We start from the raw sequence: 88,741 nt of genomic DNA on the forward strand, positions 1-88,741 counted from the left end.
GCGTTCGGTGAGGGCATCGGCCACCACCGGGTGGACGAACTTGGTGATATCGCCGCCCAGGGCCGCGATTTCACGGACCAGTGTCGAGGAAATGAACGAATAACGCTCGGACGGGGTAAGAAACAGGCTTTCCACATCCGGTGCCAGTTGGCGGTTCATGTTGGCCAGCTGGAATTCATATTCGAAGTCCGACACCGCGCGCAAACCACGCAGGAATACATTGGCGTTCTGCTCTTTGGCGAAATGCGCGAGCAGCGTCGAGAAGCCGACGACTTCAACGTTCGGCAAATGTTTGGTGACCTCGCGGGCCAGCTCCACACGTTGTTCCAAGGGAAACAGCGGGTTTTTCTTCGGGCTGGCGGCGACGGCGATGATCACGTGATCGAACAGGCGCGAGGCGCGTTCGACCAGATCGCCATGGCCCTTGGTAATAGGGTCGAAGGTACCTGGGTACAACACTCGGTTCATCGCGTCGTCCTGGCGGGAGTCCGTTGGGGAGTCGGATGGTATCGCAGCCTTCCCGGTCGGCCAAGTCGCCTGTTGGGTAAGAAAGCACTATAGACGATGGGAATATTCCTCGTTTTCATGGGTTTTTCAAACGCTGGGCCAGTGAATTCGCCAGTTGTGCCGTCAGTCCGTAGACCGACAATTGTGGGTTTGCACCAATGCTGGTGGGGAATAGCGAGCCGTCGTGAATCGATAGATTGTGCAGTTGGTGATGTCGGCCGAGGCTATCGGTCACGGCGTTTTTCGGGTCTTCACCCATGGCACAACCGCCCATTACATGAGCACTGCCCAGGCGCGTGCGATACAGCTCAAGGCTCAATCCATTGATCAAGGCACGCGCTTCGGTGAGGGTTCTGACGTAACGGGCGTCGGCATGCATCGGCATCACGGCGTTGGCGCCACCGGCGAACTGGATCTCGGCCATGCTATGGAACGCCCGACGCAACCCGTCCCAGGCATACGATGAAACCTGATAGTCGAGCACCGGCGTGCCGTCACTGCGTAATTCGACACTGCCGCCGGAGCTGTCCGGGTGAAAGCCGTCTCGCAGCAATGCCAGCATGGCGTGGGTATGCGGAAGGTTTTCCATGTGCCGGGCGTTTTCCGTGCCGAAGCCACCGAGCAGGGTGGTGGCCAGCGCCGGGTGCAGCGGTGGGACCTCCAATTTGTAGGACATCTTGCCGGTGATGCCGTCCTGCCACTGGAAATGGTCGGAATAAATCGACTGCGGCGCGCCGTAGAACGGGTTGATCACCTCGYCGAACAGCCCGGCGGACATGTTGACCAAATGCAGGAACGTCCGTTTTCCCAGTCGCTCATGGGGATCCGGCGCCTCTGAACGCAATAGCAGCGCCGGGCTGTTGATCCCGCCGCCGGCCAGCACGTAATGCCGTGCCTTGACCGTGATTGTGCGTCCGGTAGGGGCAACGCAACGCTCATCCATCGCCACACAGTGCAGACCCGTGACCCTGGCGTCCTTGATCGACAACTTTTCAGCGCGGGCCAGATAGAGCAGCTCGCCACCTTTTTCCAGGGTCGCCGGGATGGTCGTGACCAGCATCGATTGTTTGGCGTTGGTCGGGCAACCCATGCCGCAGTAGCCGATGTTCCAGCAGCCGCGCACGTTGCGCGGGATCACATGCCAGGCGTAGCCGAGTTTTTCGCAGCCTTTGCGGATGACGTCGTTGTTGGCGTTGGGCGGTACTAGCCACGGGGCGACGCCCAGGCGTTGTTCCATTTTCTCGAACCAGGGCGCCATCTCGGCCGGTGTGTGGCCTACGACGTCATGTTCTTTGGCCCAGTGTTCGAGCGTCTGATCCGGGGTGCGAAAGCTCGAAGTCCAGTTGATCAGCGTGGTACCGCCCACCGCCCGGCCCTGGAGGATGGTGATCGCACCGTCCTTGCTCATGCGCCCGATGCCTTCCTGATAGAGGCTGGTGTAGGCCTGATCTTCGAGCATCTTGAAGTCGCTGCTGGTCTTGAGTGGGCCTTCTTCGATGAGCAAGACCTTGTAGCCTGCGGCGCTGAGGATTTCGGCGGTGGTTCCGCCGCCGGCACCGCTGCCGATGATCGCCACATCCGCTTCGAGGGTCAGGTCCTGGGGCAATTGCGAACCGTTATAGGTTTTCCAGCCACGGGCCAGGCCTTCGCGAAACGGATCGGGTACGGGCATGTTCGGGTTCTCTTGTTGTTATGTTTTGGGTGCGATGGTGAGGCGGCTTGCCCGCGAAAGGGACGCCACGGTTTCAGACCGTAGGCGGCCCCGGATACCCACAATGCGCCCAAGACTCCGCCCGGCTGTACCACGCCATCATCACCATTTGCAGCAACGAGCTATGGCCCATGCGCAGCAGGCTCAACGAGCTGTTTTCCCAACGGTCGAGAAAATGTCGGATGGCTTCGCTGCTGGCGTTTTCCCAGCTGCCCCAGATCCCGGTCAGTGGGCCGCGGGTGATGCTCATCCCCAGCGCATCGAACAATTGTCGGGTCAGCTTGAGCATTTCCGGCGACAGGTGATCGAGGCTGTAATCCAGGCTTTTGAGGGTGCCTTCGACGGCGGCCGGCATTTTCTCGACGGCCACGGCTCCGTCGAGCATCACCGGGATCAGTGCCCGCAGAAACAACAGGTCACCGCTGCGCAGAGTCGCGAAACCGCTGGCCGCCGTGCTCGACGAGCAGCCGCTGAGGCTCGCGCCGAATCCGGCTGTGGCCAGAAAGGCGCTGGCGCCCAGGCTGAATTTAAGCAGGCCGCGCCGTGACAGCGCGGGTGTGTCGGACAGGCTTGGGCTCATTATTGTTATTACCCGGCGGTGTTGATCGTTAGCGGATAAACAGCTTCTGGATCAGTTTCTGAATGGATTTGCCGTACGGCGGATAGATCAGCTTCGCCGCGTTGAAGCGCTGTTTGATCAGCACGCCCTTGGCCTTGCTGAAGGTCAGGAAACCCTCATGGCCGTGGTAGTGGCCCATGCCCGAGGCGCCGATGCCGCCGAACGGCATGTCGTCCTGGGCAACGTGCAGCAAGGTGTCATTGAGGCATACGCCGCCGGAATGGGTTTCGTGGAGAACGCGGTTTTGCTCGCGCTTGTCGTAGCCGAAGTAATACAGCGCCAGCGGACGAGGCCGTTGGTTGATGTAGGCAAATGCTTCATCGAGATCCTTGTAGGGGACGATCGGCAACAGCGGGCCGAAAATTTCGTCCTGCATCACCGTCATGTCGTCGCTGACGTTGAGCAGCAGGCTATGACCCATGCGTCGGCCCTGGCCCTGATCGAACAGTGGAATCAGCAGCGCGCCCTTGCTGGTAGCGTCGCTGAGGTAACCGTTGAGCCGCGCCAGTTGTCGGTCATTGATGATGGCGGTGTAGTCCGGATTGTCGGCCAGGGTCGGATAAAACCCGCGAATTGCCTGGCGATAGGCTTCGACGAAGGAGCCGACGCGGTCTTCCGGCACCAGCACGTAGTCCGGGGCGACACAGGTTTGCCCGGCGTTGAGGGTCTTGCCGAAAGCGATGCGTTCGGCGGCATCCTTGAGCGGCACATCGCGGGAAACGATGGCCGGGGACTTGCCGCCCAGTTCGAGGGTCACTGGAGTCAGGTTCTCGGCGGCGGCGCGCATCACGTGTTTGCCGATGCTGGTGGCGCCGGTGAACAGCAGGTGATCGAAGCGCAACCGGGAGAACGCCACGCCGATGTCGGCCTCGCCGAGCACCACGCAAACCAGGTCTTGAGGGAATATCCGCCCCAGCAATTCCTTGAGCAGCAAACCGGTGGCGGGGGTCGATTCGCTGAGTTTGAGCATCACCCGGTTACCCGCCGACAGCGCCCCCACCAGTGGCCCGATGGCCAGATACAACGGGTAGTTCCACGGCACGATCACCCCGACTACGCCCAGCGGTTGATAAACGACTTTGGCCGAGGCGGGTTGAAAGGCGATGCCGACTTTACGCCGCGAGGCCTTCATCCAGCTTTTGAGGTGTTGGCTGGCGTAGTGAATACCGTGCAGGCTGGGCATCAATTCGGCGAGCAGGGTTTCGTCGGCGCTACGGTGGCTGAAATCCTGGCTGATGGCGTCGATCAAGGCCTGGCGCTCATTGCTCAACAGGTCCCGCAATGCCTTTAGCCATTGTTGGCGCTGAGCTGCTGGCGGCATCGGGTTGCCYGTATACGCAGCGCGTTGAGCATCGAACAGGGTTTGGAGCTCGTCCAGAGGCTGCTGCAAGTTCTTCAGGTAGGCGATGTCAGCAGGCATGGTCGGCTCCGGATTTATTGTAATGAGGGGATTTTTAGAGTCAGTACTCTAAAAAGTCAAATGACATCCTGACGCAGCTTTGTTTTATCCACCCACGGATAGGTCGTAAGATGCCCGTCACCGCACTCTGAATTAAAGCTCAAGCCATGGCCCCTCGGATCAAAACCAGCGAGCGCATCGTGCAGAACAGCCTGGAGCTGTTCAATCAGCAGGGCGAGCGCAGCATCAGCACCAACCACATTGCTGCCCACATGGAGATTTCTCCGGGCAACCTGTACTACCACTTCCCCAACAAGCAGGCGATCATCGCTGTGCTGTTCAGTGAGTACGAAAGCCTGGTGGACAGCTTCCTGCGCCCACCCCAGGGCCGCGCCGCGACGGTCGAAGACAAGCGCTTCTACCTCAAGGAATTGCTCGCCGCCATGTGGCGTTACCGTTTTTTGCATCGCGACCTCGAGCACTTGCTCGACAGCGATCCCGAGCTGGCCGCCCGTTACCGGCGCTTTTCCCAGCGCTGCCTGATCCAGGGCACCGCCATTTACGAAGGGTTCGTCGCCGCTGGCATCCTGAACATGGATAAGGTTCAGATCGAGTCCCTGACGCTGAACGCCTGGATCATCCTCACGTCGTGGGTGCGGTTTCTGTGCACCACGCGGGAAAACTCCAACCACTTGAGCGAACAGGCTATTAAGCGCGGCGTGTATCAGGTGTTGGTGCTTGAGGCCGGGTTCGTCACCGATCAATCGCGCGACGCGGTAAATGCGCTGTTCGACGAATTTTACGTGCCACTGGCCCAGGCGCTGGAAGAAGTGCATTAGGATTCAAGACTGACAACATCACAGGAGCCCGTTATGCCCATTGCGCAACTGATCAGCCCGCAAGCGTTGGACCTGAAAAAGGAGACCCCGGGGCTGGTGATTCTGGATTGTCGTTTTGCCCTCGAAGACCCGGATTATGGTCAGCGCAGTTATGCCGAAGGGCATATTGCCGGGTCGAGTTTTGCCGATCTCGAGCGTGATCTGAGCGGGGCGGTGGTCAAGGGGGTTACCGGGCGTCATCCGTTGCCTGAACCCGAAAAGCTGATCGAGCGCCTGCAAGCCTGGGGCATCAATGCCGACAGCGAAGTGGTTTTGTACGATGACGGTCCAGGCGCCTACGCGGCGCGGGCCTGGTGGTTGCTGGCCTGGCTGGGCAAGCGCGACGGTGTGTTCATTCTCGATGGCGGGCTGAAAGCCTGGCATGCCGCCGGATTACCCCTGAGTCTTGATCCGCCGTCGATCAATCGCGGCACCTTCACCGGGACGCCGGATGCTTCGCTGGTGCTCAGCGCCAAACAGCTCCAGAAACGTCTCGGCCAGCCCGCGTTGACCTTGCTCGACGCCCGCGCCCTGCCGCGCTTCAAGGGCGAAGTGGAACCGATCGATCCGATTGCCGGGCACATTCCCGGCGCACAATGCGCCGCGTTCACCGAAAACCTGGGCAGCGACGGACGTTTTCTGCCCGCCGATCAGCTCAAGCAGCGGTTTGCCGCGAAGCTCGGTGATCGTTCGCCGACGGAGCTGGTCGCGTATTGCGGTTCCGGCGTGACGGCCTGCCACAACCTGTTCGCCCTGTGCCTGGCGGGTTATCCATTGGGGGCGTTGTATGCCGGTTCGTGGAGTGAGTGGATCAACGACCCTGCACGAGGCGTCGCCACCGGCGAGTAAGCGCAGAGCAGATGTGGGAGCGGGCCTGCTCCCACATTTGGATCTTCGTTGTCATCTATGGTCGGGCAATTGCCGCGCGCTGCGATACGCTCCCGGTCCAACGCCATAAACCTGCTTGAATTGCCGACTCAGATGACTTTGGTCGGCAAAACCCAGTTGCGTCGCGACTTCCAGCGGCAGACAGCCGTCCTGTAACAACGCCCGTGCCCGAGCGATACGCTGCTGCATCAGCCAGGCGTGCGGCGGCATGCCGGTGGTGCGGCGGAACACCCGGGCGAAGTGGAAAGGGGACAGGTTCACCGTCGCCGCCAGTTCTTCCAGCGAGGGCGGCGCCGCCAATTGCGATTGCAGCCGTTCTTTGGCCAAGGTCACCGCGCGGTGTTCCTTGCCGGGTTTGCCGGCGATCGGGACAGCTGCGTGGCGTTGCAACAGCGACAACATCATTTCCCGCCAGACCGTTTGCTGCTGCAGGGCCGTGGACGGACTTTCCAGCAGTCGATGCAGTTGGCAGAACCCCCTCACCAGGTCCGGGTCGCGGTACAGCGTGGCGCCAAACACCGGCAAGGTGTCGCTCGGCAGTTCAAGCTCTTCCAGCAGCGAGAGAATTTGCCCGCTGTCGGGATAAAACGCCCGGTACAACCAACCGTCTTCCGTACCTTTGTGGCCGGTGTGCAGTTCGTCCGGATTGATCAGCACCAGCGTGCCGCTGCCCGCCAGATGCTCGGCACCGCGATAGCGATAACGCTGGGCGCCGGCCATGATCATGCCGATCACATAGCCGTCATGCACATGCGGGGCGAAACGGTGTTCAATGTAGCGCGCAGACAACAACTCGACCCCGGCCAGCGGTGCCGTTTGCCAGAAGTGGATCGACTCGCCCTGATCGACTTCCACTGTTTACTTGCGCCCAGTGGCGGCCAGCCATTGGGGAATGCGCCGTTCCAGGTAGTAACCCGGTTGTCTGAACGAACCCTCGACGAAACCGACATGCCCGCCCTTGGCCTGCAGCTCGAATTGAGTGCTGGCGGACAATTCGTCGGCTTGCGGCAGGCTATGCGGAAACACAAACGGATCGTCAGCCGCCTGGATAATCAGGGTCGGCGTGCGAATCTCTCCAAGGAAATAACGACTCGAAGCGCGACGATAGTAATCCGCGGCATCGGCGAAACCATTGAGCGGTGCGGTGACCCGGCCGTCGAAATCCCAGAAGGTGCGCAAGTTCTCCAAAGAGCCCAGCGCCTCCAATGCCGCCAGGCCATCCTCATGTCCCTCATGCTGGAATCTGCGTTGCTTGTTCTTGATGTAGGCGACCATCTCTCGCATGAAATGCGCTTGGTAGAACTGGGAAAAACCCTGGCTGATACGATCGGCACAGTGATCGAGGCGAAACGGCACCGACACTGCCACCGCACCGAGTACACCGCTGTTGCTGCCGGTTTCACCCAGATGCTTGAGCAACACGTTACCGCCCATGGAATAACCGACCGCATACAGCGGCGCGAGGGGGCGTTGGGTGCGCAGGTGCCTGATGGTTTCGGCCAAGTCTTCACTGGCCCCGGAATGGTAGCTGCGCGGCAACAGATTGGGCTCGCCGGAGCAGCCTCGCCAGTTCAACGCGACGCTGGCCCAACCCTGGGCACCCAACGCTTTCTGCATGCCGGCCACATAAGGCGAATTCGACGAGCCGGTCAGGCCGTGCAATACCAGCACCAACGGTGCATTCGCGCTGTGTGGGCCGTGCCAGTCCAGGTCAAGGAAATCGCCATCTTCAAGCCACAATCGCTCGCGCTCACGCTCGATATGTGTGGTTTTGCGCCATAGCGGTCCCCACAAGGTTTGTAAGTGCGGATTACCCAGGCCGTAGGCGGGCGTGAAGGCAGGGGTGAAACGTTCTGGCAGATGGGACACGATTGCTCTCGATGCTGCGGCGCGTACCCGCAGCGTTAGCTGACTGAGCTTCGCACCGTTTTCTCAGGCCGGACTAGCCGGCGATCCCTGCCATACGTTGCCACAACGCGTAGTACACACGTCCCGATTTTTGCTCCCGATGCAGGCGCCAATTTTCTGGCAAACCCAATATCGACGGTGCGCTTTCGCTTTCAGTGTAGACCCACGCATCGTCGGCCAGCCAATGACGTTCTTCGAGCAGAGTGCAAACCACAGGCAACAGATTCTGATTGAACGGCGGGTCGAGGAATACCAGGTCGAACGCCGTGGCCGGTTGGGTTTCCAGATAGCGCAAGGCGTCGGCAGTCTGTACCTGGCCGTTGGTGCAGCGCAGGGTGCCCAGATGTTCTTTCAGGCTGGACACCGCGATGTTGCTGGCGTCCAGCGCCTGGCCCATGGCGGCGCCACGGGACAAGGCTTCCAGGAACAGCGCGCCGCTGCCGGCAAACGGATCGAGTACCTTGGCCCCGGCGACGTAAGGCGCGAGCCAGTTGAACAGGGTTTCCCGCACCCGGTCCGGCGTCGGGCGCAGGCCCGGAGCATCCGGGAAGCTCAGCTTTCGGCTGCGCCATTCGCCACCGATGATGCGCAGTTGGTTCACACCGTTATGCACGTTGTGGACAGGTTTTTTTGGGCGAGTGGCCATTAATGCTCCGGAACCCCGAGCGGCTGCTCGGCAGGTTTGTCAGTAGGGGCCGGCAACGGCTTTTGTGGCACGGTCGGGCCAGCGCTGACGATGACCAGTTTATCCGTGCTCAGGTGTTTGTTCAGTGCGGCTTTGACTTGCTCGACGGTCAGGCTCTGGGACTGTTGCATGAAGTCTTCCAGGTAGCTCAGCGGCAAGTTGTAAAAGCCCATGGCGCCGAGCTGACCGACGATATCGGCGTTGCTGGCGGTGGACAGCGGGAAGCTGCCGGCCAGTTCACGCTTGGCGTCGTCGAGTTCTTTCTCGGTGGGGCCGGTCTTAAGGTAGTCGGCGAGCACATCCTGCACCAGTTTCAGGGTGCCTTCGCTCATTTCGGCGCGGGTTTGCAGGTTGATCATGAACGGGCCGCGAGCCTGCATCGGGCTGAAACCCGAATACACGCCATACGACAAGCCACGCTTCTCGCGCACTTCGCTCATCAGCCGGGTGCCGAAACCGCCGCCGCCAAGAATCTGGTTGCCCATGGACAGCGCTGCGTAATCCGGATCGTCACGGTCGATACCCAGTTGCGCGATCATCAGGTTGGTCTGTTTGGACGGAAACTCAATGTGGCCGATGCTGGGCTTGGGGTCGGTCGGTTGTTCGATTTTCGCCAGGGCCGGGCCTTTGGGCAGGTCGGCGGACACTTGTGCGGCAACTGCCTCTGCCTCGGCACGCGACAGGTCGCCTACCAGCGCAATCACCACGTTGCCGGCGGCGTAGGCTTTCTGATGGAAGGCTCGCAACTGCGCCAGGGTAATCGGGGGAATACTCTTGGCTGTGCCGTCGCTGGAGTGTGCGTACGGATGATCGCCGTACAAACGGTTCATCAGCTCCAGGCTGGCGAGTTTGCCGGGGTTCTGTTTCTGGTATTCGAAGCCGGCGAGCATCTGGTTCTTGATGCGCGCAAACGAGTCGGCGGGGAAGGTCGGCTTGCCGACGACTTCAGCGAACAGCTTCAAGGCAGGCTCGCGCTTGTCCACGGCACTGAGGCTGCGCAGGGAGGCAAGCGCCATGTCCTTGTACGCGCCGTTGCTGAAGTCGGCGCCCAATCCTTCGAAGCCCTGAGCGATGGCGCCGACATCTTTGCCGGCCACACCTTCGTTGAGCATGGCGTTGGTCAGCAATGCCAGGCCGGGTGCATCACCGTCCTGGCTGCTGCCGGCGGCGAAGATCAGGCGCATGTCGAACATCGGCAGTTCACGGGCTTCAACGAACAATACCTTGGCGCCTTCGGCGGTATTCCAGGTCTGCACGTTCAGCGAGCGATGGCTTGGGGCCTTGCCGTCGAGTTCGGCCAGCGATTGCAGCTTTTGGCTGGACTTGGCCTTGTCGAGGGCTTCGCTGGCGTTGGACTCGTCGGGTTTTGACAGATAGAAGGCGGCAGACCCGATCAGTGCAACAGCGATCAGGCCGATCAGGGCCAGACGCGACTTTTTACGCTCACTCATGAGTCGTCTCCTGTGGCAGTACATGGGCGACGCTGAGACGTTCGCGGGTGAAATACAGCTTGGCGGCCTTCTGGATATCTTGCGGGGTCACGCTTTCCAGGTCGGCGAGTTCGGTGTCCATCAGTTTCCAGGACAGGCCGACGGTTTCCAACTGTCCGATGGCGGTGGCCTGGCTGGTGATCGAGTCACGCTCAAAAACCAGGCCGGCAATGACCTGCGCTCGTACCCGCTCCAGTTCTTCAGCGGATGGCGCGGTGGTTTTCAGTTGTTCGAGCAGTTTCCACAGGCCGGCTTCGGCCTGGGCCATGGTTTTATTTTTCTGGGTGTTCGGCGAAGCCGACAAGGTGAACAGGCTGTCGCCACGGGTATAGGCGTCGTAGCTCGACGACCCGCCGGACACCAGCTCTTCGCCGCGTTCCAGTTGCGTCGGGATGCGGCCGCTGTAGCCGCCGTCAAGCAGGGCGGAAATCAAGCGCAGGGCGTTCACCGAGCGTTTGTCTTCGGCGGTGGCAATGCTCGGCACGTTGAAGGCCAGCATCAGGCTCGGCAATTGGGTCTGCACATGCAGGGTGATCTTGCGTTCGCCGGGCTCAGCCAGCTCCAGCGGGATTTTCGCCGGTGGCACGTCGCGCTTGGCGATCGGGCCGAAGTAACGCTGGGCCAGGGTTTTGACTTCGTCCGGGGTCACATCGCCGACCACCACCAGAGTGGCGTTGTTCGGCACATACCAGGACTGGTACCAATGGCGCAGTTCTTCGACTTTCATGCGGTCGAGGTCGGCCATCCAGCCGATGGTCGGCGTGTGGTAACCGCTGGCGGGGTAGGCCATGGCCATGAAACGTTCGTAGGCCTTGGACATCGGCTTGTCGTCGGTGCGCAGGCGACGCTCTTCTTTGATCACCTCGATTTCGCGGGTGAACTCGTCGGCCGGCAGGCGCAGGTTGGCCATGCGGTCGGCTTCCAGTTCGAAGGCCACGCCAAGACGGTCGCGGGCCAGCACCTGGTAATACGCGGTGAAGTCGTCGCTGGTGAAAGCGTTCTCTTCGGCGCCGAGGTCGCGCAGGATCAGCGAGGCTTCGCCGGGGCCGACTTTCTCGCTGCCCTTGAACATCATGTGTTCCAGCGCGTGGGACAACCCGGTCTGGCCCGGGGTCTCGTAGCTGGAGCCGACCTTGTACCAGATCTGGGAAACGACGACCGGCGCACGATGGTCTTCGCGCACGACAACCTTCAGGCCGTTGTCGAGGGTGAATTCGTGGGTCGGTTGTGGATCGGCAGCCAGGGCCGAGAGGGGCAGACAAACTGTGCTGAGCAGCAGGCCTGCAGCGCGGCGGGCTAGAGCATTCATTCGTTTTTAAACCTGTTGGGCTGCCCGCTTGGTCTTAGCGTCGGCGGGCGAGAGGGTGCTAGGATACTGATCCGTTTTACTGGCGGCCACGCCTATCAAGCCTTTGATCGGCTTGCAGGTTGTATGGGTTACCGGCAGAAGCTTTGAGTTTGTCAGCTAAACTCTGCGTTTTCGCCGACGATGCCGTTCCAGTCCTTCGTATTAGTCGACCTTTGAGGCGCCGTTGGCTCCTCGACAAAATGTTGCGCGTGAACAAGCTGGATGAATCGCAGTCTGTTCAGCATCGAATTATTTATTTGCCGAGGCGCCTTTTGGCGCGTCGCTACCGTGAGATAGCCGTCCTCCATGTTTGGTTCCAACGACGACAAGAAGACCCCAGCCGCGGCTGGTGAGAAGAAAAGCCTGTTCGGATGGCTGCGCAAAAAGCCGCAGGAACCCGTTGTCGAACAGCCACAGCCACTTTCTGAGCCAACCCCGGCACCGGTTATAGAGCAAAAGCCTGCGCCGATTGCCGAGCCGGTGCTGCAACCTGCGGCCGCGCTCGTACCTGAAACCGAAGTCGCGGCCCCATTGCCGCTGACGCCAGTTGCCACGCCGTGGCTGACTTTGCCGGTAGCGGAAGAGCCGGTGGCGCTGGTTGAAGATGAGCAAGCGCCGCACATCACGCCACCGATTCCGGCTCCGACTGCGTTTGCTCCGGAGCCGGTTCGGGCGCCAGTGGTTGAGCCGGCAGTCGTTGCACCGGCAGCCGTTGCACCCGTGTTCGTGGCCGAACCTGCTCCAGTGGTTCCAGAGCCTGTAGTGCCAGCATTTGTTGCTCCGGTTGCTCCGGTTGCTCCAGCGCCTGCACCCGTCATCGCTCCTGTTGCCGCCACACCGGTTGCGCCCCTCGAAACTCCAGTCGAGCCTGTGCGTACCGAAGAGACCAAAGCCGGTTTCTTCGCCCGTCTCAAGCAAGGCCTGTCCAAGACCAGCGCCAGCATTGGCGAGGGCATGGCCAGCCTGTTCCTCGGCAAGAAAACCATTGATGACGAACTGCTCGAAGACATCGAAACCCGTCTGCTGACCGCCGATGTCGGCGTCGAAGCGACGTCGGTGATCATTCAGCGCCTGACTCAGAAAGTCGCCCGCAAGGAGCTGGCCGATGCCGACGCGCTGTACAAATCCCTGCAAGCCGAATTGGCAGCGATGCTCAAACCGGTCGAGCAGCCGCTGAAAATCACCTCGCAGAACAAGCCGTTCGTGATTCTGGTGGTCGGCGTCAACGGTGCCGGCAAAACCACCACCATCGGCAAGCTGGCGAAGAAGCTGCAACTGGAAGGCAAGAAAGTCATGCTCGCCGCCGGTGACACCTTCCGCGCCGCAGCGGTCGAGCAACTGCAGGTCTGGGGCGAGCGCAACAAGATTCCGGTGATCGCCCAGCACACCGGCGCCGACTCGGCTTCGGTAATTTTCGACGCTGTGCAGGCCGCCAAGGCCCGTGGCATTGATGTGTTGATCGCCGACACCGCCGGTCGCCTGCACACCAAAGACAATTTGATGGAAGAGTTGAAGAAGGTTCGCCGGGTGATCGGCAAGCTCGATGCCGACGCGCCTCATGAGGTGCTGTTGGTGCTCGACGCCGGTACCGGCCAGAACGCCATCAACCAGGCCAAGCAATTCAACCAGACCGTCGAATTGACCGGCCTGGCGCTGACCAAACTCGACGGCACGGCCAAGGGTGGGGTGATTTTCGCCCTGGCCAAGCAGTTTGGCTTGCCGATCCGTTACATCGGCGTTGGTGAAGGCATCGACGATTTGCGTACTTTTGAAGCAGAACCCTTTGTCCAGGCATTGTTTGCCGAGCGGGAGCGTTCATGATTCGTTTCGAACAGGTCGGTAAACGCTACCCGAACGGTCACGTCGGCTTGCATGAGCTGAGCTTTCGAGTCCGTCGGGGCGAATTCTTGTTTGTCACCGGCCATTCCGGCGCCGGTAAAAGCACCTTGTTGCGGCTGTTGCTGGCCATGGAGCGTCCGACCACCGGCAAATTGCTGCTGGCCGGGCAAGACCTGAGCACCATCAGCAATGCGCAGATTCCGTTCCTGCGCCGACAGATCGGCGTGGTGTTCCAGAACCACCAGTTGCTGTTCGATCGCACGGTGTTCAATAACGTCGCGTTGCCGTTGCAGATCCTTGGCCTGTCCAAGGYCGAGGTCGTCAAGCGCGTGGACTCGGCCCTGGAGCGCGTGGCGCTCTCGGACAAAACCGATCTCTACCCTGGCGACCTGTCTACCGGCCAGCAACAGCGCGTCGGCATCGCTCGCGCCATCGTTCACCGCCCGGCCTTGCTGCTGGCGGATGAACCGACCGGTAACCTCGACCCGCGTCTGGCGGCAGAAATCATGGGCGTGTTCGAAGACATCAACCGTCTGGGCACCAGCGTGCTGATCGCCAGTCACGACCTGGCGCTGATTGCCCGCATGCGTCATCGCATGCTGACCCTGCAGCGTGGCCGATTGATCGGCGACGGGGAGGCTGRCGTATGAGTGCGACACGTAGCCCCAAGGTTTCCGAGCGTGTGGCCCCGAAGGCCGCCGACCCGCAACCACAGCAGAAGAAAAAACGCGACGATGACGATGGCCCGGATTTCGCCACGCTGTTCCGCGCCTGGATCGAAAGTCATCGTGCCAGTTTGCTGGACAGCTTGCGTCGCTTGGGCAAGCACCCGATCGGCAGTTTTTTCACCTGCATGGTGATGGCGGTGGCCCTGAGCTTGCCGATGGGTCTGTCACTTTTGCTGAATAACGTCGAGCGTCTCGGTGGCTCCTGGCAGCGTGCGGCGCAGATTTCCCTGTATCTGCAACTTGAGGCCAGCCCTGCCGAGGGTGAGTCGTTGCGTGAGCAGATCAAAGGCATGCCGGGCGTAGCGGATGCCGAATACGTGGGTCGCGATCAGGCGCTGGAAGAATTCCAGCAGCAGTCCGGTCTGGGCGAAGCCCTCAAGGAACTGCCGGAAAACCCGCTCCCGGGCGTGGTCCTGGTGACTCCGAAAGAGGTCGACAAGCCTGCGCTTGAAGCATTACGACAAAAACTTTCCGAGTTGCCGAAGGTACAACAGGCGCAACTTGATCTAGTCTGGGTCGAGCGTCTGGCGGCCATCCTCAAGCTGGGCGACCGTTTTGTCTTCGGTCTGACCGTGCTTTTGGTTTCTGCATTACTTTTGGTGATAGGCAATACCATTCGTCTTCATATTGAAAACCGCCGCACAGAGATAGAAGTGATTAAACTCGTCGGCGGCACGGACAGTTATGTGCGCAGGCCCTTTCTGTACATGGGCGCGCTATATGGCTTCGGTGCGGGGATTCTTTCCTGGGGCGTATTGGCGTTCGGCCTGAACTGGCTGAACGACGCGGTGGTTGGACTGGCCGGTTTGTACGGCAGTGATTTTGCGCTGGCCGGAGTGCCAGTTGCCGACGGTCTGTCGCTCTTGCTTGGCGCGGTGCTGTTGGGGTATATCGGTGCATGGATTGCAGTCGCACGCCACCTGCGGGAGCTTGCGCCAAAGTAATATCATTTTGCTCGTATTGACCTTTCAGCGTTTATGGGAACTTGTTTTTTGGTTTCCGGTCAATTTTCGCAGTGCTGAACTGCACGAGTTATGTAAGTCGGAGGTTTTTTCGTATGACCAATTCTTTGCAGCCTGCATATGCTCTGGTCCCGGGTGCGAACCTGGAGGCCTATGTGCACACGGTGAATAGCATTCCATTGCTGACGCCGGAGCAGGAGCGCGAACTGGCCGAGAGTCTCTATTATGAGCAGGATTTGGGGGCGGCTCGGCAGATGGTGCTCGCCCACCTGCGTTTTGTCGTACACATTGCCCGTAGCTATTCCGGTTACGGCCTGGCCCAGGCTGACCTGATCCAGGAAGGCAACGTCGGCCTGATGAAAGCGGTCAAGCGTTTCAACCCGGAAATGGGTGTGCGCCTGGTGTCCTTTGCGGTGCACTGGATCAAGGCGGAAATCCACGAGTTCATCCTGCGCAACTGGCGGATCGTCAAAGTCGCGACCACCAAGGCTCAGCGCAAGCTGTTCTTCAACCTGCGCAGCCAGAAGAAACGTCTGGCCTGGCTGAACAACGAGGAAGTCCACCGTGTGGCGGAAAGCCTCGGCGTAGAGCCGCGGGAAGTGCGCGAGATGGAAAGTCGCCTGACCGGCCATGACATGGCCTTCGACCCGGCCGCGGAAGCGGACGACGACAGTGCCTTCCAATCGCCGGCCAACTACCTGGAAGACCACCGGTACGACCCGGCCCGTCAACTGGAAGATGCCGACTGGAGCGACAACTCCAACCACAACCTGCACGAAGCGCTTGAAGTGCTGGACGACCGCAGCCGCGACATTCTCTACCAGCGCTGGCTGGCAGAAGAAAAAGCCACGCTGCATGACCTGGCGCAGAAGTACAACGTGTCGGCCGAGCGTATTCGTCAGCTCGAGAAGAGCGCGATGAACAAGCTCAAGTTGTCGATCGCTGCGTAACCCGCGCGAAGGCAATAAAAAACGCCCCGATCATTGATCGGGGCGTTTTTGTTTCTGTCCAATTTCCGGTTTAGCGTCGACTTTGTGGGATCTTCGGTGTCATTGAGCCCATGGCGCCCGGCGGGAATCGTTGAGGCCGACCAGATAGCTGTCCCCGCCCAACTGATTCATCTGCTGGCGAATCCACCCCGCCCGCCTTGCAACGTAAGAAGTCGGATGGCTGGCACTCCACACCCGCGGGTTCGGCAGTACCGCGGCCAACAAACTTGCCTGCTGCCGGGACAGCGAACCAGCGCCCACGCCAAAGTGATGCCGGGCCGCTGCTTCGGCGCCGAACACACCTTCATCCCACTCGACGCTATTAAGGTATACCTCAAGAATCCGCTGCTTGGGCCAGAACACTTCGATCAGCCCGGTAAACCAGGCTTCCAGGCCTTTACGCAGCCAGCTGCGGCCAGACCACAGAAACAGGTTTTTCGACACTTGCTGGCTCAGGGTGCTTGCGCCGCGAATCGAGCCGCCGCGTTCGTTATGTGCAAACGCCGCCTGAATCGCGCTGAAATCAAAGCCCCAATGCTCGGCAAACTTCTGGTCTTCACCGGCAATCACCGCGACTTTCAGGTCGTCGGAGATTTCATCCCAGGGTTTCCAGGTGCGTTGCAGATCGATGGGCTCGCCGTCGAACCAGGATTCGATCTTGCGCTCGATCATCAATGCCGTTCCCGGTGGCGGCACCACCCGAAACAGCAGAACCAGCAAAACACTGCCGACCGCGAACCAGAGCAGGGCCTTTGTGAAACGACGGAAAATTAACTGCAGCATAGAGATGGCTTGGCCGAACCCGTTGAGCCGGCCATTATACAGACCCTGCTGATCGAGTCTGACTGGAGTTCTTCATGCTGCGTGGCTTTCTGATGCTTGCCGCTTTCTTCGGATTCACCGGCGTTGCCTTGGGCGCATTCGCCGCCCACGGCCTGAAAAACCGCCTGACGCCTGAGTATTTGGCGATTTTCCACACGGGCGTCACTTATCAACTGGTGCATACCCTGGCGTTGCTGGGTGTTGCATTGCTGGCCACGCAGATTCCCGGTCGTCTGATTACCTGGGCCGGCGCGTCTTTTGCTCTCGGCATTGTGTTGTTTTCCGGCAGCCTGTACCTGCTGACGATGACCGGCGTCAGCAAGCTCGGGATCGTTACACCGTTCGGCGGCCTCGCGTTTCTGGTCGGCTGGGTTTGCCTGGGGCTAGCCGCCTGGCGGCTGAGCTGACCACGCAGTCCATTTCGTGACGAATGGCTTGGGTCGCCAAGTCTGATCGGGCTAGAATGCCAGCCCCTAAAAATGATGGCGGCATTCGGCATGCGCATTCAGTTGAACGGCGAATCCCTTGAACTGCCCGACGGTGAAACCGTTGCGGCCCTGCTGACCCGTCTGGAACTGACCGGGCGCCGGGTGGCGGTCGAGCTCAATCTGGATATCGTCCCGCGCAGCCAGCACGCTGAAACCACGCTGAACGACGGCGACTCGGTCGAAGTGGTACACGCCATCGGCGGCGGCTAGCCGCCCGGCCCGAGCGGCCACAGAATCATTGTGCAAGAACCTCACCCCAACAGAGGATTTCCCATGAGCATCGTTCGTAGCGACAAGCCCTTCGTCCTGGCCGGTCGTACTTACCAGTCGCGTTTGCTGGTAGGCACCGGCAAGTACCGTGACATGGAAGAAACCCGCCTGGCCATCGAGGCTTCGGGTGCCGAGATCGTCACCTTCGCCGTGCGCCGGACCAACCTCGGCCAGAACCCGGGCGAACCGAACCTGCTCGAAGTCCTGTCGCCGGATCGCTACACCTTCCTGCCGAACACTGCCGGTTGCTACGACGCCATTGAAGCCGTGCGCACCTGCCGCCTGGCCCGTGAGCTGCTCGACGGCCACAACCTGGTGAAGCTGGAAGTGCTGGCGGATCAGAAAACCCTGTTCCCCAACGTGATCGAAACCCTCAAGGCCGCCGAAGTGCTGGTCAAGGAAGGCTTCGACGTGATGGTGTACACCAGCGATGATCCGATCATTGCCCGTCAACTGGCGGAAATCGGCTGTATCGCAGTCATGCCGCTGGCTGGTTTGATCGGCTCGGGCCTGGGGATCTGCAACCCGTACAACCTGCAGATCATCCTCGAAGAGGCGAAAATTCCGGTGCTGGTGGATGCCGGTGTCGGTACTGCCTCCGACGCCACCATCGCCATGGAGCTGGGCTGTGAAGCGGTGCTGATGAACTCGGCCATTGCCCATGCCCAGCAGCCGATCATGATGGCTGAAGCCATGAAACACGCCATCGTGGCAGGTCGTCTGGCCTACCTCGCGGGCCGCATGCCGAAAAAACTCTATGCCAGCGCCTCCTCGCCGCTGGATGGTCTGATCAAGTAAGAGCCATTGATGACTGAATCAAACGACACGCCTATCCAGCAGGAAGAAGGCGAAGAGCGCCAACACCGCCGCATCAAGAGTTTCGTGATGCGCGCCGGGCGCATGACCGAAGGCCAGCAACGCGGCCTGGAGCAGGGCGCTCCGCTGTTCGTGCTGCCTCTGGCCGATGCGCCGGTGGATTTCGACCAGGTGTTCGGCCGTTCGGCGCCGCGCTCGCTGGAAATCGGTTTCGGCATGGGCCATTCGCTGTTGGAAATGGCCGCGGCCTCGCCGGAGCAGGATTTCATTGGCGTTGAAGTTCACCGTCCGGGTGTTGGCGCGCTGCTCAATGGCGTGCTGACTCAGGGCCTGACCAACCTGCGTGTCTACGATTGCGATGCGATCGAAGTGCTCAACCGTTGCATCGCCGACAACAGCCTCGACCGCCTGATGCTGTTTTTCCCGGATCCGTGGCACAAGAGCCGTCACCACAAGCGTCGTATCGTTCAGGCATCGTTCGCTGAGCTGGTGCGCAGCAAGTTGAAGGTCGGCGGTGTGTTGCACATGGCCACCGACTGGGAGCCGTACGCCGAGTACATGCTGGAAGTGATGAACGTCGCTCCGGGCTATCGCAACCTCGCCGAAGACGGCAAGTGCGTCCCGCGCCCGGCCGAACGCCCGATCACCAAGTTCGAACGCCGCGGCGAACGTCTTGGGCATGGCGTGTGGGATCTGAAGTTCGAAAAGCAGAGCTGACCGACCTGAAATCCGTAGGAGCGAGGCTTGCCCGCGAAGGGGACGCCGCGGTGTAACTGATACACCGTGTCATCGTTCTTCGCGGGCAAGCCTCGCTCCTACGGGATTTGTGTTGTGCCCGGCTTAGCGGCGGTCTGCCACAACCCCGATCAACACCAGCACCACCAACAACACCGGCGCCAGGCTGTAGTTGTTGAACTGGCTCAAGCCTTTGATGATCCATGGCGTGGCATAGATCAGTGCTACGCCGCTGCCGACCATGCACAGCAGGGCCATCAGCGGGATGCGCAAGGCGCCGGCGATGCTGCCCAGGCGTTGGTCGACCCAGCCCTTGAGGTCGGCGCCAAACAGCACGAGCAGGCAGCCCACCAGTGCCAGAGAGATTTCCGACAGGTTGCTACGGCTCCAGCGGGACACGGTGGCGAGCAGGTCGAGTACCAGATCCATTCGATTTCCTTATGTCAGAAAAGTCTGCAGCAAGTCATTGAGAAAGAGTTGTCCGCGCATCGTGGCTGCCAGACGTGACGGTTCGACCTGCAACAAGCCACTTTGTTCGGCCTCTCGGCGGCCTTCGGCAAGGCTTTCCAGGGGCAGCCCGGTGCGCTCCGTATACAACCGCGCTTCGACACCCTCGGTCAGGCGCAAGGCGTTCATCAGGAACTCGAACGGCAGTTCTTCGTTGCTCAGCGCTTTCTCGCCAGCCTTGAAGCTTTTGGCCGGATTGAGGTAATCCTTCGGCAGGCGAGTCTTCCAGGTGCGTACGATGCGCCCGTCCGGATGGCTGAGCTTGCCGTGGGCACCGGCGCCGATGCCGATGAAGTCGCCGAAACTCCAGTAATTGAGGTTATGCCGCGCTGGCCGGCCGGGCTGGGCATAGGCCGAGACTTCGTACTGCGCGTAACCGTGTTCGGCCAACAGCGCCTGGCCGGCCTCTTGAATGTCCCACAGGGCGTCATCTTCCGGCAGCGTCGGCGGCTGGTTCCAGAACACCGTGTTCGGCTCCAGGGTCAGCTGATACCAGGACAGGTGCGTCGGCCTCAAGGCGATGGCCTGGCGCAGGTCGCTCAGGGCATCGTCCAGAGTCTGATCGGGCAAACCGTGCATCAGGTCCAGATTGAAGTTGTCGAAGCCAGCCTGGCGCGCCATGTCGGCGGCCCGCACGGCTTCATCGCCGTTGTGGATCCGTCCCAGCGCCTTGAGTTTTTCTTCCTGAAAGCTCTGGATACCGATCGACAGGCGATTGATGCCCAGCGCCCGGTAGGCGCGGAATTTCTCCTGCTCGAACGTTCCTGGGTTGGCTTCCAGGGTGATTTCTATGTCGCTGGCAAACGGAATACGTTGCTCGACACCCTTGAGCAAACGGCCCAACGCCTCGGCGCTGAACAGGCTCGGCGTACCGCCACCAAAGAAGATCGAGCTCAGTTCGCGGCCATAGACCGCATGCAGGTCCTGATCGAGGTCGGAGAGCAGGGCGTCCACATACTCTTGTTCCGGCAGCACCGGGCTAGCGGTGTGGGAGTTGAAGTCGCAATAAGGGCATTTGCGTACACACCACGGGATGTGGATGTACAGCGCCAAGGGCGGCAGCACAGGCAAAGCGGCCCGAGGCGATTGCGCGCCGCCGAAGATCAGCGGCGACGCGGACGATTCAATGGTCATTTCAAGCCCAGACGCTGGCGCAGCAGATCCATTGCACGGGCGCGGTGACTGATCTGGTTCTTGTCGCTGGGCTTAAGCTCGGCGCTGGAGCACTCGCGCTCCGGCACCCAGAACAGCGGATCGTAGCCAAAACCGTGCTCACCGCTGGCCTGGGTCAGGATGCGCCCATGCCACAGGCCTTCGCAAAGGATTGGCAACGGATCGTCGGCATGACGCACCAGCGCCAACACGCAGACGAATTGCGCGCCGCGCTCGGCTTGCGGCACGTCTTTCATGACGTCGAGCAGTTTGGCGTTATTCGCCGCATCGCCCTTGCCGTCGGCATAACGGGCCGAATAGATACCCGGCGCACCGCCAAGGAAATCCACCGCCAGCCCCGAATCGTCGGCCAAGGCCGGCAGGCCGGAAATACGCGAGGCATTGCGGGCCTTGAGAATGGCGTTTTCGACGAACGACAGGCCGGTTTCTTCAGGCTCGACGCTGCTGAACTCGCCGATCGAGCGCAAGTGCACCGATTCGCCCAGCATGGCCTGGAGTTCCTTGAGTTTGCCGGCGTTATGGCTGGCCAGTACGAGTTGCGTGAAATTGATCATTCGCCGGGGAAGAGCTCTTGGTTGAAATTGATGGTGTTGATTTTGTCACCGGTCTGCACCTTGATTTCAAAGGTGCGGATTTCCTGCTGTGGCACCGGATACTGGGCGATGTAGTAGACCGCGCCGGTTTCGGTGATCTGTTTGAACTGCAATGGGACGCTTTGGCTGGTCAGGTCTTTGACCGTCCCGCTGACTTGTGCGGTTTGCGGTTTGCCGTCCTTGATCACCGAGACGTTGATCACGCCCTGGTTCTTGCTGCGGATCAGCTCGGCAGCCTTGGCGATGTCCGGTGTCAGATAAGTCGAGTTGAAGGTGTTGTAGTGCACTGTCACATCGCCAAATGTTTCCTGGCGTTCGCTTTTGATGACGTCGGCGGCCATGGCGGTGACGCTCAGGCAGGCAGTAAGTACAAACAGCGCTAGACGACCCATGATCGTTCTCCTCGAAGTGTCGTGATTCAGACCGCGACCTTGTGGTCCGGCAGACCGGGGCTGCTGACGCGATAGATACCGATCTCACCTAACAGATTAGGCCATAGCTTACTGGCCCACCCGTGTCGATGCTGTTGATCCACGGCAAGTCGATCAATGACCTTGGCTTCACGTTCGCGACACAGCGCTTCAAAGTCTTCGAAGGTGCAGAAGTGAATGTTTGGCGTGTTGTACCAGGTGTACGGCAGAAACTCCGAAACCGGCATCCGGCCCTTGCTCGCCAGGTACCAGCGGCAGCGCCAGTGGCCGAAGTTGGGGAAGGTGATGATGCACTGGCGACCGACCCGCAGCATTTCGTCGAGGATCTTGTCCGGGTAATGCACGGCTTGCAGGGCCTGGGTCATGACCACGATGTCGAAACTGTTGCTGGCAAAGTTGCCCAGGCCCTTGTCCAGGTCCTGCTCGATGACGTTGATGCCTTTGGCGACGCACTCGGCAATGTTGTCCGGGTCGTTTTCCAGGCCATAGCCGGTGACCTGCTTGTGGTCACGCAGCCAGGTCAGCAGCTCGCCGTCACCGCAGCCGAGGTCGAGCACGCGGCTGCCGGCGGGGATCCATTCCTGGATGATTTCCAGATCGGCTCTCATGTCTTCCTCAAAGCGATATGCGGTTCATGTAATTGCTGAAGGCCTGCAAGTAACGCGGGATCGGAATCAGGAAGGCATCGTGGCCTTGCGGAGCGTCGATCTCCAAATAGCAGACGTCTTTCCTGGCCGCCATCAGCGCGTCCACCAGCTCCCGCGAGCGGGCAGGGGAGAAACGCCAGTCGGTGGTGAAGGACATCACACAGAACTTGGCTTTCGCGCCTTCGAAGGTTTTCGCCAGGTCATCGTCGAAGTTCGCCGCAGGATCGAAGTAGTCCAGCGCCTTGGTCATCAGCAGGTAGGTGTTGGCGTCGAAACGTCCGGAAAACTCCTCGCCTTGATAGCGCAGGTAGCTTTCGACCTGGAACTCGACACTGTGGAAGTCGTAGTTGAGCTTTTCGCTCTTCAGACCGCGGCCGAATTTTTCGCCCATGGAGTCATCGGACAGGTACGTGATGTGCCCGACCATTCGCGCCAGCATCAGCCCGCGCTTGGGGATCACCCCGTATTCCTGGAATGAACCGCCGTGGAACTCCGGGTCGGTAAGAATCGCCTGGCGTGCGACTTCGTTGAACGCGATGTTCTGCGCCGACAGTTTCGGTGCCGAGGCGATCGCCAGGCAGTGCCGCACGCGATCCGGATAGGTGATGGTCCACTGCAAGGCCTGCATGCCGCCCAGACTGCCGCCGATCACCGCCGCCCATTGGCCGATGCCGAGCAGGTCGGCAAGGCGTGCCTGGCTGTGCACCCAGTCTTCCACGGTCAGTACCGGGAAGTCGGCGCCAAACGGCTTGCCGGTTTCCGGATTGACGCTGCTGGGGCCGGTGGAGCCGTTGCAACCGCCGAGATTGTTCAGGCTGACCACGAAGAATTTGCGGGTGTCGATCGGTTTGCCGGGGCCGATGCAGCTGTCCCACCAACCGGGTTTGCGGTCGTCGGGGCTGTGGAAGCCGGCGGCGTGATGGTGACCGGACAAGGCATGGCAGATCAGCACGGCATTGCTCGCCGTGGCGTTCAGCGTGCCATAGGTTTCATAGATCAGGTCATAAGCGGGCAGCGAACGACCGCAGGCCAGGGCCAGGGGTTCACTGAAGTGCGCCACTTGCGGCGTCACCAGACCAACAGAATCGGGGGGGAAGGCAGCTGGCATCGACCCTGCTCTCATTGAAATGAGGCGTAAGTCTAAAGACCGCTGTGGCTAGCGGCAAGCAAAGGCCGGGCCTGATTTTCCCTCGCCACATTGAGGTCAGGCCGGGCGCACCAGATCCGGCAAATCCGGCAGCTTCTTCGGCGAACAGATCCGCACCCGCTTCTGCCGGTTCAACTCGCCGCTGATCAGGCTGACCTGGCTCTTGGAAACCCCGAACGCCTTGGCCAGAAACGCCATCAGGTACGCATTGGCCTTGCCCTCGACCGGCGGCGCCGTCAGACGGATCTTCAGGCGATCACCGTGCAGTCCGCAGAAATCATCGCTGCGGGCCGCAGGTTGCAGGTGACATTCCAGAATCAGGTCATCACCGTCCCAGCGAAAGTAGCTCACCGGATCAGATCAGCAGGCGCAGGACCTGCGGCATCATGGTCAAGGCTGCGAGGTTGTTGATTACCAGCATGTCGATCAGCTTGAGCACCATGAACGCCAGGATCGGCGAGATATCCAGGCCGCCGAGGTTTGGCAGAATCTTGCGGAACGGCGCCAGGGCCGGCTCGCAGATCTGGTTCACCAGCTCGGCGCCGGGGTTGTGGCTGCCCGGCGCGACCCAGGACAGGATCACGCTGATGATCAGGGCATAGAAGAAGATATTCAGGAACAGCGCCGTTACGCCGATCAGCGACCAGATCAGCAATTGCAGCGGGTTACCGGTGGTGCCGAAGGTCAGCAGCAGGGTCAGGGCCATCAACGCCAGTTGCACGAGGATTGCCAACACCAGCGAGGACATGTCCAGGCCGAACAGGCTCGGGATGATCCGGCGCAGTGGCTTGAGCAGTGGCTGGGTGGCTTTCACGGCGAACTGGCACAGCGGGTTGTAGAAGTTTGCGCGCACCAGTTGCAGCACGAAACGCAGCAGCACGATCAGCAGGTACAAACTGCCGAGGGTTTGCAGCACGTAAATCGCCGCAGTGTTCAATCCAATCATGTAAGGCTCCTTATTTGCCCAGTTGTTCGGCCATCTCGGCCGAGCGGTGCGCGGCGGCGCCGAGTGCTTTTTCCACCAGGGCTTCGAAGCCGCCGGCCTGGAACGCTTTGATCGCCGCTTCGGTGGTGCCCGCAGGCGAGGTCACGCGGCGACGCAGTTCAGCGGCGTCGACATCACTGGCGACTGCCATGTGTGCAGCGCCCAGCGCGGTTTGCACGGTCAGTTGTGCAGCGATTTCGGGTGGCAGGCCGAGCTTCACGCCAGCGGCGGTCATGGCTTCGATCAGCAGGAAGAAATACGCAGGGCCAGAGCCGGAAACGGCGGTGACCGCGTCCAGTTGCTGTTCTTCGTCCAGCCACAAAGCGATGCCGACTGCCGACAGCAGCTCTTGGGCCTGCTGGCGTTGCTCGGCGCTCACTTGGGCCGTGGCGTACAAACCGCTCACACCCTGGCGCACCAGCGCCGGGGTGTTGGGCATGCAGCGCACGATGGGCTGGGCACCCAGCCAGTTGTTCATGCTGGCGCAGGTGATGCCGGCCGCAATCGACACCACCAGCTGGTTCGGCTTGAGGCTTGGGCGAATGGCTTCGCAAACGGCTTTCATCGCCTGTGGCTTGACCGCCAGCACGACCACGTCCACGCCCTCAATGGCTTGGGCGTTGTCGGCAAACACTTCGATGCCGTGTTCGGCTTTCACGCGGGCACGGGTTTCTTCGCCCGGATCGCTGGCGCGGATCTGCGCGGCGTCCAGACCTTTGGCGCGCAGGCCGCCGATCAGGCTGGCGGCCATGTTGCCGGCTCCGATAAAGGCAATACGAGTCTTGCTCATGTCAGGTCCTTATAGAGAGGTGAGTCAGCCATGTTCATGGTCGACTGTAATCGCGGGCGCCAAACAGGGCCGTACCGATGCGGACCCAAGTGGCACCCTGGGCGATGGCCGACTCGAGGTCGTGGCTCATGCCCATGGAAAGTGTGTCGAGTGGCAGGTTCAGGCTGGCTTGCAGGCTCTGCACGGCAGCAAAGGCAGCGTCCTGGGCGGCGCGATCTTCAGTCGGCTCGGGAATCGCCATCAGCCCGCGCAGTTTCAAACGCGGCAGCGCACTGATGGCATCGGCCAGGGCGGGCAGGTCGGCCGGGGTGCAGCCGGATTTGCTGGCTTCACCACTGACGTTGACCTGGATGCAGATGTTCAAGGGCGGCAAATCGGCAGGGCGCTGTTCGGACAGGCGTTGTGCGATTTTCAAACGATCCACGGAGTGCACCCAGTCGAAGTGCTCGGCGATAGCGCGAGTCTTGTTCGATTGAATGGGGCCGATGAAGTGCCAGATCAAGGGCAGGTCGGCCAATTCGAGCTGTTTGCCCAAGGCTTCCTGCAGGTAGTTTTCGCCAAAGTCGCGGATCCCGGCGGCATAGGCTTCACGCAGGGCCTCGGCGGGCTTGGTTTTGCTCACGGCCAATAGCTGGATGCTGTTCTCATCGCGGTGGGCGGCTTTGGCTGCTGCCTGGATGCGTGAACTAACCTGAAGAGTGTTGTCTGCTATCGTGGACATCAAGAGGCGCCAGCGGTCTGAAGGTTCGCGGCATTCTACTGGAATTGAGGAGCGCTATGGATATCACTGAGCTGCTGGCTTTCAGCGCCAAACAAGGCGCGTCCGACCTGCACCTGTCCGCCGGCCTGCCACCGATGATCCGCGTCGATGGCGATGTGCGACGCATCAACTTGCCGGCCCTGGACCACAAGGAAGTGCATGACCTGATCTACGACATCATGAACGACCTCCAGCGGGTGGACTTCGAGAAGCATCTTGAAACCGACTTTTCCTTCGAAGTGCCCGGCGTGGCGCGTTTCCGGGTCAATGCCTTCAACCAGAATCGTGGCGCGGGCGCGGTGTTCCGGACCATTCCGTCGAAGGTCCTGAGCATGGACGATCTGGGCATGGGGGACGTGTTTCGCAAGATTACCGAAGCGCCCCGGGGCCTGGTGCTGGTGACCGGCCCGACCGGCTCCGGCAAGTCCACCACGCTGGCGGCGATGATTGATTACCTGAACAACCATCGCCATCACCACATCCTCACCATCGAAGACCCCATCGAGTTCGTCCACGAATCGCGCAAATGCCTGATCAATCAGCGTGAAGTCCATCGCGATACCCGCAGCTTCGCCACGGCCCTGCGCTCGGCCCTGCGTGAAGACCCGGACGTGATTCTGGTGGGGGAAATGCGTGACCTGGAGACTATTCGGCTGGCATTGACCGCCGCCGAGACCGGCCACCTGGTATTCGGCACGCTACACACCACCTCGGCGGCGAAAACCATCGACCGGGTGGTGGACGTGTTTCCGGGTGACGAGAAATCGATGGTGCGCTCGATGCTCTCCGAGTCGTTGCTGGCGGTGGTGTCCCAGACACTGATCAAGAAAATCGGCGGCGGGCGGATTGCCGCCCACGAAATCATGCTCGGCACCTCGGCGATCCGTAACCTGATCCGTGAAGACAAGGTGGCGCAGATGTACTCGTCGATTCAGACCGGTGGGTCGCTGGGGATGCAGACGCTGGATATGTGCCTGAAGGATCTGGTGACCAAGGGTGTGATCAGTCGCGAGCATGCGCGGGAGAAGGCGCGGTCGCCGGATAATTTTTGAGGGTTGGAGCGCGACCTGTGGCGAGGGGGCTTGCCCCCGTTCGGCTGCGAAGCAGTCGCAAACTCGGGCGACGCGGTCTTTCTAGTAACGCTTGGTGGCAGGTTTTGGGGCCGCTCCGCGGCCCAACGGGGGCAAGCCCCCTCGCCACAATCGGATCAGCGCTGTACGACGCGCAGTTGATTCGGTTCTTTTGGCAGAACCCGCTTGGCAACCACGTAGTGGTTATCCCAATACGGCTTCTTCAGGGTGTCGATGCTTACCGACTTGCCACGGCGTGGTGCGTGGATGAAGCGGTCGTTGCCCAGGTAGATGGCCACATGGTTGACCCGGCGGCTCTTGATGTTGAAGAAGATCAGGTCGCCTGGCTTCAGTTCGTTGCGATCGACTTTCTCACCGTGACCACTGGCCATGGCATTGGAGGTGCGTGGCAGGTCGAAGGTCGCGTCGTTGAACGCGTATTTCACCAGGCCGCTGCAATCGAACCCTTTACTTGGGCTGCTGCCACCCCAACGATAAGGTGTGCCGAGCACGTTTACCGCGCGGCTCAACACGTTGCTGCTTTCCTTGGTCGCCATCGGCGGAACCAGCTTGCCGTTGGCGCGGCTCAGTTGGGTGGAGCGTTTTACCGTCTGTTGGTTTTTGCTCGAAGGAGCAGAAACGTGGGATTTTGGGGTGTAACCATTAACGTTCGGAAGACGTTGCTCACGATTGGTGGCGTGGGCGGCCAGGGGCAATAATAGGCAAATGGTTAGCCATGTCTTGAAAAATGGACGCATTAGGCAAGGCTCGTATGGGTTAGCGCGCAACTTTATAACAGCTTTTTTGTCCCTTCCGAGGCCGTTGGTCGATTCAACCTTGGGGTCAACGGAACCAAATAAGCGGCAATTTGGCGCAATTGTCGGACACAAGTCAGGTGTTACAAGGCTTTGACGGGACCCAAGGTAGCATTCGCCGTATGTCGGCTGCCTGTAAAAAAGTCACAAAGAATTCAAGAATATTTCTCTATCGCGTGAATCGAGGCCATCCATGAACACCTATCGACAACCCGTTTCACAACAAGACACGCACAGCAAAGTGATCGGTTACCTGCTGTGGATTTTCGGTTTTACCGGGGCTCACCGCTTCTATTACGGCAAGCCTGTGACCGGGACGATCTGGTTTTTGACCTTGGGCCTGCTGGGTATTGGCTGGTTGATCGACGTGTTCCTGATTCCGGCCATGGATCGTGAAGCAGACCTGCGCTTTACCGCCGGCCCCATCGAATACAACGTCGCGTGGATTCTGCTGACGTTCCTTGGGGTATTCGGCGTACACCGGATGTATCAGGGGAAGTGGATCAGCGGGTTGCTGTACCTGGTCACGGGCGGGTTGTTCTTTCTGGGGGTGTTGTATGACTTCTGGACGCTGAACGATCAGATTTCAATTCGTAACGCGCAGAACAGAGGCGCCTTCCAGTAAGTAGTGGCGAGGGAGCAAGCTCCCTCGCAACAGGGTTTTACGCCTGGTGGCTGATCCGCCCATCCACCAGGGTATAACGCACCACGCCCGGCAGGCTGTGGCCAATGAACGGGCAGTTTTCGCCCTTGGACAGCCAGGTTTCACCGGCCACGGTCGAGGCCGTCGGGTCAAACAGCACGATGTCTGCCGCGCCTCCTACTGCCAATTTCCCTGCCGGCAGGCGCAACGCCTCGGCAGGGCCGGCACTCAGGCGTGCCAACAGCGTCGGCAGGTCGAGCAAACCGTCTTCCACCAAGGTCATCGCCAGCGGCAGCAGCAGTTCAACGCTGCTGATGCCCGGTTCGGTCGCGCCGAACGGTGCCAGCTTGGCGTCGCGCTCATGGGGCTGGTGATGGCTGGAGATGGCGGATACCACACCGGACTTCACCGCTGCCCGCAGGCCGTCGCGGTCGGCGCGGGTGCGCAGCGGCGGCTGGACGTGATAGAGGCTGCTGAAGTCGATCAGCGCTTCGTCGGTGAGGATCAGTTGATACAACGCCACATCCGCCGTGACCTTCAGCCCGCGAGCCTGGGCCTGAGCGATCAGCGCTACGCCGCGCGCGCTGGTGAGCTGGCTGAAGTGCGCACGTACGCCGCTTTGCTCGACCAGCAGCAGATCCCGGGCCAGGGCCACGGTTTCGGCGGTTTCCGGAATGCCCGGCAGACCGAGGAAGCTTGCGGTCGGGCCTTCATGGGCCAGGCCACCTTCGGCCAAGTCGTGATCCTGCGAGTTGAAAATCACCGTCAGGTCGAACGTCGCCGCGTACTCCAGCGCCCGGCACAGGGTGCGGGTGTTGCGGAAGCTCTCCAGGCCATTGCCGAAGGCCACGCAGCCGGCATCGCGCAAGGCGACCAGTTCGGCCAGCTGCTCGCCGTCCAGGCCTTTGCTCAGGGCGCCGATCGGGAAGACTTTGGTGTTGCCGGCCTCACGAGCACGGTCGAGGATCAATTCGGCCACGGCCGAGGTGTCCAGCACCGGTTTGGTTTTCGGCGGGCAGCACAGGCTGGTCACGCCGCCGGCGGCAGCTGCGCGGGTTTCGCTGGCGATCGAGCCTTTGCGGCTGTAGCCCGGCTCGCGCAGGGCAACGTTCAGGTCAACCAGGCCCGGGGCGGCCACCAGGCCCTTGGCGTCGATGGTGTCGACGGCAACAAAACCGGCCGGAGCGGCGCCAAGGGCGACGATCTTGCAGGCTTCAACATGGATGTCAGTCACTTGATCCAGGCCGCTGGCCGGATCGATAACGCGTGCGCCGAGAATGCTGAGCTTCACTGGGCGTTCTCCTGCTCGAATTGGCGCTGGGCTGTTTGCCCGCTCATGGCCATGGACAGCACGGCCATACGAATCGCGATGCCGTAGGTCACCTGGTTGAGAATCACCGAGTGCGGACCGTCGGCCACCGCCGACTCAATCTCCACCCCACGATTGATCGGCCCAGGGTGCATCACGATGGCATCGGGTTTGGCACCGGCCAGGCGCGCGGTGGTCAGGCCGAACAGGCGGTAGAACTCGCCTTCACTCGGCAGCAGGCCGCCGGTCATGCGCTCACGCTGCAAGCGCAGCATGATCACCACGTCGACGTCTTTCAGGCCTTCGGTCATGTCGGTGTAGACCTTCACACCGTATTGCTCGATGCCGATCGGCAGCAGGGTTTTCGGCGCGATCACGCGGATGTCCGGGCAGCCGAGGGTTTTCAGGGCCAGCATGTTCGAGCGCGCCACCCGCGAGTGCAGGATGTCGCCGACGATGGCCACCGAGAGGTTTTCGAAGCCACCCTTGTGCCGACGAATGGTGAGCATGTCGAGCATGCCCTGGGTCGGGTGCGCGTGACGGCCGTCGCCACCGTTGATGATCGCCACTTGCGGGCAGACATGTTCGGCAATGAAGTGCGCCGCGCCGGAATCACCGTGACGCACGACGAACATGTCGGCGGCCATGGCTTCGAGGTTGCGCAGGGTGTCGAGCAGGGTTTCGCCCTTGCTCGCCGATGACGTGGATACGTTCAGGGTGATCACGTCGGCCGACAGCCGCTGGGCCGCCAGTTCGAAGGTGGTGCGGGTGCGGGTGGAGTTCTCGAAGAACACATTGCACACGGTCTTGCCGCGCAACAACGGGACTTTCTTCACCGCCCGGGCGCCGACTTCGAGGAACGAGTCGGCGGTGTCGAGGATTTCCGTCAGCAGCTCGCGGCGCAAACCGTCGAGCGAGAGGAAGTGGCGTAGCTGGCCCTGATCATTGAGCTGCAGCGGGCGCTTGGTTTCTAGAGGCGTCATCGCGAGGGGGACTCTCAATAGGGCGAATTAAAGGGCGAGGTCTTGCAGTTCGAGCTTGAGTTCCGGACCGGACAACTTCACCCGTTCGTGGGCCGCCAGTGACAGGGTCGCTCCGACTATATTCGGGCGGATCGGCAGCTCAGCGGCGTCCAGGTCCAGCAGGCACACCAGCGTCACGCTGGCCGGGCGACCGTAGTCGAACAGTTCGTTCATCGCGGCGCGGATGGTCCGACCACTCATCAGTACGTCGTCGATCAGCACCAGATGCTGGCCTTCGATCTCGAAGGGCAGCGCCGAAGGGCGTACTTGCGGGTGCAGGCCGCTCTGGCTGAAGTCGTCGCGGTAGAAGGACACATCAAGGGTGCCCAGCGGCGCGTCGCTGCCCAACTCCTTGAGCAACGCCTGAGCGACCCAGATGCCACCGGTCCGAATACCGATATAACGCGGTTCGCTGATGCCACGGTTTTCCAGGTAAGCCTTGAGACGGATCGCCATCTGGCTGATCAGTTCGGCGGGATTAGGCAGGCTCATGGTTTGCTCCTTCTTGGTCCCGAGCCCTGCTTTTGGGGTAGAGCGCCTGGGTGGGGGCTCGGGTTGTAGCTAAAAGAGACGCGCAGCGACTCGTCAGGATCAGGTGCTTGAGGATTCGAACAGTGCGGTGTTTTCGTCGAGCCAGCCTTGCAGTAGCAGGGCGGCGGCGATGGCATCGACCGGGTTGTCGCGGTAACTGCCCTTCTGGCCGCCACGGACCAGGCGTTCGCCTTTGGCCTCGAAGGTGGTCAGGCGCTCGTCGTGAGTATAGAAGGGCAGGTTGTAGCGGCCGTTCAGGCGCCGGGCGAATTTTTCGGCCCGCAGGCACATGTCGCTGGGCGTGCCGTCCATGTTCAACGGCAGGCCGACCACCACGGCGTCGGGTTTCCACTCTTTGATCAGGGCTTCGACCTGATTCCAGTCGGGAATGCCATTTTGTGCCTTCAAGGTGCACAGCTCGCGGGCCTGGCCGGTAATCACCTGGCCGACCGCAACGCCGATCTGCTTGGTGCCGTAGTCGAAACCCAGAATCAGCCGCAGGGCCATCAGGCGTGCCCCGCCTGGCTGGTGAGCAGGCTGAGGTTGATACCCAGGTGCTTGGCCGCCGCTTCGAGACGTAACTCGCTGCTGGTGTTGAACAGGATGTCGGCATGGAACGGGCAAGTCAGCCAGGCGTTGTCGGCCAGTTCGGCTTCCAGTTGCCCGGCTTCCCAACCGGCATAGCCGAGGGTGATCAAACTTTTCGCGGGGCCGACGCCATCGGCGATGGCGAACAGCACGTCTTGGGAGGTCGACAGCGACAACTCGCCATCCAGATCAACGGTAGCCTGATAGGTTTTTCCCGACGGGTGCAGGACAAAGCCGCGATCGGTTTGCACCGGGCCGCCGATAAAGATCGGCACGTGCTGGCAGAGCACTGGCGGTTCGATATCGGGGCGCAATTGCTCGAGGATATCGGCCAGGTTCAGGTCCTGCGGACGGTTGACCACCAGCCCCATGGCACCATTGGCCGTGTGCTCGACGATGTAGGTCAAGGTGTGCGCAAAGTTCGGGTCGGCCATGTGGGGCATGGCGATCAGGAAGTGATGCTTGAGGTAGCTGGGGCTGACGTTCTTCATGAGCGCTAGTGTGGCGTTGGAGGGGCGAACTGACAAGCTGAGGATGCACAGGAAATGCCTGTGCAGGTGTCTTTTTGATCCGGGCTTGCCCGCGAAGGCATTGGCTCGATCACTGCAAATCTTCCGGCTAATTACTGGACAACCGGTCCCCGCGCGCAAACCTCCAGGTGCGGATGATTTCCAGGCGGTCGATGTCCGACAGATCCCCGGTAAACGGTGCGAACGGCGCGGCCAGCCGCACGATGCGCTGCGCCGCCTGATCCAGCAGCGGTTGGCCGGACGATTCCAGCACCAATACTTCATACAGCGAGCCGTCGCGGTTGATCGAGACCATCAGGCGCAAATTGCCATAAATCTGTTTGCGTCGGGCCTCGTCGGGGTAGTTGAGGTTGCCGATGCGTTCGACCTTCTTGCGCCATTCATCCTTGTACCAGGCACCCTTGTCGCGCATGGTCGACGCGGCGCTCAAGCGGTGGATGCGCGGGCGTTTGGCGTACAGCTGTTGCTCGTTGGCCAGTTCCGCTTCCAGGCTGGCGATGTCGCTGGACAACTGTGAGCTGTCGAAGGTCGGTGCTTCGACCTTGGGCTTGGTCTCGGTCTTGACGTCTTCCTGCTTGGTCGCGGCTTTTTTCGGCTTCGGCGCGACAGTCGTCACGGCGGCCTTGGGCGCGGCTTCCTGCACTTGGGGTTTGGCGGTTGGCGGCGGAGTGACCGTCTGCACCTTGTTGTCCTGGAAGGGCGCGACCTCGGTGGTCTTGGGAATGGCCTTTTTATCCAGGGTGCCGCTGCCTTGCTGATTCTCTTGAGCGAGGAAATCGGCTTTTTTCGGCTTGGTTTCGCTTTTGAAGGTGGCGAGGGTGATTTCCAGGGTTTTGCTGATTTGCTTGGGTTCGACCATGGTGAACCCGACGCCCAACAGCAAGGCCAGGTGAATCAGTGCCGCGAGAAACAGGGTAAAACCGAGGCGATCGGCCGGGCGCACGCCACGATGGGCGAGTTCAGGGGGCAGATCGGACGGGAGTGTCATGACAAGAAAACCAACATCGCGTTTTTTACAGGCCGGCGATGATAACGCAATGTTGGTTGTCTCTTGGCTGTTCTCGATCAACGAGCCTTGAGCTTCTGATCGATGGCATCCATCAACTGGCCGCCGATGTCGGTGCCGAACGCGTTATCGATCTCGCGAATGCAGGTCGGGCTGGTGACGTTGATTTCGGTCAGGTGCTCACCGATCACGTCGAGACCGACGAACAGCAAGCCCTTCTCGCGCAGGGTCGGGCCGACTTGCGCGGCGATCCAGCGATCTTTCTCGGTCAGCGGTCGGGCTTCGCCACGGCCACCGGCGGCGAGGTTGCCACGGGTTTCGCCTGCTGCTGGAATCCGCGCCAGGCAATAATCCACAGGCTCGCCGTCGATCATCAGGATGCGCTTGTCGCCATCAACGATCGCCGGCAGGTAGCCCTGGATCATGATCTGCTGTTTGCCATGCAGGGTCAGGGTTTCAAGAATCACCGACAGGTTCGGGTGGCCGGCGGTATGACGGAAGATCGACGAACCGCCCATGCCGTCCAGCGGCTTGAGGATCACGTCACCGTGATGGTCGGCGAATTCACGCAACACGTCCGGGCGACGGCTGACGATGGTCGGCGGCGTGCACTGCGGGAACAGCGTGGCGAACAGCTTCTCGTTGCAGTCACGCAGGCTTTGCGGCTTGTTGACCACCAGCACGCCAGCGTTCTCGGCTTGCTCCAGCAGGTAAGTGGAGTAGACGAACTCCATGTCGAACGGCGGATCCTTGCGCATCAGAATCACGTCCAGGTCGCTCAGCAGTGCGTCGGATTCGGCGCCCAGCTCGAACCACTTGTGCGGGTCGGCGAAGACTTTCAGCGGACGCATCCGCGCGCGCGCCTGGCCCTCGGCCTGATACAAATCGCGCTGTTCCATATAGAACAGTTCCCAGCCACGCTTTTGCGCGGCCAACAGCATGGCCAGCGAGCTATCCTTTTTATAGGAGATGCTGGCGATAGGATCCATGACAATCCCGACGCGAACGCTCATGGGGTTTTCCTCGAAATTGGGGTGGAAAGTGCGATGAAAAAGTGGCGTCAGAGTGGCGCTGAGTGGGTTCCCGGTCAAGGAAAAACCACCGCACAGGTCACCCGATAGATTGGACGGGGAGACTGTGCTAAAAAGGCTRCCATGCCGTCTTGGCCCTTGAGTATCAAGGGTTTCGGGCCGCAAACGGACAAATTGATTCACAAAGGCGACGGTAGAGCCCCTATGGAACAGCATTCCAGCGCCTTGAAGGTCATGGTGATCGATGATTCGAAAACGATTCGTCGCACCGCCGAAACGCTGTTGAAAAACGTGGGCTGTGAAGTCATCACCGCAATCGATGGTTTCGATGCCCTGGCCAAGATTGCCGACAATCACCCAGGCATCATCTTTGTCGACATCATGATGCCGCGTCTGGATGGCTATCAGACCTGCGCGTTGATCAAGAACAACAGTGCGTTCAAGTCCACGCCAGTGATTATGCTGTCGTCCAGGGACGGGTTGTTCGACAAGGCCAAGGGGCGGATCGTCGGCTCCGACCAGTTTTTGACCAAGCCTTTCAGCAAGGAAGAACTGCTGAACGCGATTCAGGCCCACGTACCGGGCTTTGCTGTCGTTTCGCCGCAGTAGGACACGCACAGTGACGCTCGGCCAGTGGGCCTTGCGTCGACAAGAATGGGGAAGACCATGGCACGTATTCTGATCGTCGATGATTCGCCGACCGAAATGTACAAACTGACCGGCATGCTCGAAAAGCACGGTCATGAAGTGTTGAAAGCCGAAAACGGCGCCGACGGCGTGGCCCTGGCCCGTCAGGAAAAACCCGACGCGGTACTGATGGACATCGTCATGCCCGGCCTCAATGGTTTCCAGGCGACCCGTCAGCTGACCAAAGACCCGGAAACCGGGCACATCCCGGTGATCATCATCACCACCAAGGATCAGGAAACCGACAAAGTCTGGGGCACGCGCCAGGGCGCCAAGGACTACCTGACCAAACCGGTCGATGAAGACACCCTGATCAAGACGCTGAACAACGTGCTGGCCGGTTGATCGTCCGGCCATGACCGAGTCGCTGACGGCCTTCGAACTGCTGCTGCAGATTGATCAACGTTGTCGTCTGCTGGCGGCGGACCTGCCGTCCCAGCCGACTCGACAGGACAGCTGGAGCGGCATCGGTTTTCGCTTGGGCGAGCACGGGTACGTCGCGCCCATGGGCGAAGTCAGCGAAGTCCTGCACGAACCGCGCGTTACCCAAATGCCGGGGGTCAAGCCCTGGGTCAAGGGCGTAGCGAACCTGCGTGGGCGGCTGCTGCCGATCATGGATGTGTACGGCTTCTTTTATGGTTATGAGGCCGGCCATGAACTGTCGGCCCTGCGCAAGCAGCGGCGGATACTGGTGGTGGAGCACAACGACGTGTTCGCCGGGTTGCTGGTCGATGAGGTCTTCGGCTTGCAGCACTTTGCCCAGGACAGCCTGGAGCCGGTGCCCATGGACGAGCTGCAGGGGCCGATCGCGCCGTTCGTCAAAGGCCGCTTTCAGCGTGAACAGAATTGGCAGGTGTTCAGCCCGTTTGCGTTGGCGCAGTCGCAAGGTTTCATGAATGTAGCGCTGTAGCCGGGGAGTAGGTTGAATTGGGCAGGACAGGCGAGGACCGATGATTAAAGCAAACGCAGGTACGCCGGAAGGGTCGCGCAGCCGGTCGCAGATCATCGTGCTGTTCATCGCGCTGATCATCTTCATCATGCTGCTGTTCGCCAACTTCGCGTACCTCAACACCCAGGCGAATTACGACAAGCAGTACATCGGCCACGCCGGTGAGCTGCGGGTGCTGTCGCAACGCATCGCCAAGAACGCCACCGAAGCCGCCGCTGGCAAGGCCGCGGCGTTCAAGTTGCTCAGCGATGCGCGCAACGACTTCGCCCTGCGTTGGGGCTATCTGAAGAAAGGCGATCCCTCCACCGGCCTGCCGCCGGCACCGTCCACCGTGCGCCCGGAAATGCGCGCGGTACAGCTGGATTGGGAGCGGCTGCTGAAAAACACCGACGCCATTCTCTCCAGCGAACAGACCGTGTTGTCATTGCATCAAGTCGCCGCGACGCTGGCCGAAACCGTGCCGCAATTGCAGGTCGAGTACGAAAAGGTCGTCGAAACCCTCCTGCAACGTGGCGCCCCGGCCGCTCAGGTGGCGATGGCCCAGCGTCAGTCGCTGCTGGCCGAGCGGATTCTCGGTGCAGTGAACACCGTGCTGTCCGGCGACGAAAACTCGCAGCAGGCCGCCGACGCCTTCGGTCGCGATGCGGCGCGTTTTGGCCAGGTGCTCAACGGCATGCTTCAGGGCAATGCGGCGCTGAAAATCAGCCAGGTCGAAGACCGCGATGCCCGTGCCCGGTTGACCGAGATTTCCGAACTGTTCGAATTCGTCTCGGGTTCGGTGGACGAAATCCTCGAAACCTCGCCGGAGCTGTTCAAGGTCCGCGAATCGGCCAGCAACATTTTTACCCTGTCGCAAACCCTGCTCGATGAAGCTTCGCACTTGGCCAGCCGTTTCGAAAACCTCGCCGGCGGGCGCAACACCGATACCATCGGCGGCTACGTGCTGGGTTTGCTCGCGTTGATGTCGATCATTCTCATTGGCCTGGTGATGGTGCGCGAAACCAACCGTCAGTTGCGTGAAACCGCTGAGAAGAACGAGCGCAATCAGAGCGCGATCATGCGCCTGCTGGACGAAATTGAAGACCTGGCCGACGGTGACCTGACCGTGACCGCCTCGGTGACCGAAGACTTCACCGGGACCATCGCCGACTCGATCAACTATTCCGTCGACCAGTTGCGCGATCTGGTGGCGACCATCAACCTCACCGCCGGCCAGGTCGCCGCCGCCGTGCAGGAAACCCAGGCCACCGCGATGCACCTGGCCCAGGCCTCGGAGCATCAGGCGCAGCAGATTTCCGAAGCCTCCATGGCGATCAACGACATGGCCGAGTCCATCGATCAGGTCTCGGCCAATGCCGCCGAATCCTCAGCGGTGGCCGAGCGCTCGGTGGAAATTGCCAACAAGGGCAACGAAGTGGTGCACAACACCATCCACGGCATGGACAATATTCGCGAACAGATCCAGGACACCGCCAAGCGCATCAAGCGCCTCGGTGAGTCTTCTCAGGAAATCGGCGACATTGTCAGCCTGATCGATGACATTGCCGATCAGACCAACATCCTCGCCCTCAACGCGGCCATTCAGGCGTCCATGGCCGGTGACGCCGGGCGCGGTTTTGCGGTGGTGGCCGACGAAGTACAGCGGCTGGCCGAGCGCTCGTCCGCGGCGACCCGGCAGATCGAAACGCTGGTGCGGGCAATTCAGACCGACACCAACGAAGCGGTGATTTCCATGGAGCAGACCACCACCGAAGTGGTGCGCGGCGCGCGTCTGGCGCAGGATGCCGGAGTGGCCCTGGAAGAAATCGAAGGCGTATCGAAGACCCTCGCGGCATTGATCCAGAGTATTTCCAACGCCGCGCAGCAACAGACGTCTTCGGCCGGCCAGATTTCCCTGACGATGAACGTGATCCAGCAGATCACCACGCAGACCTCGTCCGGCTCCACCGCCACTGCCGAGAGCATTGGCAACCTGGCGAAAATGGCCAGCCAGCTGCGGCGTTCGGTGTCCGGTTTCACCTTGCCGGCCAAGCCTGCGCAAGCTGCGGACAACGCTTGAACCGCCTCAGGGCGTATGCATTTGATTGGAGTAGTTATGGGTGATCGGCACGACTATGTGGCCCTCGAATGGGTCAAGGGCGAGATTGCCGAAACGCTGAAGCAGGCTCATCGGGCGATCGAAACCCTGATCGACGACCCGCAGGCGACGCACGCGCTGAGTGAGTGCCTGGCCTGTGTCCATCAGGTGCACGGCAGTTTGCAGATGGTCGAGTTCTACGGCGCGGCGCTGCTCGCCGAAGAGATCGAGCAACTGACCAGCGCCTTACAGCAGAACCGCATCAGCCATCGCGACGAGGCCATTCGTCTGCTGCTGCATGCCCTGGGGCAATTGCCGACTTACCTCGACCGGGTGCAAGGCGCCCGGCGTGACCTGCCGCTGGTGGTGTTGCCGCTGATCAACGACCTGCGCAGTGCCCGTGGCGAAAGCCTGTTGTCGGAAACCAGCCTGTTCAGCCCGCAACTTCCGGAACTGCCGCCCCTGAGCGAAGAGGCCCTGGCGCTGCTGGAACCGTCCGACTTGCCGAATGTGCTGCGCAAGTTGCGGCAAATGCTGCAGATGGCGCTGGTCGGCTTGCTGCGCGAGCAGGATGACGAAACCCACTTGGCTTACCTGGCCAGGGTTTTTGCACGCCTTGAAGGGCTGTGCGGCAATGCGCCGCTGAGCCCGTTATGGCACGTCGCTTCGGCGCTGGTCGAAGGCATGCGCAATGGCTCGATCGCCAACAGCCCCGCGTTGCGCAGCCTGTTCAAGGAGGCCGACAAAGAGCTCAAGCGTCTGCTCGAGCAAGGCATGCCCGCGATCAATCAACCGGCACCGCCAGAGCTGCTCAAGAGTTTGTTGTTCTATATTGCCAAGGCCGAACACCCCACCGGGCAGATGCTGACCATGAAAGATCGCTACTCACTGGACGACGCGCTACCCGACAGTGCGATGGTCGATGAAGAACGGGCGAGGCTGGCCGGCCCTGATCGCGATGCCATGCGTTCGGTATTGGCGGCGTTGTGCGAAGAGCTGGTGCGGGTCAAGGAGCGCCTGGACCTGTTCGTGCGCAGCGACCGCCAGCGCACCTCGGACCTCGAAAGCCTGCTGGCGCCGCTGCGGCAAATCTCCGACACCCTGGCGGTGCTCGGTTTCGGCCAGCCGCGCAAGGTCATCATCGATCAACTGGCGGTGGTGCTGAGCCTCGCCCAGGGCCAGCGCGAACCTAACGACGCGACCCTCATGGACGTCGCCGGGGCCTTGCTCTACGTCGAAGCGACCCTGGCCGGCATGGTCGGCACCGTGGAGCCGGAAAGCCAGGAAGACAGCCGTCTGCCGACCACCGACCTGACGCAGATCCACCAGATCGTGATCAAGGAAGCGCGCATCTGCCTGCAGCAGGCCAAGGACATGATCGTCGACTACATCGACGCCGACTGGGACCGTCAGCATTTGCAACCGTTGCCGGCATTGCTGACCCAAGTGCGCGGTGCGCTGGCGATGATTCCGTTGGCCCGCGCGGCGAGCCTGGTCGAGGCCTGTAACGGTTTCATCCGCGAGCATCTATTGGTGGACCCGGGGCAGCCCGGCTGGCAGCAACTGGACAGCCTGGCTGACGTCATCACCAGCATCGAGTATTACCTGGAGCGTCTCAGCGACGACCCCGAAGCGCCCGGTGAACAACTGCTCGACGTTGCGGAAAAAGGCCTGGCCGCACTCGGCTGTTTCCCCAGCGAACAGCACGTGCCGAAGCTTGAGGATGTGCTCAGCCCCAGTGAAGCCCTGGTGATGCAGGACATGCAGGAGCTGGACGACCCCGAAACCGTCCAGTCGTTGGCCGATGTACTGGCCAGCCCGGTGTCGTCCGTCAACCCGCCGGCACTGACGATGCCCGGTAGTCTGTTGCCGCCGCCCGCCGATGAACAACCGGTGGACGATGAACTGCGGGAAGTCTTCCTCGAAGAAACCGACGAAGTTCTGGAAATCCTCCAGGAGTACCTGCCGCGCTGGTCGGCCAATCCCGACAGCACATCGGTTTTGAGTGAATTACGCCGCGCCTTCCACACCCTCAAGGGCAGTGGCCGGATGGTCCGCGCGTTGGTGCTGGGCGAGCTGGCCTGGGCGGTGGAAAACCTGCTCAACCGCGTGCTTGAACACAGCGTTGCACCTTTGCCTGCAGTGCAGCAACTGGTGGGCGACGCGCTGAAGTTGCTGCCGGAACTGGTGGCCGAGTTCGCCGCCAACGCCCAGCGCCAGCGCAACGATGTCGATCAATTGGCCGCCCGCGCCCATGCCCTCGCCAAGGGTTATGAACCGCTGTCCGATGAGGACGCGCAGGATGTCGCGGCGCTCGATCCGCTGTTGCTGGAGATCTTCCGCAACGAAGCCGAAACCCATTTGAACAGCCTCAATCGCTTCCTCGATCAGGCTGCCGAGCACGTACCGCTGCAGGCCAGTGACGAGTTGCAGCGAGCCTTGCACACCCTCAAGGGCAGCGCGTCGATGGCCGGCGTGCTGCCGATTGCCGAGCTGGCGGCGTCGCTGGATCAACTGGCCCGGGAGTACAAGGCGCACCGGATTGCCCTCGACCTGGACGAAGTCGAGTTGCTGCTGGAAGCCGAAGGCTTGTTCCGCCTGGGGCTGCGACAGCTCAAGAGCGACCCGCTGGCCGAAATCCCCGGCGCCCGTTCGTTGATTGAACGCACCCGGACATTGCTGGCCGAACATTTGCAAAGTCTGTCGAGCGCGCCCGGCACGGGGCTGCGGATCAAACGCGACCCGCAACTGATCAACAACTTCCTCGCCCAGGGCATGGACATCCTGCTGGACGCCGAAAGCCTGTTGCAGCGCTGGCAGCAGCATCCCGGCGAGCGCCAGGAACTCAGCGCACTGCTGGACGAATTGACGACACTCGGCGAAGGCGCGCACCTGGCCGACCTGCATCCGGTGGATGAACTCTGTGAAGCCTTGCTCGATCTCTATGGCGCTGTGGAAGAAAGCAGCCTGGCGGTCAGCGACAGGTTCTTCCACGAAGCACAAAGTGCCCACGAAGCGCTGATCAACATGCTCGATGAACTGGCTGCCGGCCAGGAAGTCACTGCGCAACCGCAGCGGGTGCGGGCCTTGCGCGACTTGCTGGATGAGAGTCTCGACCCATCCGCCATGGGCCTGATTCGCAGTGATGGCAGCCGCACCCTGAGTATTCGAGAACTGGGCAGCGCCACGGCCGAGCTGGAGCAGGCCGCGACTGAGGTGGATCTGGACGACGAAATCGTTTCGATCTTTCTTGAGGAAGCGGTGGATATCCTTGAAAGCGCCGGCCAGGCCTTGCAACGCTGGTTGAGCGACCCGGAAAACGCCGCGCCGCTACTGTCTTTACAGCGCGATTTGCACACCCTCAAGGGCGGTGCGCGGATGGCCGAGGTCGAGCCGGTCGGCGATCTGGCCCATGAACTGGAAAGCCTTTACGAAGGCCTGGTGGACCGCCGTTACAGCCACAGCGAAGCGCTGGCGCAGTTGCTGCAACAGAGCCATGACCGACTGGCCGTGTTCCTCGAACAGTTGCAGCACAACCGTCCGTTGGGCGATCCGGGCGAATTGATCGAGGCCATTCGTGAGTTTCGTCTGGGTAATGCCGGCAGTGCCGAGGTGATCGAACCGGCGGCCAGCAACGACTCGCCGGGGCATGATCCCGAGCTTCTGGAAATCTTCCTCGAAGAAGGTTTCGACATCATCGAAAACTCCGGCGCGGCGCTGTTGCGCTGGCAGGCCGAGCCTTCGAATCGTCAGGAAGTGGAAACCCTGCTGCGCGACCTGCATACCCTCAAGGGTGGCGCGCGAATGGTGGAAATCGCGCCGATCGGCGACCTGGCCCATGAGCTGGAATTCCTCTACGAAGGCTTGTCCGCTGGCGCGCTGCAACCGACCGCGGCGCTGTTCACGCTGTTGCAAAGCAGCCATGACCGACTGGCGCAGATGCTCGACGCCACTCGCGCCGGTCAGCCACTTCCACCGGCCGATCAGCTGATCGAGGCGATCAAGAATTTCAGCCACCCGGCGGTGCCCGAAACACCGACACCGGTGGCGATGCCCGCAGCGCCCAAAGCCGAGCCAGCCGCGTTGCAACCCGAAGGCGCCGACACGGTCAAGGTCTCGGCGGAGTTGCTCGACGACCTGGTCAACCTGGCCGGGGAGACTTCGATCTTCCGTGGCCGTATCGAACAACAGGTCAACGATGCGCGGGTGGCCCTGAGCGAAATGGAAACCACCATCGAGCGCATGCGCGACCAGTTGCGCCGCCTCGATACCGAAACCCAGGGGCGGATTCTCAGCCGTCAGCAAGTCGAGGCCGAGCGCCTGGGTTATGAAGAGTTCGACCCGCTGGAGATGGACCGCCACTCGCAGTTGCAACAGCTGTCGCGGGCATTGTTCGAGTCCGCCTCCGACCTGCTTGACCTCAAGGAAACCCTCGACCGGCGCAATCAGGATGCGGAAAACCTGCTGCAACAGCAGGGCCGCATCAACACCGAATTGCAGGAAGGCCTGATGCGCACGCGCATGGTGCCGTTCGAGCGAATGCTGCCGCGTTTGAAGCGCATCGTCCGTCAGGTTTCCAGCGAGCTGGGCAAGGATGTGGAGTTCATCGTCGGCAACGCCGAAGGCGAGATGGACCGCAATGTCCTCGAGCGCATGGCCGCGCCGCTGGAACACATGCTGCGCAACGCCGTTGACCATGGGCTGGAATCGGCCGAGGTGCGGATCGCGGCCGGTAAACCGGCCCAGGGCAAGATCACCCTCGACTTGTCGAGAGAGGGCGGCGACATCATTTTCGACATCTGCGACGACGGTGCCGGCGTGCCGCTGGACGCCGTGCGGCGCAAGGCGATCAAGCGCGGCTTGCTCGCCCCGGACAGCGACATCAGCGATCGCGACGTGCTGCAATTCATCCTGCAACCGGGGTTTTCCACCGCCGAGAAAATCACCCAGATCTCCGGGCGTGGCGTCGGCATGGACGTGGTTCACGAAGAAGTCCGGCAGCTCGGCGGGACCATGAGCATCGACTCGACGTCGGGGCAGGGCGTGCATTTCCGGATTCGCCTGCCGTTCACCGTGTCGGTCAACCGCGCGCTGATGGTGCAGTGCGGGGAGGATCAATATGCGATCCCGCTGAACACCATCGACGGCATCGTTCGCGTGCTGCCCAACGAACTCGAAGGGCACTACCGGCTCGATCCACCGAGCTACGAATACGCCGGGCAACGCTATGAGCTGTGCTACCTCGGCGATCTGCTGAAAACCAGTACCCGCCCGAAACTGCTGGGCCAGAGCCTGCCGTTGCCGGTATTGCTGGTGCAGTGCAACGAACGGCACGTTGCGGTGCAGGTGGACGCCATGGCCGGCACCCGGGAAATCGTGGTCAAAAGCCTCGGCCCGCAATTTGCCGCAGTGCAGGGTTTGTCCGGTGCGACGATTCTCGGCGATGGTCGGGTGGTGCTGATTCTCGACTTGCTGGCGCCGATCCGCGCGATGCAAGCGCAGGTGCCGCAACGACCGGTGACACAGGACGTCGAGCCCGAGGCGCAACGGCCGTTGCTGGTGCTGGTGGTCGACGATTCGGTCACCGTGCGCAAGGTCACCAGTCGTCTACTGGAACGCCACGGCATGAACGTGCTGACCGCCAAGGACGGTGTCGACGCCATGTTGCTGCTGGAAGAACACATGCCCGACCTGATGCTGCTGGACATCGAAATGCCACGCATGGACGGCTTCGAAGTGGCGACCCAAGTGCGCGCCGACGAACGCTTGCAGCATCTGCCGATCATCATGATCACCTCCCGCACGGGTCAAAAACACCGCGACCGCGCCATGGCCATCGGCGTCAACGACTACCTCGGCAAGCCGTATCAGGAATCGGTGCTGCTCGACAGCATCGCCCGCTGGAGCAAAACCCATGCATGAGCACCGCTCCAGCAACCTCACCGGTTTGCTGCTGCCCCTGGCCGACCGCAACCTGATCCTGCCCAACGTCGCCGTCGCCGAACTCATCGACTATCAGCCGGGGGCTTTCGATCTCGATACACCGCCGTGGTACCTGGGGCGGGTGACCTGGCGCGAACGGCAGATTCCACTGCTCAGTTTCGAGTCGGCGTGTGGCAACAAAGTGGTGATCGGGGAACGGGCGCGGATCGTCATCCTCAATGCCCTTGGCGGGCGGCCTGAGTTGAAGTTCATTGCGCTGCTGGTGCAGGGGATTCCGCGTTCTTACAAGCTCGACAGTCAGTTGAGTTATGTTGACGTGCCGTTGTGTTCGCTGGAGAAGGCGGCGGTGCAGGTGGGGGAGCAAGTGGCCAAGGTGCCTGACTTGCTCGCGCTGGAAGACCTGCTTGTGAATGCGGGTCTGGTCTGACCGGACCCTGTGGCGAGGGAGCTTGCTCCCGCTGGGTCGCGAAGCGGCCCCAAAACCTGTCATCGATGTGTGTCAGGTACACCAAGCACAATGGTTTTACGACTGCTTCGCAGCCGAACGGGAGCAAGCTCCCTCGCCACAGGGGGTTGTGCGTTAAACCCCGGCCCGAGCCTTCATCTGCAACGACTCATGATGATCCAGCACCCGCTCCACCAACAACTGCACGCCATCTGCCAAACGGCTGAGCGCCAAGGCTACAGAGCGGCGTGAGCCTTCCACATCGTCCGCGAGGTCAGCAGCAATGGCGCTGATGGACAGCAGGTCTTCGGAGGCATTGGCCAGAAGGGCTTCGGTGTCGATATCGGGGGAGACGCTGAAGAGGCGGAGTTTGCGGCGTTTGGCCGGTTTTTCGTGGAGCGGAGGGAAGTAATGGGAGAAGGCGCGGTCGGCGGCTTCCTTCATTTTTTCTGCATCGAGTGATGCTTGGGAATCGACGCCGGTTTCCGGGGGATTGGGAGTAGCTTTGAACATAGTGAATCACCGTATAGGGTTGGAGCTGGCCCATTCGGTTTCCAAGACGAAGGGGTGACAGCTGTACGCAGGCTGGAAACCCGGGGTACGGCAACCCGGTCGACCCGAAGGTCTCCCGCGCACAGCCGCCATAACGGAGTGCACACTTTGAAAGGTGCGCAAGCATACGTTATGAAGGGCGCTTTGGCGCCAGTAACTCATCGGGGTTTCCAGTCCCGGTCGCTGAATTGGCAGCGACACACAAACGATAAAGATCAGCTCAAAAGCGCACCAGTCAGTGGCTTCCGGCATTGCTGTAGGCAGCGACGCACGACTGTGTAGCCTCACACCGTTCCTGCTGACATACCTTTAAACACAAAACCCCAAGCGGTCGGACCTTTCTGTGGCGAGGGAGCTTGCTCCCGCTGGGTTGCGAAGCAGCCCCAAAACCTGCAATCGAGGTGTATCAGGTACACCGAGAACAATGGTTTTACGACTGCTTCGCAGCCGAACGGGGGCAAGCCCCCTCGCCACAAAGGTTTCTGCATTAGGTTGAAGATTCCCAAAAAGGGACCTATCGTTCCTTTTTTGGGACTTATCGGTCGTTGCCGTGAAAAACCTGTCATTGAGCGAAGCCTTGTTCACCACCACCCAGCAAAAAGTGCTCGGCCTGCTGTTTGGTAAACCCGACCGAAGTTTTTACGCCAACGAGATCGCCCGCTGGGCTCAAGTGGGTAAAGGCAGCCTCATGCGCGAGCTGGATCGGTTGCAGCGGGCAGGCGTGCTGACCATGACCCGTCAGGGCAACCAGACCCACTATCAAGCCAATCCCGACTGCCCGATCTATGCCGAACTGCTGGGCATTGCCCGCAAAACCTTTGGTATTACCGAGCCTCTGCGTCAGGCGCTTCAACCCTTTGCCGAACAGATCACCTGGGCATTTGTGTACGGCTCTATCGCCAAGGATCAGGCAAACGCATCCAGTGACATTGATCTCATGCTGATCGGCGAGGGCCTGCACTACAGTGAAGTGATGGAGCGGCTTATACCAATGGAGGAGCAGTTGGGCCGCGTCCTCAACCCGACGCTCTACACCCCCGACGACTGGGCCGCAAAACTGGCGGCTGAAAATAGTTTTGTCGTGCGGGTAGCGCAGCAGGACAAGATCAATCTGATGGGGGCAAACCCTTTGGAGTCCAAGGATGGGCAGCAACGAGAACCTGGAAAACCTGTTACGTAGTGGTGGACTGAAAGCTGAGCCGCCGGATCGCAAGGAATGCGAAGGGCTGATGCGTTCGGCTGTGGATCRATTGAAGGACGCCCAAACGTCTTCACTTTCCTTCGCGAGTCGTTTCGACCTGGCATACAACGCTGCCCATGCCCTTGCACTGACGGCTCTTCGTTTGTGCGGCTACCGTTCAGACAAACGCTATCTGGTGTTTCAGTGCCTGGTTCATACCGCTGATATTGGCAAAGTACAGGTTCGGCTATTCGCCCTGTGTCATGAGCGACGAAACCTGGCGGTGTTCGATCATTACGGTCAGCGTAATGATCCGTCTCTCTGCTTGATTGATGCCCCCCACCCAACACTCCTAAGGTGACTCCCACGACAGCGAACCCGTGGAGTGGTCATGACAACAACAATATCCCCCGACTCGCGATGGACGCGGCGGCGCAGCGAAAAGCAGCGGCGTCTCGAATTGGTGAAGGGGCTTGCCGACGGTGTGGTGTTGCCCACCGACAAGATCGTGGCGGCGCTGGAGGCGTTGATCTTGCCCGGCGACCGTGTGGTGCTGGAGGGCAATAACCAGAAGCAGGCGGATTTCCTTTCCCGCTCCCTGGCCAAGGCCGATCCGGGCAAGCTGCATGACTTGCACATGATCATGCCCAGTGTCGGGCGTTCCGAGCACCTGGACCTGTTCGAGCGCGGCATTGCCCGCAAGCTCGACTTCTCGTTCGCCGGTACCCAGAGCCTGCGCATCAGCCAGTTGCTCGAAGACGGTTTGCTGGAAATCGGCGCGATCCACACCTACATCGAGCTCTATGCGCGGCTGGTGGTGGACCTGATCCCCAACGTCGTGCTCTCGGCCGGTTTCATGGCCGACCGTGCGGGCAACATCTACACCGGCCCAAGCACCGAAGACACGCCCGCATTGATTGAACCGGCGGCGTTCAGCGACGGCATCGTCATCGTCCAGGTCAATCAACTGGTGGACGATGTCAGCGAGTTGCCGCGCGTGGATATCCCCGCGTCCTGGGTCGATTTCGTGGTGGTGGCGGACAAGCCGTTCTACATCGAACCGTTGTTCACCCGCGACCCACGCCACATCAAGCCTGTGCATGTGTTGATGGCGATGATGGCGATCCGCGGGATCTACGAAAAACAYAACGTCCAGTCGCTGAACCACGGCATCGGCTTCAACACCGCCGCCATCGAATTGATCCTGCCGACTTACGGCGAGTCCCTCGGCCTCAAGGGCAAGATCTGCCGCAACTGGACGCTCAATCCGCATCCAACCCTAATCCCGGCCATCGAAAGTGGCTGGGTCGAAAGCGTGCATTGCTTCGGCACCGAACTGGGCATGGAAAACTACATCGCCGCCCGGCCTGACGTGTTCTTCACCGGTCGCGATGGCTCCTTGCGCTCCAACCGGATGTTCAGTCAGCTCGCCGGGCAATACGCGGTGGACCTGTTCATCGGCGCGACCCTGCAAGTCGATGGCGATGGTCATTCTTCGACAGTGACTCGCGGTCGCCTGGCCGGTTTCGGTGGTGCGCCGAACATGGGGCACGACCCGCGCGGGCGTCGTCACGGCACGCCAGCCTGGCTCGACATGCGCCACACCGACGCGGCCGAGCCGATGCTCGAGCGCGGCAAGAAACTCGTGGTGCAGATGGTCGAGACCTTCCAGGAGGGCGGCAAACCGACCTTCGTCGAAACCCTCGACGCGGTGGAGGTGGCGAAGAAAAGCGGCATGCCGCTGGCGCCGATCATGATCTATGGCGACGACGTCACCCATCTGCTCACCGAAGAAGGCATTGCCTACTTGTACAAGGCTCGCTCCCTCGAAGAGCGCCAGGCGATGATCGCTGCTGTCGCCGGGGTGACCGCCATCGGCTTGCGCCACAACCCCAAAGACACCGCGCGCATGCGCCGCGAAGGCCTGATCGCCTTGCCCGAAGACCTCGGCATCCGCCGCACCGACGCCACTCGCGAACTGCTCGCAGCGAAAAGCGTGGCCGATCTGGTGGAATGGTCCGGTGGCCTCTACAACCCGCCCGCCAAGTTCAGGAGCTGGTAATGCACGTATTCAACCTGCAACCGAAAACGTTAACCCAGCCCTTGTCGATGCCCGAACGGCTGGCGGACCTGGCGGTCGACGCGCTGATCGACGAAGCGGACCTGTCGCCGAAACCGGCGCTGGTGGACCGTCGCGGCAATGGTGCGCACACCGATTTGCACCTCGGGCTGATGCACGCTTCGGCGTTGTCCCTGTGGCCGGCGTTCAAGGCAATGGCGGACGCGGCCATCGAGTTCGGCGAAGTCGGCCTGCCCCTGCGTGAAGCTGTCGGGTGCATTGGTCGTGAAGGCGAGCAAGTGATGCTCGCTACTACGGGCGGCGTGAACACCCATCGTGGGGCGATCTGGGCCTTGGGGCTTCTGGTCACTGCCGCCGCGCTGGAACCTGAATCCTGTGCCGCAAGCTCAATCGCTTTGCGCGCTGCACGCCTGGCCTTGCTCGACGACCGTTACTCGCCACGTCCTTTAAGCCACGGTGCCCAGGTCGCCCAACGCTACGGCGTTCGCGGTGCCCGTGAAGAGGCGCAGCTTGGTTTCCCGGCGGTGCTGCACCGTGGTTTGCCGCAACTAAAACGCAGCCGTGCTGCAGGCCATGGCGAACAGAACGCCCGGCTCGATGCTCTGCTGGCGATCATGACGACACTGGCCGACACCTGCGTCCTTTACCGCGCAGGCGAACAAGGCCTGCACACCATGCAACTCGGCGCGCAAGCCGTGCTCGATGCCGGCGGCAGCGCCAGCCTCGCCGGTCGCCGTCGTTTGCATGAGCTGGACCAACAATTAATCGCGTTGAATGCCTCGCCCGGTGGCGCTGCGGACTTGCTCGCAGCCTGCCTGTTCATCGACCGCATTGAGTCGCGCGACGGCATCTCCCAGGGAGCGTTTTGATGGAAACCTTATCCTTTGAATTCCCCGCCGGGCAGCCGCCACGGGGCAGGGCGCTGGTGGGCTGTGTGGGCTCGGGCGATCTGGAAGTGCTGATCGAACCAGGGCTGGCGGGCAAGTTGACGATCCAGGTGCAGACCTCGGTCAATGGCAGCGAACAACGCTGGCAGCATCTGTTCGCGCGGATGTTCGATGGCCAGACGCCGCCGGCGATGGCGATCGATATCCACGATTTCGGCGCCACCCCTGGCGTGGTGCGCTTGCGTCTGGAACAGGGCTTTGAGGAGATCGGTCATGACTGACAGCGCAGCGCTTCTCAACCCATTCCTTGAAAGGCAGAGCTTCGTCGAACTCGGTGCCCGGCAACGGGCAAAAGCGCTGCTCGATGCCGGCACCTTCCGCGAATTGCTCGACCCGTTTCAGCGCGTCATGTCGCCATGGCTGTCGCGCCAGGGCGTGGTGCCGCAAGCCGATGACGGGGTGGTGATCGCCAAGGGCAGCATTGGCGGTTTGCCGGTGGTGATCGCGGCCATCGAAGGCGCGTTTCAGGGCGGCAGCCTGGGTGAAGTCGGCGGGGCGAAGATTGCCGGTGCGCTGGAACTGGCCGCCGAGGATAACCGCAAAGGCATTCCCACCCGTGCCGTGTTGCTGCTGGAAACCGGCGGCGTGCGTTTGCAGGAAGCCAATCTCGGGCTGGCGGCGATTGCCGATATTCATGCGGCGATCGTCGATCTGCGCCAGTACCAACCCGTGGTTGGCGTGGTCGCTGGCAGCGTCGGCTGCTTTGGCGGGATGTCGATTGCTGCCGGGCTGTGCAGCTATTTGCTGGTGACCCAGGAGGCGCGCCTGGGCCTGAACGGTCCGCAAGTGATCGAACAGGAAGCCGGGCTTGAGGAATACGACTCCCGGGATCGTCCTTTCATCTGGAGCCTGACCGGTGGCGAGCAGCGTTTCGCCAGCGGTTTGGTGGATAGTTTTGTTGCCGACGATGTGGCGCAGGTGCAACAACAGGTCAGCCAATTGCTCAAGCGCGGTTTGCCAGCGCAGCAGCGCAGTCGTCAGGCCGAGTTGTACCTGCAACGGCTGGCTCGTCTGGACGCCGCACCGCAAATCGAGCCGTCAGTGGTTCGCGATCTGTATCAAGGAGAGCGCTCATGAGCACGTATTCCCTCAGAGGCCTGAACTGGTTCAACGCCTTGAGTGCAGGCGCAAAACCGGTGGAGGGTTTGCCGGCTTCATTGAAAGTGGCTGACGGCGTCTTGGGTGACCGGCCCGTTCGCTTCATCGCTGTGGTGGCTGATCCTGACAACCGGTTCGTTCGTGCGCGCAATGGCGAGGTCGGGCTGCTGGAAGGCTGGGGGTTGGCCAAGGCGGTGGATGACGTCATCACCGCTGATGCTGACAAAGCGCACAAACGCGCCTTGATCGCCATCGTCGATGTGCCGAGTCAGGCTTACGGTCGGCGCGAAGAAGCCCTTGGCATTCATCAGGCCCTGGCCGGTGCGGCGGACAGTTATGCCCGCGCCCGACTGGCCGGCCATGCGGTGATCGGTTTGCTGGTGGGCAAGGCGATGTCCGGGGCGTTTCTGGCTCACGGGTATCAGGCCAACCGGCTGATCGCGTTGCGCGATCCGGGGGTGATGGTGCATGCGATGGGCAAGGCGTCGGCGGCGCGGGTGACGTTGCGCAGTGTCGAAGAGCTGGAGGCGTTGGCCGCCAGCGTGCCACCGATGGCTTATGACATCGATAGTTTTGCCAGCCTGGGGTTGCTCTGGGAAACCTTGTCGGTGGAGCAGATCGAGCAGCCGACCGCAGCAGATTTGGCGCGAGTGAATGAATGCCTGAACCAGGCGATTGGCGATGTCGCTGCCAGCGGTCGCGATCTGAGCAGCCGCTTGGGCGCGAGTAACCGCGCAGCGTCGAGCAAGGTTCGTCAACTGCTGAGAGCGCAGTGGTGAAAACGTTTCTGGCCCACGACCTGCTTTGGGGGATGACCCCGGAGCAGTTGCCGGCGGATGCGCCTGGGTGGGTGGTCGAGTCGATCAGCGCGGGTCAGCCGGTGGTAGTCCGGCGCGCGATCACCGCGCCGGATCAGATCGCGGTCGGGGTGCGTGGGCGCTTGCGCGAGCAGCGTTATGCAACGTCGATGGCGATCGCGGTGATTTCGAATCGGGTAAGGCCGGAAGACCTTTGCCATGCAGAGTCGACTCGCGACCTGCCGGCCCTGCGAGCGCTGGCGCAACTGCGGCCGATGCTCGACGCCTGCGGTTGGGTGTGGGGTGTCAGCGGCAGCGCCGGGTTCGAATTGGCCAGCGGTTTTGCGGCGCTCCATGAGCGCAGCGACCTCGACTTGATCCTGCGTACACCGCAGCCGTTGAGCCGTACTCAAGCGCGGGCATTGATGATGCTTCTCGGCAGCGCCGAGTGTTTGGTGGACATGCAATTGCAGGCGCCGAATGGCGCTGTCGCCCTGCGCGAATGGGCTAGCCCGTCGCAACGGGTTCTACTCAAAAACGCCCATGAAGCGTGTTTGGTCAACGATCCCTGGAACCCGCAGGAGCAAGCAGCGTGAGCAGCTTGCTGGTGTTCCCCGGCCAGGGCGCGCAGCAGCCGGGCATGCTCCATCGTTTACCTTGGGAAACGCTGATCGAGGCCAGCGAGGTGCTTGGCGAAGACGTCTTGCTGCTCGATTCTGCCGAGGCGTTGCAGTCGACAAGGGCGGTTCAGCTGTGCCTGCTGATTGCCGGCGTCGCCGCTTCGCGTCAGTTATCAATGGCACCGGATTACGTGGCGGGACTGTCCATCGGTGCCTACCCGGCGGCGGTGGTTGCGGGCGCCTTGAGTTTCAGTGATGCGCTGCATCTGGTCAGCCTGCGCGGTGAGCTGATGCAGCAGGCTTATCCTCAGGGCTACGGCATGACCGCGATCATCGGTCTGGAATTGGCGACGGTGGAAGGGTTGCTGGCGCAGGTTCACAGTGTTGATACACCGGTTTACCTGGCCAACATCAACGCCGATAACCAGGTGGTGATTGCTGGCAGTGATTCGGCGATGAAAGCAGTTGCCGACCTGGCGCGCAGCCGTGGCGCCGGTCTGGCCAAGCGTCTGGCGGTCAGCGTGCCGTCCCATTGCCCGCTGCTGGAAACACCGGCGAAAACCCTGGCCGAAGCCTTCGCCAAGGTGCAATTGAAAACGCCGACCCTGGGTTACCTGAGCGGCAGTCGAGCCCGGCCCGTCATCAACACGGATGCCTTGCGCGACGACCTGGCGTTCAACATGTGCCGCGTCGTCGATTGGCGCGGTACGGTGCAAAGCGCTTACGAGCGCGGCGTGCGTTTACAGATCGAACTGCCGCCCGGTGCGGTGTTGACCGGGCTGGCGCGCCGGGTGTTCGAGCAGGGCACCGTGATTGCCTATGACGGTGCACGGCTCGATACCTTGCAGGCACTGTTGCGTGAGGAGGGAAGCCGCCAACCCTAGATCACCGACTCAGGTTGCGAACTACAAAAACAACAATTCCGACGATGCACTTTGAGGACTACAACAATGATTATTTACGGTGTGGCGCTGTTGGCGATCTGTACGCTGGCAGGGGTGATCATGGGTGACATGCTCGGCGTGTTGCTGGGTGTGAAATCCAACGTCGGCGGGGTCGGGATCGCGATGATCCTGCTGATTTGCGCGCGGTTGTGGATGCAAAAACGCGGCGGCATGACCAAGGATTGCGAGATGGGCGTCGGCTTCTGGGGCGCCATGTACATTCCGGTGGTGGTTGCCATGGCGGCGCAACAGAACGTGGTCACCGCCCTGCACGGCGGCCCGGTGGCGGTGCTGGCGGCGATCGGTTCGGTGGTGCTCTGCGGCTGCACCATTGCGTTGATCAGCCGAACCCACAAAGGCGAACCCTTGCCCGATGAACCGGTGGACATAACACCGGTCGGCACGCCAGTAGGAGGTCGCTGATATGTGGGAACTCATTGAGAAAGGCCTGGTAAATAACAGTCTGGTCACGGCATTCGCGTTTGTTGGCGTAATCATGTGGGTGTCGGTGATTCTGTCCAAGCGCCTGACTTTCGGGCGGATTCATGGCTCGGCGATTGCCATCGTCATCGGCCTGGTGCTGGCCTGGGTTGGCGGCACCATGACCGGCGGGCAAAAAGGCCTGGCGGATTTGTCACTGTTTTCTGGCATCGGTTTGATGGGCGGCGCCATGCTGCGTGACTTCGCCATCGTTGCCACGGCGTTCGAGGTGCAGGCCACCGAAGCGAAAAAGGCCGGGATGATTGGCGTCATCGCGCTGCTGCTGGGCACGATTCTGCCGTTCATTGTCGGGGCGAGCATTGCCTGGGTGTTCGGTTATCGCGATGCGATCAGCATGACCACCATTGGCGCGGGTGCGGTGACGTACATCGTCGGGCCGGTGACGGGTGCTGCGATTGGGGCCTCATCCGATGTGATGGCGCTGTCGATTGCCACCGGGTTGATCAAGGCGATTCTGGTGATGGTCGGCACGCCGGTGGCGGCGCGCTGGATGGGCCTGGATAACCCGCGCTCGGCGATGGTATTTGGCGGCTTGGCCGGGACTGTCAGCGGTGTGACCGCCGGGTTGGCGGCGACGGATCGGCGGCTGGTGCCGTATGGCGCGCTGACGGCGACGTTCCATACCGGGCTTGGATGCTTGCTTGGGCCTTCGTTGCTGTACTTCGTTGTTCGCGGGATCGTTGGTTAACGAATGACTGCTTCTTGTGGCGAGGGAGCTTGCTCCCGCTGGGCTGCGCAGTAGCCCCAACTTCTACCACCGAGGTGTATCAGGTAAATCCGGTGGCCTGGTTTTGCGGGCGCTCCGCACCCGAGCGGGAGCAAGCTCCCTCGCCACATTCAAGCCTGGCGATTGGCATACATCCGGCACTCCGCCAACAGCGCCAGCAAATTCGGATCACGCTCCTTGGCCTTGAGAAATACCACGCCAATGTGCTGCTGCAACCGGTACTTTTCCTGCAATGGAATCAGCTTCACCCGGTTCTCATACACCGCCGCAATCCGCCCCGGCAGCAACGCATAACCCACCCCCGAGCTGACCATGCTCAGCAGGGTGAAGATGTCGTTGACCTGCATCGCCACCTTCGGCTCGAACCCCGCCTGCTTGAACACCCGAATACCGTCCTGGTGCGTGGCAAAGCCTTGGGTCAAGGTGATGAACGTTTCGTCGCGCACCTCGGCCAGGTCGACTTCGCTCCGCTGGGCAAAGGGCGAGTCCGCCGGGGTGGCGAGGAAGATGTCATCGGAAAACAGCGGGATCTGTTCGCAGTCTGGGTCGTTGACGCTGTCGTCCAGTGACACCAGGATCGCGTCGACTTCCATGTTCTTGAGCTTGTACAGCAGGTCGATGTTCGAGCCCAGGATCAGGTCGATATTGAGTTCGCTACGGCGGATTTTCAGGCCCATGATCAGCTGCGGCACAGTCTTCACCGTCAGCGAATACAGCGAGCCGAGCTTGAAGCGTTCGGCGGAGAACCCGGCGGCTTCGCGGGTCAGACGCACGGTTTCGAGCACGTCCTGAATCAGCTTCTGCGCCCGCTCTTCCAGCACATAAGCGCTTTCCAACGGGGTCAGGTTGCGCCCTTCGTGCTTGAATAGCGGGCAACGCAAGGCGCTTTCCAGGGAGTGGATGGCGCGGTGCACGCTGACGTTGCTGGTCTGCAACTCGACGGCGGCGCGGGCCAGGTTGCCGGTGCGCATGAAGGCCAGGAACACTTCGAGTTTTTTCAGGGTCAACTCTTCATCGATCAACATGGGCCAGACTCTTATTCGAATGTCTCGATTGTGCCCAATTGGCTAACGTTTGGCTCGATGGCTTTCGTAGGGGGGCATTGTGTTCTGAAACATTGCGCTTTTAACCTTGAGGCCTGAGCCTTGCGCGCGGCGGTAATGAACGTAGAGGTGAGCAACACATGTATCACGGGGAAAGATTGAACGCCTGGACGCATTTGGTTGGGGCGGTGGCGGCATTGGTCGGGGGCGTGTGGCTGCTGGTGATCGCCAGTATGGATGGCAGTCCGTGGAAGATCGTCAGTGTGGCGATTTACGCGTTTACCTTGCTGGTGCTCTACAGCGCCTCGACCGTGTACCACAGCGTGCGTGGGCGCAAGAAAGCGATCATGCAGAAGGTCGATCACTTTTCGATCTACTTGCTGATCGCCGGCAGTTACACGCCGTTCTGCCTGGTGACCCTGCGCGGGCCATGGGGCTGGACCTTGTTCGGGATTGTCTGGGGGCTGGCGCTGATCGGTATCCTGCAAGAGATCAAACCGCGCTCGGAAGCACGGATTCTGTCGGTCGTGATTTACGCGGTGATGGGCTGGATCGTGCTGGTGGCGGTCAAGCCGTTACTGGCGGCACTGGGCCCTGTCGGCTTTACCTTGCTGGCGTCGGGCGGGGTGTTGTACACCGTGGGGATTATCTTTTTTGCCCTCGACCATCGTCTGCGCCACGCCCATGGGATCTGGCATCTGTTCGTGATAGCCGGGAGTTTGCTGCACTTTGTGGCGATTTGGTTCTACGTCTTGTGACTGCTTTTGTGGCGAGGGGGCTTGCCCCCTCGCCACAAGGCCCTAGAAGTCACCCCAGAGTTGTTGGGCCACCGCCAATGCCACCACCGGCGCGGTTTCGGTGCGCAGCACGCGCGGGCCGAGGCGGGCGGCGTGGAAACCGCCAGCCTTGGCCTGTTCGACTTCGACGTCGGACAAGCCGCCCTCCGGGCCGATCAGGAACGCCAGGCTTGCAGGTTTGGCGTGGCTCACCAGCGGCTCGGCCACCGGATGCAGCACCAGTTTCAATTCGGCCGCGGTCTGCTTCAACCAGTCAGCCAACAGCAATGGCGGATGAATCACCGGCACCCTTGAACGCCCACACTGCTCGCAGGCGCTGATCGCCACCTGACGCCAGTGCATCAGGCGTTTGTCGGCGCGTTCGTCCTTGAGGCGGACTTCGCAGCGGTCGGTGAAAATCGGCGTGATTTCGGTGACGCCCAGTTCGGTGGCTTTTTGAATCGCCCAGTCCATCCGCTCGCCACGGGACAAACCCTGGCCGAGATGGACCGCCAGCGACGACTCGACCTGACCGGTAAAGCTTTCATCGATTTGCACCACCACGCGCTTCTTGCCGACTTCCACCAGCGTGCCGCGAAACTCATGGCCCGAGCCGTCGAACAGTTGCACCGCATCACCCTCGGCCATGCGCAGCACACGGCCGATGTAATGCGCCTGGGCTTCGGGCAACTCGTGTTCGCCGGTGCTCAAAGGGGCGTCGATAAAGAAGCGGGACAGTCTCATCTTGGGTCTCTACGGTAAGTTCGGATCGAGTTGCTTTTGTGGCGAGGGAGCTTGCTCCCGTTCGAGCGCGAAGCGGTCGCAAGGTTTACCTGACACTCCTCAGTGTCAGGTTTTTGGGGCTGCTACGCAGCCCAGCGGGAGCAAGCTCCCTCGCCACAGGGTTACTACTCAGTGGCAGCTAGCCCGGATCGCGATAGCCCGGATGAAAGTCCTTCGGTACCGCCACGCTGACGCTGTCACGGGTGGCGATGTCGATGCCTTCGCTGGCCACTTCGGCCAGAAAATCGATCTGCTCCGGGGTAATCACGTAAGGCGGCAGGAAATACACCACGCTGCCCAACGGCCTCAGTAAAGCACCTCGTTGCAGTGCATGCTGGAACACGGTCAAACCGCGACGTTCCTGCCACGGGTAAGCGGTCTTGCTGGCCTTGTCCTTGACCATCTCGATCGCCAGCACCATGCCGGTCTGGCGCACTTCAGAGACGTTCGGGTGATCGGCCAGGTGCGCGGTGGAGGAGGCCATGCGCTGGGCCAGGGCCTTGTTGTTCTCGATGACGTTGTCTTCTTCGAAGATATCCAGCGTCGCCAATGCCGCCGCGCAGGCCAGTGGATTGCCGGTATAGCTGTGGGAATGCAGGAAGGCGCGCAGGGTCGGGTAGTCGTCGTAGAACGCGCTGTAGACCTCATCGGTGGTCAGGCAGGCCGCCAACGGCAGGTAACCGCCAGTCAGGGCCTTGGACAGGCAGAGGAAGTCCGGGCGGATACCAGCCTGTTCGCAGGCGAACATTGTGCCGGTACGACCGAAGCCGACGGCGATTTCATCGTGGATCAGGTGCACGCCATAACGATCACAGGCGTCGCGCAGCAGCTTGAGGTACACCGGGTGATACATGCGCATGCCGCCGGCGCCCTGAATCAGCGGCTCCAGAATCACGGCGGCCACGGTATCGTGGTTGTCGGCCAGGGTCTGCTCCATGGCGGCGAACATGTTGCGTGAGTGTTCTTCCCAGCTCATGCCCTCGGGGCGCAGGTAGCAATCGGGGCTCGGCACCTTGATGGTGTCCATCAGCAGGGCTTTGTAGGTTTCGGTAAACAGCGGCACGTCGCCCACTGCCATCGCCGCCATTGTCTCGCCGTGGTAGCCGTTGGTGAGGGTGACGAAGCGTTTCTTGTTCGGCTGGCCGCGGTTGAGCCAGTAGTGAAAGCTCATTTTCAGCGCGACTTCGATGCACGATGAACCGTTATCGGCGTAGAAACACCGGGTCAGGCCTTCGGGCGTCATCTTCACCAGACGCTCGGACAGCTCGATCACCGGCTGATGGCTGAAACCGGCGAGGATCACGTGTTCCAGCTGATCGACCTGATCCTTGATGCGCTGGTTGATCCGCGGGTTGGCGTGGCCGAACACATTGACCCACCAGGAGCTGACGGCGTCGAGGTAGCGTTTGCCTTCGAAGTCTTCCAGCCACACGCCTTCACCGCGCTTGATCGGGATCAGCGGCAGCTGTTCGTGGTCTTTCATCTGGGTGCAGGGATGCCATAACACGGCGAGATCGCGTTCCATCCACTGTTTATTCAGGCCCATTTTCTGTCTCCTCGAGGCTACCCGTGACGTAGGCGGGTAAACAATCGCGCAAGCCTATGCAATGCGCGTCACGGGGACAACCCATTGTGTCGATTGAGCTACTTTGTATAGGACGATAGACGTCGCTGGCGGCGTTTTGATGGCTGACGTATTCTTCGCGGCTCTTTGAGTCGTCTGACTCGTAAAACCGCTATTTTCTCGTGTATTTCCGGAGTTCTCTGAATGTCTGCTGGTTGGCTGCGCGCCTGTGCGCTGGTGATGTTAGGACTGTTCAGCGTTTCGGCGCTGGCCAAGGATAAAACAGCGATCGTGGTCGGCGGCGGGCTTTCGGGCCTCACCGCGGCGTACGAACTGCAGAGCAAAGGCTGGCAGGTCACCCTGCTGGAAGCCAAACCGACCCTGGGCGGTCGTTCCGGCATGGCCACCAGCGAGTGGATCGGCAACGACAAGACCCAACCGGTTTTGAACAAGTACATCTCGACGTTCAAGCTGAGCACCACGCCAGCCCCCGAGTTCGTGCGGACCCCGGGTTACCTGATCGACGGTGAATACTTCAGCGCCGCCGATCTGGCGACCAAACAGCCGGCCACCAGCGACGCGCTGAAACGCTACGAAAAAACCCTGGATGACCTGGCGCGCTCGATCGAAGACCCGCAAAACCCGGCCGCCAACAGCACGCTGTTCGCCCTGGACCAGATCAACGTGGCCAACTGGCTCGATCGCCTGAATCTGCCAGCCACTGCGCGTCAGTTGGTGAATCAGGAGATTCGTACCCGTTACGACGAACCTTCGCGCCTGTCGCTGCTGTATTTTGCCCAACAAAGCCGCGTCTACCGTGGCATTGCTGACCGTGATCTGCGCGCCTCGCGCCTGCCCGGCGGCAGTCCGGTGTTGGCCCAGGCCTTCGTCAAGCAACTGAAAACCATCAAGACCAGTTCCCCGGTTTCGTCCATTACCCAGGACAAGGATGGCGTGAGTGTCAAGGTCGGCAGCGTTGGCTATCAGGCGGACTACGTCGTGCTGGCCGTGCCGTTGCGCGCACTGAGCAAGATCCAGATGACTCCGGCGCTGGACGCCCAGCACATGGGCGCCATCAAGGGCACCAACTACGGCTGGCGTGACCAGATCATGCTGAAGTTCAAGACGCCAGTGTGGGAAAGCAAGGCGCGCATGTCTGGCGAGATCTACAGCAACGCCGGTCTGGGCATGTTGTGGATCGAGCCGGCCTTGAAGGGCGGCGCCAACGTGGTGATCAACATTTCCGGCGACAACGCGCGGGTGATGCAGGCCTTTGGCGACAAGCAAATGGCCGATCAGGTGCTGATTCGTCTGCACGCCTTTTATCCACAGGCACGCGGTTCGTTCACCGGTTATGAAATCCGCCGCTACAGCACCGACCCATCAATGGGCGGCGCTTACCTGGCCTTCGGTCCGGGGCAGATCAGCAAATACTGGCGCCTGTGGGAGCGTCCGCTGCAACGTGTAGCCTTTGCCGGCGAACACACTGACACCTTGTACCCAGGCACCCTGGAAGGCGCCTTGCGCACCGGTCAGCGTGCAGCCAGTCAGCTGGAAGACCTGGCAGCGGGCAAATCGTTTGAACCGGCGAAAGTTGTGCCGGCAGCGACCGCTGCGGCGGCAGGCGCGGTAGTGGCGAAGAAAGGCAATTTCTTCAGCAACATGTTCGGTGGTTCGTCCGATAAAGCGGCCGACAAGGCAGAACCTGCGAAGGTTGAAGCGAAAGCTGAAGAGACCAAGCCTGGCTTCTTCTCGCGGATGTTTGGTGGTGGCTCCGACAAGGCTCCGGCCAAGGCGCCAGAACCCGTGGCCCCCGTTGCTCCGGCACCCGCGCCAGTTGCTGCGCCGGCTCCGGCACCTGCACCGGTTGAGGCACCGAAGCCAGTGGTGCCGGCGCAAGCCGAGCCGGTGAAGAAAGCACCGGCCAAAGCGCCAGTGAAAAAGCCTGCTGCCAAAACCGGGGCCAAAAAGGCTCCGGCCAAGGCAACGGCGAAAAAGGCTGAGCCAGTGAAGAAACCAGTGGCGAGTACCGCTGCGAAGGCACCGGTGGCGACTGAAACCAAGACACAGTAAGTCTTGGGATCAAAAAAAGCGCGGCAGAGATGCCGCGCTTTTTTTATGTCTTTGCACCCTCGTAGAGGCCGGCTGATTCTTTGGTACTAAGGTAGATCGACGATATGGACTTCGTCGCCTTGGTAGTCGCTGATATAGGCGCAGTTATGATGATCAAGAACCATATGATGCGGGTCGATAGCCCCAGGGATGGGAAACCTGCGAACAATCTTATGGGTGGCGGTATTCACTTCCACGACCTCTTTTTCGGTGTGATCAACGGCGTAAGCGTTCTTTTTGCTAAACACTATTTCCCCTTCGCAAGCCACAAAATCGAAATGCCGGGTGGTCAGTGACCGGGTGTCCAACACGGTYAGTCTTCGAGCGTCCAGACCCACGATATACACTTTTCTACCGTCGGGACTGACAGTAACGGCTGACGGATATTTTTCGGTTTTGATGATGTTGATGACTTCGAACGTCTTGCTGCTGATGACCGTGAGCGCGTCCTGAAAAGGGCGACCAGGGGAATCGGTACTGGAAATATAGAGACGCGAATCGTCCTGGCTGATGTCCACACTTATGGACGGTGAAGGTAACCCTCGGACTCTGCTCACCACATAAGTGCGAGCGTCAATTATCGCCAGCCACTCTTTATCCTGCCGTACGGTGACGTAAACATGCCTCCCGTCCCGGCTCGCGACGACTCCCCAAGGGTGTCTACCCACCGTGATGTTACCCACCGCGTATGTTTCGGTATCAATAACCGAAACCGAACTTGAACCGTAGTTGGTCACGTAAGCTCTTTTCCCCTCATGGCCAAGGGCAATGCTTCGGGGATACTGCTCTACGGCGATGGTACGGATTACCTTTTTGATTCGGGTGTCGATGACGGACACATTGTCCGACATGTAATTGCAAACAAATACGCGTGATCCATCGTTGCTGATGGCCATCCCTCGCGGTCCTTCCCCTACGGGTATCGAATTGGATTGATTGCGTGTTATCACGGGGGATGAACTCGAATTGTGACTCATGGTAGAACTCCTGTTCAGACGCTTGGACTGACGTCCAAGTTCAAGTTCATCAATGACCAGCAATGAAAGCCACTGTTAAATGTGACAGTTCTGACGAGTGGTATCGGCTCATAAATGAATATAAGGAGGGTGCGTGAAGGTTTTTTCCTTCGGTTAACACTCTCTTAACCTCCCGGCCCCAAGGTCTTGATCGTATTTCTCGATATTTCAGAGCGAAATTTTCCGCTTTAAATCGATAGATAACTCGATAGTCTTGGGCGCAGTTCTTACAGGATTTGGGCAATGCAGCTACGTAACTCTTCTTCCCGCTACGGTTGGGTCAGCATCTTTATGCACTGGGGTGTGGCGTTGGCCGTCTTCGGCCTGTTTGCGTTGGGGTTGTGGATGGTCGGTCTCGATTACTACAGCACCTGGCGTAAAGACGCGCCGGATCTGCACAAGAGCATTGGTCTGGTGTTATTTGCCGTGATGTTGCTGCGGGTAGTGTGGCGCTTCATCAGCCCACCGCCGCCGCTCTTGCCAAGCTATAGCCGCATGACCCGCCTTGGCGCCAAGTTCGGCCATTCGTTCCTTTATCTCAGTCTGTTCGCTGTGATGATCGCCGGTTACCTGATTTCCACCGCAGACGGTGTCGGGATTCCGGTGTTTGGCCTGTTTGAAATTCCTGCACTGGTTTCCGGACTACCGGACCAGGCAGACACCGCGGGTGTGATTCATTTGTACCTGGCCTGGCTGCTGGTAATTTTTTCCGGTTTCCATGCGTTGGCTGCATTGAAGCACCACTTTATCGATCGTGATGCGACCCTGACGCGAATGCTGGGGCGCAAAGCCTGATGTTCTACCTCGACTCCAAAGGAATAGAAAGCATGTTGAAAAAGACGCTCGCCGCTCTGGCAATCGGTTCTGCTCTGCTGTCGGCTAACGTGATGGCGGCCGACTATGTGGTCGACAAAGAAGGCCAGCACGCCTTTGTTGACTTCAAGATCAGCCACTTGGGCTACAGCTACATCATCGGTACCTTCAAGGATATCGACGGCAAGTTCAGCTTCGACGCTGCCAAGCCTGAAGACAGCAAGATAGAGTTCAATGTGCGCACCGCCAGCGTGTTCACCAACCACGCCGAACGCGACAAGCACATCGCCAGCGGTGACTTCCTGAACGTGGGCAAATTCGCCGACGCCAAGTTCGTCTCCACCAGTGTCAAACCTACCGGTAAAAACGCCGCGGGCAAAGACACTGCCGACGTGACCGGCAACCTGACCCTGCTGGGCGTGACCAAGCCAATCGTAGTCAAAGCCACGTTCCTGGGTGAAGGCAAGGATCCATGGGGYGGCTACCGTGCCGGCTTCGAAGGCACCACCAGCATCAAGCGTTCCGATTTCGGCAAGCAGAAAGACCTGGGCCCAGCGTCCGACGCAGTCGATCTGTACGTGACGTTTGAAGGTGTCAAAGCGAAGTAATGCTGAGATGTAGGAGCTGCCGCAGGCTGCGATCTTTTCAGGATCACCGCTGAAGATCAAAAGATCGCAGGCTTCGCCAGCTCCTGCAAAAGCAGTTTGCAGTACCCAAAAAAATGCCCCGAATCTCGCGATCCGGGGCATTTTTCATGGTTTTGAAAAACTCAGCGGTTGCGGGTCAGCAATGCTGGTTTTTCGCCGCGCGGACGGCCTGGCAGTTGATCCAGTTGCTCAGGGGTCGGGAAGCGATCGCTTTTCGACTCCTTGTGAATGATCTTCGGTGCCGGGCTCCGCGGGTTCTGCACGGCCGGTTCCGAACGAGACTGGTCGTCACGGGCCGGACGGCGGTTGCGTGACTCTTCGCGACGGGCCTGGCCGTCACGTGGAGCGCCGTTGCGCGGGCCACTGCGCTTGGCCGGTGGGGTGCCGGTGGTTGCGCCGCTGCTGTTGCGCGGACCGTTCTGGCGACCTTGTGGCTGACCGGCGCGCGGAGCGCCAGCGCCTTGTGCCGGTGCGCCCGGACGGCGGCCACGGCCCTGAGCCGGTTTGGCTTGAGGCACGTAGTCGACGCGGTTACCGAAGTTATCGATATCGTCGTCCAGGAACTCGTCCGGAGCACGGTCGGCGGCGGCGCGAGGGGCCGGGCGCTGTTGCTCGCGGGCCGGAGTGCCTTCGCGTGGCTTGTGTTCACGGGCCGGGCGCTCGCCACGGCCAGCGGCAGGCTTTTCCTTGCCACCCTTGTCCTTGCCTTTGTCTTTACGACCGCCACCACCACCGCTGCCGTTCGGGCCGTCGCCGCGTGGGCCACGTGGGGCGCGCGGGTTACGCACATCCGGACGCTCGCGGACTTCCGGTTTCTCGGCTTCCACAGCGCTGGAGTCGAAGCCCATCAGGTCGCCGTCGGCGATTTTCTGCTTGGTCATGCGCTCGATGCTTTTCAGCAGTTTTTCTTCGTCCGGAGCGACCAGCGAGATCGCCTCGCCCGAACGACCGGCACGGCCGGTACGACCGATACGGTGCACGTAATCTTCGTCGACGTTTGGCAGTTCGAAGTTGACCACATGGGGCAACTGGTCGATGTCGAGGCCACGAGCAGCGATGTCGGTGGCGACCAGGATGCGCACTTCACCGGCCTTGAAGTCGGCCAGGGCCTTGGTGCGGGCGTTCTGGCTCTTGTTGCCGTGGATCGCGACGGCGGTGAGGCCGTGTTTGTCCAGGTACTCGGCCAGGCGGTTGGCGCCGTGCTTGGTGCGAGTGAATACCAGCACCTGTTCCCAGGCGCCGGCAGTAATCAGGTGTGCCAGCAACGAACGCTTGTGGCTGGCGGCCAGACGGAATACGCGTTGTTCGATCCGCTCGACCGTGGTGTTCGGTGGCGTGACTTCGATGCGTTCCGGGTTGTGCAGCAGCTTGCCGGCGAGGTCGGTGATGTCTTTGGAGAACGTCGCCGAGAACAACAGGTTCTGCCGTTTGGCCGGGAGGCGGGCGAGGACCTTTTTCACGTCATGGACAAAGCCCATGTCGAGCATGCGGTCGGCTTCGTCCAGCACGAGGATTTCCACGTGGGACAAATCGACACTGCCTTGGCCGGCGAGGTCGAGCAGGCGACCTGGGCAGGCCACCAGCACGTCGACACCACGGGACATGGCTTGAACCTGCGGGTTCATGCCGACGCCACCGAAGATGCAGGCGCTGACGAACTTCAGGTCACGGGCATAGACCTTGAAGCTCTCGTGCACCTGAGCCGCGAGTTCGCGGGTTGGGGTCAGGACCAGTACGCGTGGTTGGCGCGGGCCGTGACGCTGGGATTTGTCCGGGTGACCGTTGGGAAACAACCGCTCCAGAATCGGAAGGGCGAAGCCACCGGTTTTACCAGTACCTGTCTGAGCCGCAACCATCAGGTCGCGACCTTGCAACACGGCGGGAATGGCCCGCTGTTGCACCGGAGTAGGCTCGGTATAGCCCGCTGCCTCGATGGCGCGGACTAAAGCCTCGGAGAGACCGAGGGAAGCAAAGGACATGAGTAATCCTGTTTTAGTTAGGGCTTGGCCCAATGGGAGTCTTGCCTGGCGCGAATGGCGTTTAAGAGGACGCAATCCCGTCCGGTCCTGCTGGGCCTCGAAGGCTCGTCTGGAGCGCTCGCGCGGGCTGAAAAGCTGCGCTGTAGCGGGATCGAGATGCCTTGAACAAGTCCGAGCGTCCGGGCGTGAGCCTGGCGGGAAGGCCGGAGTATAACAGAGCAATCACTGTGCGCCGCTTTCCTGCTGCTCAACGGTTTTTCCGCCGGTTGCGGTGGCGCTGGCGGCCCGGGCTTCGGCAGCCGGACCGGCACCATAGCGGGCGCTCAGTTCGGCGTAGGCCGGTTCGCGCTTGAAGCGCTTGAGCTCGGCGCCGAAACGCTGCACCAGCAAATCCATCCCGGCATTGCGGCGCACCGCCAGGTACTGGCTCTGCTGGCTGATGACGGTCGGGTTCTCGGTGATCTTGTCGCGGATGTCCAGTTGATCGAGCAAGTGCTGGCCGCCCCGGCGATCGGTGATCAACAGGTCGATCCGCCCTCGCACCAGTTTGCCGAAGTTGGCTTCATGGGTAGGCGCCGGTTCCCGGGTAAACAACGTCGATTCGCTGAAGTCCTTGCTGTACAGGTAGCCCGGCGAGGTGCCGATGGTCAGGCCTTTCAGGTCGTCCAGGGTGCGAAACGGGAACGGCCGTTCATTGGCGTAGAACATCACGAATTCGACTTGCGAGAGCGGTTCGCTGGGGTAGAGCAGGGTCGCTTCGCGTTCATCGCTGTGGAAAATATCCAGCACACCGTCCGCCTGGCCTTGCTCAAGCATCGACAGGCAGCGCTTCCACGGCAGGAACTGCCATTCCACGTCAATCCCGAGGCGTYTGAAGACGATGGCCGTGGTTTCGTAGTCGAGCCCGAGGTTCTTGCCACCTTCTTCATAGACGTAAGGCGCCCAGGGTTCGGTGACAATACGCAGCTTCTCGCCGCGAGCGGTGAAGCTCAGGCAAGTGAATAGAAGCACGGTCAGTAACTGGGTGATCAGGGGCATGGCTTGAGATTACGACGAGAAATCATAAAGAGCCAGAAACCGGATCCAGAAGCTCTGGATCGGGCATTAAAAGCAAAAGATCGCAGCCTTCGGCGGCGCCTGCAGAGGTACATATTCCCCTGGAGGCGCTGCCAAAGACTGCGATCTCTTGATTTGCGTTAACGGCTATTAGCGCGGCAACTTCAGGTTATTCCACACCGCCAGGCTCGGTTMAGCCTGGTTCAGTGTGTAGAAGTGCAGCCCCGGTGCGCCACCTTGCAGCAGGCGTTCGCACATCTCGGTGACGACTTGCTCACCAAAGCTTTGAATGCTCTGGGTGTCGTCGCCGTAGGCTTCCAGTTGCTTGCGGATCCAGCGCGGGATTTCCGCGCCGCAAGCGTCGGAGAAGCGCGCCAGCTTGCTGTAGTTGGTGATCGGCATGATCCCCGGCACGATCGGGATGTTCACACCCTTCGCCTGTACACGCTCGACGAAGTAGAAATAACTGTCGGCGTTGAAGAAGTACTGGGTGATCGCACTGTTGGCACCGGCGTTGGCCTTGCGCACGAAGTTGTTGAGATCGTCTTCGAAATTGCGCGCTTGCGGATGCATTTCCGGGTAAGCGGCGATTTCGATGTGGAAATGATCGCCAGTCTCTTCACGAATGAATTCAACCAGGTCATTGGCGTGACGCAACTCGCCGCTGGCCATGCCCATGCCCGAGGGCAGGTCACCGCGAAGCGCGACGATTCGCTGGATGCCGGCTGCCTTGTACTGGGTCAGCAGGCCGCGCAGATCGTTCTTGCTGTCACCCACGCAAGACAGATGCGGAGCGGCAGGGACTTTGACTTCACTTTCCAGCTGCAACACGGTGTTGAGGGTGCGATCACGAGTCGAACCGCCAGCGCCGTAGGTGCAGGAGAAGAAGTCGGGATTGTAGGTCGCCAGCTGACGGGCAGTGGCGATCAGTTTTTCATGCCCAGCATCGGTCTTCGTCGGGAAGAATTCGAAGCTGTAGCGACGTTCTTGGGACATGGTCATATCCTTGGAAACACGTAAGCCTTGTAGGCGCCGTGCTTCCTGTAGGAGCGAAGCTTGCTCGCGAAGCAGGCGCCGCGGTCTTTCAGCAGCACCGCGGTGAAGATGGGGAGCGGACTGCTGGACCGATCAGTAGCGGTAAGCGTGCGGCTTGAACGGGCCTTCGACGGTAACGCCGATGTAGTCAGCCTGTTGCTTGGTCAGTTGAGTGACCACGCCGCCGAAACCGCGGACCATTTCCAGGGCCACTTCTTCGTCGAGTTTCTTCGGCAGTACTTCAACGGTCAGGCGCTCGGCTTTCTGGGCTGGCGACAGGTCGGCGTACTTCTGGCCGAACAGGAAGATCTGCGCCAGAACCTGGTTGGCGAACGAACCGTCCATGATGCGGCTTGGGTGACCAGTGGCGTTACCCAGGTTAACCAGACGGCCTTCGGCCAGCAGGATCAGGTAGTCGTCGTTCTGAGCGTCGAAAGCGCCTGGACCGGTGCGGTGAACCTTGTGAACCTGCGGCTTCACTTCTTCCCATGCCCAGTTCTTGCGCATGAAAGCGGTGTCGATTTCGTTGTCGAAGTGACCGATGTTGCAGACCACTGCGCGTTTCTTCAGGGCTTTGAGCATGTTTGCGTCGCAAACATTGACGTTGCCGGTGGTGGTCACGATCAGGTCGATCTTGCCCAGCAGCGCTTTGTCGATGCTCGCTTCGGTACCGTTGTTGATACCGTCGATGAACGGCGAAACCAGTTCGAAACCGTCCATGCAGGCTTGCATGGCGCAGATCGGGTCRACTTCGGAGACTTTAACGATCATGCCTTCCTGACGCAGGGACTGGGCCGAGCCCTTGCCCACGTCRCCGTAACCGATGACCAGCGCTTGCTTGCCGGACAGCAGGTGGTCGGTGCCGCGCTTGATCGCGTCGTTCAGGCTGTGACGGCAGCCGTACTTGTTGTCGTTCTTGCTCTTGGTCACCGAGTCGTTGACGTTGATGGCCGGGATTTTCAGCTCGCCCTTGGCCAGCATGTCCAGCAGACGGTGAACGCCGGTTGTGGTTTCTTCGGTGACGCCGTGAACGCGGTCCAGTACTTGTGGGTACTTCTTGTGCAGCAGCTCGGTCAGGTCGCCGCCGTCGTCGAGGATCATGTTGGCATCCCAAGGCTGGCCATCCTTGAGGATGGTTTGCTCCAGGCACCACTCGTACTCTTCTTCAGTCTCGCCTTTCCAGGCGAACACCGGGATGCCGGCAGCGGCGATCGAAGCGGCGGCCTGATCCTGAGTCGAGAAAATGTTGCAGGACGACCAGCGTACTTCGGCACCCAGGGCAACCAGGGTTTCGATCAGCACGGCAGTCTGAATAGTCATGTGGATGCAGCCGAGAATCTTCGCGCCCTTGAGCGGTTGCTCGACGGAGTACTTGCGGCGCAGACCCATCAGGGCCGGCATTTCGGATTCGGCGATGATGGTTTCGCGACGGCCCCAGGCAGCCAGGGACATGTCGGCAACTTTGTAATCGTTAAAATCTGCAGGCGTGATAACAGCGCTCATGAAGAGCCTCCATTCGTAATGTATGCGAATGGGCGCCGTTGTGCGTTTAGTGTCTGGCCGTGGCCAGTCAACGCCCCATCCGAGCCTGACAGGTTGAACCTGCTGCAGCGCCCCTCGGACAGGTGGCGGGAAAACGGTATCAATCAAACATGACCGTTTTGAAACGGGGGCGATTATAGCGGGCTATGCTGATCTTCCAAAGCGTTTCTGTTGGTCAATGTCCGAACGGTAATCGAGACCATAGTCGATGCTTGATAGAGCTCTAGTCCGGGCTCTGCCATGATGGCCGGCATCAATCGGCAAGACGGTCAGGAGTGAGTATGAATTTCCACACCCGCAAATGGGTAAAACCCGAAGACCTCAACCCCAACGGCACGCTGTTCGGCGGCAGCCTGCTGCGCTGGATCGACGAAGAAGCGGCGATCTACGCCATCGTCCAGTTGGGTAATCAGCGCGTGGTCACCAAGTACATTTCCGAAATCAACTTCGTCAGCGCCTCGCGTCAGGGCGACATCATCGAGTTGGGCATCACCGCCACCGAGTTCGGTCGCACCTCGATCACTCTGACCTGCGAAGTGCGCAACAAGATCACTCGCAAGAGCATTTTGACGGTAGAGAAGATGGTGTTCGTGAACCTGGGCGAAGACGGCCTGCCCATGCCGCACGGCCGGACCGAGATCAGGTACGTCAAAGACCAGTTCAAGGATGATGACATTGGCGAGTAGTTGCCGCTCTGTGGCGAGGGAGCTTGCTCCCGYTGGGCCGGGCTGGCGCTCCAGCGCGAAGCGGCCCTGAAATCTATCATTGGGTTCTTTCAGGCAGGCTTCACGTCAGTTTACGACTGCTTCGCAGCCGAGCGGGAGCAAGCTCCCTCGCCACAGGGTTTGCTGCGTTCCCCCGGTAGTGAACAGCTCCGAACCCCGCGTGTCGTACGTAAACGACACGCCACCGGTTCAGGAGCAGCCTTATGGACACGCCCAACGACGGCAAGACCCCGGACCTCTCGGCACAGGAACAGCGCGAGGTCGATAAAAACCAGCCCCCGCGTGCGGCGGTGTTGCACGAAATCATTCGCACCCAAGGCGATCAGGAACTCGAACGTAGCGTTGCGGCGCTGTGGTGGTCGGCGCTGGCTGCCGGCCTGACCATGGGCCTGTCGCTGATGGGCATGGGACTGCTCAACTCGCGCCTGCCGGACGGCGAAGGCTACAAGGTGATCGCCAGCTTCGGTTATTGCGCCGGTTTTCTAGCGGTGATTCTCGCCCGTCAGCAACTCTTCACCGAAAACACCCTGACCGCCGTGCTGCCGATCATGAGCAAGCCAACGTTGGGTAATGTCGGTCGGTTGCTGCGGCTGTGGACGGTGGTGCTGGTGGGCAACCTCTGCGGCACCTTGCTGGTGGCATATGTGATGCTGCACCTGCCGATATTCGACAGCAAGACCGATCTGGCCTTCCTTGAGATCGGGCGCAAGGTCATGGAGAACGATGCCGGCAAGATGCTCGCCAAAGGCATCATCTCCGGCTGGATGATCGCCACCATGGTCTGGATGATCCCGTCCATGGAAAGCGCCAAGATGTGGATCATCATCCTCATCACCTATTTCATGGCGCTGGGCGATTTCACCCACATCGTGGTCGGATCGGTCGAGGTTTCTTACCTGGTGTTTGCCGGCGAGTTGCCGTGGAAGGATTTCTGGTGGGTGTTCGCAGGTCCCACGCTGGTGGGGAACATTATTGGCGGCAGTTTTATCTTCGCGCTGATCAGTCACGCGCAGATTCGCAGTGAAAGCGGGCCGCCGAAGACCTCTGCGGAGCGGGCTCAGGAATCCGAACCGCAGAAGATCAAAAAATGATCAATGTCAGCCAGAGACGTTGATTGCGGCAGCACTGCGACGTTGCAGGTAGATGAAGAACAGCGCCGTCAGCAGCGTGAATACGCTGACCAGTGCGCCGGTCCACGGCAAGTCCGCCAGGTCCGCGCCACTGGCCACCACCAGTCCGCCAATCCAAGCCCCGGCGGCGTTGCCGAGATTGAATGCGCTTTGATTCAACGTCGACCCGAGGTTTGGCGCCTCATGGGCCTGATCGATAATCAGCAATTGCAGGATCGGGCACAGCGCGAAGGCGAAGATGCCCCACAACACCAGCGTGATCGCCGCCGGTATCACTGAATGGCTGGTTTGGCTGAAGGCGGCCAGCACGATGGCCACGGCCAATGTCATCCCCACCAGCGAAGGCAGCAAACGACTGTCCGCCAATCGGCCGCCGAGCATGCTGCCCCCGGTCAAGCCGACCCCGAACAACAGCAACATGATGGTTACGCCATGCGGACTGACGCCGGTGATGTCCTGCAGGATCGGCGCAATGTAAGTGAACACGCTGAACAGGCTGGTGGACGCCAGCACGCTCATGCCCAGCGCCAGCAGCACATTGACCTTGCCCAGCACTTTGAATTCGCTGGCCAGGTTGGCTTTGTCCATGGGGATTTCCTTGGGCAGCCAGACCCACTGCGCAATGGCCGCAATCACGCCAATCACCGACACTGCCCAGAAGGTCGAGCGCCAGCCGGCGTATTGCCCCAGCGCAGTGCCTAATGGCACGCCCAGCACGTTGGCCAAGGTCAGGCCGGTGAACATCATGGCAATTGCCTGGGCTCGTTTGTTCGGTGCCACCAGACTGGCAGCGACCACTGAGCCGATGCCGAAAAACGCGCCATGGCACAGCGCGGTGATCACTCGTGCGGCCATCAAGGTGGCGTAGTTCGGCGCCAGGGCGCAGAGGATGTTGCCGAGAATGAACATCAGCGTCATGCCCAGCAGTGTGGCTTTGCGCGGCATGTTGGCGGTGCCGACCGCGAGAATCGGCGCACCGAACACCACGCCCAGGGCATAACCGGTGATGAGCAGGCCAGCATGAGGAATGCTCACGGCGAGGTCGCGGGCGACATCGGGCAGCAAGCCCATGATGACGAACTCAGTGGTGCCGATGCCGAAAGCGGCAACGGCCAGTGCAAGCAAGGCGAGTGGCATGCGCAAGGTCTCTGTCGGTAGTCTTGACGCTTTGATCAGGCATACGCAGGCCGACGACCGTTCTCGATGAGAGCGGGCAGAGGCAGGAGTTATTGGAATTAGTTTGTGCGCAACTGAGTGCGGCGTGGTCGCTTGCAGTATAAACAGCTGCGGACATATGGCGAATCAAATCTCTGTCCCGCGATGTAGGGGCAATACAAGGAGTGTGCCGTGCTTGCGACAATTCTGGTGTTGGTGGCGGCGCTGTTGCACGCGGCGTGGAATACCCTGATCAAGTTCAGCGCGGAGCGGCTGTTGGTGGTGGCCTGCATGGACAGCGTGGCGTTGCTGTTTGTCGCGCTGATGCTACCCTTCGTGGCGCTGCCGCCACTGGATATGTGGCCGTGGATTCTTGCGTCGGCGGCATTCGAGTTGCTCTATCGCTACCTGTTGATCCAGGCCTATCGGGTCGGCGATCTCGGCCTGGTCTATCCGTTGATGCGTGGCCTGTCACCGTTGGTGGTGCTGGCGCTGACGCTGATCTTCGCCGGTGAAGTGCTGACGGCTCAGCAGATCTTCGGGATTTTGCTCATCCCGTTCGGCATGGTGTGCCTGCTCTGGCAGGGCGGTGGCGGGGTGCGCCTGCCGTGGTCGATGCTGCCGGTGGTGGCGCTGATCGGGTTGTGCATCGGTTGCTACACCTTCATCGATGGCCAGGCCTTGCGGCGCTGGTCCCATCCGCTGGACTACCTGGTTTGGGTCACAGTGCTCAGTGCCTGGCCGTTCCCATTGCTGGCGCTGGTGCGCAAACGCCCGGCGTTCATGCTGTTCTGGCGTGAGCAGTGGCGGTTGGGGTTGGCGGTCGGGTTCTGCGTATTGTTCAGCTACGCTCTGGTGCTGTGGGCCATGCAGCTCGGATCGATTGCCGAGGCTGCGGCGCTGCGCGAGATCAGCGTGATTCTGGTGGTGCTGTTCGGCATGCGCTACCTCAAAGAACCTTTTGGCAGGCCACGGCTCTTAGCCTGTGGACTGGTATTGATCGGCATGTTGGTGATGAAGTTTTAGTCGCCGCTGATGGAATTCGATTCTCTACAACTTGAAGAAGGGACTGCGTTATGACGGTTGCTCTGTGGTGCATTTTGATTGCGATCTGCTTGCCTTATCTGTGCACAGGCGTCGCCAAGTTCAGCAATGGCAAGTTCGGGCTGAAACAGAATCACGACCCAAGGGCGTTTCTGGATTCGCTCGAAGGCGTGGCCAGGCGTGCGCATTCGGCGCAGTTGAACAGCTTCGAAGTGACCCCGGCGTTTGCCGCGGCGGTGATCGTGGCGCATCTGGCCGGCAATGCCGAACTGGTGACGATCAATGTGCTATCGGTGCTGTTCATCACCAGTCGGCTGCTGTACATCATTTGCTATCTGGCGGACTGGGCGATTCTGCGGTCGCTGGTGTGGGCCATTGGCATGGGGCTGATTGTCAGTTTCTTTGTGGTGTCTGTTTAACGGCAAGATCAAAGGATCGCAGGCTGCGCCATTCCCAGCAGGGATCGATGTTCATTCGCGATATTGCGACGAACGCTCTCGATGTTGAAGCTGGCGCAGCCTGCGATCTTTTGCTTCTAAAGTTTGTCAGCCACCTGCGGCACCTGAGGCAACGCCGCCCCTTTAGGCCAGAGCATCCAGATCTGCCCCTGCTGTTTCATGTCGCCGGCCAATTGCCCGGCGGCCTCGCCCGTGCCCCAGAACAGGTCTGCGCGGACCTCGCCGGCAATCGCGCCGCCGGTATCTTGAGCGGCCACCGGACGCACCAGTGCGCTGCCGTCCGGTCGCGTCGTCGATAACCACAACAGGCTACCGAGCGGAATCACCTTGCGATCCACTGCCGCGCTATAACCTGCGGTCAATGGCACATTCAGCGAACCGCGCGGCCCTTCGTTGCTGTCCGGGTTGCGATTGAAGAACACGTAGCTGGGGTTGCTGCCGAGCAGTTCGGGAATGCGCGTCGGATTGGCCTTGGCCCAGTTATCGATGGCGCTCATGGTTACCTCTTCTTTCTTCAGCTCGCCCTGATCCACCAGCCAGCGGCCGATAGGTCGATAGGGGTGGCCGTTCTGGTCGGCATAACCAATGCGCAATTGACGGCCATCATCGAGCTGGATGCGCCCCGAACCCTGGATTTGCAGGAACTGCAGGTTCATCGGGTCGGTCAGCCAGGCAATCACTGGCGCCTTCACGCCATTGGTTTCAATGGTTGCCGCATCGTCATAAGGCTTGAGCACGCGACCTTCGAGTCGTCCGCGCAGGCGTTTGCCTTTGAGTTCCGGGTAAATGCTGTCCAGCGAGACGATGATCATGTCCTCGGGCACGCCGTACACCGGGATGTTCGCTTGCTCGGTCTGGGTCAGGCTGCCGGGATACACCGGTTCGTAGTAACCGGTGATCAGGCCGTTGGGGTTGTCATTGGCGGCGCGCAAGCCGTAAACATTGAGGTTTTGCTTGAGGAAGCCGCGGATTTCGCTGGCGGTTGGCTGAACATTGGCGGAAGCGGCGCAGGTGCCACCCCAGACCGGGTCGGCCTTGAGTCGGGTGCAGGCGCTGCGCCACGAGCCAAAACCGGCGACGAGGTCATTGTCGGACACCGCTGGAAGGGCTTCCCAGGTAGCGCTGGAGTAGGTCGCCAGTGCGTGGGTTTTCGGTTTGCTACTGTCGCCACCGGTGCAGCCAGCAAGTATGGCCACCATCGGAAGGGTCCAGGCCAGGTTGTGACGCCACGCCTTGAAACGGCTGTTCATGGAGTAATTCCTTTGCCGGTTGCCTGAGTGCTCCATGCGCTCAAACAACCCGTATTGATAATAGGGCTATTGGTCTTTGCCGGTGACGCGAGGATACTGGCTGCCGTTTCCAGTGATCTGAAGCCACCATGACTCTTAAAAGACTCTCTGTTGTATTGCTGGCCTGCCTGACCTTGTCCGCCTGCGGCGGTGTCGACCCGAACTCGCCTCTGGGCCAGCGCAAGGCGATCTTCAAGCAAATGCTCAAGACCGGCGAAGACCTGGGTGGCATGTTGCGTGGGCGTATTCCGTTCGATGGCCCGAAATTCGCCGACGGTGCCGTGAAGCTCGATGCGTTGTCCCATGAGCCRTGGAAACATTTCCCGCAGGTGCGCGAAGAAGATCACACCAGCGCCAAGGACGATGTCTGGCAGAAGCAGGCACGCTTCCAGGAAATGGCTCGCACCCTTGAAGGCGCCACCGGTGAACTGGTGATCGCCAGCCAGGTTCAACCCTACAAGGCCAGCAATCTGGGGCCGGCAGTACAGAAAGTCGAAGACGCCTGTAGTGCCTGCCATAAAGAATTTCGGGATCATTGAGGCGGCGTGTTCAAACCGGATTACTTATCCAGCTCGTCGAGCGCGTCCTGTAAATCCTTGCGCGATTGAGCCAGTTTGTCTTTGCGCTTGTTGATCTTCTCGGCGTCGCCTTTTTTCATCGCCTTGTCGAGGTCGGCCTGACGCCGGCTGACTTCGTGCTTGGCGTCGAGCACCTTGTTTTCCCGTTCCTTCTTCAAGGAAGCGTCGGTGCAATGGGCGGTGACCTCGCTCAGGGCGGTTTCCAGGCCAGCCTGTTGATCGGCGTTGCCGTGAGACTTGGCCAGTTCAATCTGGTTGATGATGCCTTGTTTTTTTGCGGCGCAGCCGGTCAGGCCCGGGGCGTCTTCGTCGGCCATTAATGGAGCGGCCATCACGCTGCACAGGGTCAACAAGGCGAGCGGTGAAAGAAGTTTCATAAAGGCTCCAGGTGAAAAAATCGATGTAGCGATGGGCTGTTTGAGCGCATCGGTACCTATGGGTTCCCAGGCTGACGGGCGTCGCCGGCTGCTAAAAACCGTCAATCCCGGCAACACGTAATGTCTCGCTCAAGGCCAGGACCTGCGGGTCGCGGAAAAATGCGCTCAGTTGCGCCGCGCGTCCCGGGCCGATGCCGGTTTCGGCCTGCCATTGTTCGGTGTTTCGTTGCGCCAGCACCTGCCATGAATCGGCGAGATGTGCCTGGCCGGTCGGCGGCAAGCCCAGGGCTTTGAGCCAGCGAGCGAGCGGTCGTTGCCGGGCGCTGTTGAAACTGTTCAAAAGACGAGCACTGCTGCGTTCGCCGAAGCCGTCAATGTTAGCAAGCTCTTGCTCATCGAGGGTCAACCAATCGAGCAGGTTGTCGAGACGTTCGGCCTTGAGCAGTTTCTCCCAGGTGCCCGGCCCGACATGCGGCAAGGCCAGCCCCTGTTTGCCGCTGAGCCAGGCCAGTCGTGCGAGAAACTGGCTTTCGCATCCGGGTGTCGGCTGCCAGCAACTCAACGGATGAAAATCTGCTGCCAGCGGTGCGTTCAATTCAGGACGTTCGGTGCTGCGCAATACCACACCGTCGAGCCTGGGGATGGTCAGCCCGGCCAGGCTGATGGCGACCTGATCGCCGGGACGAATGTCCAGCGCTTCCCAGCGCTGCAGGGAGCTGACGCTGACACGCTTGATCTGCCGGTCATCGAGCATCACCGGTGCCAGATCCAGCACCGGTGTGATCCGGCCGGTCCGTCCAATCTTGAAGTGGACCTTGCGCACCTCGGCCAACGCCTGGGCGAAGGGGTACTTCCAGGCGACACTCCAGAAAGGCGTTTTCGCCTGCCAGCGCTCGGCGGGTGGGCGCTGGTTCTGTCGTAAAACGACGCCGTCGCTGGCAAAGGGCAGGGGCGAGCGATACCAGTAATCGCGCCAGCGTTCGGCATCGGCGAAGGCCTCGATCGGCTGGCTGTAGGGCGCGGTGCTCGGGAATCCCAGCTCATCCAGAGCCGCCACGCGGGCGGGCAGGCTTTTCGGGCCTTGTGGCCAGTCCCAGACGAACACGCCGATACCGGCGGCTTGCTCGGGGTTCAGCGTCTTGCGTGCCATTAACCCGGCCACCGTGGCGCGGGCATTGAGGCTGCCGGCCTCGGCTTGCACGTGTTCGGTCAGGCGCCAATAGAGTTCGCCTTGCAACAGCAGGTCGAGCGGTTGTGGAAGTTTTTGAGGGATGGCGGCGATCTGGCGCGCTGAGGCAGTCCAGTCGTGGCCGGTTATCCCGTCACCACGACTGATCGCCTGGTGCAGCCAGCCGTTGCGATAGATCAACGTCACAGCCACACCGTCGACCTTGGGTTGAATCCAGACCTCATCCCGATTTTTCAGCCAGGCTTCGACGGCGCGCCCATCGCGCAGTTTTTCCAGGCCGGTGTGGGCGATGGGGTGAGCAATCGTGCCACCGGCAGTGCGCAACGGTTCGGCTGAAGGGCCGGAGTCAAAACACTCGCGCCATTCGCTTAGTCGTATGCGGGATTGATCATAGAGTTCATCGGCGACCAAAGAGCGTCCTTCGCGATGATAGCTGTCGTCCCAGAGGTCGATTCGCTTTTGCAGTGCGTTGATTTCGTCCAGAGCGCGGGCCGGCGGCCAATCGGGGCAGTCGGCGGCATTGGCGGTCAGGCAGGTGAGGGTCAGCAGGAAACCGAAAAACAGGCGCAGGTTGGGCAGCATCGAGAGCGTCCTTGCTCGTTGGGATGCTTTCAAGGCTAGTCAGGTTTCGAGTGTGGAGTGCAGAGGTGTAATTCTGCGTGTTTCGAGGTGGGATCTTCTTCATGAAAAAGCCCCGCACGGCGAACCGTGCGGGGCTTTTTGTACAGCCGGGAAAGTCTTACAGGCCGGCAGCAGAACGCAGGGCGTCGGCGCGGTCGGTTTTTTCCCAGGTGAACGTGGTGAACGTATCGTCGCCCACGGTTTTGGTTTCCGGGGTGCGACCGAAGTGGCCGTACGCAGCGGTGTCCTGGTACATCGGGTGCAGCAGGTCGAGCATGGTGGTGATCGCGTATGGACGCAGGTCGAACACTTCGCGGACCAGTTTGACGATCTTGTCGTCGCTGATCTTGCCGGTGCCGAAGGTGTTCAACGAAATCGAAGTCGGTTGAGCGACGCCGATTGCGTAGGAAACCTGAATCTCGCAACGCTCGGCCAGGCCGGCAGCCACGATGTTCTTGGCCACATAACGACCGGCGTAGGCCGCCGAACGGTCAACCTTCGATGGATCTTTACCGGAGAACGCGCCGCCGCCGTGACGGGCCATGCCGCCGTAGCTGTCAACGATGATCTTGCGACCGGTCAGGCCGCAGTCGCCCACCGGGCCGCCGATGATGAACTGGCCAGTCGGGTTGATGTGGAACTGGGTGTCCTTGGACAGCAGTTCGGCAGGCAGCACGTGCTTGACGATCAGTTCCATCACGCCTTCGCGCAGGTCTTTGTAGGACACTTCCGGGTTGTGCTGGGTCGACAGTACAACGGCGTCGATACCGACAACCTTGCCGTTTTCGTAGCGGCAGGTCACTTGCGACTTGGCGTCTGGACGCAACCAAGGCAGCAGGCCGGACTTGCGGGCTTCGGCCTGGCGCTGAACCAGTTGGTGCGAGAAGGTGATCGGTGCTGGCATCAGCACGTCGGTTTCGTTGCTGGCATAGCCGAACATCAGGCCCTGGTCGCCGGCGCCCTGGTCTTCAGGCTTGGCACGGTCAACACCCTGGTTGATGTCGGGGGACTGCTTGCCGATGATGTTCATCACGCCGCAGGTCGCGCCGTCGAAGCCGACATTGGAGCTGTTGTAGCCGATGTCGAGAATCACGTTACGGACGATGTCTTCCAGATCGACCCAGGCCGACGTGGTGACTTCACCTGCGATGATTGCCACGCCGGTTTTCACCAGAGTCTCGCACGCCACGCGGGCGAACTTGTCTTCAGCAATGATGGCGTCCAGCACCGCATCGGAAATCTGGTCGGCGATTTTGTCCGGATGCCCTTCAGACACGGACTCGGAGGTGAAGAGGGAGTATTCGCTCATCTCGATTTTTTCCTGAATTTACCGATGGTGAGTGTCGCCAGCCGGTCGCTGAAAATGGCGGACCTGTATCTGGAAACCATTACGTAAGCCTACATAGAGGCTTTCCCCGGGAACGAGTCCCGCAGCGGTGGCCCAACGGGCCAGATCGTCCTGTTCAAACCCCAACCAGAGATCACCGCAGGCCTCCCTGGCCCAACTCTGGTTGTGGCTACATAACTCTGTCACTAACAGGCTACCGCCTGGTTGCAGCAAACCGGCCATGTGCTTGAGCGCTTCGGCCGGCGCGGCAAAATGGTGCAGCACCATGTTCAATACAACGCAGTCGGCCTGAAGGTTTACACCGTTCAATGCATCGGCCAATTGCAGGCTGACGTTAGCCAGCGTTTCACGTTCGCAGACCTGGCGGGCCAGTTCGAGCATCGCCGGGCTGTTGTCCAGCGCCGTGACCTGAGTGAAGCGACGCGCCAGCTCCGGCAGAAAGGCACCATCGCCGGGGCCTACTTCGATGGCCGTGGCGCCGGGGCCGAAACTCAGCTTGTCGAGCAGGGCCACCACGCTTTCGCGGTATTGCGGCAGGCCGGCGATCAAGTCTTGCTGGGCGCGAAACTTCTCCGCGACCCGCGAGAAAAAGTCCTGGCTGGCCGCCTCACGTTGCCCGTGGACCTGACCGATCCGCGCCTGGACGTCAGTCGGCAGGGTCAGGTTATCCACTTCTTCGAGCAGCGCGGCATGCAGCTTGCCGCCCAGCAGATCGGTGTGGGGCAGGGCACGACGGTAGAAAATCGCATTGCCTTCACGGCGGGTCGCCACCAGTTCGGCCTGGGCCAATACCTTGAGGTGATGACTCATGCCGGACTGACCGATGCCGAAGATCTGCGCCAGTTCCAGTACGCCGAACGAATCGTTGGCCAGCGCGCGCAATACATTCAGCCGCAGAGGATCGCCGCCGGCCTTGCACAGGGCCGCCAGCTCATCGCAATCGTCATGTTGAATGGAAGGCACGCGCAGATTCATAAGGCCAGCAGTCTAGTGACGGTAAGAAAACACCGCAAGAGCAATATCAAAAAGTTTTGATATTGGTCGATAGATGGCACTTCTTAACGTTAGTTTCAGTCCACAAACCAACAGCGGAAAGGTTTCATCAGTCGAATACGCCGTTATCCATTGGAAAAACGCCTTCGGATGACTATCTGTCATTGCCCCGAGGCGGGTCGGTGAGGGAAAATGCTCGCCTTTTTTCCGTTTCGTTTTATTCACTCTCGATTCAATATCCGCAGGAGATCAGCGATGCCCAGCCGTCGTGAGCGCGCCAACGCCATTCGTGCCCTCAGCATGGATGCCGTGCAAAAAGCCAACAGCGGCCATCCCGGTGCCCCTATGGGTATGGCGGATATCGCCGAAGTACTTTGGCGTGACTACCTGAAGCACAACCCGAGCAATCCATCGTTCGCCGACCGTGACCGCTTCGTGCTGTCCAACGGTCACGGCTCGATGTTGATCTACTCGCTGCTGCACCTGACCGGCTACGACCTGTCGATCGATGACCTGAAAAACTTCCGCCAGCTGCACAGCCGTACCCCGGGTCACCCGGAATATGGCTACACCCCGGGCGTTGAAACCACCACCGGTCCACTGGGCCAAGGCCTGGCCAACGCAGTCGGTTTCGCCCTGGCGGAAAAAGTCCTGGCTGCGCAGTTCAATCGTCCTGGCCATAACGTCGTCGATCACCACACCTACGTATTCCTGGGTGATGGCTGCATGATGGAAGGCATTTCCCACGAAGTCAGTTCCCTGGCCGGTACGCTGGGCCTGGGCAAACTGATCGCCTTCTACGATGACAATGGCATCTCCATCGACGGTGAAGTCGAAGGCTGGTTCACCGACGACACGCCGAAGCGTTTCGAATCCTACAACTGGCAAGTGATCCGCAATGTCGACGGTCACGATCCGGAAGAAATCAAGATCGCGATCGAAACCGCGCGCAAAAGCGCACAACCGACGCTGATCTGCTGCAAGACCACCATCGGCTTCGGTTCGCCGAACAAGCAAGGCAAGGAAGATTGCCACGGCGCCCCGTTGGGTGACGCGGAAATCGCCCTGACCCGTGAAGCGCTGAAGTGGAACTACGGCCCGTTCGAAATCCCGGCTGATATCTATGCCGAGTGGGACGCCAAGGAAGCCGGTCGCGCTGCCGAAGCCGAGTGGGATCAGCGTTTCGCTGCGTACTCCGCCGCCTTCCCTGAGCTGGCCAACGAACTGGTTCGTCGCCTGAGCGGTGATCTGCCGACCGATTTCGCCGAGAAGGCCCAGGCCTACATCGCTGAAGTCGCGGCCAAAGGCGAATCCATCGCCAGCCGTAAAGCCAGCCAGAACGCCCTGAACGCCTTCGGCCCGCTGCTGCCTGAACTGCTCGGTGGTTCGGCTGACCTGGCCGGCTCCAACCTGACCCTGTGGAAAGGTTGCAAAGGCGTCACCGCCGAAGACGCCAGCGGCAACTACATGTACTACGGCGTTCGCGAGTTCGGCATGAGCGCGATCATGAACGGCGTGGCCCTGCACGGCGGCCTGGTGCCTTACGGCGCGACCTTCCTGATGTTCATGGAATACGCCCGCAACGCAGTGCGCATGTCGGCGCTGATGAAGAAACGCATCGTCTACGTGTTCACCCACGACTCCATCGGTCTGGGCGAAGACGGCCCGACTCACCAGCCGATCGAGCAACTGGCCAGCCTGCGCTGCACACCGAACCTCGACACCTGGCGTCCGGCCGATGCCGTTGAATCGGCGGTGGCCTGGAAGTTCGCCCTGGAGCGTGACGACGGTCCTTCGGCGCTGATCTTCTCCCGTCAGAACCTGCAGCACCAAACCCGCAATGCGATCCAGATCGAAGAGATCGCCCGTGGCGGTTACGTGTTGAAGGACTGCGCAGGCGAGCCTGAGCTGATCCTGATCGCCACCGGTTCGGAAGTCGGCCTGGCCGTTCAAGCCTTCGACAAACTGACCGAGCAAGGCCGCAAGGTTCGTGTGGTGTCGATGCCATGCACCAGCGTCTTCGAAGCCCAGGACGCCGGCTACAAGCAATCGGTTCTGCCATTGCAGGTCAGCGCGCGTATCGCCATCGAAGCCGCCCACGCGGACTACTGGTACAAGTACGTGGGCCTGGAAGGTCGCGTGATCGGCATGACCACCTACGGCGAGTCGGCGCCTGCGCCGGCCTTGTTCGAAGAGTTCGGCTTCACCCTGGAAAACATCCTGGGTCAGGCTGAAGAGCTGCTGGAAGACTAAGGCACGCCGCGGTGGTTTTATGGCCACCGCGTTCCCTGTGTAGGAGCTGCCGCAGGCTGCGATCTTTTGATCTTAAAAGATCGCAGCCTCGTTTCACTCGACAGCTCCTACAGGGATTTGTGTTGTTAGCAAGAATTCGTCTGCCGCGACTATCGAGAACCCCATGCCTCAACCGCGTCCTTACAAAGTTGCACTCAACGGCTACGGCCGGATTGGTCGTTGTGTCTTGCGTGCGTTGTTTGAGCGAGGCTCGAAGGCTGGGTTTGAAATTGTCGCGATCAACGATCTGGCCGATATGGCCAGCATCGAATACCTGACACGCTTCGACTCCACTCACGGGCGGTTTCCCGGTGAAGTGAGGGTTGAGGGCGATTGTCTGCATATTAAGGGCGACTGCGTGAAGGTCCTGCGCAGTGCCACCCCCGAAGGCATCGATTGGGCGTCGTTGGGCGTCGATCTGGTGCTGGAGTGCTCCGGCGCTTATCACACCCGTCAGGATGGCCAGCGTTTTCTCGACGCCGGTGCGCCACGGGTGCTGTTTTCCCAGCCGATGGCCAGCGAGGCGGATGTCGACGCCACCATCGTCTACGGCGTGAACCAGGATTGCCTGACCGGCGAAGAACTGCTGGTGTCCAACGCGTCTTGCACCACCAACTGCGGCGTGCCGCTGTTGCGCCTGCTGGATCAGGCCATTGGTCTGGAATACGTGTCGATCACCACCATCCACTCGGCGATGAACGATCAGCCGGTGATCGACGCCTATCACCACGAAGACCTGCGCCGCACCCGTTCGGCGTTCCAGTCGGTGATTCCGGTGTCCACTGGTCTGGCGCGAGGCATTGAACGCTTGCTGCCGGAACTTGCCGGGCGAATTCAGGCCAAAGCCGTGCGGGTGCCGACGGTTAACGTGTCCTGCCTCGATATTACGATGCAGACCGTAAGCGATACCGACGCCACCGAGGTCAACCGGATTCTGCGCGAGGCCGCCACCCATGGCCCGCTCAAAGGCCTTCTGGCCTACACCGAGTTGCCTCACGCCAGTTGTGATTTCAATCATGACCCCCATTCGGCCATCGTCGATGCCAGTCAGACCCGCGTTTCCGGCCCACGGCTGGTGARCATCCTGGCCTGGTTCGACAACGAATGGGGTTTTGCCAATCGAATGCTGGACGTTGCAGAGCACTATTTGCAAGCCGCTACTACTCCACAATCTGTCTTTCAAAAACAGTAACCCAGGAATTGCGACCCATGACCGTGTTGAAGATGACCGACCTCGATCTGCAAGGTAAGCGCGTACTGATCCGCGAAGACCTCAACGTCCCAGTCAAGGACGGTGTTGTCACCAGCGATGCGCGTATCCTGGCTTCGCTGCCGACCATCAAGCTGGCCCTGGAAAAAGGCGCGGCAGTGATGGTCTGCTCGCACCTTGGCCGTCCGACCGAAGGCGAGTTCTCGGCCGAGAACAGCCTCAAGCCAGTGGCTGACTACCTGAGCAAGGCCCTGGGCCGTGAAGTGCCGCTGGTGTCCGATTACCTGGGCGGCGTCGACGTGAAAGCCGGCGACATCGTGTTGTTCGAAAACGTGCGCTTCAACAAGGGCGAGAAAAAGAACGCCGACGAACTGGCCAAGCAATACGCCGCCCTGTGCGACGTGTTCGTGATGGACGCTTTCGGCACCGCTCACCGCGCCGAGGGCTCGACCCATGGCGTGGCCAAATTCGCCAAAGTCGCCGCTGCTGGCCCGTTGCTCGCCGCCGAACTGGACGCACTGGGCAAGGCCCTGGGCTCCCCGGCCCAGCCAATGGCCGCCATTGTTGCCGGCTCCAAAGTGTCGACCAAACTCGACGTGCTCAACAGCCTGAGCCAGATCTGCAACCAGCTGATCGTTGGTGGCGGCATCGCCAACACCTTCCTGGCCGCTGCCGGTCACCCGGTTGGCAAATCGCTGTACGAGCCGGACCTGCTGGACACTGCCCGTGAAATCGCGGCGAAAGTCAGCGTGCCATTGCCAGTGGACGTGGTGGTCGCCAAGGAATTCGCTGAAAGCGCGACCGCGACTGTCAAGCTGATCGCCGACGTGGCTGCAGACGACATGATCCTGGACATCGGCCCACAGACCGCGGCGAATTTCGCCGAGCTGCTGAAGTCGTCCAAGACCATCCTGTGGAACGGCCCGGTGGGCGTGTTCGAATTCGACCAGTTCGGTAACGGCACCAAAGTGCTGGCCCAGGCCATCGCGGAAAGCTCGGCGTTCTCCATTGCCGGCGGTGGCGACACTCTGGCGGCCATCGATAAATATGGCGTAGCCGAGCAAATCTCCTACATTTCTACCGGCGGCGGCGCGTTCCTCGAATTCGTCGAAGGCAAAGTGCTGCCGGCCGTTGAAGTCCTGGAAAGCCGGGCCAAGGCCTGAGGCCGCTCATTTGACCAGGCAAAGGAGTGTTCAGATGGTCAGGACATTAATGCTGTTGATCGCCGCGGGTATGCTGGCGGCTTGCGGGAGTAACCCGAAAGCCACGCCGGAACCCGCGCCATCCGCGTCGGATAAAGGCTGCTACCAGGCTGACTGGCAAGCGGAAACCAACCCGGTGATCAACAAGCGGTCCGGGCCCGATGGCCTGGACAAATACGAGACGCAGACCCCGACCAAGGAACATGGCTGCCCTTGACGGGTCTGACTCTTTACTCAGGGCTGGCGGCATGCGCCGTCGGTCGAGGAACACGGATGAAACGCTTTATTGCCGTTGCGGCACTGGCATTGCTGGCAGGTTGCGCCAATTTGAACCTGTTCAACACTGCCAAGCCAGCGGACAGCTGGACCACCTGGACCTGCGACAGCCAGGCCAAAGTGCTCTGGCGCTACACTGATGTGAGCCGCAAGGAAGTCGATGTTCGCCTGGGCGGCGCCGATCAGGTCTACCGCCTGAAGCTTGAGCCGGGCGCTGAAGGTTCGCTGTATAGCAACGACATGCTGGCGTTTCACATAAAGGGTGAGGAAGGCCTGGTGTACTGGGTCGCCACCAATGATTTGATTGGTCGCGGTTGTAAAGCGCAGTAACAACGCCGATCGCAGGACTATTGTTGTGGCGAGGGAGCTTGCTCCCGCTGGAGCGCGAAGCGGTCCCAAAGCCAGCCGATTTGGTGTTTCAGAAGGACCGAGTCGACGGGTTTACGACTGCTTCGCAGCCGAACGCGAGCAAGCTCGCTCGCCACAGGTTCTTCGTTACGCACAGGTTTTTGTTGTACCGAATTCGCAGCCCGGGCCAACCCCCGATCTGCAATAACTTGAATAGCCGCCGCCGCTACGGCAGGCTGGCACGATTAACGACCCTCAACCGGGAGAGACACACACAATGGCACTTATCAGCATGCGCCAGATGCTGGACCACGCAGCCGAGTTCGGCTACGGCGTTCCAGCCTTCAACGTCAACAACCTTGAGCAGATGCGCGCCATTATGGAAGCCGCTGACAAGACTGACTCCCCGGTGATCGTCCAGGCTTCGGCCGGTGCTCGCAAATACGCTGGCGCCCCGTTCCTGCGTCACCTGATCCTGGCGGCCATCGAAGAGTTCCCGCACATCCCGGTGTGCATGCACCAGGACCACGGCACCAGCCCTGACGTCTGCCAGCGTTCCATTCAACTGGGCTTCAGCTCGGTGATGATGGACGGTTCCCTGGGCGAAGACGGCAAGACCCCGACCGACTACGACTACAACGTTCGCGTTACCCAACAAACCGTGGCCATGGCTCACGCCTGCGGCGTATCGGTGGAAGGCGAGCTGGGCTGCCTGGGTTCGCTGGAAACCGGCATGGCCGGTGAAGAAGATGGCATCGGCGCCGAAGGCGTTCTGGATCACAGCCAAATGCTGACCGACCCGGAAGAAGCCGCGGACTTCGTCAAGAAGACCCAGGTCGACGCCCTGGCCATCGCCATCGGCACCAGCCACGGCGCCTACAAGTTCACCAAGCCACCTACCGGCGACGTGCTGGCCATCGACCGCATCAAGGAAATCCACAAACGCATCCCGAACACCCACCTGGTGATGCACGGTTCGTCTTCGGTTCCGCAAGAGTGGCTGGCGATCATCAACCAGTACGGCGGCGACATCAAAGAAACCTACGGCGTACCGGTTGAAGAAATCGTCGAAGGCATCAAGCACGGCGTGCGCAAGGTCAACATCGACACCGACCTGCGTTTGGCGTCCACCGGTGCGATGCGTCGCCTGATGGCCACCAACCCGAGCGAGTTTGATCCGCGTAAGTTCTTCGGCGCGACTGTGACTGCGATGCGTGACGTGTGTATTGCGCGTTATGAGCAGTTTGGTACTGCCGGTAATGCTTCGAAGATCAAGCCGATTTCGTTGGAAGCGATGTTCCAGCGTTACCTGAAAGGCGAGTTGAACGCCAAGGTTAACTAAGCCTTAGAGTTTGACCCGTGTTGTGAAGAACCCGCCGAGAGGCGGGTTTTTTCTGGGCGGGGATTTTTGCGCGCAATAACTACCCAAAAGTCAGAGAAAATGGCGCTGCCGCTTGCTCAATGGCACTGACCACATGAGGCGCCTGTTCCCGATACTCAGGATAGCGTTCAAGTACTGCTTCAACCGAGGCAAGCAATTGCTGAATGCGCTCCTGAGGTCGCTCGATCTCACAGGTGTGCGCAAACTCAAGCAGTCCTTGCCGCGAGGCAAACATTGACTTGTTGCCCGCCAGATCCAAAGCCAAAACATCTTCCGGAATATAGGCCGTGGTGTTAACGATGTCGTAGGCCGGCGCCAGGCGTGCATCGCGTTGCGTAGGATCGGAATAGAGCAATCCGAAGTTTTTCAAATGAGCGTCGCCATTCCCGACAATACAGCTCAGGGCAACGCTATCGAAGAGTTGATCAAGGGAGGTGCGTAAATGTTTAGTCGGGCAGAACACGCGAATAGCCTTGGCGATTGCCGCATAACTTTTGCTGTACTTCTGGTTAGCCGATAGCCCCATCAACACCGCCATGTCTTCAAATCCAATTGGGTTGAGCTGGTCGTCGCGATCAAAGCGACGCATGACAAACAGCTTGGCATTATCGGAAAGGTAAAACGGCGGAACGGGAATACCGGCCTCCTTCGCAATGGACATGCAAAGGAACTCGTTGATTGCCAGACCGGGAAATTCGTCTCGGCCACTTTTGATAATCAGGTCCGAGGTTTTCGATGTCACCCGTGGCAATCCGGTTTCCAGGCGTTCCGGTACCAACACTTTGGGTTGAACGCCGGAAATGCCGGCACGCAGGATGTAGCGATCAAGAATGTCAGCGAAGATATCTTCCGTGCCGTCCCATGTCAGAATCTCTTCGAGTTTCTCCCCCGGAAATTGTTGCTCCTCCAGCAAGGCGTCAACCGTTTCAGACCGCACTTGCACCCTGCCAATGGGCGAAGTGCTGCCGGAAAGCGCCAGCAAAAGCATCGGATCGACATTCACAGTCTTGGCCAATCGATTGCGCAGTTGCTCCAATACATAGCCTTCCGGCAGATTCATCTGAAAAACAGGATGGAGTTCGCGCCGACGAAACTCGTCATGCCTTACTGGCATCGACAAGCTGATAGCCATTTCTCGCGATGCATCTTCGTGATAACGGAATGTGAAGTCTTCGGCATCGCTGAAAAGCCTGCCGCTACGCCCCTCGGGCGTGCTGACTTTGAGAGAGGACATTTTCATTCGAATAAATCCCCAAGCTCTTCAAGGGTCGGCATAGCAGCTGGAACGACAGCAAGCTCACAATCCAGAGCGCCAAGGACGCGCGCATAGGCGATCATGCCGACAGACAGAGTACCTTTCTCTACTGCGATGACTTTGTATCGTGTCAGCCCCGCGAGGTCGGCAAGCTGTGCTTGCGTCAGACCGCGATTTATACGTTTTTCGCGTATTTGGTTGCCAAGACGGCTGATCAACAGAAAATAATCCATGTTCCGCTTCCGTAACATTTATAGCTAAATGTAGCGTATACGCAACATTTTATCTACGTCGTATTTAAGTCCACGGCCATCGGCGACACAGGGATCGAGGTTAACTAAGCCCGAGCGTTAAGCTGCGTTGATAAGAAACCCGCCGAGAGGCGGGTTTTTTATTGGAAGAAAGTTTGCTCGCCTTGCACCAACCGAGCCGCGATTACTCCTTCGGTTCGACGTGATCCAGCGCCTGATTCACCGCCAGTTCACCGAGCATGACCACTTGGGCAATGCCCAGCAGGGTCTTGCGATGTGAGGTTTCCAGCAGCGCGGCGAAATTATTGAGCATGAGGGTGGCCGAGCCGAGTGTTTCGCTGGCGTTGGCCAGCAGGGCTTCGGTGTTGTACTTCGGATTGGCGAGGTACATGGGCTCGGGTTCGTGGGTGGTGGCCATGATTTTGGCGGCCGGGTTGAGGTAGTGGTCGAGGGCGCGCTCGGCGGCTTCGTGGAGTTTTTTTGAATCGAGGGATTCGTAGGGGGATGCCGGGTCTGTGACCGGCGGATGCGGCGTTGATTTAGTCATTTGCTCGAAACCTGATTGGAGTGCCCCTCTCTGGCTACTAATCAAAGTGGAGGCAACTGTACGCAGGTTAGTAGACCGGGGTTTCGAGCAAGCCGGCGCACCCGAAGGTGCCCTGCGCACAGTTACCATCAAGCGCAGGAATCGAAATCCCTGACTGACAGATGCTTGTGCACCAAGCTCGAAACCACGGGCTACTAAACCCGATCACTGCGAATCAGTGACACGAATCAAGTTACCGATGGCCTCCCAGACGCACAAGCCGGCGGATTCTGGCGTACCCGTAGGCAGTGACGCAAGCCGATGTAGGCCTCATGAAGTAACGCTGCGTGTCTTTAAACGTTGGCGTTTAAGTGGGGGCTGATGCCGGTCAGTGAAGAGATGGAGTTGGACATAAAGAACCTGTGGCGAGGGAGCTTGCTCCCGCTGGGCCGCGAAGCGGCCCCCAAAAAGAGGGTCTGCTGCGCAGCCCAACGGGAGCAAGCTCCCTCGCCACAAAGGG

Annotated in this window: 90 protein-coding genes and 1 riboswitch; of the genes, 44 read left to right on the forward strand and 46 right to left on the reverse strand. The window is 60.5% G+C overall.

The genetic code is table 11. The annotated features are described in order from the left end of the window. The 4 genes from coaD to AC1DIS_RS15290 form a co-directional block, all read right to left on the reverse strand. Positions 1-468 (reverse strand): pantetheine-phosphate adenylyltransferase (gene coaD / locus AC1DIS_RS15275; RefSeq protein WP_477780955.1); only part of this gene is annotated, 468 nt, incomplete at its 3' end. A gap of 115 nt (positions 469-583) precedes the next feature. Next, positions 584-2,179: a GMC family oxidoreductase gene (locus AC1DIS_RS15280; protein WP_477780956.1), complete on the reverse strand. Its 1,596-nt coding sequence runs from the start codon at positions 2,177-2,179 to the stop codon at positions 584-586. A gap of 73 nt (positions 2,180-2,252) precedes the next feature. Further along, complete coding sequence (locus tag AC1DIS_RS15285; RefSeq protein WP_477743620.1) at positions 2,253-2,798, reverse strand: twin-arginine translocation pathway signal protein; 546 nt, start codon at positions 2,796-2,798, stop codon at positions 2,253-2,255. Between the two features lie 28 nt (positions 2,799-2,826). Continuing rightward, on the reverse strand, positions 2,827-4,257 hold the full coding sequence (locus tag AC1DIS_RS15290) for a coniferyl aldehyde dehydrogenase (protein ID WP_430954440.1): 1,431 nt from the start codon (positions 4,255-4,257) through the stop codon (positions 2,827-2,829). 146 nt (positions 4,258-4,403) lie between these two features. Here AC1DIS_RS15290 and AC1DIS_RS15295 point away from each other — a divergent pair, with 146 nt between their 5' ends. Further along, positions 4,404-5,075, forward strand: coding sequence for a TetR/AcrR family transcriptional regulator (locus AC1DIS_RS15295; protein WP_018928685.1), 672 nt, complete (start codon positions 4,404-4,406; stop codon positions 5,073-5,075). A gap of 33 nt (positions 5,076-5,108) precedes the next feature. Beyond that, positions 5,109-5,963, forward strand: coding sequence for a sulfurtransferase (locus AC1DIS_RS15300; RefSeq protein WP_086944402.1), 855 nt, complete (start codon positions 5,109-5,111; stop codon positions 5,961-5,963). A 51-nt stretch (positions 5,964-6,014) separates the two neighbouring features. Here AC1DIS_RS15300 and AC1DIS_RS15305 read toward each other — a convergent pair whose 3' ends face one another. The 5 genes from AC1DIS_RS15305 to AC1DIS_RS15325 all read right to left on the reverse strand — a co-directional run bounded on the left by AC1DIS_RS15305 (position 6,015) and on the right by AC1DIS_RS15325 (position 11,394). Continuing rightward, positions 6,015-6,857, reverse strand: coding sequence for an AraC family transcriptional regulator (locus tag AC1DIS_RS15305; protein WP_018928687.1), 843 nt, complete (start codon positions 6,855-6,857; stop codon positions 6,015-6,017). A 3-nt stretch (positions 6,858-6,860) separates the two neighbouring features. Further along, positions 6,861-7,871: a hydrolase gene (locus AC1DIS_RS15310; RefSeq protein WP_018928688.1), complete on the reverse strand. Its 1,011-nt coding sequence runs from the start codon at positions 7,869-7,871 to the stop codon at positions 6,861-6,863. A 73-nt stretch (positions 7,872-7,944) separates the two neighbouring features. Next, entirely contained in the window at positions 7,945-8,556 is a 612-nt protein-coding gene (gene rsmD / locus AC1DIS_RS15315; RefSeq protein WP_018928689.1) for a 16S rRNA (guanine(966)-N(2))-methyltransferase RsmD, read from the reverse strand. Continuing rightward, complete coding sequence (locus tag AC1DIS_RS15320; protein WP_018928690.1) at positions 8,556-10,046, reverse strand: M16 family metallopeptidase; 1,491 nt, start codon at positions 10,044-10,046, stop codon at positions 8,556-8,558. Before AC1DIS_RS15320 ends, rsmD begins: the two co-directional genes overlap by 1 nt. Next, a complete protein-coding gene (locus AC1DIS_RS15325) occupies positions 10,039-11,394 on the reverse strand; it encodes a M16 family metallopeptidase (protein WP_018928691.1) in 1,356 nt (451 codons plus the stop codon). The genes AC1DIS_RS15320 and AC1DIS_RS15325 overlap by 8 nt, the downstream gene beginning before the upstream one ends. A 345-nt stretch (positions 11,395-11,739) precedes the next feature. On the opposite strand from AC1DIS_RS15325, the gene ftsY reads away from it, so the two are divergent. The 4 genes from ftsY to rpoH all read left to right on the forward strand — a co-directional run bounded on the left by ftsY (position 11,740) and on the right by rpoH (position 15,912). Then, positions 11,740-13,254, forward strand: coding sequence for a signal recognition particle-docking protein FtsY (gene ftsY / locus AC1DIS_RS15330; protein ID WP_477748749.1), 1,515 nt, complete (start codon positions 11,740-11,742; stop codon positions 13,252-13,254). Further along, positions 13,251-13,922, forward strand: a complete 672-nt coding sequence (gene ftsE / locus AC1DIS_RS15335) for a cell division ATP-binding protein FtsE (protein WP_477780957.1) — start codon at positions 13,251-13,253, stop codon at positions 13,920-13,922. The genes ftsY and ftsE overlap by 4 nt, the downstream gene beginning before the upstream one ends. Then, positions 13,919-14,944, forward strand: coding sequence for a permease-like cell division protein FtsX (gene ftsX, locus AC1DIS_RS15340; protein ID WP_018928695.1), 1,026 nt, complete (start codon positions 13,919-13,921; stop codon positions 14,942-14,944). The genes ftsE and ftsX overlap by 4 nt, the downstream gene beginning before the upstream one ends. A gap of 113 nt (positions 14,945-15,057) precedes the next feature. Further along, complete coding sequence (rpoH, locus tag AC1DIS_RS15345) at positions 15,058-15,912, forward strand: RNA polymerase sigma factor RpoH (RefSeq protein ID WP_007897890.1); 855 nt, start codon at positions 15,058-15,060, stop codon at positions 15,910-15,912. 99 nt (positions 15,913-16,011) lie between these two features. Here rpoH and mtgA read toward each other — a convergent pair whose 3' ends face one another. After that, a complete protein-coding gene (gene mtgA / locus AC1DIS_RS15350; protein WP_477743622.1) occupies positions 16,012-16,734 on the reverse strand; it encodes a monofunctional biosynthetic peptidoglycan transglycosylase in 723 nt (240 codons plus the stop codon). 74 nt (positions 16,735-16,808) lie between these two features. Between mtgA and AC1DIS_RS15355 the strand changes: the two genes are divergently transcribed. The 4 genes from AC1DIS_RS15355 to trmB all read left to right on the forward strand — a co-directional run bounded on the left by AC1DIS_RS15355 (position 16,809) and on the right by trmB (position 19,064). Further along, positions 16,809-17,180: a DUF423 domain-containing protein gene (locus AC1DIS_RS15355; RefSeq protein WP_019580607.1), complete on the forward strand. Its 372-nt coding sequence runs from the start codon at positions 16,809-16,811 to the stop codon at positions 17,178-17,180. A gap of 90 nt (positions 17,181-17,270) precedes the next feature. Next, on the forward strand, positions 17,271-17,471 hold the full coding sequence (gene thiS / locus AC1DIS_RS15360) for a sulfur carrier protein ThiS (protein WP_007897898.1): 201 nt from the start codon (positions 17,271-17,273) through the stop codon (positions 17,469-17,471). A gap of 63 nt (positions 17,472-17,534) precedes the next feature. Beyond that, the gene (locus AC1DIS_RS15365) at positions 17,535-18,329 is read left to right on the forward strand and encodes a thiazole synthase (protein ID WP_007939343.1); all 795 of its coding nucleotides are present in this window, start codon (positions 17,535-17,537) and stop codon (positions 18,327-18,329) included. A 9-nt stretch (positions 18,330-18,338) separates the two neighbouring features. After that, on the forward strand, positions 18,339-19,064 hold the full coding sequence (trmB, locus tag AC1DIS_RS15370) for a tRNA (guanosine(46)-N7)-methyltransferase TrmB (RefSeq protein ID WP_018928698.1): 726 nt from the start codon (positions 18,339-18,341) through the stop codon (positions 19,062-19,064). Positions 19,065-19,187: 123 nt separating this feature from the next. On the opposite strand, the gene AC1DIS_RS15375 is transcribed toward trmB, so the two are convergent. From AC1DIS_RS15375 to AC1DIS_RS15420, 10 genes are all read right to left on the reverse strand, one after another. Continuing rightward, positions 19,188-19,511 (reverse strand): DUF3392 domain-containing protein, encoded by a 324-nt coding sequence (locus AC1DIS_RS15375; RefSeq protein WP_018928699.1) that lies wholly within the window; start codon positions 19,509-19,511, stop codon positions 19,188-19,190. Positions 19,512-19,520: 9 nt separating this feature from the next. After that, on the reverse strand, positions 19,521-20,723 hold the full coding sequence (gene hemW / locus AC1DIS_RS15380; RefSeq protein WP_477743623.1) for a radical SAM family heme chaperone HemW: 1,203 nt from the start codon (positions 20,721-20,723) through the stop codon (positions 19,521-19,523). Continuing rightward, entirely contained in the window at positions 20,720-21,316 is a 597-nt protein-coding gene (rdgB, locus tag AC1DIS_RS15385) for an RdgB/HAM1 family non-canonical purine NTP pyrophosphatase (RefSeq protein WP_007939349.1), read from the reverse strand. The genes hemW and rdgB overlap by 4 nt, the downstream gene beginning before the upstream one ends. Further along, complete coding sequence (locus AC1DIS_RS15390) at positions 21,313-21,747, reverse strand: DUF4426 domain-containing protein (RefSeq protein ID WP_018928701.1); 435 nt, start codon at positions 21,745-21,747, stop codon at positions 21,313-21,315. The genes rdgB and AC1DIS_RS15390 overlap by 4 nt, the downstream gene beginning before the upstream one ends. 26 nt (positions 21,748-21,773) lie before the next feature. Next, positions 21,774-22,394, reverse strand: a complete 621-nt coding sequence (gene metW, locus AC1DIS_RS15395) for a methionine biosynthesis protein MetW (RefSeq protein WP_007939351.1) — start codon at positions 22,392-22,394, stop codon at positions 21,774-21,776. 7 nt (positions 22,395-22,401) lie between these two features. Then, a complete protein-coding gene (metX, locus tag AC1DIS_RS15400; protein WP_018928702.1) occupies positions 22,402-23,541 on the reverse strand; it encodes a homoserine O-succinyltransferase MetX in 1,140 nt (379 codons plus the stop codon). A 96-nt stretch (positions 23,542-23,637) separates the two neighbouring features. Continuing rightward, a complete protein-coding gene (locus tag AC1DIS_RS15405) occupies positions 23,638-23,931 on the reverse strand; it encodes a DUF167 domain-containing protein (RefSeq protein ID WP_018928703.1) in 294 nt (97 codons plus the stop codon). A gap of 4 nt (positions 23,932-23,935) precedes the next feature. Beyond that, entirely contained in the window at positions 23,936-24,526 is a 591-nt protein-coding gene (locus AC1DIS_RS15410; RefSeq protein ID WP_018928704.1) for a YggT family protein, read from the reverse strand. A gap of 10 nt (positions 24,527-24,536) precedes the next feature. Then, on the reverse strand, positions 24,537-25,355 hold the full coding sequence (gene proC / locus AC1DIS_RS15415) for a pyrroline-5-carboxylate reductase (RefSeq protein WP_018928705.1): 819 nt from the start codon (positions 25,353-25,355) through the stop codon (positions 24,537-24,539). 34 nt (positions 25,356-25,389) lie between these two features. After that, on the reverse strand, positions 25,390-26,076 hold the full coding sequence (locus tag AC1DIS_RS15420; RefSeq protein ID WP_018928706.1) for a YggS family pyridoxal phosphate-dependent enzyme: 687 nt from the start codon (positions 26,074-26,076) through the stop codon (positions 25,390-25,392). Positions 26,077-26,132: 56 nt separating this feature from the next. On the opposite strand from AC1DIS_RS15420, the gene AC1DIS_RS15425 reads away from it, so the two are divergent. Then, positions 26,133-27,167, forward strand: coding sequence for a type IV pilus twitching motility protein PilT (locus AC1DIS_RS15425; RefSeq protein ID WP_018928707.1), 1,035 nt, complete (start codon positions 26,133-26,135; stop codon positions 27,165-27,167). Positions 27,168-27,322: 155 nt separating this feature from the next. Here the strand turns inward: AC1DIS_RS15425 and AC1DIS_RS15430 are convergent, their stop codons facing one another. Next, on the reverse strand, positions 27,323-27,943 hold the full coding sequence (locus tag AC1DIS_RS15430) for a C40 family peptidase (protein WP_018928708.1): 621 nt from the start codon (positions 27,941-27,943) through the stop codon (positions 27,323-27,325). 250 nt (positions 27,944-28,193) lie between these two features. On the opposite strand from AC1DIS_RS15430, the gene AC1DIS_RS15435 reads away from it, so the two are divergent. Then, on the forward strand, positions 28,194-28,625 hold the full coding sequence (locus AC1DIS_RS15435) for an NINE protein (RefSeq protein ID WP_018928709.1): 432 nt from the start codon (positions 28,194-28,196) through the stop codon (positions 28,623-28,625). A 37-nt stretch (positions 28,626-28,662) separates the two neighbouring features. On the opposite strand, the gene AC1DIS_RS15440 is transcribed toward AC1DIS_RS15435, so the two are convergent. The 7 genes from AC1DIS_RS15440 to gshB form a co-directional block, all read right to left on the reverse strand. Continuing rightward, positions 28,663-29,934 carry a dihydroorotase gene (locus tag AC1DIS_RS15440; protein ID WP_018928710.1) on the reverse strand — a complete coding sequence of 424 codons (1,272 nt, stop codon included), beginning with the start codon at positions 29,932-29,934 and terminating at the stop codon, positions 28,663-28,665. Next, positions 29,931-30,935, reverse strand: coding sequence for an aspartate carbamoyltransferase catalytic subunit (locus AC1DIS_RS15445; protein WP_007939362.1), 1,005 nt, complete (start codon positions 30,933-30,935; stop codon positions 29,931-29,933). The genes AC1DIS_RS15440 and AC1DIS_RS15445 overlap by 4 nt, the downstream gene beginning before the upstream one ends. A gap of 27 nt (positions 30,936-30,962) precedes the next feature. After that, the gene (gene pyrR, locus AC1DIS_RS15450; protein ID WP_018928711.1) at positions 30,963-31,466 is read right to left on the reverse strand and encodes a bifunctional pyr operon transcriptional regulator/uracil phosphoribosyltransferase PyrR; all 504 of its coding nucleotides are present in this window, start codon (positions 31,464-31,466) and stop codon (positions 30,963-30,965) included. 99 nt (positions 31,467-31,565) lie between these two features. After that, positions 31,566-32,012 (reverse strand): Holliday junction resolvase RuvX, encoded by a 447-nt coding sequence (gene ruvX, locus AC1DIS_RS15455; protein ID WP_018928712.1) that lies wholly within the window; start codon positions 32,010-32,012, stop codon positions 31,566-31,568. Continuing rightward, positions 32,012-32,584: a YqgE/AlgH family protein gene (locus AC1DIS_RS15460; protein WP_018928713.1), complete on the reverse strand. Its 573-nt coding sequence runs from the start codon at positions 32,582-32,584 to the stop codon at positions 32,012-32,014. The genes ruvX and AC1DIS_RS15460 overlap by 1 nt, the downstream gene beginning before the upstream one ends. Before the next feature lie 127 nt (positions 32,585-32,711). Next, positions 32,712-33,611: an energy transducer TonB gene (locus AC1DIS_RS15465; protein ID WP_026286615.1), complete on the reverse strand. Its 900-nt coding sequence runs from the start codon at positions 33,609-33,611 to the stop codon at positions 32,712-32,714. A gap of 77 nt (positions 33,612-33,688) precedes the next feature. Beyond that, complete coding sequence (gene gshB / locus AC1DIS_RS15470; RefSeq protein WP_018928715.1) at positions 33,689-34,642, reverse strand: glutathione synthase; 954 nt, start codon at positions 34,640-34,642, stop codon at positions 33,689-33,691. 222 nt (positions 34,643-34,864) lie between these two features. On the opposite strand from gshB, the gene pilG reads away from it, so the two are divergent. Genes pilG through AC1DIS_RS15500 form a run of 6 tightly spaced genes read left to right on the forward strand, consistent with a single transcriptional unit; the run spans position 34,865 to position 44,743 of the window. Then, positions 34,865-35,269, forward strand: a complete 405-nt coding sequence (pilG, locus tag AC1DIS_RS15475; protein WP_007897954.1) for a twitching motility response regulator PilG — start codon at positions 34,865-34,867, stop codon at positions 35,267-35,269. Between the two features lie 57 nt (positions 35,270-35,326). Continuing rightward, positions 35,327-35,692, forward strand: coding sequence for a twitching motility response regulator PilH (gene pilH, locus AC1DIS_RS15480; RefSeq protein WP_007897961.1), 366 nt, complete (start codon positions 35,327-35,329; stop codon positions 35,690-35,692). Positions 35,693-35,702: 10 nt separating this feature from the next. Further along, a complete protein-coding gene (locus AC1DIS_RS15485) occupies positions 35,703-36,257 on the forward strand; it encodes a chemotaxis protein CheW (protein WP_018928716.1) in 555 nt (184 codons plus the stop codon). A gap of 40 nt (positions 36,258-36,297) precedes the next feature. After that, entirely contained in the window at positions 36,298-38,355 is a 2,058-nt protein-coding gene (locus AC1DIS_RS15490; RefSeq protein WP_018928717.1) for a methyl-accepting chemotaxis protein, read from the forward strand. Between the two features lie 36 nt (positions 38,356-38,391). Beyond that, positions 38,392-44,295, forward strand: a complete 5,904-nt coding sequence (locus tag AC1DIS_RS15495) for an Hpt domain-containing protein (RefSeq protein WP_477743625.1) — start codon at positions 38,392-38,394, stop codon at positions 44,293-44,295. Next, positions 44,288-44,743: a chemotaxis protein CheW gene (locus AC1DIS_RS15500; protein ID WP_018928719.1), complete on the forward strand. Its 456-nt coding sequence runs from the start codon at positions 44,288-44,290 to the stop codon at positions 44,741-44,743. The genes AC1DIS_RS15495 and AC1DIS_RS15500 overlap by 8 nt, the downstream gene beginning before the upstream one ends. Positions 44,744-44,896: 153 nt before the next feature. Here the strand turns inward: AC1DIS_RS15500 and AC1DIS_RS15505 are convergent, their stop codons facing one another. Continuing rightward, positions 44,897-45,274, reverse strand: a complete 378-nt coding sequence (locus tag AC1DIS_RS15505; protein WP_086944410.1) for a DUF6124 family protein — start codon at positions 45,272-45,274, stop codon at positions 44,897-44,899. A 589-nt stretch (positions 45,275-45,863) separates the two neighbouring features. Between AC1DIS_RS15505 and AC1DIS_RS15510 the strand changes: the two genes are divergently transcribed. From AC1DIS_RS15510 to madM, 11 genes are all read left to right on the forward strand, one after another. Then, the gene (locus tag AC1DIS_RS15510) at positions 45,864-46,493 is read left to right on the forward strand and encodes a nucleotidyltransferase domain-containing protein (RefSeq protein WP_026331824.1); all 630 of its coding nucleotides are present in this window, start codon (positions 45,864-45,866) and stop codon (positions 46,491-46,493) included. Next, positions 46,456-46,854, forward strand: a complete 399-nt coding sequence (locus AC1DIS_RS15515) for a hypothetical protein (RefSeq protein WP_477780958.1) — start codon at positions 46,456-46,458, stop codon at positions 46,852-46,854. Before AC1DIS_RS15510 ends, AC1DIS_RS15515 begins: the two co-directional genes overlap by 38 nt. Positions 46,855-46,884: 30 nt before the next feature. Further along, positions 46,885-48,555 carry a malonate decarboxylase subunit alpha gene (gene mdcA, locus AC1DIS_RS15520; RefSeq protein ID WP_111452972.1) on the forward strand — a complete coding sequence of 557 codons (1,671 nt, stop codon included), beginning with the start codon at positions 46,885-46,887 and terminating at the stop codon, positions 48,553-48,555. Continuing rightward, positions 48,555-49,442: a triphosphoribosyl-dephospho-CoA synthase gene (locus tag AC1DIS_RS15525; RefSeq protein WP_477743626.1), complete on the forward strand. Its 888-nt coding sequence runs from the start codon at positions 48,555-48,557 to the stop codon at positions 49,440-49,442. Before mdcA ends, AC1DIS_RS15525 begins: the two co-directional genes overlap by 1 nt. Then, entirely contained in the window at positions 49,442-49,741 is a 300-nt protein-coding gene (locus AC1DIS_RS15530; RefSeq protein WP_007941972.1) for a malonate decarboxylase subunit delta, read from the forward strand. The genes AC1DIS_RS15525 and AC1DIS_RS15530 overlap by 1 nt, the downstream gene beginning before the upstream one ends. After that, the gene (locus AC1DIS_RS15535) at positions 49,734-50,597 is read left to right on the forward strand and encodes a biotin-independent malonate decarboxylase subunit beta (protein WP_086944413.1); all 864 of its coding nucleotides are present in this window, start codon (positions 49,734-49,736) and stop codon (positions 50,595-50,597) included. The genes AC1DIS_RS15530 and AC1DIS_RS15535 overlap by 8 nt, the downstream gene beginning before the upstream one ends. Further along, on the forward strand, positions 50,594-51,397 hold the full coding sequence (mdcE, locus tag AC1DIS_RS15540) for a biotin-independent malonate decarboxylase subunit gamma (RefSeq protein ID WP_477748750.1): 804 nt from the start codon (positions 50,594-50,596) through the stop codon (positions 51,395-51,397). Before AC1DIS_RS15535 ends, mdcE begins: the two co-directional genes overlap by 4 nt. Next, a complete protein-coding gene (locus AC1DIS_RS15545; RefSeq protein ID WP_477743628.1) occupies positions 51,391-52,011 on the forward strand; it encodes a malonate decarboxylase holo-ACP synthase in 621 nt (206 codons plus the stop codon). The genes mdcE and AC1DIS_RS15545 overlap by 7 nt, the downstream gene beginning before the upstream one ends. After that, a complete protein-coding gene (gene mdcH / locus AC1DIS_RS15550) occupies positions 52,008-52,919 on the forward strand; it encodes a malonate decarboxylase subunit epsilon (protein WP_086944415.1) in 912 nt (303 codons plus the stop codon). The genes AC1DIS_RS15545 and mdcH overlap by 4 nt, the downstream gene beginning before the upstream one ends. Before the next feature lie 66 nt (positions 52,920-52,985). After that, positions 52,986-53,402 carry a malonate transporter subunit MadL gene (gene madL / locus AC1DIS_RS15555; RefSeq protein WP_018928727.1) on the forward strand — a complete coding sequence of 139 codons (417 nt, stop codon included), beginning with the start codon at positions 52,986-52,988 and terminating at the stop codon, positions 53,400-53,402. A 1-nt stretch (position 53,403) separates the two neighbouring features. Further along, on the forward strand, positions 53,404-54,168 hold the full coding sequence (gene madM / locus AC1DIS_RS15560) for a malonate transporter subunit MadM (RefSeq protein WP_018928728.1): 765 nt from the start codon (positions 53,404-53,406) through the stop codon (positions 54,166-54,168). 149 nt (positions 54,169-54,317) lie between these two features. On the opposite strand, the gene AC1DIS_RS15565 is transcribed toward madM, so the two are convergent. Continuing rightward, entirely contained in the window at positions 54,318-55,232 is a 915-nt protein-coding gene (locus AC1DIS_RS15565; RefSeq protein WP_019580637.1) for a LysR family transcriptional regulator, read from the reverse strand. A 158-nt stretch (positions 55,233-55,390) separates the two neighbouring features. Here AC1DIS_RS15565 and trhA point away from each other — a divergent pair, with 158 nt between their 5' ends. Next, complete coding sequence (gene trhA / locus AC1DIS_RS15570; RefSeq protein ID WP_018928730.1) at positions 55,391-56,008, forward strand: PAQR family membrane homeostasis protein TrhA; 618 nt, start codon at positions 55,391-55,393, stop codon at positions 56,006-56,008. A gap of 42 nt (positions 56,009-56,050) precedes the next feature. Here the strand turns inward: trhA and AC1DIS_RS15575 are convergent, their stop codons facing one another. Then, the gene (locus AC1DIS_RS15575; protein WP_064620925.1) at positions 56,051-56,770 is read right to left on the reverse strand and encodes a 16S rRNA (uracil(1498)-N(3))-methyltransferase; all 720 of its coding nucleotides are present in this window, start codon (positions 56,768-56,770) and stop codon (positions 56,051-56,053) included. A 178-nt stretch (positions 56,771-56,948) separates the two neighbouring features. Continuing rightward, entirely contained in the window at positions 56,949-58,355 is a 1,407-nt protein-coding gene (locus AC1DIS_RS15580; protein ID WP_018928732.1) for an adenosylmethionine--8-amino-7-oxononanoate transaminase, read from the reverse strand. Between the two features lie 222 nt (positions 58,356-58,577). Here AC1DIS_RS15580 and AC1DIS_RS15585 point away from each other — a divergent pair, with 222 nt between their 5' ends. Then, on the forward strand, positions 58,578-60,446 hold the full coding sequence (locus AC1DIS_RS15585; protein ID WP_477743629.1) for a flavin monoamine oxidase family protein: 1,869 nt from the start codon (positions 58,578-58,580) through the stop codon (positions 60,444-60,446). Positions 60,447-60,532: 86 nt separating this feature from the next. Here the strand turns inward: AC1DIS_RS15585 and AC1DIS_RS15590 are convergent, their stop codons facing one another. Continuing rightward, positions 60,533-61,381, reverse strand: coding sequence for a YncE family protein (locus AC1DIS_RS15590; RefSeq protein WP_477743630.1), 849 nt, complete (start codon positions 61,379-61,381; stop codon positions 60,533-60,535). A 363-nt stretch (positions 61,382-61,744) separates the two neighbouring features. Here AC1DIS_RS15590 and AC1DIS_RS15595 point away from each other — a divergent pair, with 363 nt between their 5' ends. Continuing rightward, complete coding sequence (locus tag AC1DIS_RS15595; protein WP_018928735.1) at positions 61,745-62,296, forward strand: cytochrome b; 552 nt, start codon at positions 61,745-61,747, stop codon at positions 62,294-62,296. A gap of 32 nt (positions 62,297-62,328) precedes the next feature. Continuing rightward, a complete protein-coding gene (locus AC1DIS_RS15600; protein ID WP_018928736.1) occupies positions 62,329-62,922 on the forward strand; it encodes a YceI family protein in 594 nt (197 codons plus the stop codon). 161 nt (positions 62,923-63,083) lie between these two features. Here the strand turns inward: AC1DIS_RS15600 and AC1DIS_RS15605 are convergent, their stop codons facing one another. The 4 genes from AC1DIS_RS15605 to ahcY form a co-directional block, all read right to left on the reverse strand. Continuing rightward, on the reverse strand, positions 63,084-64,940 hold the full coding sequence (locus tag AC1DIS_RS15605; protein WP_018928737.1) for an RNA helicase RhlE2: 1,857 nt from the start codon (positions 64,938-64,940) through the stop codon (positions 63,084-63,086). 222 nt (positions 64,941-65,162) lie between these two features. Beyond that, the gene (locus AC1DIS_RS15610) at positions 65,163-65,978 is read right to left on the reverse strand and encodes a substrate-binding periplasmic protein (RefSeq protein ID WP_477780959.1); all 816 of its coding nucleotides are present in this window, start codon (positions 65,976-65,978) and stop codon (positions 65,163-65,165) included. Between the two features lie 168 nt (positions 65,979-66,146). After that, positions 66,147-66,992 (reverse strand): methylenetetrahydrofolate reductase [NAD(P)H], encoded by an 846-nt coding sequence (metF, locus tag AC1DIS_RS15615; RefSeq protein ID WP_477780960.1) that lies wholly within the window; start codon positions 66,990-66,992, stop codon positions 66,147-66,149. A gap of 132 nt (positions 66,993-67,124) precedes the next feature. Further along, positions 67,125-68,534, reverse strand: coding sequence for an adenosylhomocysteinase (gene ahcY, locus AC1DIS_RS15620; RefSeq protein ID WP_018928740.1), 1,410 nt, complete (start codon positions 68,532-68,534; stop codon positions 67,125-67,127). Positions 68,535-68,557: 23 nt separating this feature from the next. Beyond that, positions 68,558-68,656, reverse strand: a riboswitch (S-adenosyl-L-homocysteine riboswitch). A gap of 198 nt (positions 68,657-68,854) precedes the next feature. On the opposite strand from ahcY, the gene AC1DIS_RS15625 reads away from it, so the two are divergent. Together AC1DIS_RS15625 and AC1DIS_RS15630 are read left to right on the forward strand one after the other, a co-directional pair. Next, a complete protein-coding gene (locus AC1DIS_RS15625) occupies positions 68,855-69,259 on the forward strand; it encodes an acyl-CoA thioesterase (RefSeq protein ID WP_064620913.1) in 405 nt (134 codons plus the stop codon). Between the two features lie 242 nt (positions 69,260-69,501). Beyond that, positions 69,502-70,389 carry a formate/nitrite transporter family protein gene (locus AC1DIS_RS15630; RefSeq protein ID WP_018928742.1) on the forward strand — a complete coding sequence of 296 codons (888 nt, stop codon included), beginning with the start codon at positions 69,502-69,504 and terminating at the stop codon, positions 70,387-70,389. A 6-nt stretch (positions 70,390-70,395) separates the two neighbouring features. Here the strand turns inward: AC1DIS_RS15630 and AC1DIS_RS15635 are convergent, their stop codons facing one another. Then, complete coding sequence (locus tag AC1DIS_RS15635) at positions 70,396-71,565, reverse strand: MFS transporter (RefSeq protein ID WP_018928743.1); 1,170 nt, start codon at positions 71,563-71,565, stop codon at positions 70,396-70,398. Between the two features lie 210 nt (positions 71,566-71,775). On the opposite strand from AC1DIS_RS15635, the gene AC1DIS_RS15640 reads away from it, so the two are divergent. Next, the gene (locus AC1DIS_RS15640) at positions 71,776-72,609 is read left to right on the forward strand and encodes an EamA family transporter (RefSeq protein WP_018928744.1); all 834 of its coding nucleotides are present in this window, start codon (positions 71,776-71,778) and stop codon (positions 72,607-72,609) included. 50 nt (positions 72,610-72,659) lie between these two features. Beyond that, entirely contained in the window at positions 72,660-73,046 is a 387-nt protein-coding gene (locus AC1DIS_RS15645; protein WP_018928745.1) for an MAPEG family protein, read from the forward strand. 116 nt (positions 73,047-73,162) lie between these two features. On the opposite strand, the gene mltA is transcribed toward AC1DIS_RS15645, so the two are convergent. After that, the gene (mltA, locus tag AC1DIS_RS15650; RefSeq protein WP_477743632.1) at positions 73,163-74,335 is read right to left on the reverse strand and encodes a murein transglycosylase A; all 1,173 of its coding nucleotides are present in this window, start codon (positions 74,333-74,335) and stop codon (positions 73,163-73,165) included. A gap of 128 nt (positions 74,336-74,463) precedes the next feature. On the opposite strand from mltA, the gene AC1DIS_RS15655 reads away from it, so the two are divergent. Then, entirely contained in the window at positions 74,464-74,913 is a 450-nt protein-coding gene (locus tag AC1DIS_RS15655) for a c-type cytochrome (RefSeq protein WP_026286618.1), read from the forward strand. A gap of 20 nt (positions 74,914-74,933) precedes the next feature. Here AC1DIS_RS15655 and AC1DIS_RS15660 read toward each other — a convergent pair whose 3' ends face one another. The 4 genes from AC1DIS_RS15660 to AC1DIS_RS15675 form a co-directional block, all read right to left on the reverse strand. After that, positions 74,934-75,329, reverse strand: coding sequence for a DUF1090 domain-containing protein (locus AC1DIS_RS15660; protein ID WP_018928748.1), 396 nt, complete (start codon positions 75,327-75,329; stop codon positions 74,934-74,936). A gap of 91 nt (positions 75,330-75,420) precedes the next feature. Further along, entirely contained in the window at positions 75,421-77,100 is a 1,680-nt protein-coding gene (gene ligB / locus AC1DIS_RS15665; RefSeq protein ID WP_477743633.1) for an NAD-dependent DNA ligase LigB, read from the reverse strand. A 157-nt stretch (positions 77,101-77,257) separates the two neighbouring features. Continuing rightward, positions 77,258-78,448 (reverse strand): methionine adenosyltransferase, encoded by a 1,191-nt coding sequence (metK, locus tag AC1DIS_RS15670; RefSeq protein WP_007937912.1) that lies wholly within the window; start codon positions 78,446-78,448, stop codon positions 77,258-77,260. Positions 78,449-78,466: 18 nt separating this feature from the next. Further along, complete coding sequence (locus AC1DIS_RS15675) at positions 78,467-79,462, reverse strand: ArsR/SmtB family transcription factor (protein ID WP_064620901.1); 996 nt, start codon at positions 79,460-79,462, stop codon at positions 78,467-78,469. A 273-nt stretch (positions 79,463-79,735) separates the two neighbouring features. On the opposite strand from AC1DIS_RS15675, the gene tkt reads away from it, so the two are divergent. The 6 genes from tkt to fba all read left to right on the forward strand — a co-directional run bounded on the left by tkt (position 79,736) and on the right by fba (position 86,150). After that, positions 79,736-81,733 carry a transketolase gene (tkt, locus tag AC1DIS_RS15680; protein WP_018928751.1) on the forward strand — a complete coding sequence of 666 codons (1,998 nt, stop codon included), beginning with the start codon at positions 79,736-79,738 and terminating at the stop codon, positions 81,731-81,733. Between the two features lie 163 nt (positions 81,734-81,896). Next, positions 81,897-82,964, forward strand: a complete 1,068-nt coding sequence (gene epd / locus AC1DIS_RS15685) for an erythrose-4-phosphate dehydrogenase (RefSeq protein WP_477780961.1) — start codon at positions 81,897-81,899, stop codon at positions 82,962-82,964. Between the two features lie 17 nt (positions 82,965-82,981). After that, positions 82,982-84,145: a phosphoglycerate kinase gene (locus tag AC1DIS_RS15690; protein ID WP_007937921.1), complete on the forward strand. Its 1,164-nt coding sequence runs from the start codon at positions 82,982-82,984 to the stop codon at positions 84,143-84,145. Positions 84,146-84,179: 34 nt separating this feature from the next. Further along, positions 84,180-84,401 carry a hypothetical protein gene (locus tag AC1DIS_RS15695; RefSeq protein ID WP_064620894.1) on the forward strand — a complete coding sequence of 74 codons (222 nt, stop codon included), beginning with the start codon at positions 84,180-84,182 and terminating at the stop codon, positions 84,399-84,401. Positions 84,402-84,457: 56 nt separating this feature from the next. After that, positions 84,458-84,790 (forward strand): MliC family protein, encoded by a 333-nt coding sequence (locus tag AC1DIS_RS15700; RefSeq protein WP_105340861.1) that lies wholly within the window; start codon positions 84,458-84,460, stop codon positions 84,788-84,790. A 295-nt stretch (positions 84,791-85,085) separates the two neighbouring features. Continuing rightward, positions 85,086-86,150, forward strand: coding sequence for a class II fructose-bisphosphate aldolase (fba, locus tag AC1DIS_RS15705; RefSeq protein ID WP_064620888.1), 1,065 nt, complete (start codon positions 85,086-85,088; stop codon positions 86,148-86,150). A gap of 79 nt (positions 86,151-86,229) precedes the next feature. On the opposite strand, the gene AC1DIS_RS15710 is transcribed toward fba, so the two are convergent. From AC1DIS_RS15710 to AC1DIS_RS15720, 3 genes are all read right to left on the reverse strand, one after another. Then, entirely contained in the window at positions 86,230-87,429 is a 1,200-nt protein-coding gene (locus AC1DIS_RS15710) for a type II toxin-antitoxin system HipA family toxin (protein ID WP_477743635.1), read from the reverse strand. After that, on the reverse strand, positions 87,426-87,677 hold the full coding sequence (locus AC1DIS_RS15715) for a helix-turn-helix domain-containing protein (protein WP_064620880.1): 252 nt from the start codon (positions 87,675-87,677) through the stop codon (positions 87,426-87,428). Before AC1DIS_RS15715 ends, AC1DIS_RS15710 begins: the two co-directional genes overlap by 4 nt. A gap of 202 nt (positions 87,678-87,879) precedes the next feature. Further along, entirely contained in the window at positions 87,880-88,242 is a 363-nt protein-coding gene (locus AC1DIS_RS15720; protein WP_064620877.1) for a DUF6124 family protein, read from the reverse strand. Positions 88,243-88,741: the final 499 nt, after the last annotated feature.

It is taken from the genome of Pseudomonas sp. 05N433 (genome assembly GCF_056396925.1).

Bases quoted from the DNA above. Each gene is read 5' to 3' on its own strand.
- AC1DIS_RS15285 (WP_477743620.1), bottom strand. From the start codon at position 2,798: ATGAGCCCAAGCCTGTCCGACACACCCGCGCTGTCACGGCGCGGCCTG.
- AC1DIS_RS15295 (WP_018928685.1), top strand. From the start codon at position 4,404: ATGGCCCCTCGGATCAAAACCAGCGAGCGCATCGTGCAGAACAGCCTG.
- AC1DIS_RS15300 (WP_086944402.1), top strand. From the start codon at position 5,109: ATGCCCATTGCGCAACTGATCAGCCCGCAAGCGTTGGACCTGAAAAAG.
- rsmD (WP_018928689.1), bottom strand. From the start codon at position 8,556: ATGGCCACTCGCCCAAAAAAACCTGTCCACAACGTGCATAACGGTGTG.
- AC1DIS_RS15320 (WP_018928690.1), bottom strand. From the start codon at position 10,046: ATGAGTGAGCGTAAAAAGTCGCGTCTGGCCCTGATCGGCCTGATCGCT.
- AC1DIS_RS15325 (WP_018928691.1), bottom strand. From the start codon at position 11,394: ATGAATGCTCTAGCCCGCCGCGCTGCAGGCCTGCTGCTCAGCACAGTT.
- ftsY (WP_477748749.1), top strand. From the start codon at position 11,740: ATGTTTGGTTCCAACGACGACAAGAAGACCCCAGCCGCGGCTGGTGAG.
- ftsX (WP_018928695.1), top strand. From the start codon at position 13,919: ATGAGTGCGACACGTAGCCCCAAGGTTTCCGAGCGTGTGGCCCCGAAG.
- rpoH (WP_007897890.1), top strand. From the start codon at position 15,058: ATGACCAATTCTTTGCAGCCTGCATATGCTCTGGTCCCGGGTGCGAAC.
- mtgA (WP_477743622.1), bottom strand. From the start codon at position 16,734: ATGCTGCAGTTAATTTTCCGTCGTTTCACAAAGGCCCTGCTCTGGTTC.
- AC1DIS_RS15355 (WP_019580607.1), top strand. From the start codon at position 16,809: ATGCTGCGTGGCTTTCTGATGCTTGCCGCTTTCTTCGGATTCACCGGC.
- thiS (WP_007897898.1), top strand. From the start codon at position 17,271: ATGCGCATTCAGTTGAACGGCGAATCCCTTGAACTGCCCGACGGTGAA.
- AC1DIS_RS15365 (WP_007939343.1), top strand. From the start codon at position 17,535: ATGAGCATCGTTCGTAGCGACAAGCCCTTCGTCCTGGCCGGTCGTACT.
- trmB (WP_018928698.1), top strand. From the start codon at position 18,339: ATGACTGAATCAAACGACACGCCTATCCAGCAGGAAGAAGGCGAAGAG.
- AC1DIS_RS15375 (WP_018928699.1), bottom strand. From the start codon at position 19,511: ATGGATCTGGTACTCGACCTGCTCGCCACCGTGTCCCGCTGGAGCCGT.
- hemW (WP_477743623.1), bottom strand. From the start codon at position 20,723: ATGACCATTGAATCGTCCGCGTCGCCGCTGATCTTCGGCGGCGCGCAA.
- rdgB (WP_007939349.1), bottom strand. From the start codon at position 21,316: ATGATCAATTTCACGCAACTCGTACTGGCCAGCCATAACGCCGGCAAA.
- AC1DIS_RS15390 (WP_018928701.1), bottom strand. From the start codon at position 21,747: ATGGGTCGTCTAGCGCTGTTTGTACTTACTGCCTGCCTGAGCGTCACC.
- metW (WP_007939351.1), bottom strand. From the start codon at position 22,394: ATGAGAGCCGATCTGGAAATCATCCAGGAATGGATCCCCGCCGGCAGC.
- metX (WP_018928702.1), bottom strand. From the start codon at position 23,541: ATGCCAGCTGCCTTCCCCCCCGATTCTGTTGGTCTGGTGACGCCGCAA.
- AC1DIS_RS15410 (WP_018928704.1), bottom strand. From the start codon at position 24,526: ATGATTGGATTGAACACTGCGGCGATTTACGTGCTGCAAACCCTCGGC.
- proC (WP_018928705.1), bottom strand. From the start codon at position 25,355: ATGAGCAAGACTCGTATTGCCTTTATCGGAGCCGGCAACATGGCCGCC.
- AC1DIS_RS15420 (WP_018928706.1), bottom strand. From the start codon at position 26,076: ATGTCCACGATAGCAGACAACACTCTTCAGGTTAGTTCACGCATCCAG.
- AC1DIS_RS15425 (WP_018928707.1), top strand. From the start codon at position 26,133: ATGGATATCACTGAGCTGCTGGCTTTCAGCGCCAAACAAGGCGCGTCC.
- AC1DIS_RS15430 (WP_018928708.1), bottom strand. From the start codon at position 27,943: ATGCGTCCATTTTTCAAGACATGGCTAACCATTTGCCTATTATTGCCC.
- AC1DIS_RS15435 (WP_018928709.1), top strand. From the start codon at position 28,194: ATGAACACCTATCGACAACCCGTTTCACAACAAGACACGCACAGCAAA.
- AC1DIS_RS15445 (WP_007939362.1), bottom strand. From the start codon at position 30,935: ATGACGCCTCTAGAAACCAAGCGCCCGCTGCAGCTCAATGATCAGGGC.
- pyrR (WP_018928711.1), bottom strand. From the start codon at position 31,466: ATGAGCCTGCCTAATCCCGCCGAACTGATCAGCCAGATGGCGATCCGT.
- ruvX (WP_018928712.1), bottom strand. From the start codon at position 32,012: ATGGCCCTGCGGCTGATTCTGGGTTTCGACTACGGCACCAAGCAGATC.
- AC1DIS_RS15460 (WP_018928713.1), bottom strand. From the start codon at position 32,584: ATGAAGAACGTCAGCCCCAGCTACCTCAAGCATCACTTCCTGATCGCC.
- AC1DIS_RS15465 (WP_026286615.1), bottom strand. From the start codon at position 33,611: ATGACACTCCCGTCCGATCTGCCCCCTGAACTCGCCCATCGTGGCGTG.
- gshB (WP_018928715.1), bottom strand. From the start codon at position 34,642: ATGAGCGTTCGCGTCGGGATTGTCATGGATCCTATCGCCAGCATCTCC.
- pilG (WP_007897954.1), top strand. From the start codon at position 34,865: ATGGAACAGCATTCCAGCGCCTTGAAGGTCATGGTGATCGATGATTCG.
- pilH (WP_007897961.1), top strand. From the start codon at position 35,327: ATGGCACGTATTCTGATCGTCGATGATTCGCCGACCGAAATGTACAAA.
- AC1DIS_RS15485 (WP_018928716.1), top strand. From the start codon at position 35,703: ATGACCGAGTCGCTGACGGCCTTCGAACTGCTGCTGCAGATTGATCAA.
- AC1DIS_RS15490 (WP_018928717.1), top strand. From the start codon at position 36,298: ATGATTAAAGCAAACGCAGGTACGCCGGAAGGGTCGCGCAGCCGGTCG.
- AC1DIS_RS15495 (WP_477743625.1), top strand. From the start codon at position 38,392: ATGGGTGATCGGCACGACTATGTGGCCCTCGAATGGGTCAAGGGCGAG.
- AC1DIS_RS15500 (WP_018928719.1), top strand. From the start codon at position 44,288: ATGCATGAGCACCGCTCCAGCAACCTCACCGGTTTGCTGCTGCCCCTG.
- AC1DIS_RS15505 (WP_086944410.1), bottom strand. From the start codon at position 45,274: ATGTTCAAAGCTACTCCCAATCCCCCGGAAACCGGCGTCGATTCCCAA.
- AC1DIS_RS15525 (WP_477743626.1), top strand. From the start codon at position 48,555: ATGCACGTATTCAACCTGCAACCGAAAACGTTAACCCAGCCCTTGTCG.
- AC1DIS_RS15530 (WP_007941972.1), top strand. From the start codon at position 49,442: ATGGAAACCTTATCCTTTGAATTCCCCGCCGGGCAGCCGCCACGGGGC.
- AC1DIS_RS15535 (WP_086944413.1), top strand. From the start codon at position 49,734: ATGACTGACAGCGCAGCGCTTCTCAACCCATTCCTTGAAAGGCAGAGC.
- mdcE (WP_477748750.1), top strand. From the start codon at position 50,594: ATGAGCACGTATTCCCTCAGAGGCCTGAACTGGTTCAACGCCTTGAGT.
- madL (WP_018928727.1), top strand. From the start codon at position 52,986: ATGATTATTTACGGTGTGGCGCTGTTGGCGATCTGTACGCTGGCAGGG.
- madM (WP_018928728.1), top strand. From the start codon at position 53,404: ATGTGGGAACTCATTGAGAAAGGCCTGGTAAATAACAGTCTGGTCACG.
- AC1DIS_RS15565 (WP_019580637.1), bottom strand. From the start codon at position 55,232: ATGTTGATCGATGAAGAGTTGACCCTGAAAAAACTCGAAGTGTTCCTG.
- trhA (WP_018928730.1), top strand. From the start codon at position 55,391: ATGTATCACGGGGAAAGATTGAACGCCTGGACGCATTTGGTTGGGGCG.
- AC1DIS_RS15575 (WP_064620925.1), bottom strand. From the start codon at position 56,770: ATGAGACTGTCCCGCTTCTTTATCGACGCCCCTTTGAGCACCGGCGAA.
- AC1DIS_RS15580 (WP_018928732.1), bottom strand. From the start codon at position 58,355: ATGGGCCTGAATAAACAGTGGATGGAACGCGATCTCGCCGTGTTATGG.
- AC1DIS_RS15585 (WP_477743629.1), top strand. From the start codon at position 58,578: ATGTCTGCTGGTTGGCTGCGCGCCTGTGCGCTGGTGATGTTAGGACTG.
- AC1DIS_RS15595 (WP_018928735.1), top strand. From the start codon at position 61,745: ATGCAGCTACGTAACTCTTCTTCCCGCTACGGTTGGGTCAGCATCTTT.
- AC1DIS_RS15605 (WP_018928737.1), bottom strand. From the start codon at position 64,940: ATGTCCTTTGCTTCCCTCGGTCTCTCCGAGGCTTTAGTCCGCGCCATC.
- AC1DIS_RS15625 (WP_064620913.1), top strand. From the start codon at position 68,855: ATGAATTTCCACACCCGCAAATGGGTAAAACCCGAAGACCTCAACCCC.
- AC1DIS_RS15630 (WP_018928742.1), top strand. From the start codon at position 69,502: ATGGACACGCCCAACGACGGCAAGACCCCGGACCTCTCGGCACAGGAA.
- AC1DIS_RS15635 (WP_018928743.1), bottom strand. From the start codon at position 71,565: ATGCCACTCGCCTTGCTTGCACTGGCCGTTGCCGCTTTCGGCATCGGC.
- AC1DIS_RS15645 (WP_018928745.1), top strand. From the start codon at position 72,660: ATGACGGTTGCTCTGTGGTGCATTTTGATTGCGATCTGCTTGCCTTAT.
- mltA (WP_477743632.1), bottom strand. From the start codon at position 74,335: ATGAACAGCCGTTTCAAGGCGTGGCGTCACAACCTGGCCTGGACCCTT.
- AC1DIS_RS15660 (WP_018928748.1), bottom strand. From the start codon at position 75,329: ATGAAACTTCTTTCACCGCTCGCCTTGTTGACCCTGTGCAGCGTGATG.
- ligB (WP_477743633.1), bottom strand. From the start codon at position 77,100: ATGCTGCCCAACCTGCGCCTGTTTTTCGGTTTCCTGCTGACCCTCACC.
- metK (WP_007937912.1), bottom strand. From the start codon at position 78,448: ATGAGCGAATACTCCCTCTTCACCTCCGAGTCCGTGTCTGAAGGGCAT.
- AC1DIS_RS15675 (WP_064620901.1), bottom strand. From the start codon at position 79,462: ATGAATCTGCGCGTGCCTTCCATTCAACATGACGATTGCGATGAGCTG.
- tkt (WP_018928751.1), top strand. From the start codon at position 79,736: ATGCCCAGCCGTCGTGAGCGCGCCAACGCCATTCGTGCCCTCAGCATG.
- AC1DIS_RS15690 (WP_007937921.1), top strand. From the start codon at position 82,982: ATGACCGTGTTGAAGATGACCGACCTCGATCTGCAAGGTAAGCGCGTA.
- AC1DIS_RS15695 (WP_064620894.1), top strand. From the start codon at position 84,180: ATGGTCAGGACATTAATGCTGTTGATCGCCGCGGGTATGCTGGCGGCT.
- AC1DIS_RS15700 (WP_105340861.1), top strand. From the start codon at position 84,458: ATGAAACGCTTTATTGCCGTTGCGGCACTGGCATTGCTGGCAGGTTGC.
- fba (WP_064620888.1), top strand. From the start codon at position 85,086: ATGGCACTTATCAGCATGCGCCAGATGCTGGACCACGCAGCCGAGTTC.
- AC1DIS_RS15710 (WP_477743635.1), bottom strand. From the start codon at position 87,429: ATGAAAATGTCCTCTCTCAAAGTCAGCACGCCCGAGGGGCGTAGCGGC.
- AC1DIS_RS15715 (WP_064620880.1), bottom strand. From the start codon at position 87,677: ATGGATTATTTTCTGTTGATCAGCCGTCTTGGCAACCAAATACGCGAA.
- AC1DIS_RS15720 (WP_064620877.1), bottom strand. From the start codon at position 88,242: ATGACTAAATCAACGCCGCATCCGCCGGTCACAGACCCGGCATCCCCC.